We start from the raw sequence: 84843 nt of genomic DNA on the forward strand, positions 1-84843 counted from the left end.
ATAGATAAACCTAATCCTGTGCCTTTCCCAACCTCTTTTGTCGTAAAGAACGGTTCAAAAATCTTCTTCTGCAGCTCTGCGGAAATTCCAATACCGTTGTCTGATACTTGGATATGCACATAGTCCTTGTCTTTATCCAATGTGCGGAAAAGAGGACTTTGCTTATCCTGCAAAAGTGCAGTTGTGAAGGCGATAAACGCTTCACCGCTATCCAGCCGTGATGGCATTAGTGCATCGGCTGCATTAACGGCAAGATTAACAAAGACTTGCTGCAATTGGTTTTCATCGCCGTAAATGAGGGGCAAGTCTGGAGCAAGGGATTTTCGAATGTTGATGCGTTTGTCGAGCGTATGTTCCATAATGGTGAGGGTGCTTTCAATCACCGCATTGATAGAGAGGGGCTTGGGCGAAAAGTTATTCTGGCGCGCAAAGCCCAAGAGCTGACGCGTGATAGCAATAGCGCGGTTGGTCGCAGATTCTGCACGTGCGACTGGCGTCGCTAAATCTGTGCGCTCACCGATGAGCATTTTTAGCAGCTCGAGATTACCCGAGATGGCAGCTAGTAAATTATTGAAGTCATGTGCAATGCCGCCTGTGAGTGTGCCTAAGGCTTCCATCTTTTGTGCCTGAATTAGCTTAGCCTGTAACGCTTCACGCTCAAGCTCTGCGTAGTGCTTTTGCGTGTTGTCGAGCGCTACCCCTAAGACGCCCACCACTTTTTTCCGTTCATCATAGAGTGGCGATAGGTGATACTCAAAGAAGCACTCTTCAAATGCTGCTTGATTGCTTAGGCTCTCGCCCGACAGGGCTTTTGCAATATCGGCAAGGAACACCGTGTTGCGGGAGAACAGCTGATAGACTGATTTGCCAATGAGTGAGTGCGAGTCATAACCCAATTTTTCTAAGCCCTTCCCAATTGCCAGCGAGAAGACGCCTAAGGCATTGAGTGAAAAGAGCACCACAGGGTTGTTTTCCACAATTTCACGCAGTTGCGCTTGCGACTGGGCAAGTGCGACCTCTGCCTTTCGCTGCTCAGTTACATCTTCCAGCACGCAGAGCAATCCACTGGATTTTTCATCTCTACCCTGTAGTTTTGCTAGCGACAGTGAGACAATGCGTTCTGTTCCGCTGTGATGGCTCTGGTAAATCACTTCGCCTTGCCACGCCCCCGCTTGCTCCAAAGCGGCTTTTGCTTCTTGACGCGCCGTTTTGCTCAGATACTTGTAGCGCATCACTTCCTCGCTCCGTCGCCCAATCATCTCACCTCGCGTTACACCGTGAAAGGCTTCAGCTGCACGGTTGGCAAAGCTAATGTAGCCTTGCGCATCAATTGCCAACACGGCTTCACGCATTTGCTCCAAGACCTGTGCTTGAAACCGCAATTTCTCCTCAGCTTGCTTTCGCTCTGTGATGTTTGCCGCTACAATACAGATACCCATAATTTGATTTTGCACATCGCGCACAGGCGTTATCCTTACCTCGACCCAGTGCTTTTTACCTTGTCGCAGCAGCGGCGCTTCAAAGAATCGTGTCTCACCTGCCAGCACAGCTTCTAACTCTTTGCGGGCATAGCTTTGTTCTTCTGCCGTTTCTAACCACTGCAAGATGGGGTCTCCGATGCGAAGGGGTGTGCTGCTGAGTGATTTTGCAACCTCAAATGCATTCTGATTTTGCGCTCTCACAATCAGCTCACGGTCGCACAGCGTAATGCTGTATGGTATGCTGTTGAAAATAGCTTTTAGTTCTGCTTCGGACTGGCGTAGCGCTTGCTCGAACTCTTTTTTCTCGGTGATGTCCTTGACCGTGCCAATCGCAGCAGGGAGACCTTGATAAAGCGTGGTCGCAACTGTTACAATTGCTGTAATACGCCGACCGCTTTTGTGCAGCAGCCTCACTTCATACTCGCCTGATATGCGCGTTTGCTTTTCGAATTGCTGCGCCAGCTCCAAGATAGTGTGGCGATCTTCGGGTGCAATTACTTCCAGCACATCACAGCCAATTAGTTCTTCGCTGCTTCGCCCAAGCAGCCTTAGCAAAGAATGGTTAGCAAAGACGAACTTCATTTCTTGCACGAGATATACGCCATCTTTGCTATGGCTTACAAGCGTGCGATATTGCTCTTCAGATTGCGCTAATGCGCTTTCAATGTCCTTCCGCTCCGTGATGTCACGCGCTACGCCCACAACTATCCAGCAGTCTTGCTCTGCATCAAATTGTGGTGAGAGGGTGCTTTCCAGCCAGCGCAGTGCCCCGTCCTTGCGATGAAAGCGATACTCCCGTGTGATAGACTCGCCTTCAAAAATCTTTGCATACGCTTCCTCTATGGCGTGCTTTCTGTCATCTGCATAGACATTATTCATCCACAAAAACTTATCCTGCAACATTTCTTCAGGTGTAAAGCCAAAGACCTTTTCGCAAGAAGGCGAGAAGAAATCATACTCAAAGTCACGGTTTGGATACACCCGAAATCGGAACACGCCATCGTTGATACTCCTTAGAATCATAGAGAGCTTGGCATTGGACTCTTCCAGTGCCTTTGCTGTCTGCGTTACTTCGGTGATGTCTTCAACCTGAGATACCAGATAGGCAGGGCTACCGTCGGCATGGCGCGCTAAACCCGTGCGCACACGCACATAAACAGGCTGACCGTTTTTGTGCAGGTATCGCTTTTGCAAGGTGTAGTGCGGCACTTCACCACGCAGCAGTTTTTCATCGCTCTCGACAGAAATGGAGAGGTCGTCTGGATGCGTAATATCTTGAAAAGTCAGCTCAAGCAGCTCATCTTCGGTATAACCAACCATCTGACAGAATGCTGGATTGACTTCAATAAACCGACCGCTTAACATACAGCTAAACACACCAATTGGTGCTGCATCAATCATTGCGCGCAAGCGTTCCTCACTGACCTTGAGCTGCTCTTGCATTCTCGCCCGCTGAATTGCAAGGCTGATGACATTGACAGTAGCCTCAACAAACTCCAGTTCCATTGAGTCAGGGCGACGTGGCTCTGTGGAATAGAGCGCCAGCGTGCCAATCACTTCTCGTGTGGCGTTATTCAAAATCGGTGTCGACCAGCAGGCGCGTAGACCGTAGGGACGCACAAGGTCGCGATAATCTTCCCAGAAAGGGTCAGTCTCCACATCTTCGGTAATCACTCGCGTTTTGAGGTAGGCTGCCGTGCCGCAAGAGCCTCTGTTCATTCCAATCGCGATACCATCAACTTGCTTGTTGTACTCATCAGGCAAGCTGGGCGCTGCACACATCCGCAGTCGATTGTTTTCTATCAGCAGGACGGAGCAGAGCACATCACCCAAATAGGCCTCCACCGCAAGGCATAGTTCGGTCATCGCATCTTGCAGCGACGCACCGCTTGCCAAGAGCTCTAACACGCGTGCCTGCACACGGCGAATTTCGCTTTGCTGCCGCCGCTCCGTAATATCGCGCACGGCAAGGATGATGGCACGAATTGCGGGATTTTGCAGCTCATTGCGCGCTCGCACCGCCACCACACGCCGCAATCCGTTTTTTGGAAACAAGCGCACTTCAAGCGACTGCTGCGACAAATCCAGTTTGTTTTCTACCACTTCTTCCAAACGGTCGCGCGCAATCGGGCGGTCGTCAGGGTGAATAAAGTCCAATACATTTTTGCCCTGCAGCTCACTGACTTTGCAGCCAAAAGTAGTTTCTACTGATAGGCTGGCATAGTGAATTATGCCTGCTTGGTCAATTAGCACAACAGTATCAGATAGCTGTTCAACAATTGCACGAAAATCTATCGCTCTATCGGCTGACAGCGCCACTTGCTCTGCTTGACCTACGGTTTCCACAGATGGGGCAGGCTTAACACTTTCTTTTGCAGGCAACGCCTCCGAAGAAGCCCAGTCTTCAGCTGTTTTTTCTTCAATCGAAGTCGGTGTGCTGGCTTCGTCAGCGGTCGGTGATTCAGGAACGCCCGCACTTGATTCATCAATGAAGGGCGGGTCTAACGCGGTCGCACTTGACACTTCTGGCGAGGGTGACTTGGATGTGAGCATTTCGGACGAAAGTGACAAGCCTTCTGCGGCTGTGGGCGACTCACCAGAAAACGGCGATTCTGTGACGGGCGCAGTAGGCATTTCCAAAAAGGGTGAATCGGCTGCGTGGGCAGTGGGCACTTCTAAGAATGGCGGATTTGTCTCTGCGTCTTGGGTGCGTGCTGATACCTCTAAAGTTTCCGAGTTTGGCGACTCTGCCACCGCTGCGTCTGCTGCGTGCCCTGATGTGGAAATTGTCGGTGCTGGCGTGCTACTGTGTGCCGTTAGGTCAGTGTGAGGTATGGTCTCAAGCGGAGGTGCAGCGTCAGAAAGTGGCAACTTTTCAGCCAGAGAGGCTTGCAGCGATGCAATAGATGCCAGCAGTGAGGATTCTGGTGGCGTAGATGTTTCAGGTTCAGGCACTCTGTTTGGCAGAACAGTGCTAGCTTCACTAGCGACCTGACTTGGCGTGTTAGCCTGCTGCGCTGCCGCTGGACGGGCAGAGTCAGCTGACTCTTCGGGCTTTTCTGCATTTTTGGGCTTGAAGGCTGCTGTTCGCTGCAGTGCTTCCTCAATTGCACTTGCTAAGTGCTGTCGGTGCTCTTTGAATACATAATCCGATGCGCCTTTCTCGAGCATTTTTAGTGCTATGGCGGTCTCTCGCACCGAAGAGAACACGATGAACGGCACAAGTGGGAACTTCTGGCGCAGCAGCTTAATTGCTTGCTCTGCCGTGCCATCCTCCAATTGATACTCCGAAATCACCACATCGGCTTGGAGCTCATCTAATTCCTCGCTTAGTTCTTGCAGAGACGAGAGCCGTTCCAGAGTCGCATCGGGGAACGCAGTTTTCAGGGTTAGCAGGGTTAGGGCTGCATCGGAGAGATTGGGCTCGAGGTGGAGTATGCGCATAGCTCCTTTTTCAAAGACGTCAGATTACAAAAGTGCTTTTGTGCCTGCGCTCTACAGCTTGCGTCACGCAGTTGGCTAAGTAGATTTGTGTCGTTTCTGCTTGCATAGTGCATTTATTCAAACAGCGCTTCGGCAAACTTCTCTCGGTCAAAAATTTGCAGGTCATCAATTTGCTCACCGACACCGATGTATTTGACGGGGATATTCAGTTCATTTGAAATAGCAATCACGACACCGCCTTTCGCCGTGCCATCGAGCTTGGTGAGCACCAGTCCAGTAACCTCTACGACTTTGGTAAATTCTTTGGCTTGGTTCAGGGCATTTTGTCCTGTTGAGCCGTCGAGCACCAGCAGGACTTCATCAGGTGCCGACGGCAATTTCTTCTTGATTACGCGTTTGATTTTTGCCAGCTCTTCCATTAGGTGCGTTTTGTTGTGCAGGCGTCCTGCCGTATCAATCAGCACAATGTCAGTTTTCTTAGCCAGTGCAGAGCTTATTGCATCGAAGACCACCGCACTGGGGTCACCGCCTTGACCGTGCGCCACAATCGGCACGCCTGCGCGTTCTGCCCAAATCTCGAGCTGTTCAGTCGCTGCCGCACGAAACGTATCCGCTGCAGCTATTAGCACCGACTTGCCCGCTTGCTTGTAGTGATGTGCCAGCTTGCCAATCGTTGTCGTTTTGCCCACACCATTGACGCCCACAATCATAATCACGTAGGGTTTGTGAGGAATTGGGGCATCAAAGTCTACCAGCGTGGTTTGGCGTGCATCAATCAGCATTTTTTGAATTTCACTGCGCACCATCTTTTGCAGCTCTTCTTCGCTCATATAGCGCTCTTTTTTAGCGCGCGCTGCGACCGCTTCTACAATCTTGAGCGTGGTTTGCACGCCTACATCAGCAGCAATAAGAATTTGCTCAAGCTCTTCGAGAAATTCATCATCAATCTTAGTTTTGCCCTTTACAAGGCGCGCAATTTTCCCTGAAAGATTTTCGCGCGTCTTTTTTAGTCCCTCCTTCAGACGAGAGAGCTTAAAGGCATCAAAGAAACCCATTGTCCGTGCCAGTTTTGTTCGCTGAACTTTATCCTCCGACCGCACTGCCAAGGCGCAGCGTTTCACCAAATTTACAAGCCTTACATCAATCAGATTTTATGTATTTTGCCAGAATATAAAACTCCGTGCGAAATGTCGTTTACACGCATTTCAGAAATTGGTGAGTTCGGGCTAATCCGCCGCTTGCACCACATTTTGCAGCCAACTGAAGCCAAATTGCCATCATTGCGCAAAGGCATTGGCGACGACTGTGCAGTGGTCGCTTTGCCAGATGGCAAGTGCCAAGTGATTTCTACTGACCTGCTTGTAGAGCATATTCACTTCGACTTGCTTACCACGCCTCTTGAGCACTTGGGCGCAAAAGCGATTAGCGTTAATGTCTCAGATATCTGTGCAATGAATGCTCTGCCGCTTTATGCAACTGTTTCGGTTGCCCTCTCTGGGAAAATCTCAGTTGAAATGATGGAATCGCTCTACAAGGGAATGAAAGAAGCGGCGGAGCAATACGGCATTGCCATCGTAGGTGGCGATACTTCTGCTTCGACTGCGGGTTTTGTTATCTCCGTTACAATTGTTGGTGAAGCCGATGCGGCACAGCTCACATATCGCAGCGGTGCTCGCGTTGGGGACTTTATCTGTGTAACTGGTGATTTAGGTCGCTCATATGCTGGTCTCAAAGTCCTAATGCGTGAGCGCCAAATGATGCTTGAATACTTTGCCGAAAACCCTGAGGCAGATCAAGCATCTTACAAGCCTGATATGGAAGAGTATCAAACCGCTATCAAGAAGCATCTTTTGCCTGCTGCGCGGCTCGATATTGTTCGCTTTTTTCACCAGCACTGCATTGTGCCTACATCAATGATTGACATCTCAGATGGTTTAGGCTCTGAAATCAAACATATCTGCGAACAGTCGGGCACAGGCGCACTGCTTGAAGAAAGCAAGTTGCCTATTCTCTCCGAAGTGCGTGAAATCGCTAGTGAGTTCGAGGACGATGCTCTTGTTTATGCACTATTTGGTGGCGAGGACTATGAGCTTTGCTTTACTATTCAGCCCAGCGACTTTCCAAAGATTGAGCAAGCAAAAGACATTTATGTCATCGGTCAAATTCAGCCCAAAGAATTCGGCATTAAGCTGCGCGATATATACGGGCGTGACGAAGACCTCTCACAACACTCAGGCTTCGATCACTTTGCTGCGCCCAAACCACAAGAGCCGCATCACAACCATTCGCACGACGAGGAACATGACCATGACGCAGAGGCCGATTCTCCCGCTTAGGGCAAGCTACGGTAAAGATTCCTGCAAGGCTTTGAGCAATACGCCTTCGCTTTCAGTCAGGTTGATTTTTTTCTCTCGGCATACCTGCGCTACCTCAGAGAGTGCGACCACTGCATTCATTGCATCAGGCACCTGACGCAATGCTTGCAAAGCTTGTTTTACAGCACCCACCTTTACCCACTCAACCGCAATCTGGCGGCACATTTCTAGTTGCTTTGTATGTGCCTTGATTTCAGGCAGCGCTGTGATGCTTGCTTGAAATGCTGAGTCTGCCTTGTCTGACTTGGCTTTGTGCAGTTCGACAGCCACAGTAGCCATGGCCTTCACTTTCACCTCTGGATTAGCCAGATTTGCCCTTAGACTTAGTGCTTCCAGGAGCAACGGTAGCGCCTGTGCTGGCTCACCAGCTTGCGTGAAAGCAAATCCTACCTCAAATGTAGCGATTGCACGATGCTGCGGGACTTTTACGCGCTGCATTGCTAAGTTTGCCTTGCTAAACATTTTTGCTTCGGCAAAATCCGCCGCCAATTCTGCTGCGACAGCCGACTTGTCAAAGTCCACTGGAATCGCATTAATTGCTGCAATCGCTTCATCGGCTTTGGTTTGCGCCTCGCTTGGGAAACCTGCTTGCGCCAGCACTACCGCAACTTTGCCAATCGCCTCTGCCCGATTGGACGTGTTGCGAATTGAGCGCGCCAGTTGATACATCTGTTCAGCCACTTGCTTCGCTTCAGCACCTTGCCCTTGGCGCCCAAGCTGCACCGCAATTTGGCTAAGCACCTTCAAACGCTCTGGCACATCGGGGATAGCGGCTGCAAGAGACTGTGCCACAGTGAATTCCTTTACTTGCAAAAGCAGTTCTACCAATGCTTCACGAACCGCCATTGCACTGGCTTTGTCATTCAGCTTGCTTACACTGGCTACAGCACTCTGCAGCACCTTTTTCCCATCGGCTTGGCGCTGCGCTTGGAAAAATTCCACTGCCAGTCTCCCAAGCTCTGTTGCTGCATCGGGGTCGTCTGGGAAGTTTTTTGGTAGCGCCAGTGCCTCTTTTAATTGATTTGCTCCTTTCCTTTCGTCGCCAAGTTTGAAGTAAAGGAGTGCCAGCTGTCCTGACAAACTAATTTGGCGCACATCGGCATCGAGGGCAGGTATAGCACTGCTCAGTGTTTCCAAGAGATTCTGTGCTTTTTCCTTCTTACCTGCTTTGAGATACGCATTAGCCAGCATGAGTTGAAGTGATGCGCTATCAAACGCATCGGAGAGGTTTTGCATCAGCACTTGAACGGTGTCTGCCATACTCATCTCAATTCCTGCCGATAGCACACGCATCAGCATGGCTGATTTTTCTGCGGCATTCGTCAGCCGATTGGTTTCTTGCAAGGCTTCTACCCAGATGGCTGCAGCTTGGATGGGTTTTTGCATCGCAAAGTGCGCTCGAGCGATGGCACTGAGCGCATTAGCCCGCCGCTCTGCTCCAACGACTTTTTCCATCAGCGCGCTGTAGCTGAACGCCAAGAGACTATCTGGCGAAATTGTCTTCGCTGCATCCGATGGGCTTTGTGGAGTTGAGGTGCTTTGTGCGGGTAGATGTGGCGATGAGATATGAAAGAGCGTAGCAATGCAGCAGCAGACAAATAGCGTTTGCTTCATTTTGCTGGAAACTGTGTTGAAAAGTTGCGTAACTTTGCAATCAACAAGCGTGCAAATTTCGTTCCTTTGCGCTTTTCTATGAAAGCCCAAGTTCAAGCCTATTTTGAGTCCTTGCAAAACCACATTTCGTCTTCCATTGAAGCGATTGACGGAAAAGGCAAGTTTATTGAGGAGTGCTGGCAGCATCACTCAGGCGGTGGCGGGCGCACCCGTGTGATGCAGGATGGTGCTATTTTTGAAAAAGGTGGCGTGAATTTTTCTGCCGTCAGTGGCATTTTGCCTGAAAAGATGGCAGCGAAGATGAACACCACCGTTTCGCCTTATTTTGCAACAGGCGTCTCCGTCGTGCTGCACCCCTACTCGCCAATGATTCCAACGGTGCATTGCAACTATCGTTACTTCGAGCAATACGACGACAACGGTGAGCTTAAAACGGCTTGGTTTGGTGGCGGCGCTGACCTTACGCCTTACTATCCCTTTCTTGAAGATATCCAGCACTTTCATCGTGTGCATAAAGCAGCCTGCGACAAACACCACCCTGACTTTTACCCGCGCTTTAAGGCATGGTGCGACGAATACTTCTTTCTGCCGCATCGTGGTGAAACCCGTGGCGTGGGCGGCATTTTCTTTGACTACCTGAAAGACAACCTTGCGGAGACCTTTGAGTTTGTGAAGTCTTGCGGTCAAGCTTTTACCGAAGCTTACTTGCCGATTGTCGAGCGCCGACGCAATGAACCGTTTGGCGAGAAAGAAAAACACTTTCAGCGCTTGCGGCGCGGACGCTATGTGGAGTTTAATTTGGTCTATGACCGAGGCACCCTTTTTGGTTTGGAGACGCGTGGGCGCACCGAGTCTATTCTGATGTCGCTGCCCAAAGAAGCTGGCTGGGAGTATAACTACTCACCGCCACCGAACTCTCGTGAAGCTGAACTCTATAAATGCCTCGTGCCACGTGATTGGCTTTCGCTGGATCGGCTCTAAGGCACGACGCTACATAGAGAGCAGATGGCGTTTGCTCAGTTCGCTGCACCTGCTTCCACTTCATTGTGTTTTCCTGACTACTACTCACGATATAGCCGTGTCTTGCCGCTACAAAGTTTCTTACAAGTTGCTATCTTCCTTCATTTGTCAGCAGCCTTTGCCAAGGCGCTCAGGCAACACTTTTTAACACAACAAAGGAGGAACACCGATTATGCGCAAGCCAACCTTACTTTGGATTTTTGTATGCCTGCTCTTTGTCTGGGAGAGCATTGCGCAAACGCAGGCACAATTCAGCGAAAAGCTCTATGATGCATTGAAGTGGCGCTCAATCGGGCCGTATCGTGGCGGCCGCTCCTGCGCCGTAACGGGCGTGGTTGGGCAGCCAAATGTGTTTTACTTCGGTGGCACAGGTGGTGGCGTTTGGAAGTCCACCGACGCTGGCGCCAGCTGGGTTAATGTCTCAGATGGCTTTTTTGGTGGCTCAATCGGTGCAGTTGCCGTGAGCGAATCCGACCCGAATGTTATCTATGTTGGTGGTGGCGAGAAAACCTTGCGCGGCAATCTCTCACACGGCTACGGCGTCTGGAAATCAACGGACGCGGGTAAAACATGGAAATCAATGGGGCTTTTGGATACGCGCCACATCTCGCGCATTCGCATTCACCCCAAGAATCCTGACCTTGTCTATGTTGCTGCAATTGGGCACGCTTTCGGTCCAAATCCTGAGCGCGGCGTATTTCGCAGCAAAGATGGCGGTAAGACATGGGAGAAGATTCTCTTTGTCAGCAACGATGTGGGCGCGGTGGACTTAATTCTTGACCCATCTAACCCACGCATCTTATATGCCTCCACGTGGCGAGTGCGTCGCACTCCCTACAGCTTTGAGAGCGGTGGCGAAGGCTCTGGACTGTGGAAATCCACAGATGGCGGCGACACATGGGAAAACATCTCGCGCAATGAGGGTTTACCAAAAGGCACATTAGGCATTATTGGCATTGCGGTCTCACCTGCTAACCCAGAGCGCGTGTGGGCTATCATAGAAGCCGAAGAAGGGGGCGTGTTTCGCTCCGATGACGGCGGCAAAAAGTGGCAGCGCCTTAATTCTGACCGCAGCCTACGTCAACGTGCATGGTATTACACACGCATCTACGCTGACCCCAAAAATCCTGATGTCGTCTATGTGCTCAATGTTGAGTTTCATCGTTCCAAAGATGGTGGCAAAACTTTCAGCACCATTCCTACGCCTCACGGCGACCACCACGACCTTTGGATTGACCCCAATGACCCAAATAGAATGATCATCGGTGATGATGGCGGTGCACAAGTGAGCATTGATGGTGGCGAGACTTGGACTACTTACCACAACCAACCGACCGCACAATTTTACCGTGTGACTACCGACAACACTTTCCCTTACCGCATCTATGTCGCACAGCAAGACAACTCTACTTTACGCATCTATCACCGCACCAGCGGCAACGCGATAACAGAGCGCGACTGGGAAGAAACCGCTGGCGGTGAGTCAGGACATATTGCCGTCGACCCGAAAGATAATGACATCGTCTACGGCGGCAGTTACGGCGGACTTTTGGAACGGCGCAATCATCGCACAGGCGAAAGCCGCTTTATCAATGTCTATCCTGATAACCCGATGGGACACGGCGCCGAAGGAATGAAATATCGTTTCCAATGGAACTTCCCAATTTTCTTTTCTCCGCACGACCCTAATACCCTTTATGCCGCTGCAAACGTGCTTTTCAAAACCACCAACGAAGGACAGTCGTGGGAAGCAATTAGCCCTGACCTTACACGCAACGACAAGACCAAGCTTGGTCCTTCTGGCGGTCCAATTACCAAAGACAACACGGGTGTAGAGTATTACTGCACGATTTTTGCTGCGGCAGAATCCCCTATTGAGAAAGGCGTTATCTGGTGTGGCTCCGACGACGGACTCATCCACATTACTCGCGATGGGGGCAAGACTTGGACCAATGTTACCCCAAAAGATTTGCCCGAATGGTCAATGATTAACTGCATTGACATTAGCCCACACGAGAAAGGCTGTGCTTACATTGCTGCCACACGCTACAAACTTGATGACTTTACGCCCTACCTCTACAAAACCACTGACTACGGCAAAACTTGGAAACGCATCACAGTGGGGATTGCCAAAGACCACTTTACACGCGTCATTCGCTGCGACCCTGTGCGTAAAGGCTTGCTCTTTGCAGGCACAGAAAGTGGCGTCTACATTTCCTTCAATGATGGCGAATCGTGGCAGCCGTTTCAGCTTAACTTGCCTATTGTCCCGATTACAGATATGACCATCAAGGATTCAGATTTGATTGCCGCAACACAAGGGCGCTCGCTTTGGCTTATTGACGACATTTCGCCGCTACGTCAGCTCACAGCAGAGATTGCCAAAAAAGATGTGCATCTTTACACGCCGCGTCCCAGCGTTCGTATGGACGGCACACGTCCTGAAAAACAGCCGAAAGGCGTTGGTGAAAACTTGCAAGCAGGCGTGCTCTTTACCTTCTACCTCAAAGATGCCCCAGACTCTACAAAGCCCGTAAAGCTCGAGATTTTTGATGCCAGCGGTAAACTTGTCCGCACTTTTTCGTCCGACGCCAAAGAGCGCAGTGATAAGCTCGAAGTCAAGCAGGGCTGCAATCGCTTCACTTGGAATATGCGCTATGCTGACGCCGCCCGCTTTGAAGGTCTGATTTTATGGGCAGGGGGCACACAAGGGCCGAAAGCCGTGCCCGGCAAGTATGAAGCCCGCCTTTCCTTTGCGGGCAAAACCGAAAAAGTCTCCTTTGAAATCATCAAAGACCCGCGCGTGCAAGCCACCCAGAAGGACTTGGAAGAACAGTTTGAATTCCTTATCGCTATCCGCGACAAGCTTACCGAAACACACGAAACTATTAAGCAACTGCGCGACGTGCGCGAGCAACTTGCAAACCTGACCCGACGTCTCCCAAAGGACGAAGCAAAAGAGCTTCATACAGCAGCAAAGGAGATAAGCGACAGACTCACCAAAATTGAGGAAACACTTTATCAAACCAAGAATCGCAGCTCGCAAGACCCGCTGAATTTCCCAATTCGACTGAACAATAAACTTAGTGCCCTTGCATCGCTGGCTGGACGTGGCGATAACAAACCTACTGACCAGATGATTGTGGTGCGCAACGAACTCGTCAAGCAAATTGATGAACAGCTCGCTGCCTTTAGAGCAATTATGGAAAAAGACCTACCCGCATTTAATGAACTGGTAAGGCAGAAGTCTATTCCCAGCATTATCATTCGGCAAAAGACAGCCAGCGCTGTAGGTAGCAACTAAGCCCAGCTCCATCGCTAACAAGCCACTGGCCCGAAGTGCTATGGCACATCGTATCTGATTGATGTGCTGTGCCTAAATTTGTCTGAGACTTACTACAGCTAGCGATGCCAAAAGCCAGCGTGATTCTTGCCGTGCATAATGGCGAGCGTTTTCTTGCTGAGGCTATTCGCTCAGTTGAGGCGCAAACGATGCATGACCTTGAACTGGTTGTGGTGGATGACGCTTCTACCGACCGCACTGCTGCAGTGCTAAATACTATCTTGCCGCAAGTGCGCATTCCTGTGCAGCACCTTCGCAATGAAAAAAACTTGGAGCGCTGTTACGCCCGTAATCGTGGCGCTGAGGTTGCACGGGGCGAGTATCTTTTCTTCTTGGATTATGACGATGTATGGCAGCCGCACTACATAGAAACCAGTCTTGCAATGTTTGAACAAACGGGTGCAGATGCAGTGTGTGCTATTCTACGCTCCAAAATCAATGAGAGAGGGGAGCTGGTGTATGTGTCACGAAAAAAGCTGCCCAGCGATGTTGGGATTCTTATCGCTTCCGCCTTAGTGGGCGGCACACCCGGTCTTGCATTCCGAAAAGCCAGTTTTCCGAAGTATGACGATGCGTTTCGCTTTCGAGAGGATTGGGAAATTGTGCTGCGTGCATTTCTTAGCGGTCTGAAAATTGCTGTAACGGATTCTGACCAAGTTTGGGTGCGGGAGCATTCTGCACGCACCAGTCGCGCTGCGCCTGCTTACTACCGCGCCTCTAAGCGCATTTTTGACACCTATTATGCCAAAGTGCCCTTGCCACTGCGTCCCTACTTTGAATTTGAGATAGGTAATGCCGCCTTGCGGCACGGCGACTTGGGCTTTGGCTGGTCACTGGCTCTTTGCGCAATGCGCAAAGACGCTTCTCTTCGCACAAATCCTCGCAACTGGCTGCTTTTGCTTCGGCGCGGGTTTCGACTCGACCGCTGGCTTTCGCCTGCCTTGCGCTAACATTGAAACCAAGTCTGCACATTTGATGTTCAAACAATTGATGTTGCAACATTTAACTCTTAACACCGTATCAATTGGGCACTAAACTTCTCTTAAACCAAACTTGAAAATCTGATTATGAAAACACTCGTCTCACTTTTTACTGCACTTCTACTGAGCCTTACTTTAAGCCAGCGCGTTAGTGCGCAAGTTACTTGGCAGCTCGACAAAAGCCACTCTAACATCAACTTTAGCGTTGCGCATCTGGTCGTCTCCGAAACTTCAGGTCGCTTTAAGAGCTTTGATGCCAAAGTCATCTCAAAGAGCGACGACTTTGTTGACAGCGAGATTGAACTGGTGATTGATGCTGCCAGCATCAACACGGAAGATGAAAAGCGCGATGGACATCTTCGGTCAGCCGACTTTTTTGACGTGGCGAAGTACCCACATATTACTTTCAAAAGTAAGTCCTTTAAAAAAGTGGACGGCAAAAACTACAAGTTGGTTGGCGACCTAACGATGCACGGGGTAACAAAGGAAGTTACGCTCGATGTCATCTACAATGGCACAGCTAAGTCACCTTTTGGCAACATCCATGCTGGGTTCAAGGTAATTGGCAAAATCAACCGAACTGATTTCGGCTTAAAGTGGAATAAAGCATTAGACAACGGTGGCGTGTTAGTTGGTGAAGAAGTCAGTTTCATTTGCAACATTGAACTTACTCGGAAATCATAACGCTTTTGCTCGCCATTGATTCTGATGCGGTCTGGTGTCTTCTCTCCTACTGCATAGGAAAGGTCAGGCGTGGAGAAGCAAAGGAATATCTTCGGTTAAGCAAAATCCATAGGAGGAGCAAGAATGTCTATCGTCTCAAACAAAGCGTTCGCCAGTGTGGCGCGCATTCTTCCGATTGCAACCGTGATGGAAGGTGAAGGATTTCTGGTGCACCGTCCCTTTCCAACCCGTGCGCTCTCTCATATCGATCCATTTCTGCTACTGGATGAGTTCGGTCCTGCCAATTTTGCTCCCGGCGAAGCCAAAGGCACAGGCGTCCATCCACATAAAGGCTTTGAGATTCTGAGCTACATCTTGAAAGGCGGTTTTGAGCATCAGGACTCTCTCGGTAACCGCGTAGTGCTCCAAGAAGGTGATGTGCAATGGATGACTGCTGGACGCGGCATTCTTCATAAAGAACAACCGATCGAGGCGGTCAAGAAAAACGGCGGCACAATGCACGGCTTTCAAGTGTGGGTTAACTTGCCTGCCAGCAAGAAGCATATTGCGCCCGGCTATCAAGAAATTCGTGCTCAGGCTATTCCCACCTTTACTGATTTAGCTCATCACTTCAAGGTGAAGGTCATTATTGGAGAGGCGTTTGGGGTGCGCTCACCCATTCAGACGCAAACACCGATTGAGTATCACCACTACTTTCTTGCACCGCAAGCTCTGGTGGAAATTCCACTGAACCGCATGCACAATGCGTTTCTCTACCCTGTTGCTGGCACTATCACCATCAACGACCACATACCTATCACACGCGGTCAACTGCCTGTACTAGGCAAAGATGGAGACTGGGTTCGCATTCGAAATTTGAGCGAGACCGAAAGCGAGTTTATCTTCTTTTCTGGCAAGCCACTTGGCGAGCCTGTGGCACGATATGGACCGTTTGTGATGAATACAGAATTAGAGCTGGCACAAGCTGTCTTGGAGTATCAGCAAGGCATTATGGGCTACTTAGAAGAATGAACCATTTTGCTTACTGCTGTGCGCTTTGTGGTCGTCTGAATTACATATCTCTGTAAAGTAGACGGGGAAAGAGACTTGCTGCTTTTGCTGCAGCATCGTCACGGCGCAACGCCCAAGTGGACTTGCTTTTACTATTCTTTTAGTCCACAGCGTATTGAATGCTGCCTTGCTTAGATTGGATATGCATCAAAGCTTCAGGAGGGCAAGCGCCGCTTGGCAAAAGTTTTGGTTACTCATCTGTGCCTTTAACCTTGCAACGCTACTTTATGCAGGTGAGCCACCTATCACGGTGGTAATTGACGAGGCGGAATGCGCCGCACTGGGCGGCTGGCCGCTTGACCGAAAGTGGTATGCAATTGCCTTGCAGAATCTTGCTCGTGGCGGCGCTACCCGCATCTTCGTTGACATTGCTTTTCCCAACAGCGACTTCGCACACCCTGAGTCGGATGAATTCTTTTTTCAGACGCTGCAGAGTCTTTCGCAGGTTTTTTTGCTTGCCCGTGCACTCAGCGAGGACTCCATTACCATTCTTGGCAAGCGCACTTTCCCTGCTGCCCGCGCTTTTCTGCCTTTCTCAGAAGCCTTTGAGGTCAAAGGTGAAAAACTGCTGCTGAAGAATTTTGCTGCAAGAACCCTTACTACATTTTTTTGCACTGCACCTATTGAACATGCTCTGGCGATTCGCCTGCCTAGTGAAAAACTTGTGCCCCAATACACGCTGCGCGATGCTATTCAGGGCAACTTGCAGTGCCAAAATCGTGATGTCGTGCTTTATCTGGACTGTCCCGGCGTTTCATCTTACATTCTGAGTGAAGCCACTGGACAAGCTTTTTCTACATCGGAACTTTCTCTCTGGGCTGCACAGCAAATTGCACGCGGCGAAGCTTTGTATGTCTGGGAAGGCTGGAAGTGGCTACTGCTTCTTTTGCTTACGCTGCTGCCTTTACTTTACTATGCCCGCAAAGCACTCTCCTACGATTGGGCATTCCTTTCTATTGGGCTGAATGTGGTCATCTATGCAGCAATGAAACTTCTTAAAGTGGATGTGCCCGAAACATGGCTTTTTGCGAATCTCTTGCCCCTGCTTTTGATTGGCGCGGTTGTATTTGTGCAGTATCGGCAAGCCGTGATTCGTTCAGTAGTAAAAAAGGCCGCTGAGAAAGCAAAAGCGCCGACGTTCGCTCCAACCTTTTCCACCACTCGCATAGATGCTGAGACAGAATCGCTGCGCTATAAGTTGCAGTTCTATGAAAGACTTTCTCGTAATACACCGATTGCGCAGCCTGACACTTTTCCTGAAGCACAGGATTTTTACTTTGCCCCTAATTCACCTTTGGCTGCCCTGTTAGTGAAAGCTGACCAAGTTGCACAGCGCGATATACCTGTGCTCATTCTGGGCGAAAGCGGAGTTGGCAAAGAAAAACTGGCGCGCTTTATTCACCAGCGTTCGGCACGCAAACACAAGCCTTTTGTGGCTATCAACTGCGGTTCATTCAACGAAAATTTGATTGAGTCGGAGCTTTTCGGCTACGAAGCAGGGGCTTTTACTGGCGCCACCAAATCGAAGGTTGGGCGCTTTGAGCAAGCTGATGGTGGCACGCTCTTTCTTGACGAAATTGGTGAGACCAGCTTAGCCTTTCAGGTCAAGCTCTTACGCGTTTTGCAAGAGGGTACTTTCGAGCGAGTAGGTGGCACCAAAACTCTGCGCGTGTCGGTGCGCATCATTGCTGCAACGCACCAATCGCTGGAAACGCTTATTAGGGAAAAGCGCTTTCGTGAAGATTTGTTCTATCGCCTCAATGGGGTCAGTCTCACTTTGCCCCCTTTGCGTGAGCGACCAATGGACATTGAAGTGCTCTTTCGCAGTTTCCTCCATGCCCTTAATCCCAACCTACAGATTTCTGACGCCTTGCTTGAGTGGCTTAAAGCGCAGCCGTGGCGTGGCAATGTGCGAGAGCTGAAGGCTGCAACTGAGCGTGCTGTGCTTAATGCTACGTTGCACCAGCGGCAATTTCTTTTGCCAGAAGATTTTGAGCTGCACGATGCACTGCCAGCTGCTCGGCAAGATGGGAAAGACCTTGCTGAAAAAATTTTAGAGGCGCTGCGTCGGCATGAGTTCAAGCATCGCGCAATTTCTGCAGTGGCAAGCGACCTTTCCTTGCATCGTGCGACCGTTACAGAATATCTGCGCGGTTGGATTTTGCACTTCTACAACCAGAGTGAAGATCCAGAAGAGATTCTAAGGCAACTTTGCGGCAGCGCGCCCTTGAGAGATGCATCACACCTGCGAGAGCGCATAAAAACTTATATTGACGGCGTGATTGCAAAAATTCAGGCCGGGCTTGCCGCAAACGAATCCGATGAGGCAATTCGATCGCTGCGTTTCAAGAACTTGCCAAGCTTATTTGAGCCTGATTTAATCAATGTGATTCGGAAGATAAGGGACGCACACATCGCCACTACGCAAAAATGATGCGCTTGCGATACTTGCCACTTTTCTTGCTGCTGCTTAGCTCTGCACTGCCCGCACAAACGGTCGACTGGATTGACCACTTTCAAAACAGCACACCCTCCCGCTTTTCTGCGGCTGTGCAGACTGAAATCTTAAAGAGTCAGTTTGATGTCTCGAGCTATCTGGCATCGAAGGTGCTTGTGCAGTATCAAGTTGGCGTATGGCGTGCGCAAGCAACTTTGAATAACAACTTTGAGCAGTCGTTTCTAATTGAGCCAGAGCCGATTACAATTAGCCTACCTCAGAATGGCATATTGGTGCGCCCTATCAAGCCACCGCAAGATGTCTATCGCCTTAATTTTCCGCTTTCATTCACACTTGGCTTGCAAAACGAACAAGTGGGCTTTAGCTTGTTTTTGGCAGCCCTGATGGAAAAATTAGGCACGCATAGCGTGCGCGTGCGTGAAGAACTGCCCGGCTTTTTTAATCTGGACTTTGAACCTCTTGCGAATGAGCAACAGAGTCTTTTAGCGGGTCTACGTGGCTATGCTTCACTTGGCAATTTTCGCCTGCATTTGGGCGTGATGCCCACGCCTATTTTGCGCTTTCGGAAGATAGAGCTACCATATCAGTATCATAACCACATTTTGCCCTTCGGTGAGCTGGAATTTCTGCATCCTACATTTCGTGCTGGCATTTCAGCGCATCTTCGCAGCATTGGTGCTTTTTATCTCCAAAACCTACCTAATCCTTTGCCTCACATTTCCGAGCCGATTCAGCTCTCGGTGCGGACGCAGCGCAGCATTTCGCGTTTCGGTTTTCAATCTTTGCAGTTGGATTTAGGTGTGCCGCTCACCACTGAGCTTTCCGTTAGCATTGGCTTTGAGCGCGTTTGGTATCACAATCGTGAGTTCAATCGGCAGGATTTCTACAACTGGCTCAATACCGCGGTGTTTAACTGGACGAACTCAGCCAGCAATCTTTTGCAAGAGCAATCGTTCCGAGTTGGCGCCGTTTTTAAGTTTGGTGCAGAGACTTTGCCCGTTATCAAGCTCAGTCACTTGAAGCTCTTGCACCGCAATATCTTTCAATCGAAGCGAGAATACTATGCTAATAATCCTATTGCAATTGCCACGCTACATAATGCTGATAAGCGACCTGTTTGGTGTCAAATTGTTGCGAACTTAGGTAATACAGGTCGTTTTAAGAGTGAGCCGATTCAAATTGATGCAGATGAACTGCGCGATGTGCCGATTTACCTTTATCTTAGTGGCGTGCGACAATTTTCACTCTCTCGTTTGGCGGAGCTAACACTATCGGTAGAAGTCGATAACCGCAAGTTGCCGCTTGCCAGCGTGCCAATCACTGTGCTAAACGAAACTGCGTGGGACGGTGACACTTGGAGCTTGAAATTCTTTGTCGCACCCAACGACCCAGAAGTGCAGCGTTTTGCCAAAAGTAAGTATCTGAAAGCCCTTTGCCACGACAGCACTACACAGCTTGCAAAGTTTGAGACACTCCGCCGATTTATTGCGGAGTTAGGGCGCGAGATGCGCTATGTGCCTGATGCAACTACTTCACTGCTGGTCGACCAAGTGCAATCGCCACAGGAGACAATTGAGAAAAAGTCTGGCGATTGTGAAGATTTGGTCGTTTATTTAGCTTCCTGCTTGATGTCAGTTGGAATCAGCTGTGCCATTCTTGATGTCAGACCGCGTATTCCGCAGCAACTTACTATTCCAACAGCTGAACCGGGTGCGATAGGTCATCTCTTTCTGCTGGTTGATACAGGCATTGACGCTTCACAATGCGGTGCACTGGGCTTAACGGAGTTTGAGGCAGTCTCTCGCCCAAATGCTTGGGGGAAAGCCACACTCTGGCTTCCTATTGAAGCTACGCTTATTGCACAGGGCTTTAATGCTGCGCACCGCAGTGGTGCACAGCTCTACTATCACGAAGTTGTCGAAAAACAAGGCATCGTTAAAGGCAATGTTCACATCTATGACTTCTAACCGTGCGCTGCGCTCATCTACGCAGCTACTAGCGTCTCTATCTTACCACTGCTTTTTAGCACAACTGCATTGTCCAGCTCAATTCTGGCTTGCTTTACTTTGCAGTTTGCTACTCTGCTTCAGCAGCGCCTCTGCTCAAACAAAAGTGTGGCTTAAAGTCGAAAAGGGCGTCGTGCTTTATCTTGACCCTTATCAGCAAAAGTGGCAACCTGCAAGCAGCAAGGAAGAAATTCCACTTAAAACTTTCGTTCTTACCAAAGATGGCGCAAAAGCACGGCTCTTCAAGGAAACAGAGGATTATGTGTTGCCAGAGTCTTCATACTTTTTCGTCGAAGATGTCATTCCTAAGTCGCGCGTTGAGGTTGTAGCCGCACTGACGCAAATTGAAGCGGAACAATTACCCAAATCCACTCGCGAGCCACGTGAGCGCAGGCCAATCGGCTTAACTTACGGCGACCCTATGCCTGACACCACGACCAGCAACATTGATGCAATTCCGTACTTAGCTGAGCGTCGCCGTGCCGTGCAGCATTTCATAGAGATGAAGCGCTACGACGCAGCGCTTCTTTCGCAAAAGCGTCTGCTTACAAAATTCCCTGCTTTGTATCAGTATGCGGACGAAGCTGAGCGACTTTTTATGCTCTACGACAAGCTCGAGCTCTACGGTTTTCTGAACGATGAGACTCGTCGCCTGATGGCTATCAAGCGCAGCGTTGAGTTTGACAAGATGCTCGAGAAGTGGAATCAATTAGCAAAATCTAAGCTGCTTAACCGTCCCTGACACTGGTTCTATGTCCTCAAACTGCAAGAGACCAGCCGCCGTTCTTTATGCTTTTCATAGTGCGCTGCCTGCTTATGCTATTTGGGCGACTCTTAGGTAAAACTTTTTCGTGCAAGACATCTTCTGACATTCATCGTTTTCTCCTACTTGTTACGCAAAGCTGAAAATATGCCGTTGCTTGCACCTCAGCTGCATGCCAGCCGCAACGCTTACATACTTTGGTCTGTTGCCACTATACTTTCTCTTTTGCTAGCAGCGGTCCCGCTCTTTAATACGTTAGGCTATGAATTTTCACTTGCAATCGCTGCAGTCTTGCCGCTCGCTGCAGGGCTGTTCTGGCTTAGTGAAGTGGCCACCCCCCACAAGCTGCAGGCTGTGCTGATTGCGCTGGCACTTCCGCCCCTTGTGATGGCTGGCAATATGCTTTTTGTGCGAAACTGCGCTTATCTGGAAGGACTTGTTTTTTACACATTGGCTGTTGGCGCGGGTACGCTCTTTGCCGTCTCACTCTCAGGTCTAATTGGCTCAATGCGACTTTCCTTTAAGAAATCGCTCTTTGTGCTTAGCTATTTCTTGATTTTGCTCGTGCCACCGCTCTACCGTTTCTACACCACACCGCAAGTGTATTTTTTCAATCATATCTTCGGTTTTTTTGCAGGCTCCATTTATGACGATGCAGTTGAGATTGAGCCTCGATACCTTCTCTTCCGTCTTGAAACCCTTGCGCTATCGGCTGCGATGCTCGCTTGGCAGAGCAAGCGCGCACTTAGCCCTTTGCTGCGTCGGTTTATCTTAGTGCTCTCACTTAGCACAACGGTTTTTCTTTGGCTTCAGAGCGATACGCTGGGCATTACTTCTTCACGCACAGCCGTTATGCAAGCCCTTGCGCCACTTGATTCACACCGCTTCTGGTATGCAAGTCCTACTCTCTCGAGCGCCAAGCGAGCATACTTTTGTGAGCGATTGAAACGCGAACTCTTTGACCTCCAGCAATGGCTCGAGCTTGACACCCTTTTGCCTGTCTATGTCTTCATCTACCCCAACGCAGAGATAAAAAAGCGATATACAGGGCTTGATCGAACAGAAATTGCACGTGTCTGGATGCGAGAGGTGCACATCACCGAGCAAAATTTTGATGCGGTCATTCGGCACGAACTTGTGCATGTTTTGATGCAACCCTTTGGTGAAAAGTGGCTGGGACTTTCTCGCAGCATTGGGCTTTTGGAAGGAATTGCCGTTGCGCTCGAGACCCCTTCATTTGAGTGGACGCTTGACGAGCGAGCTGCGAACCTAATGGAAACGCGTACCGACCTTGACCCTCAATCTTTGTTTAATGCTATTGGCTTCTGGACAGGGTTAGGCGCAACGAACTACACGCTTACGGGTTCCTTCGTTAAGCATTTGCTTAAAACTTACGGGCTGCAAAAGTTCAAGGCAGTCTATGCTTCAGCAAATTTTGAAGAAGTCTATGGCAAATCGCTTGAAGCGTTGCTTTTGGAGTGGCTTCACTACCTGAGCACCGTGCGCGTGCCGCCGCAAATTCAGCCGTATTACAAGCAAGTCTATGAACGCCAGACCATTTTCCAGACGGAATGTCCTCACACGATTCCCAAACTGCTTCGGCAAGCCACTCGTGCCTATCAAGCAGGTCAGTATGATGAATCGGCTCAGTTAGCTGCTGACGCTATCAGGCTTTCCGACACCAGTAACGCCGATGCAGTGTATCGCTACCTCCTTGCTGAATTAGCCCGTGCCCACAGTGGACACATTTCTTTTCAAGAAGTCTTCGAGCAAGGTCTCCGCTTAACGCAGGACTTGGAGAAACCTGAATGGGCGCTCTTTGCTCTGGCGAATGCAATGCTTTGGAGCCAAGCTGCCCCTGTGGACTCTGCCAAACAAATTTTAGAGCGGCTGTATTGGTCGCACCTCTCTTTTGAGTTTGACTTAGCTCTGGCGATTCGTTTGCAATACCTCTACTTGGGATTAGACACACGTCTTCTTTCGCCTTTTCTCTCTCCTGCAGAACGAGATGCACGCTACCGTGCTATACTGGACACTGCCACTGCTCCCCTCACCCGCTCTTTCATTTACTTTTTGCAGGCTCAGCACGCTTTTGAAGCCTGTGAGTTCGAGAGAGCCTTATCACTGTTAGCAGCTGTAACGCCCCTTGAACAACGCGACCTTGATTTGAAAACGGAAATGATGCGCCTACAAGCCTACCTTTGGACAGGGAAATTGACGGAAGCTACGCTAGCTGCGCAGCGCGCAAAAGCCTACGCCAGCCGATATGCCAACTCAAAAGCCAAGTATCAAACAATTGACTATCTGCTGCAACTGCATAGCCAGTATCTGGAGCTTGCAGGGCTTTGCTCTGCGTATGCTCCACAGTAGGGGGTTAACCAGTGTTACAACGCCTGCGTAACGACTGGTGTCAACTACAGGTCCGCTGGAGACAGCAGTGTAACCAGTTGTCCTGTCCAAGTGCTACCCAGTCGCTCAAGATTCAAGACAGCGAGCGCGCACTTGGTAAATTTCAAGCCCGCGCGTGGGCTTGCGCCCATCAGGGTTAGGATAAACTTTGAGAGCGTGGGCTGATGCCCCACGATGCCGACACTGTTCATAAACTTGAACATATCAAGTGCTTCGAGATGTGCCTCGACATCATGCTCGGTAGAGAGTTTTTCCACTTCGCGCAACTCGCAGTGAAGGTGCTTGCTGATGCGCTCGGCGGTCTGGCGTGCCCGCACCAGTGGACTATGCGCCAGCACCTCTAAGTGAACAGACTTAGACTTCAAATATGCGCCTAGTTGGTCGGCTTCTTTTTCACCCGTGTGATTCAATGTGCGTGCTTCATCGGTCAAAATGCCTTTCTCCCCAACATCGTGGGCTGTGGCATGGCGAATCACATAAAGTTTCATACTGCAAGTGTGGTTTTTTGATTGGTAAAAAGAGCCGGAAACGCCTTCAACGCACGATACACTTTTGCAAGTGGCAAGCCTACCACATTGTAGTAGCAACCTTCAATGCGTTCAATGAAGCAAGCACCAAAGTCGTCTTGAATACCGTAGCTTCCTGCCTTGTCAAAAGGCTGCGCAGTCTGAATGTAGTGCTCAATTTCGGCTTGGGTCATCGGCGCAAAGGTCACGGCAGTGCGTTCATAGTCCAAGTGCACTTGCCCTGCACCCAGCAACGCAAAGCCTGTAAAGACTTCGTGTGTTCTACCTTGCAAGCGAGTCAGCATTTGCACTGCCTGAGAAAAATCCTGCGGCTTGTTTAGCACGCTGTTATCAATCACGACGATTGTATCGGCACTCAGCACCACTGCGTTATCTTGCAGATGTGGATATTGCTCGAGGGCATAGCGTGCTTTGCGCTCCGAGAGCCCTTGCACGATTTCCGCCGGCGAAAGTAGCGGTGAGAACGATTCATCTACATTGACTTCTATCGTCTCAAAAGGAATCCCTGTAAGTCGCAAAAGGCTCTGCCGCCGTGGTGATTTGGAAGCCAGTACGAGCTTCAATTTGCTATGGTCAGTGCTTGTTGCGAATTGTATGCGATGTGTCTGCAAAGGTAAGGTTTTTTTAGGAAATTTTTTGTGCCTCAGAAGTTTCCTTATGCTGCGACGGTCGATGCGTCAGTAGAATTTTATCGACCCGGTTGCCATCTAAGTCAACTACCTCAAAGCGCCAGTCTTTCCAATCGAAGTGCTGTCCAACTGCTGGCACGCTGCCCAATTGATGCAGAATAAACCCACCCAAGGTTTCATAATCCCGCTCTTCTTTATCGGGTAAAGGGAAGTGCTCAAAAACCTCACTGAACTCATCAATGCTCATCATTCCATCTATGAGCCAAGAGCCATCTTCGCGCTGCACAACTTTTTGCTTTTCAGGTTGATTGACCGTAGGAATATCTCCTACAATCGCTTCCAGAATGTCATTTAGCGTTACGAGACCTTGTGTTGTGCCATACTCATCAATCACAATGCCAATGTGAATGCGCGACGACTTGAATAGCTCCAAAACCTTAAGAGGTGGCGTGGTTTCGGCAATAAAGAGCGGCTTTTTCATTGACTGGCGCAGGTCAAACGGCTCACCGCAGAGATTGCGCGCTAAAAGGTCCTTAACATGCACCACACCCAGCACTTCATCAAGGTCTTCTCCGCAAACAGGGAAGAACGAATGCGGACTATCCACGATTTGTCTGCGAATTTCTTCAGGCGAGTCGTGAATGCTAAGCCAGATGATGTCTGTGCGTGGCGTCATAATTGCGCTGACACGCTTGTCGCCCAAGCGAAAGACACGCTCTACCATATCTTGCTCTACCTCGTCGAAGGTGCCTGCCTGCGTGCCTTGCTCAATCAGCACCTTGATTTCCTCTTCTGTAATCGGGTTTTCTATCTTCGGCTTAACGCCAAAGAAGCGCAAAACTGTATTGGTGGAGCTGGACAGCACATGGATGGCTGGGTAGAACAGAGCAGAAATCGCTTTCATTGGCGAAGCGACCAACTTGGCAACCAGTTCTGGGTTTACTAGTGCCAATCGCTTTGGCACAAGCTCGCCAATTACCAGTGAGAGGTAAGTTACAATTAACACTACGATGCCCAGACTAATTGGCTGGCTATATTGACCAATGTAGGGCACGTCTTTCCAATGAGCTGCAAGCTGTTCAGCAATCGTTGCGCCGCTATATGCACCTGCAAAGACACCAATTAGCGTAATGCCGACCTGGACGGTTGAAAGAAAGTGTTCGGGTGCATTTGCCAGCTCGAGGGCGGTGCGAGCTTGCTCATCACCCTCGTCAGCCATCTGCAAGAGTTTCGTCTTGCGTGCCGAGACGACCGCCATCTCGGAAAGTGCAAATATGCCGTTTGCAAGAATCAGTAAAAGTATCAGGACAATCTCCAGACCTATGCTCATCTGCAATAGTTCAGTTCTCGAGCAAATCGTGCAGGGGCAAAAATAGCCCAATTTCCCTAAAAAAGTCTAATGCACAGGCTTCTCGGGTGGCGGCTGGGTTGCAAAGAAATCTTGGTAGAACCGAGCGGTATATTGCTCCAACAGTTGTGTGATGCGCTCATAGCTTGGTGAGCGCACAATCAGTCCTGCATGGTGTTCTTTGCTGAGTCGCCAGTAAATTTCAGGGTCGTTATAGGCGGACAGGTCAGGGGTTTGCTGCCGTGCCAGTGAAATCAACAAGCCGCTATGTTCGCGCCGCAGGGGCGGCAGCTGATAGGTGTCGGGACGAATTTCGACCTTTGCCCATTCTTCCCAAAGATTGATGCCTGTTGCTGCCTCAATCAGCTCGACAATGTGGGCGCCTCCCACGCGTGCTGATGTTTCAAGAAAGTAGAATGTGCCATCTTCACCCTTGATGAATTCTGTGTGCGAGACACCCAAGATATGTCCCATTGACGCAATCACGCGGGCGTTGAGCGCCAGCAGCGTTTGTGCATCCGGCGAATCATCAGGCAAGGTGCGCGTTGAAAACACAGCTCCTTGATGCATCACTTGCATTGGGGGCACCGCATACTTGCTTGCAATTGCAAACATCACTTGCCGATTCAAGATGATGGAGTCCACATGATAGACATCACCGGGCACAAAGCGTTCCATCACGTAAAACGACTGACGGTCACCCAGTTGCTCCACAATCTGCCACAGCTCCGCCTCGCTATGTGCTTTTTTGATGCCTAGCGACGATGCCGCTGAGCGAGGCTTTACGAGCCACGGTGACGGCACACGCCGCATAAAGTCGCGCATTTTGTCGTAGTTCAAGACATGAATGAAGTCCGGCACAGGAATTCCATCTTGCTGCGCCTTAACACGCATTGCCAGCTTATCGCGAAAGTATCGTGCAGTCGTCTCACCCATTCCGGGCACGCGCAAATGCTCACGCAGCATGGCTGCCATTTCTACATCGTAGTCGTCCAACGCAACGATTTTGTCAATTTGTAGCGTGCGCGCAAGGTAACTGACCCCCATTAAGACATCGTGCTTATTCCATTCCTTATTCACATCAGGAATGTAGAAGATGTCCGCAAGGTTTTCCCGACCCCAATCTACATTTTCTAAGCTCTTTGATGTCAGCAAATACACGTTGCAGCCTTGCCTTTTGGCTTCTCGCAAAAAGGCTTGACCCTTTTCGTAACTTGCAAGGCAAAGCAGATTTAGTGGCGTGCTTTGACTCATCGCAAACTTGGCTTTTTGAACATTACCGTAAGTCTATACATCTTCAAGGACAAAGGCAAACACCTCTTCTGCGCGCTATGGCTGCCAGTTGGCTTTTCTTGCGCGCTCTCTAAGCATTTCAATCTAAGATGATCTCCATTTCGTCATAGCCTACGGTGATGTGCTCTGGTAGCATCGCCTCCAGTTCTGCGTGTGAGACTTCGTGGCTCATATGGATTAGCACTGCTCGCTGCGGCTGAATGCGCTCAATGTGTGATAGTGTTTCTGACAGGCAAGCGTGCGTTGGGTGCGGGGTTAGGCGCAAGCAATCAATTACCAACAGCTCCAAGCCTTTTAGCCGCTCAAATGAGTGTTCAGGCAATGTTTTGCAATCGGTGAGATAGGCAAAATTGCCAATCCGATAGCCGTAAATCATGAGCTTGCCATGTCCGACATCAATCGGCGTCACCAGCACGCTATCGCCGTTTTTTTCAATCGTGAAGGGGGCATCGACGACATGCATTTTCAGCGCAGGCAATCCCCACTTGAGATTTTGCTCGCCAAATGCATAGCCAAAGCGGCTCATTACTTCAGGTTCGCACTGCGGGGAGGTGTAGAAATCAATCGGTGCTTGCTGTGCGTTGCTAAAAGCACGAATATCGTCTAAGCCAAAGAGGTGATCAAAGTGATGATGCGTTTGCAACACGGCATCAATGCGAGGCACACGACTGCGCAGAACTTGCTGTCGGAAGTCAATAGACGTATCAATTACGATTGACAGGTTGCCTACTTCAACCCAAGCCGAGCAACGCAGGCGCTTGTCGCGCGGGTCGGTTGAGGTGCACACTCGGCACTGACACAGCGGCACGGGAATTCCCTGCGAAGTGCCTGAGCCCAAAAGTGTAATTTTCATCGTCGTAATAGATGCAGTTGATGCAGCGACACAAGGCGAACAGCAACACTTAACGCGCCTTTTCTGATGCTTCTTCGTCCAGCAACTTGCGCACTTGTGGCGTTACAAATACATTCTCCGTGCCGATGCGTGCCAACGCCTTGACTATTGTGGAGATACGTCCCTCAATTGGCAAAAACTTGTTGATGACCAGTATCTTATCTTCTCGCACGCGGCAATCCCCTCCCACGAAGTTACCTTTCTCGTATCGGACACGGTAGCCAAGCTGTTTGGCAATCTCTTCCAGCTCTTGGAGAATGTCTTGTTTTCTCATTTTTCCAGAGGAGAAACAGTGTTGGTTAGAAAGTAATTCCCACTGTTAGGGTATGTGCCAAAAAAGCGTAGCTATACTGCGTATTGCTTGCAAAGTTTGCGCTGGTTGTGCGAAAGCGATAAGAGGCTGCAAACCCCAGATTGCCAAAGAGATAGGGGTATTGAAATGCGACATCGCCAATGAGACCTGTCGCCACACCCACTACGGGACTGAATCCCTGTGAGGCAATCGCAATAAACGCTTCGGCTTTCAGCTCACCAATCCAAGTTTGTGCTTGGTAGGCCGTTCCCAGTCCTGCCCCGACGCCAACAGTTGCTAAATTCAGGTTGCTTGTGCCTGCTGTTTGCGGACTAGGCGTCGTGGTAGCAGAGACAAGGTCTGCGACAGTTGTAAAGGCAATCAGCGGTCGGATTGTATTAAAGGCAGGGGGAACAAGCGGAAAATCAAAGTTAAACTTAGCGCCTCCACTGATAAGCGTAACCGCTTCTGGAAAGTTCGGAATGTTGCCACGAGAGTAGTCCACATATAGCAGCGTGTTATCTAGACGCACTAAGGCAGAAAGTGTAGCGCGCTGGATGGAGAAAGGTAACGCAGCAGTGTTATTTGCAAGCGGCTGCAGCGATGAATAGGGGGTTAGTCCGACCTCAATACTGCGCAGCGAGAGCTCGCGTGGGCGCTCACGTACATCTTCCGCGCTTGCTTCGCCTAAGACTTGTGCCAGCCCTTGCATGCATGCCGCACAAAGAAAAAGCAACACCAAAGAACTGTTGCGAAAAGCCGACATTGACGATGTCTGTTTGACGTTATACCCTCAATTGATTCGTGGATTTGGCAGGCACACCTGCTTTGCAGCAGCAAATATAGCTGCCATTCAGCACTTTTCGGTAACTGGCGCATCATTTGAAAACGACGTGCACCCACGTAATTTGCACACAACTAAAAAACAGACTTTGACACTTAGCCGATGAACAAGGATTTACTCTTCAATGCCCACATGGCGCATGCCGTTATCATTGATGGACAGACTTATTTGCCCACGAATTACCTTGTTCCTTATCGCAACATTTTGGAACTGCTTACGGCACGCGCTAAAAAGCACAAAAACGACACTTTCATCACATTTTACGCCAGCGGCGGAGTTTCAATCCGATACACCTACGACGAGTTTCGGCGAAAAGTCTTTCAGACCGCCAACTACCTGCGTGCGCAAGGCTTGATTGAAGAGAGCCGCGTTGCGACCATTTCACACAACCACATTGATACGGTTGTGCAATACTTTGCCGCATGGTGCGCTGGCATTACAGTCGTACCTATCAATGTCGGTGAGACTCCCGAGCGCATTCGCTACATTTTGGAAAATGCGGAGGTTTCGCTGGCCTTTGTGCGCGACGAGTATTTGCCAATGGTGCAGGAATTAGGACTTCGTATTACACTGCTGCCCTCGAGCGAATTTGAAGAGACCATTTCCGCTTACCCTGACACCTTTGAGCAAGCACAAATTACCGACACGCGCGTCCAATCGCAGCCAGCCGTGAATGATAGCCAAGCAACTTACGCGGACTTGGAAACTGAAGCCTTAATTGTCTATACCAGCGGCACCACAGGATTGCCGAAGGGCGTCGTGCTGACGCAGTATAACCTACTGGTTGATGCCGATGCTATTGCAAAGTGGCATAACCTACAAGAAGGCGATGTGATGATGTGTGTGTTGCCGATCCACCACGTCAACGGCACTGTAGTTACGCTGCTAACGCCGCTCTACTACGGTGGCTCGGTTGTGCTCAACCAAAAGTTTCAAACGGAGACATTCTTTGAGCGCTTAGCCAATGAAAAAGTCAAAGTCGTCAGTGTTGTGCCCACCTTGCTGCAGTTTCTTTTGCATGCCAATATCGACCTTTCACGCTACGATCTATCATCATTTAGCCATTTCATCTGTGGTGCTGGGCCACTCACTGTTGAACTGGCTACAAACTTTGAGAAACGCTATGGGCTGAAAATCATTCACGGCTACGGGCTTTCAGAGACCACTTGCTACTCCTGCTTTCTTCCACTGGATTTAAGTGACGAGGAGCATACTCACTGGCTTAGTCAGTATGGGTTTCCCTCAATTGGCGTGCCTATTCCACCCAACGAAATGGCTATCTTCAACGACCGTGGTGAGAAAGTGCGTGAGGGCTGGCGCGGCGAGATTGTCATTCGCGGTCACAATGTGATGAAAGGCTACTATAAAAACGAAGAAGCAAATGTCAAGGCTTTTGAAAAAGGTTGGTTTCACAGCGGTGATGAAGGCTTCTACAAAACCGATGCGCAGGGGCGGAAATTCTTCTTCATCACAGGGCGTTTGAAAGAGCTGATTATTCGCGGCGGGGTTAATATCTCGCCCCTTGAGATTGACGAGGTTCTAAACGCTATTCCGGGTGTTCGGTCTGCAATTGCTGTCGGTTTTGAGAACGATTGGTATGGCGAAGAAGTTGGTGCGCTGGTGCAGCTCAAGGAGGGTGCAACGCTCTCAGGCGAGGACATTATTAAAGAGTGCGCCAAAAAATTACCCTTCAACAAATGTCCAAAAGTGGTGATATTTACCGATTCAATTCCTGTTACTTCAACTGGCAAGTATCAGCGTAATAAAGTCAAAGATTTGTTCAAGCAGTGGAAAACTGTTCAATTTAAGCAACCCTAAAATGGCACTTCTGGAAGTTGGTGTCAAAGCTCCCCCCTTCAAGACGATTGACCAAGACGGCAAGCCTGTTGCACTGGAAGACTTTAAGGGAAAAAAGGTCATTCTTTACTTCTATCCCAAAGACGATACACCAGGCTGCACAAAGGAAGCCTGTGGCTTTCGCGACCGCTTCGCACAGTTCAAAAAAATGAATGTCGAGATTCTGGGCGTCAGTGTTGACGATGAGAAAAAGCACAAGAAGTTCGCAGAAAAGTATAATCTGCCCTTTCGGCTTTTGGTTGATACCGAGAAAAAGATTGTGCAAGATTATGGTGCTTGGGGCGAGAAAAGCCTCTACGGGAAAAAGTATATGGGCACAAACCGCGTGACATATCTCATTGATGAAGAAGGGCGAATTTCGCACGTTTTCCCCAAAGTCAAACCTGAAACACACGCAGAGGAGTTACTAAAGCTTTTATCCAAAAAGTAAGTCAGACAGCGTGAAAGCAATCGTCGTTGAAAAGTATGGCGGTGCCGCAGAACTGCAGTATCAAGAAAAGCCCATACCAGTTCCCAGACCTCATTCTGCATTAGTTCGCCTCTATGCAATTGGGGTGAACTATATTGACATTTATCACCGCACAGGATTGTATCCACAAGTATTGCCTTTTACGCCTGGGTTGGAAGCAGCTGGCGTTGTTGAAGCACTGGGCGAGGGCGTTAGTTTATGTAAGGTGGGCGACCGAGTTGCGTTTGCAAGTGCAATTGGCTCATATGCTGAATACAACGTAGTGCCTGAAGAACAGCTGGTGCCCTTGCCAGATTCCGTTTCGTTTGAGCAAGCGGCTGCCTTGATGTTACAGGGTCTCACGGCTCATTACCTTGTTACTTCCACTTATGCTGTGCAGCCGGGCGAAACGGTGCTCATTCACGCTGCAGCAGGCGGTGTTGGACTTTTGCTCACGCAGCTTGCCAAGTTGCGCGGTGCGCGGGTTATCGGCACAGTTTCCACCGAAGCCAAAGCTGCATTAGCCCGTGAGGCTGGCGCTGATGAAGTCATCATCTACACGACGCAAGATTTCGTTGCCGAAACGCGTCGCCTGACTGAGCGAGAAGGCGTCAGTGTGGTCTATGACTCGGTTGGTGCTGATACATTTGAGGGTAGCCTGAGTGTGCTAAAACCACGCGGTATGCTAGTCAGTTTTGGCAACGCCAGTGGGGTTGTGCCACCCGTTAGCCCCCTACTTTTGAGCCAAAAAGGCTCGCTTTTTCTAACTCGCCCTTCGCTGACGCACTACATCGCTACACGCCAAGAGTTGCTAATGCGCGCACGCGATCTTTTTACTTGGTTAGAACAAGGCACCCTGCGGCTCTACATTTCACAGAAACTTTCACTTTGCGCAGCCAAAGATGCTCACCAGCTTTTGGAATCACGCCGCACAACGGGCAAGCTCCTGCTTATCCCTGAATAACTTGCACGGCTTTGTTCATCAGCCCGCTCTTGTCCCTACCAATTCTTGAAAAGCAGCCGCATTTTCTTATCTTGCTGCGCAGCCTGCTGCGGCTGAGTGGTATTTCATCAACTTCTCACCGAAAAAGGAGTAACAATTATGGCGCTTAAAGTTGGCATCAACGGGTTCGGGCGTATCGGGCGCTTGGTTTTTCGTGTCATTGCAGAGGAGGGTCATTTAGGGAAAAATATCGATGTGGTTGCAGTCAATGATTTAGTGCCGGCCGATAATCTTGCCTACCTACTCAAATACGATTCTACACAAGGGCGTTACAAAGGTTCTGTGCACAGCGAAAAATCCAATCCCTCACTGGCGGAAGATGATATACTGGTTGTCGACGGCTACAAAATCAAATGCTTGGCTATCAAAGACGGTCCTGCTGCCATGCCTTGGAAAGAGCTGGGGGTTGATATTGTGGTTGAATCGACAGGACTGTTTACAGACGCAGAAAAAGCACGCGGACACATCACCGCAGGGGCAAAGAAGGTTATTATCTCTGCACCCGCCAAAGGCGAAGATATTACAATTGTAATGGGTGTCAATCATGATAAGTATGATGCCACCAAGCACGTGATTATTTCCAATGCCAGCTGCACCACAAATTGCCTTGCGCCAATGGTGCACGTGCTTCTCAAAGAAGGCTTTGGCATTGAGGAAGGCTTGATGACAACGGTGCACTCTTACACGGCTACACAGAAAACCGTCGACGGTCCTTCCAAGAAAGATTGGAAAGGTGGACGCAGCGCCGCAATCAACATTATCCCCTCAACGACTGGCGCCGCTAAAGCGGTGGGTCTTGCCATTCCTGAGGTGAAGGGCAAGCTAACTGGTATGAGTTTTCGCGTGCCAACACCTACTGTCTCTGTCGTCGACCTTACTGTGCGCACCACAAAAGAGACTTCCTATAAAGAAATCTGCGACGCAATGAAACGCGCCAGTGAAACCTACCTTAAAGGAATTCTGGCTTACACGGATGAAGAAGTGGTTTCAACTGACTTTATCCATGACCCTCATTCCTGCATTTTTGATGCAGGTTCAGGGATTGAACTCAACAGCCGCTTCTTCAAGCTGATTGGCTGGTATGATAATGAATGGGGCTACTCCCACCGTATTGTAGACCTCATTAACTACATCGCAAAGGATTAGCGGGTATTACTTCTTCAGGTGCAGAGCAGACTTTTCCCCTCTCCTTCATTAAGGAGAGGGGAGTTTAACAACTTGCGCTTTGAACCCACTAAGTCTCGAAGAGCCTCTGGCGTTCAGATGCAGAAAGAATCTTCCACTCCCCAGCAGGCAATTTACCCAGCTCGAAGCGACCAATTTGCGTGCGAATTAAGCGCAGTGTGGGGAAACCAATTGCAGCAGTCATCTTACGCACCTGCCGATTCTTTCCCTCGAAGAGCTCGAGGGCAATCCAGCATGTTGGCACGCTTTTTCGAAAACGAATCGGCGGCACACGTGGCGGAAAGTCAGGCTCAGGGTCTAAAAAGTAGGCAGAGCACGGCTGCGTGCGGTATCCTGCAATCACTACACCTTGTGATAGCTTTTCCAAATCGGCTGGTGTGGGCACCCGCTCAACCTGCACATAATAGACCCGGCGGTGCCGATATTTCGGATTCAGCAAGCGTTCAGTTAGCGCGCGTTCATCGGTCAGCAAGAGCAAACCTTCCGAATCTGCATCTAGCCGTCCAATCGGGTAAACCTGCTTTGGAAACCCAAATTCCGCTAGCGTCCGATGCACTGACCCATTTGGCGTAAATTGAGAGAGCACTCCATATGGTTTGTGAAAGGCAATAATCATCGTGCTTGCGGAGCATCAGCAGACTTCAAGCACCGCCATCTTGCAGCAAGCATTGACTTTGCACAAGACTTTGCTGCACCAACCCTACAGCTTGAAGTATTGCATTATGGTATCAAGGTCTTTGTCGCCCCGACCTGAGAGGCAGACTACAATAATATCTTCGTGCTGCATTGTTGGCGCAACTTGCAAAGCATAATGCACGGCGTGCGCAGACTCAATGGCGCAAATAATGCCTTCAGTGCGTGCTAACGTCTTCAGCGCTTGCATGGCTTCATCATCGGTTGCATAGTGGTAGTGCACCAGTCCTAAATCTTTTAGGTAGCTATGTTCGGGACCCACTCCTGGATAATCAAGCCCCGCTGAGATTGAATGGGCTAACTCAATTTGACCGTTTTCATCTTGCAGTAGGTATGTCATTGCCCCGTGCAATACGCCGGGCTTGCCTTTGGTGAGCGTGGCAGCATGGCGTCGATCTAATCCCTCGCCTGCTGCCTCAATGCCTACCAATCTTACAGTCTGGGCATCGCTTAGAAATGCATAGAACATGCCAATTGCGTTGGAGCCACCGCCGACGCAAGCTGTAATCAGCGATGGCAAGCGTCCTTCGCGCTCTAAAATTTGTGCCCGTGTTTCCCGTCCAATCACACTTTGAAAATCACGTACCATCATTGGGTATGGGTGCATACCCACCACCGAGCCAATGATGTAGAAGGTCTCCTCAGGGTTGGTTACCCAATCACGAATAGCTTCGCTGGTGGCATCTTTGAGTGTGCGACTGCCTGTTGTAACTGGCACAACTGTAGCGCCCAGCAATTTCATTCTTGCTACATTTGGCGCTTGACGGCGCATATCTTCCTCACCCATATAGACGATGCACTCCAGCCCGAAGAGCGCGCAGACGGTTGCGGTTGCAACGCCGTGCTGTCCTGCACCTGTCTCTGCGATGATGCGGCGCTTACCCATTCGCCTTGCCAGCAGCACCTGCCCAATTGCATTGTTGATTTTATGCGCCCCAGTGTGGCAAAGGTCTTCACGCTTGAGATAAATTTTTGCCCCACCCTGCTCCATAGAGAGCCGCTGAGCAAAGTAGAGCGGTGTAGGACGTCCTACAAAGTGTTGAAGCAGGTCATTAAACTCTGCCCAGAATTTTGGGTCTGCCTTTGCGGCTAAGTATTCTCGCTCCAATTCTTCAGAATTTTTGATAAGTGTCTCAGGCACAAACTTGCCGCCGTAGATGCCAAAGTGTCCCCGCACATCTGGGGCGTTGTAGGAAAAAGCTGTCTGCATCATTTTCGAATGCGCTAAATTGAGCATATTGCAAATTAGTATGGATATGCCACCGCTCTATTTTGCTCTTGGCAATAACTGCAAGACTTCAAAATCTGCAGCGCAAGTGATCGTACTCACGACTACACACCTACGTCCAGACTACATCAGGTTGAAGCACCGTGTGAAATCTACATTTCTTCTCTATCTTAAAAAAAGTATATGCTGAAAGCACGCCTTAACACGCTTATTTCGCAAAAGCAGTCATGGCTCTGCGTAGGACTTGATCCTGATATAGTGCAATTGCCCACTCCGTTTTTGCAATCGCAAGATCCCGTGCAAGAATTCATACATGCTGTCATTGACGCCACTGCGGAGTGGGCGGTGGCGTACAAACCTAATTTTGCTTTCTTCGAGTCGCAGGGTCTTAAAGGCTTATCAACACTGGAAACCACCATGAAAGCCTTGCCCACACATGCGATTACGATTGCTGATATCAAGCGCGCTGATATTGGTCACACTTCTCGCCACTACGCCCGTGCCTTCTTTGAGGTCTGGAACTTTGATGCGGTTACCGTGCCGCCGTATATGGGCTATGATTCACTTGAACCGTTTTTTGCATACACCAACAAAATGACCTTCGTGCTGTGCCTCACTTCGAACTCAGGTGCTATTGACTTCGAGCTACAACCCCTTGCAACAGGGAAGCGGCTCTACGAATGGGTGCTGGAAAAAGCTGTGATGTGGAACTACGCAGGAAATGTAGGTATCGTAGTTGGTGCAACTCACGCTGAGCTGATTGGTCAGATTCGTGCCAGTGCTCCTGACCTTTGCTTTCTTGTGCCCGGTGTGGGTGCACAAGGTGGCTCACTGGAATCCGCCCTGATTCATAGCGTGGACACCGAAAAACGTTCGGCTGTTATCAACATTAGCCGCGCTCTCATCTACCCTGACGGTTGTTTTCAGCGTATTTCTGATTTTGCTGCAGCCGTTGCCCAGAGAGCCGAACAATTTGTTCGAGCTATGCGACACGCTCTGGCGCATACCAGTCAGACCCCTGCAACGAAGTTCTAAGGATTTTGCAAATTTTCCCAAGACTACCCCAAAAGCAATAGACAGTTAGCGATGAGATATCCTCTCCGCAGTAACCAAATATGTGGCGCATTGATGTTCTCTTTTCTTCTCAGCCTTGTGTTCTCTCACTTTGCGCTCCCGCAAGAGATTTTCCAGAAAGGAATGTTTGAGCGCAAACCTTTGCCACCCCGCTCAAAAGCAGAGCAGCAAAAGCTTAAGGCGTTTAGGCAAGCATTAGAGCAACTATTTGCTCAGCCGTCTATGCAGCATGTGCTTTGGGGTGTGCGCATTGAGTCGCTCAGCCGAAAAGAAGTTCTCTTCAAACAACTGAGCGAGAAAAATTTTATTCCTGCCTCGAACCAAAAACTTCTCACGGTGGCAGCAGCCCTGACATATCTGGACACTGCTTTTCAATACACCACCAATGTTTTTGCGCGTGGTCGGCTTGAGCGGTTGCCCGATCATACAGGCGTGCTACAAGGCGACCTAATAGTAACCAGCAACGGCAACCCTTGTCTGTCAGGCAAATGGCTTGACCCTCAAAACGGCGAGATGGGCTCACCAACGCTGTTCTTCGAAGCTGTTGCCGATAGCCTGCTCAGCGCTGGCATTCGCATTGTCAAGGGCAACCTCATCGGCGACGATAGCGCCTTCGAACCATCGCCGCTCTCGCAAGATTGGTTCAATGGCGATGGCGAGTATGCGACTGGCTTGGAGTGGGACGACCTCTCATATGGAATGGCTGCACCTATTTCAGCTCTTTCCTTTAACGAAAATGCGGTCTGGGTGCAAGCTTTTCCCGCCGATACAGTTGGCAAGCCTCCTGTGATTGTTCTACTGCCCCCGACTGGGTTTGTCTCCATTCAGAACTATGCCACCACCTCTGCCAAGAATACACGGCGCACCTTATTGATTTCTCGCATTATGGGCACAAACACAATTGTCATTTCAGGTGAGTTGCCAATTACACAAAAGCGCGGCTACAGCGAGAAAATCTCCATTGAGCGGCCTGCAATGTTTTTTCTTACCGTGCTTTTAGAAACCTTAGCCAAAAAGGGCATTCGCATTGAGGGCGAAATTCGCCGAAAGCACACGGCTGAGACATTTATCAAGGATTCTCTGCGCCTGATTGCGCAATATCGTTCCCCTTCACTGATGGAAATTTTAACTTACCTGCAAAAAGAAAGTAGCAACTACCTTTCGGAGCAAGTTTTGCGGACAGTTGGCGCAGCCTATCAAGGCGGTGGGAAAGGTTCACTGGAAGCTGGGCTGCAAGCCATGCGCAAAGTGCTGTCCGTTGCTGGTGCCAAGCCAGAAGAATTTCTTGGCTTTGATGGCAGTGGGTTGAGCCGCAAAAATCGCATTTCACCTGATGCCATCCTCAGCCTTCTGCGCTGGTTTTACCACTCCAGCAAGTTCGAGACTTTTCTTAAAACCTTAGCGATTGCTGGCTTCGATGGCACGATGCTGGAACGCTTGCGCCACACCAAAGCTGAAAAGCGTGTTTTTGCCAAAACAGGTTACCTTTCAGGCGTGCGCACAATTTCTGGATACCTCTATGGCGAAAACGGCGAGTGGTTTGCGTTCTCACTGATGGCAATGAACTATACTCAAGCACGCCGTGACATTGAGGAACTGCAAGACAAAGTTCTGGAGCTTCTTGCTGACTTTGCCGCTAAAGCTACGCCTGCCAGCGACTTCGCTGCTCCTGCTTCGCCTTAGCCTTACTACGCTTAGGGCTTTTTGCACTCCGCAGTTAGAAATCACTGCCAAGCGAAATGTAGTATCGTGGCTCTGAAAAGCCCTGATTGTAGTATGCCCATGCCATATCAAAGCGTACCACAAAGCCTAAGAAGACGGTGCGAATGCCCCAGCCTGTACCTGCCAAAATGTCAGTGTAGTAAGGCGTGGTGCCATTAGGCACATCACGCAGGCGCAAACGCAAACGCTTCTCGTCAGACCATGCTGCCCCTGCATCGACAAAGATGGTGCCCATCAGGTAGTAAAGCGGGATTGGAATGGGACCTAATGGCAAGGTTTGCACAAATGGGAAGCGAAACTCCAGATTCACCAGACCAAAGCGCGTGCCGTTTTGTGCATTCAGATTGTGCCCACGCAGTGGAATGGCTGGCGTAGTGAAGATAAAGTCCTGCACAGCGCTAATCGGTATGCTATTATTCTCAAACTGGCGGTTAATCCAATTCTCTGTGCCACCAATGAAAAAGTTTTGGGGCGTGCCGCCAACGCTGGCTGCACCTGAGAGCCGAATCACAAACGAGTAGTAGCGTGCAAAGTCAAAGTAAGTGCGATAGTCAAAAAGCAGTGTTGCAAAATTTACACGACTCCCTGCGGTGCCCGAGAGGCTGACGGCATAGCGCGTGCCCGAAATTGGCGCGTAGAGGAAAGGCCGAGAGTCATCGTGCGTAAAGGTCACAGATGGGTAGAAAAAGCCCACGCTTTCATTGCCAAATGTGCCATCCAGATTTTCTTTGGACAGGGTCAGGTAACCCACACTGAAATCAAATCGGTCAAAGCGGGTAAGCGGGTATTGGGCGCTCAGGCTTGCACCGTAGAGACGGAATCGGAAGAAGTCAATAAAGTTCGGGTTTGTTGGATTCTGCAAGCCTAAAAAGCGCGCTTGGTGGAAAGCGCTGAACGCATAATCAATGCGGTTCGCCAAGTAGGCATATGTGATACCATAGTCACTATTCTGCAGGTCGAACTGCAAATTGGTGAAGATGCTAATTTGGTGGTTGCCTAAAAGGTCGCTGAAAGCAAAGATGCCTGAGCCGCGTGCTCCCCAAATCGCATCATATCCTGCCCCACCATAGACGATGTCAGGCGTAAAGCTCAGACGATAGCGCTTTACTTTGTATTCACCTTCCTCGTCTACTGCGTTTCTCGGACGATTCTCTGCAATCGGACGTTTCTCAGGTTCTTTCAATTTCTCCGAGAGTGCATTTAGGTTGGCGCGGTCGAAGACGAAATTCTTGACATTAACACGTGGCTCGGAGACGATTACGGAGTCACCGGTGGCATCAGATGTTTGGTTGGCTGCTACATCCGACTTTGGTTGAGCTGCTGTCTTAGCTGCTTCTCCGCCTTCTGCAAACACATACTTTCTTGGGTTAAAGCCGAGCTTATTTTCAGGGCGTGCCGTACTGGCAGAGTCTTCCTTCTTGGGCTGCGCCGTTGCCTCACGATGCAGTTTCACCAGCGAAGAAGATGGCAACCCCGAATGCGGCGCAAGTGCCAGTTTCGGCTCATTGCCGAACAGGTGCGCTTGATACTGTAGCGCCTTTGTGCGCAGTAGCCCTGTATTTTCGGCAAACTTCAGCGTTTGTGTTTTAACCATTACCTTGCCCCAAGGTGTGGGCTCCAGCTCACCATTTTTGAGCGTCGTCTTGACCTGCCGTTCGAAGGGCATTCGCAGCATATAGATGTCAAAACCGCCGTAGTCTAAGCCGACCCCCAAGAGCTTTGTGCCATCACGGGAAATGGAAATATGGCGAATACCAGACAGAAGGTCAGTAATTGGACGCACCTTCGGTTGTGCCGCCGGCAAATTTTCTAATGACGCCGTCGCATCGACCAGTGGCCCTAAGTTCTCCGTGCCGTCCAAAATCATCTCATAGATGTTATAGACGCCATTGCGGTCAGAGACAAAGAGCATCTTCTTGCCATCTGGACTGAGCACTGGCGAAGATTCATCGACCCCATCGGTGGCGGTTAGGCGCCGCATTGTAAAGGTTTCCAGCGAAATTTCATACAGATCATTCTGCGAGTAGTCGTGCAACCGCATCTTGAAGACATCTTTGAGCGGTCCCTGTGTCGATTTGTATCGATTCTCTTTGGAGAGAAACTCTGGTGAAATCAGGGTGTAGTTGCGACGGTCAGAAGCAAAATAGATTTTCTTGCCATCGGGTGACCACTTCGGGTCAAAATCGCTGAAGACATCATTGGTTACATTAATCATCTCCTGCGTCTTCATATTGTAGATATAGACGTCGCTGCGGCAGTCCTGATTGCCAATGAACACTAAGCGGTCGCCATCAGGAGACCAATCCACGGAGAAGATACCATCAAACTCAAAGGTGAGTTTTTCGGTTGCACCTGTCTCCACATCAATCATCATAATCGCATCGTATTCACCTGCTTTGGTTGCAAGGGCAATTTTCTTTCCATCAGGTGACCAAGTAATGCCGGGTGTCAGAATTTTCAGCTCCTCAAAATCAGGCCCACGCTGACCTGCTACTAACCGTCGCTGCTCTTTGGGGTTGAGCGTAGAGCCAACATAAATATCAAAATACCCACTGCGGTCAGTGATGAAGGCAAACTTGTCACCCTGCGGCGAGATGGACGGCGAGGTGTTGTAGTTGCTCCCATCTTTGCGATGGTCGGTGAGTTTTTTCATAATCTGGTTAATGTCTTCTCGGCGCGCAATTTCTGGCCAGTAAGTCACTTTTTGCTCACGCAACCACTTTTCAGACAGCTCCTCAATTGACAGACCAAGCGAGCCACGAAATGCCGCATCTAAGTTGCGTGTGGCGCGCAGGCGTGCCATAATCTCCGAGATTTTCTCCCGACCGTACTTTTCAGAGATAAACTTCCAGACCGACTGCCCACCCCGATAGGCAAAGTATCCGTAAAGGTAGGGAATCGGTGCAAGGTAGTTGTTGATAATTGCATCATTGATGAACATATCGGAGTTGGTATCCCACTCCAGTGCTTGATATTCCGCAATGCCTTCGTTGAACCACAGTGGCAGTTGAATTCGGATGTTGTTGGCAATTGCAGACTGCACGGAGCCACCGTAAATCATATCATTGACCACAGCGTGAATCAACTCGTGGTGGATGACATGGCGAAAGCGCCGATAGTCCCCATCGAAGGGGATGACGATGCGGTTTTTATAGAGCTCTGTTACACCGCCCACCCCTTCTTCAAGATACTCATTGATGACATTGTTCTGCTGGAAATCGTTATGCGACTTGTAGACGATAAATGCAATGCGGTTATTGATTTCGTATTTGAAATCTTTCTTGACTGTCGCATATGCTGCCTCGGCTGCATCAGCCGTGAATTTGGCTAGGTATTCTCCGCCTTCGGTGAAGTAGACATCGAAATGCTCCGACTGGATATAATACCACTCGAAGTTGCGATACTGCACCTTGTTGCGGCCAAAAGCAAAATACTGCGCTGATGCTGAAGCGGGCACGAAAATGACTTGAAATAGTAGCATAGCTGTTGCCACGAGCCAAAAGAGAGTGCGATGGGCTAACATAGTCCTGAAACCTCGCTTTTTGTTTATACGCCCGATTTACAAGGTTCAACTTAAAAAAGAGATGTAAAATTTCAAGTGCGCTGCAATTGCTTGCTGCAAAATTTTGACACCATAAGCTTGCACTCCGTTTAACCATGTTGCTTATACGCAAAGCCTAACAATACCTCTTGCCTTCTTTTAAGGCAATGGCATGTAGGTTTTGCTTTCACCGCCTCCTTAGGTGACACCCTTGCTTTTTGCGACGCCTTGATTTTTGCGCCCTTTTGCCTTCGCACTTAGCTTCTAAAATCGCAAATTTGCATCAAATTCTACCCGATATCACAATGACAGACTTGGAGACTGCAATTTTACCGCTCGATGCTGCCCAGAAACTTGTCAGCCGAATTAAACAACAAGGGAAAACTGTTGTCTTTACAAATGGCTGTTTCGATATTCTTCACGCTGGGCATGTGCAGTATTTGGAAAAAGCCAAAGCTTTGGGCGATTTTCTGGTGGTTGCAATCAATAGCGATGCCTCTGTGCGGCGCCTCAAGGGTGAGCACCGACCTATTAACTCGGAGCAAGACCGTGCGTATATCCTAAGCCGATTGAAACCTGTCGATGCCGTAGTGCTCTTTGACGACGACACGCCACTGCGCATTATTGAAGCGCTCTTGCCGGACGTGCTTGTGAAAGGCGGAGACTGGGCTTTGGATAAAATTGTCGGCAAAGAGGTGGTTGAAGCACACGGCGGTGAAGTGCGCACGATTGCATTTTTGGACGGTCGCTCTACTACAGGCACAATTGAAAAAATCCTAAACGCCTACTGTAAATCAGAGAGTCGAGCCTGATGACTTCGCTAAGTGATAAGATATGGCTATCTCTGGCATGGCTGGCGCAATGGTTAGTTCGGCTTTTGAGTTTCACATTCCGCAGCGCCACGCTTTTGGGCTTCCTGCTCCTGATTACCGCTGCCGCCTTCTATGGTTATGCCCAAACAGAACATGGTAAAGCGTTCTTCAAAGAAAAAATCCAGACAATTTTCAGTGAGTTATTCAACGGTCGGCTTGCATTTCATCAAGTTACTATTGCATTTCCGAATGAGATTGCTATTGACAGCATCAGGCTGTATGTCGGCGTCGACACTCTGCCAAGTCTCTCGCTCAATAAGCTCACACTGGAACTTGATGCTGATGTGCTCTACGATGGTGTGCTGAAAGGGTTTGGCGACCGCATTCACCTGCGTCGCATTGCACTTAGCCACCCCGTCTTGCAGCTAATGGAGGATAGCACAGGTCGCTTTACGCTTTTGCAACTGATAAAATCAGATACCACAACCACGCAGGATACGCTTGCTACTGCTCTTCCGAAACTCATCTTCGACGAGATTGCGATTGACAACGCACACATCACTTGGTATCGCTTTGCTGGTCAGTCTGCAGTGCCCGATTCATTGAAATATGACAAGTGGGAATTTGCGCATGCTTCGCTGCAGGCTTACTTTGAGTATCAAAACGACATTTTCACGTTCATTTTGCGCGCGTTGCACTTCGATTTGCCAACTAAGCACTTCACACTGGAGAGTGCTTCCGGGTTTCTTTCGCTGAACAGCGAGCGCGTAGAACTTATAGGTTGGCGCGTGCAGACGCGTGAGTCAATGTTAGCCTGTCATGCCTCGCTCAGCGGTCTTAATCTCTTTGCACCCATCACGAAGGAGGCGATTGAAAAAACCCGCTTTGCCCTTGAACTTGATGTACCACGGGCAGTGCCAAAGGAATTTCAGCCTTTTGTGCCCGATACGCCTTTGCCCGAAGGTGAATTCTCCACACTGATTTTAGCACGTGGCTGGCTCAATAACTTTACGCTCTCACCCAGCTACCTACAAACCCCCAAAAGCCAAATTCACCTTTCAGGTGAAGTGGTTGGCATTGCCACGCTGGAAAACCTCTGGGTGAACCTTTTGCTACGCCCCTCACAACTCTCTATTCCTGAGCTGTATGAGCTGTTTGGAATAGAAGGTTTGAAAGATTATCGCAACTTGGGCACAGTAGAAGTTGAGGGCACCTATCGCGGCACGCGTGACAACTTCAAAGCTGATGCAGCACTGCACTCTATTGCTGGCACCCTTCGCGCTAATCTTGAGCTGAGCTTTCGGCAAGGTTTGCCCATTACCTACATCGGTGGGATTGAGACGGAACATCTTAATCTTGGTCTTGCGCTGGGTGATTCATCGCTTTGGAGCAACATCAACTTCAACGGCGAAGTTAACGGCAAAGGCACAGATTTTCAGCGCCTAAGAGGCGTTGAGTTTCAGCTTAGCGGTCGCTTAGAGCCATCGTCGCTGGCAGGGCGCAACATTTCATCGGCGACGCTTAATGTTAGAGCTGCGCGGCAAAAAGCCGAAGGCGAGCTGAAAGTTTTTGCAGACGAGCAGTCCTTACACTTTACAGGTGAACTGGACTTTAAGCCAACAGAGCCGACCTACAAAGGTCGCGCACAATTTACAGGCTTCAATCTCGGTAAGTGGATTCGGGACGATAGCATCAAGACCTACCTTACGATGAATTGCGAGTTAGATGGCGAGAGTTTCAGCTTAGATAAGGTGAGCGGTCGCTTTGAAATTACCTTTGACTCTTCCACGGTTGGCAGGCTTTACATCGTTTCTGGCACGAAAGCCTCGTTAGATGTTCGGCAAAGCGATAGCCTCTCTATGGTGCGACTTGAAAGCGATGTTGCAAACTTTGAAGCTGATGGACAGTTTAATCTTTCAACACTCTTCAACTTGCTTTTGCTGCAAGGTGCAGTTATCAACGAAGAGATTTTGAAGGACAATATTTTCCGTAGTGAGGCGCAGCAGCGCCGCTACGAATATCTGACACGACGCACCGATCGGCTCACCAGAGAATTGCAACGCAAATCCCGTCGCCACACCAGCGAAGAAGAGCTTAGCAGCATCTCGGACTCAATGCTGGCCTTGCCGCCGCTTAGCGTGCGCTATAAGCTCAGTTTCAAGAGTCTTTCGAAAATTGCCCTGATGCTGCGCTCTGGCTACTTTAATGCAATTGGCTCAATGGAAGGGCGCATTGAAAGCCAAGCTAATCGCTGCTTGTGGCACACTTCACTGACGATTGATTCACTTCGCTATGGCACGATACTTGCCGCGCGCACCCTTTCAGCTTCACTGCGCTACTCAGACGATTTGCAAACTGATTCAACTCAGCGACGCACCTTTCACAACTTAAATGCGCTTCTGCAAGCCAATGTTTTCCGAATGAAAATCGGCGACCAGCGCTTTGTGAAAACAGCTTTGCGCGCCAAATATGCCCCCAGTGACCTTGATGTCAATCTGCGCACAACGCACCAAAACACGCGTGGACTGTTTGACCTTGATGCCGAAGTGCGCACAGTGGGTGATCAGTATGTTATCCAATTGCGTGATGCAACTTTTGCTACACAAAACTACTTTTGGCAAAACGATGCGAATGCACAAATCATCATCAGCCGAGACCTTGTAAAGTTTGAAAATCTCCGCTTCATCAATAATGAACAGGAAATCGTTGTACTCGGTGAGTTTCGCCTTACTGGTCAGAGCGAACTTTCATTCCGCATTCAAGACTTTTCACTTTCGGACATTCGTCAGTTCTTTTTCGATTCACCCAACACAAAGCTGGGTGGGACACTTAACCTCACGATGAATTTAACTGGTAACTTTATCTCTCCAGTTATCACGCTGACCAGCACGCTGGATAATTTCTTCTATGAAACGATTGACATCGGACACCTTGATTTTGCTGGGCGGTATGAAAACAAGCGCTTTACCTTTGAGCTAGGCGCAAATACCGATAGCGCACGCTACCGTGCATTCAATTTACCGCTCAAACCCTACACACACATTCGTGGCGAAGGCCGACTCCCGATTGACCTCTCTATTAACGCTGAAGAGCGCTTGCTGCAAAATGAAGACATTTGGGTAGAAATCGCTTGTCCAGACCTCAGCCCTACGATTTTAGAGTTCGCAGCGCCCGTGCAGCGCGTATCGGGTGCAATCGGTCTTCGTATTACATACTTTGGGCGATTCCCAAGCCCAACGCTTAAAGCCGTGCTGACTGCACAAGATGTTCACGCTACGACCACTGCTTCCGGCGTGGAGTATATTATTAATGGCAGTGCCGATATTACGCCTAATTTGGTGCAATGGCGCAGCGTCGATGTGCGAGACAAGCAAGGTGGCCTTTTGAGAACCAGCGGTACGGTGAGAATGTCTGACTTTGATGTTCAGCGTTTTGATATTCAACTCAGCTTTAGCAAGCTCTTGCTCTACGACAAGCCCGCTGGTCGTAGCGAAGAGCTTATTGGTCGTCTTATTGCAAGTTCCGATGAATTACGCTTTTCAGGCACGATGAAAGAGCCAGTGCTCTCTGGCACGCTCCGCCTTGATGGTGGGCGGCTTACGCAATTTCGCTCTGGCTCGAGCAAAGGCTCACAAATTGTCGAAGCGTCCAAATTCATCACGACCATTGTCGAAGAAGACACCTCGCTGGAAGCACGCCTGCGCCGCAATCCAAAGCTAAACCTTACGCTGGACGAAGAGTTTGAGCTTTCCGAGACGGCACGTGCCATTCGCTCGGCTTACAAAGCCTCATTTGTTGACGAACTGTCTATGTCGCTACGGATTGCAACAGTGCAACCCTTGTCTTACACGCTTGTCTTTGACCGCTTCTTAGGCGAGCAATTAGATGCCCTCATTGAAGATATGGCGCTGACGATTAACAAGCAGAAAACCACATACCGCGTATTTGGCTCTGCCAGCATCACATCAGGGCGATATAACTTTTATGGCGTGGCATTTAACATTGAGCCGGGTGCCACAATGCGCTGGCTTGGCGGCGGGCTAACCGATGCAGTCTTGGACATCTTTGCACGCTACCAGACGCGTGTGCTCTCTACAACCCGCAACGAGCTTGATAACATTATCTTGCGTCCACACATTGGCGGCACGGTTGATGACACCCAAATTGAGATTAGCTACATTCTCAACGAGCGCACTTATCGTGCGCCGGGTACTCGGATTGCAGGCGAAGAAGACCCTAATGCCGCACTCAATTTCATCACACTGCTGACTGCGCGCCGATGGTATGCACCGCCCGGTAGCGCCAGTGGTGGAAGTCTATCTGGTGGTCTACTCACTGGCGTTGGGCTGTCAGCGGGTGCTGGCTTGCTTTCGTCGCAAATTACGCGTCTTGCTTCGGCTATTCAAGGCGTGCAGGCGGTTAATATCGACTTTGCACGTGACCGCAGCGGTCAAGTCGCTGGCGTCGACTTCTCGCTTGAGTATGCTGTGCCAGGCACAGACGGCCGGCTGGTTGTTACAGGCTCTGGCTCTACTGCGGCTGTCGACTCGCTCGGTCGCACCAACAATGCTATCAGCAACTCCCAGCGCTTGGAATACCGCATCAGCCGAAACCTTGTCTTAGAAGCCTTCCGAAATTACGGTCCTAATAATTTCAACCTCTTCAATAACACGATTGCCGAAGTGTGGGGCATTGGCATTTCCTACCGTGAGACCTTTCACACTTGGGGTGAATTTGGTGAGCGCTGGAACGCTTACTTTGATGCCTTCACACGCTGGCTTTCGGGCAGCAAATCCGATGACAAGGAGAAAAAACCCACCGTTGATTCAACTATTGTACCGAATGCAGTATCGCGTGTAACGGTGCCGAGTCGTCCAACTCCAACTTTGCAGGACTCTGCGAAAGCTACCAGAAGTGCAGGCGCAGACTCGACCGCTGCGCCAATCGCTGTGCCTGCTCCTGCTTCGGACTCGACTGCTGTTTCACGACGACGATTACGCTAACATTCAAATCAGTGCAGAGAACTTGACGAAGGAAATTCTTTCTCGTTCTGACGAAGAAACCCGAGAGTTTGCACGCCAATTTGCAACGACTTTGCAGCGTGGCGACATTGTCGCTCTCATTGGTGAACTGGGTGCAGGTAAAACACAGTTTATACGCGGCATTGCCGACGTGTTCAACGTTGAAACCGAAGTAACCAGCCCCACTTTTGCCCTGCTTAACATATATGAGGGTCATGTGCACGGCAAACCCGTTAAGCTCTATCACTTCGACTGGTATCGCCTGCAAGACGAGGAAGAACTCTATCACATTGGCTACGAGGATTACCTCTACGGCGAAGGTCTCTGTATGATTGAATGGGCTGACCGCTTCCCAAGCAAAGTGCCCAAGCATGCTCGACGCATAACGATTGAACACGCTGGCGAGACAGAACGCCGCATTGTGATTGAGGGTGGTCTACCCATTGCCCGTGCCGATACTTTCTGGCGCTAGCCGTTGCTTTTTCTGCCGTTCCTGCTTAGCGTGCTACAGCCCCTCTAGCCACCATGCTACACGGTCTCAGTGGCTACGGACGCTTGTTCCAGCAACCGCGCTGCACGCACGCGCAGATTGTGCAGCCAGAAAAACAGCGCCACAAATCCAAGAATAGAGGCATAGAGAATGAGGCGAATTATAAGGTCGGTCGTGGATGAGATAGCAGGATTGACATCGCCTTTGTCAGACCCCGGATGCAAGCCCGGCACCATTCTTGGCAAAATGAAATAGAGAAAGATGAGCGCTGGGAAGGAAAAAATGCTGTAGACGCTGGCAAGACTTGCGCGCTTTTCCGCTGTGGGCACACTGGCTCGCAAGGCAAAGTAGGCAGAATACATCAGGAATACGAGGAAAATCGTGGTCTGGCGTGGATCCCAGTGCCAAAACTGCCCCCAAGTTACTTTCGCCCAAATTGCCCCTGTAAGCATGGCCAGCAGATTGAAGAGAAAGCCCAATCCTGATGCTGCCTCCGCTGCCACGTCGCTTGCTAAATCTCCCGTGCGCAGATACTTTACGCTATACCAGACCGATGTAAAAAATGCCACCACTGCCGTAATTGCCATCGGCACGTGGAAATACATATTGCGCGTGGTCTCGCTTAGCATTCCCACTTTGTTTGGAGAAAGCAGCGCTGCCACAATTACTGCCACAAACCAGACATATAAGCCTATTTGAAACCAGAGCTTTCTTGTCATTGCTAATTCAGTTTAATTCTTGGGTCTACGACGGCATAGAGCACATCGGCTATCAAGTTGCCCAAGATAATCAACACCGCTGAGATAAATGTATTGGCAATAATAAGCGGATAGTCGCGTGCAAAGATTGCTTCCACTGTTACGCGCCCCATTCCTGGGATAGCGAAAATCACCTCTACAAACAAAGCGCCACTGAAAAGAATCGGAAAGGAATTGCCCAAGATGGTAATAACGGGCAAGAGCGCATTGCGCAGCGCATGCTTGTAGATGACAGCGTATTCAGGCAGCCCTTTTGCGCGTGCAGTACGCACATAGTCTTGTCGGAGCACTTCCAGCATACTTCCACGCACATAACGCGCCAGACCTGCTGCATTGCCTACACTCAGCACAAAGACGGGCAAAAAAAGATGCAGCGCTCTATCCCACAAACGCTCGCTGAACGATAAGGTATCTGCACCTACACTCTCCACGCCAGACGCAGGAAGCCAGCCCAGCTTTAAGGCAAAGAGAATGATGAGCATTAGCGAGAGCCAAAATTCCGGCATTGAGTAGATAAACAAGGCTAAAATGGTTAGCCCTCTGTCGTATAGCGTGCCCTGTCGGACTGCAGAGAGCACGCCAAGCAAAATGCCGAAGAAAAACTGCAGCGTCAGTGCCAGTGTCGACAGCAGCAGCGTGATTGGCACGGCTTCTGCAATGACATCAAAAACTGGTTGCATTCGGCTAAAGCTCTGCCCAAAGTCACCTTGCACCACACGCGATAGCCACTTAACATACTGAATCGGCAGTGGGTCGTTAAGACCAAATTGTTCGCGCAATTGCTCGGCAACTTTTGGACTGATACCGGGTGCAAGGTAGAGTGCTGTGGGGTCGCCGGGCGCAAGGCGAATGATAAAAAACGTGAGCGTAAGTACTCCGAAAATGAGGGGAATTGCAATGACAATGCGGCGCACAATATAGGTCAGCATTGCTCAGAGCAGTTTTCTAAACGTGCTTCGCAATACGCCTTTGGCGGCAAATTTTTCTTTGAACTCAATCAGTGAGTAGGCAGGGGTCATTTGATTTTCGTGTTGCACATTTTGCGAGACGCCGATATCGACATACCGACAGCCCTTACGAATAGCCCAGTGCACCACTTCATTCATCACATAGTGAATCGGGTGATAGGCTGAAAATTCGTAGTTCAGCATATTGTAGAAGCACAGTGCCACCTGCGGGTTGCACAGAAATACCAAAGACCCACCAATTGCTTTGCCTTTGAGACGCACCAAAAACAGGAAAATGTTATCGGGAAAAAGGTGCTTTAGGCGATATAGTTCATCTAAGGTGTGGGTTGGCTTTGCGCCGTGCCGTGCTTTGTTTTCCAGTAAAATTGGATAAAATTCATCAATACCAGCCGTTCCCTCACACAGCTCAATTTTCAAATCGGGGTTACGCTGACATTGATGAATATAGCGGCGCACCGTGCTCGAGAAATACTTGGTGAAATTGTCGGTCGGCTCGAGCTGTATTGCATGCGAAATGTAGTGCCTCTCAAAATCAAAGCCCTTGAAAGCCAGGGCATAGTCCATATCCTGAATGAGCCTCTTTTGATAGATGAATGGCGCATGCGTCAGCAGGATTTTCTTAAAGCCCTGCTTTGCAGCATAGCTAAGGAGTGCATCGACCAGATGCTCGTTATCTGGATACTTCAGTGCTGGTAGCACGAACCCTCCGTAGCTTGCCCCAATAGGCGATTCCAGTGTTTTGCCGCCCTCCATTACTGCGGCCGGCAACACTGAGAGCAACTCTCTTCCACGATAGAAGAGCAAATGATGGAACTCGAAGCGACCTACAGGGTGGTAGCTCAAGAAGCGCTGCAAGTGAAAAAATGTGCCATTGTTCGAGCGCCAGACAAAATCGTCCCAAAGCACTGAAAGCGAAGGCTCATATAGTCGTACTTCTACGGTTGCCCGCTTGCTCAGGACGATAGGCGCAGACAACGGCGACATTTCCCTTTTGGTTAGGAACGGCTTTGCAGCTTGCTAATTTCATCGCGTAGCCGTGCCGCTTTTTCGTAGTCTTCTTTTGCAATCGCCTCGTTGAGCTTTGCGGTCAGCTCCTCGAGCTTGCTCATTGGAGATGTGCGTCGCTCTGCACTGGCGCCAATGCCGATGCCAAAGCCTTGTTGCTCTGGGGTCTTTTCATCAATAATTCCTGCCTCGTTCATCACCTCTTCGGAGACATAAATCGGGGCATCGCAGCGCACTGCCAGAGCAATCGCATCGCTTGGACGGGCATCAATCTCATGCGAGACGCCCGAATGCTCGCAGATGATTTTGGCAAAGAAGGTTTCGTTACGCAGCTCATCAATCATCACCTCTGAGACATTGATATTGAACGTATCGGTGATGCTACGAATGAGGTCATGTGTGAATGGGCGCGGAGGCTTAATGTTTTCTAATCTGAGCGCAATCGCTTGTGCTTCAAAGCCCCCAATGATGATGGGAAGTTTGCGCTTGCCGCCCACTTCGAAGAGAATTAGCGCATATGCACCGTTGCTGTGTGGGCTATTGGAAAGACCAAGAATATCAACTTGAATTTTCTTCATAATCCACGCTATCGTTGAGGTTCAAAACACCTGAATTTGTCGTTTTGTTGAAGATACACCAAAGAAAGTAGAAAAAGCAAGCAAAGAAACTCAGCGCTTCTTTTCTCGTTTTTCATACCTCTTTTTCAATCGCTATTTACACATTCAACGTTCATTATGCAAGTCTCTCCAGGTTGCTCCCTTTGCATCTCAGGGGTGCTGTGCACTGAGCTTAGTTTGCACTGGCACAAGGAGCGTCGTTGGCGCATTTTTTTCCTGCAATTGCCTCAGGTTCATCGTAAATCGCCGGAGCTTGCCTTGTAGCCAAAGCGGCAACTGGTCAGCGTAGTGCGGGCTTATTACACTGCCGCTGTTGCCACCGGGCAGCACGCTCCAAAAGTCCTGTTCTGACAAATCCACCACTCGGCGAGAACTTGCGCCTAACTTTTGCGAGGCATCAATCAGCGCCGTGCCTGTGGAGTCTGATGAGCGGTAGGGATACTCGCCGTTGTTGATAGTTGTCGAGGTGCCCGCCGTTCTAAACGGACCTAAATTGAAAACCTTCCCTAATGGATTTTCCGTGCCGTCTTTTGCTTTCTGACCGAACACGTGGCGCAGCGTAAGCTGATGCACGCGTCCCCATTGCCAATCGGCTTCATTCTCACCAATTTCACGGCGCAAAATTTCCACCGCCTCATTAAAACTTTTGCGAATGATGTCGTCTCGTGTTTCTACAGCACGGGTGCGCACATCATCAAACCAAATGTTGTAACGCACCACTTGCACAACCGTGCTATCTTTCACCTCTGTTACCACAGTGGAGTCTGCAAGCAACTGACCTATTACGCGGGTTGGCGCATTTACCAGCGAGAGGTAGTTCTGGAAGAGATTTTCGCCCAGTTCATCGTGTAGCGTGTTGCGCAGCAGTTGTTTTAGCCACTGCGAATAAATCGTTGCAGCAATTGAGTGCGCTTGAAACTCGCCGTTCCAATTGCGCAAAAATTGAATCGGTCTTTGATGCATGCTCAGCGTATCGTTTGCCAGCGCACTCAGTAAAAACCTTAGCGTCTCTTGCGCAAAAGGCGAGATCACATCGGTTTGCATTTTCTCGAAGTCCTCAGCTGAGAATCTTTCCTTGCTGCGTAGGAGTGCCGTGATGCGCTCGGCGCGGCTTGGCGGTTCCCAGAGTGCAGAAATGTAGTATTTGTAGCCATCGGGCACGATTTTGTTATTTGCTGTTACAATCATATCCGATGGGGGATCGAAGAGCATTGGCAGCTCATCAAATGGCACGAAGCCTTGCCAATCTTGCTCTGGTTTGCGTGCATCACGGAGCAAAAAGCCCTGCTTGTCGAGGCGAATGGGGAGTTTGCCTGCAGCTTGATAGCCGATGTGCCCCGCTGCATCAGCATAGAGAAAATTCTGCCCGGGCAAACCGTAGTGGCGTAGCGCAGCTCGGAAGTCCTGCCAGTTCTTTGCTTTGAGAATGCCTAAGAAGGTGGCCACTTCATCGGACAGTTCTTGTCCTGTCCATCTCATTGAAATGGTGTAAGCATCTAAGAGTGGCGACTGGGCTTGTTGAAAACCGCTGTAGATTTGGTCGGAAATCACCACGCCGTGCCGTCCCCACCGCACGCGAAGCGGCACACTGGCTGCACCTTTGAGGCGAATTTCCTCCACACGCTCTTGCAAAGTCTCAGTTGAATCCAGTAGAGCGAAAAAGTCGCAGTCATCGAGCATCATATTCGTCAGCCCCCATGCAATGGAGTCATTTCTACCTAACACAATGCAAGGCACGCCGGGCAGGGAGCACCCAGCGGCATTGATGCCTGCTGCCCTGCAACAAAGATGCATTTCATACCAACGCGCTGGCGCCGAAAAGCCCAAGTGAGGATCATTTGCTAAAATCGCATTACCTGCAGCAGACTTTGAGCGCGTCACAGCCCAGCTATTGCTACCGATATGCGAACCCATCACTCCTGCAAACTCTCGATATGCCTTATCCAGCTCTTGCCATAAGCGGAGCACTGCAGCCGTGCGCTTGCTTGTATCTGGCAAAGCGGGCAAAATGGTCGGTTTATCTTTCGGGTAGTCAGGGTAAAGGTGCTTTGCTTTCTCGTAGCCAACTTGTGCCGTGATGTCCGCTAAGGCCACATCAATGTGCCAAGCAATGTTGAGTTCCCAGCCCATTAGGCGCGCAATAGCAAGGCAGTCCTCTGGTCGCCACGCTGCTGGCTCATACTGCAGAATGTCGAACTCAATTGGCAGCACAGCTTTCCCCGCTTTGATTTGCTCGAGATATGCATTGACGCCCTGCGAATAGGCTATCAAGACCGCGCGACTTTCAGGCGAGAGTATATTGCTATTCCAGAGTGAATCAGCAATGTGGCGTAATCCAACTGTTCGGAACAGCCGGTCGAAGCTCAGTGCCGATTCACCCAAAATCTCAGCCAGTTCACCTTTGGCAGCACGGCGTGCCAAATCCATCTGCCAGAGTCGCTCTCGGGCGTGTGCAAAGCCCTGTGCAAAAAAAAGATCGGCTTCGCTTTGCGCTTCAATGTGTGCCGCAGCATATTCGTCGTAGTAGATTTTCACGACCTGCTGCAAGCCTTTTATCTCAAAGCGCGCCTCATAGTCAGGCACGGATTTACGCAGGATAGCGTAGAATGCCGCTGCAGCTCCACAGCCAATTGCGAGCAGCGACAGCGATAGCCCAATGAGAATTTTCGTTGTTCGCTTCATTTTAATCGTATCGCCGTTCGATGTGGTCGTAGATGCCGCCGTAGAGCACGGTTTTAATGGCGTCGGTTTTCAGAAAGTCGTGTGGAAAGCCAAGTTCAATGGCGCTGGCTTCGTTGAGTTTCGCTATTGCATTGTCTGGTAGGGTCAGGTTCAGTGCGCCGAGATTATCCCTAAGTTGGGCTTCGGTGCGTGCACCGATAATTGGAATGACAGATTGCTTCAGGTTCTGGCGTGTCCATTGAATCGCAACTTGTGCGGGGGTTACACCCAGCTCTTCGGCAACCTGCACCACGACTGCGGCAATTCGTCCTGCACGTTCAGAGCGGCGCGAGCTATGTTCAGGCAGTCGTCCTGTTTCATTGCGGAGATACTTGCCCGTCAGTGCACCGCCGCCAATTGCTCCCCAAGGCGTAACCGTTAGCCCGAAGGCTTTCGCCATTGGCAAAAGTTCTCGCTCTGGTGTGCGCTGCAGCAAGCTGTATTCAATTTGAAGCGCCACAAACTTTGCCCAACCGCGCAGCTCTGCCAGTGTATTGGCTTGCGAGACAACCCACGCTGGCGTATCAGAAATCCCGATGTAGTGCACTTTGCCTTGTCGCACAAGGTCGTCCAAGGCGCGCATAATTTCATCGACAGGCGTTGTGGCATCCCACATATGGAGCCACAGCAGGTCAATGTAGTCAGTTTGCAACCGTCTTAGGCTTTGCTCGACGGAGCGCATCAGGTTCTTGCGGTGATTGCCACAGTAGTTTGGATCGCTAAGGCGGTCGTAGAGCGAGTATTTGGTTGCGACAACAAAGTGGTCACGGTCGCTGGCAATGAATTCGCCGACAAACTTTTCGCTTGTGCCTTCGGTGTAGCGATTAGCGGTATCAATAAAATTGCCACCCGAATTGGCGTAAAGATCGAAGACGCGCTTGCTTTCGTCTTTATCAGCGCCCCATTTCCATTCTAGGCCAAAGGTCATTGTGCCCAGCGCAAACTCTGAGACCCTCAGGCCTGATGGACCGAGCAGTTTGTATTTCATCATTAGTGGTGTGTTTGAGGCTTGCTGTTTGTTTTTACAAAGAACTATACCACCTGCAAAGCAACAAGTCGCTGAGCGTCATGCTTTCTAAAAGTCAGTTTCAGACAATTTGATTGCGTGTGTAGCCCAGCCGTTCAATGCGCATTTCTACCACATCGCCAATTTCGAGGTATGGATACTGCGTATTGTCCAGCTCCAAGAGGCAGCCTGTGCCAACTGTGCCGCTGCCAATTACATCCCCTGCATAAAGGCGCACATCGCGCGAGGCTCGTTCAATCATCTGTGCAAATGAGTAGTGAATGGTCTTAAAATTGCCTCCCCCATACCGCTTGCTATTGACATAGACTTCCATTTCCAAGTCTAATTTTTCGCCGACCTTTCGGTCGCTTAGTTCATCTTTGGTTACGAGAAATGCGCCGAGCGTGGTCGCAAAGTCTTTGCCTTTGGCTGGTCCTAAACCTACTTTGACCTCTCGCATTTGCTCATCGCGCGCCGACCAATCGTTCATTATGCAGTATCCTGCGATATACTCTTCGGCTTCCTCACGCGAAATGTTTATACCGTTTTTGCCAATCACGCACGCCAGCTCCAGCTCATAATCCAGCATCGCTGTCCAGCGTGGCTTTCTAAGTGGCTCAAAGGGTCCAATTACCGCTTGATGATTGGAAAAGTAGAACACAGGAAATTCATACCACTCTGGCGGCACTTCCAACCCTCGTTTTTGGCGAGCGTTTCGAACATGTGCTTCAAACGCGTAAAAATCTCGAATGGAGCGTGGGCGTGGCACGCATGCCAGAAATTCCACTTCGTCGAAAGACAGTGCAGGACCTGCTGGCTCAATGCCTGAAAAATCATTCTGACAGGTCTCCAGCAACTCAATCATTGAACCAAAACGCGTGGGGAAAATTTTTTCCTCAGTTGCCACACCCACACACACCGCTTGCGAGGCGCGGTTGCGAATGGTGCAAAATTTCATTGCAGCTTATGCCAGATCCTTAGCTGGACATTTGGCGCACAGCTCCCTCGCACTCAGCGCTAAGAGATGTGCAACGCTCAGGAAGACCACGTGGGCTCTGAGGGATTCGAACCCCCGACCTACTGGGTGTAAACCAGTCGCTCTAACCAACTGAGCTAAAAGCCCTCTTACTTGCTAAGTTCTGTTTAATCGCTTTGCCCTGTAACTTCTGACGTAAGTCCTCAAATTTAACCGTTCCGACTGGCTCTTGCAAAATCTACTGCTACTCAATCCTCTATGGCTCAACGGCTAAGGCACACACGAGCATACCTGCCACCAAGAAATTTTGCGCAATGCCGTTATACCACACATCACGCGTGCGAGGTGATTGCACGAAGTGATACTGTAGCCACACCTGCGGCACGATAAAGAGCAGAATCAGCAGTCCATTCACCCACTTGCCCAGCGCAAACATATAAGCTGCAGCCAGAAGCTGCCCCGTATCGATGAGCACGGCGGCAATCACCGCTGCGTTATGCTCACCATACACAACTGGCAATGTGAAAATTCCGACGCGCTGGTCACCCTCAATTGACTTGAAATCATTGACTGTCATTGTGCCTGTGCTCGCAAAAGCATAGCAGAGCGAAATTATCACTGACTCAGCCGAGATTGAGCCGCGATAGAGCACCTCGCCAGACAGCCATGGATAGACAAGGTATGAAAATGCTACGATGATATTGCCCCACCACAGCCGCTTTTTCAGCTTAATGGGATTGGCACTGTAGAGATGCGCATTAATGATGCCTAGAATCACATGAGCCACAATGAAGGGGTGCAACAGCCATGCTACGCCGACGGTTAGAACCGTCCAAGCCGTAATCAGAATCGTCGCATCTCTTAGAGAAATGTCGCCTGCGGGAATCGGACGCGTCGGCTCGTTGATGGCGTCAAGGTCGCGGTCGAAATAATCGTTTAGCATCTGGCAGACCCCTGTAGCCAGTGGCCCAGTGAGCAAAATGCCCAGCCAGAATTTCCAATCTGCAAGGTTTGACCAGCTAAACACACCACTTGCTACTGCGCCGCACACAAAGCTCCAGATAACTGGAATCCAAGTAATTGGCTTGAGGAACTTCAGTAGCAGCTCAAACTTGGTGAGCTTTACGCGCTTAGCCTGTTCCTTAGGCTCGCGAATGCCAGAGGTGCGCGCAAGGCGCGTGTCGAGCGAAAAGTCTGTTTGTTCCATCTGCAACCGCCGTTTGTGCAAGAGACTTTCCTCAATGCGACGGTTCGGCTCAATGTGTTCGGGTGTCTCAGGCATTGCTATCTCAGTTGAGAAATCATCGCCAGCATATCGTTGTTGTCGGGCAGCCTGAAAAATGGGCTAGGCAGCTCTAAGCCGCTGATAAACTTAAATCGGATAGCCCCATGCTTATCAAGCAAAAACTCTGCAGGCATTGGTGCTCCTAAGGCTGCACCGATGCCATATTGCTGAAAGACTTTCCACTCTGCATCACTAAGCACAGGGAAGGTGAAACCTTGCTCTTGCACGATGATTTTGGTCATCTCTACGCGCGTGGTGTTGACCATCACAACTTCTGCACCCAGCGCTTGAAATTTTGGATAGTCCTCTCGGAGTGCAAGTAGGTGTGGGTAACAGATTGGGCAGAAAATTTTATCGGTGAAAATGCGTGTAAAGACCAGTAGCAACGGCTTGCCACGAAATTCAGACAAACGCCTCAGCTTGCCTTCGCTATCTGGCAACTCAAAGTCAGGCGCAAGGTCGCCAATCTGAAATAAATCCACGCTGGCTTTGGGGGCAAAGTTTGCAATAAACTTCTCGTGAATTGGCATGATGGAATCAAACAGACTGGGCATAGCAAATGACTGATTAAATTGATGTAATTTTCAAACTCGGTGTGTGCACTGCACGAAGCGACAGAGAACCCAACTACGCTGCACTGCAGTCCGCACTACGCTGGATACTGTTAAGTTACATCACAAAGCAATGAAAATCGAAAAAGTGCGTTATACCAAATCCAATTTGCCTGAAAAGCTGTGTGAACATTGCCGTCGCCCGATGGCGTGGCGCAAGTCTTGGGCAAAGAATTGGGAGCAGGTCAAATACTGCTCAGAGCGCTGCCGCAAAGAAGCGAAACGAGAACGCCAATCTGCTTGAACAGCAAATCTCTAAACAGGCACATTAATGGAACATCCATTTGCCAAGCAACCAACCGCAATGGAGCTTGAGAACTTGATTTATGAAGTTGCGGTCAATCGAGTTTTGATTCTTGTCCTGCTGCAAGAGCTTGAAAAGCACTCTCCGGGCATTACAGAAGCGGTGCAAGACATTTTAAGTCAAGAGCCGCAGCGTGTCTATGGACTTGTGTCGCAGTTTGTCGAGGAGCCTTCGCCATATTATGCGCCGCTTCTTAGTGCGCGGCAAGACTATCACAATGCCAGCAAAGCTGCCGAAGCCCTGAAAGCCTTGCTAAACACGCCAAGACCGCCAAGTGAAGAAAGTAAGTAACGCCGTTAGGCTCTTTCCGAAGCGAACTTCTAAGCAAGCCCCGAGCTGAGCTTGAGTACAATCGTTCTTCAATCATTAGAACGCAATGGGACTTTCGTTTAGCGTTGCAAACTTTTGGCTCTTTGTGCTTGCTTTGTGTGCAGCAGTTGGCTTAGCCATTTTTACCTACTACGCCACTCGACTTTCACCTGCACTCAAAGCAGGTCTCATTGTGCTGCGCAGCCTAAGCGTTTTTCTTACCTTTTCGCTTTTCCTTGAGCCTGCTTGCACACGCACTACTCGCTACACTGAGCTACCCACCTTAGCGGTGGTGATTGATAACTCGGAAAGTCTTACAATTCAAGATGGCTCAGGGCGACGTGATAGCCTTGTGCGCGCTACACTCACACGTTATCGCTCTGCGCTTGACGAGCTGGGGCATATCAAATTCTATCAGTTTGGGTCAGCCTTCAAGCCTACTGTGCTTGACTCCGTGACCTTTTCCGACAAGTACACCAATTTTTCGGACGCTATTGAGTCACTTTTGCGGCTCAGGACGCCTGAAAAACTCAATGCTGCGGTGATAGTGTCCGATGGGCAAGTTACAGCAGGTGAGACCCCCAGTTACGCCGCAGAGCGCTCACCGATTCCGATATACACGGTGCTGGTGGGCGACACACTCATCAAGCGCGACATTGCCTTGCGGCGCATTGTGGCGCCAGACGTTGCGGTCGTTGGGGCAAAGACACCTATTTCTGCCGTTATCACACAGGAGGGCTTTCGTGGTGCCACTCTTACGGCAACGCTACGCAGCGATAAAACGGTGTTGGAACGCAAGACAATTACGCTTACTTCGCCTGAGCAAACTGTGGCATTTGAACTTGTGCCTAAGGAAGCCGGCGAAACTCGATTTCAACTTTCGCTCTCTACGCTAGCAGGTGAATTTTCCACGCGCAACAACGCGCAAAGTTTTTTCATCAAGGTTCAAAAGCAGAAGAAGAAAGTCTTAGTGGTGTCAGGTTTGCCTGACCCTGAAATTTCAGCGGTGCGCAATGCACTTGCCACCAGCTCTTCCATTGAAGCGGTCTTTTTTACCCAGCGTGGCGCAAGCGATTTTATTGAAGGCGCGCTTAACTTGGATAAACACAAAGATGCAGATGTGGCTATCCTTATCGGGTTTCCTAATGCGGTGGTCAGTGAAGGTATTGCTGCGCAGATCAAAAAATTTTTGGAGACTACCAATTTGCCCGTATTCTCAATCATGACCTTTCAAAGCTCAGCTGTGCGTCTTAAGGCGTTTGAGCCTTTTCTGGCAGTTAGAATCGGTCGGACTTCAGGAGAGGTGCTTGACAACCTTGCATCAATTAAAGCGACTTTGCAAGCAGCGCAGCTTTCAATTTTTCGCCCGATTGCCGCCTCGCTCGACCAAAGCCTTCGACAAGCGCCGCCTGTAAGTTACCTTGACTTTAACTTCCAGCCCAAACCAAGCAGCACCACACTTTGGACACTTGGCATTCAGAACCAGACGACGGACAAAGTTCTTTTTGCCATCGCTAAAAGTGCGGAGCGCAAAGCTGCCACGCTGACCGCAATTCAATTTTGGAAACTTTGGCTCTCGCCTGATGAAGAGGTGCGAGAGCTATATCGACAAACAATCTTAGGCACGCTCGAGTGGCTAACGGCGCAAGAAGACCTTCGGCGATTTCGGGTTGAGCCAGCAGCAAAAATTTTTGATGAATCTGAGCGCGTGCTGTTCTCTGCCACCTTACAAGATGAAGCCTTGCAGCCTATTTCTTCAGCCGCTATCACGCTTAAAGTGCAACACAAAGAAACAGGCAATGCTTATTCCACTGTGTTTGAACCAAGTTCGGAAGCTGGACTTTACCATGCCGCCTTTGAGCGATTGCCGGCTGGCGACTACAGCTTTTCCGCTGAGGCGCGTGAAGGTGAACGCTTGCTGGGCACGGCAGCAGGACGCTTCTTAGTTAGCCAGACTAGCCTCGAATTTCGCCAGCTACATGCTGATGCTAACACGCTACGCAGCATTGCTGCGCAGAGCGGTGGCAAATTTTATCATCTGACCGAGTTCGAAGCGTTTCTTCAAGACCTTCGGCGTGATGCCGCCTTTCAACCTACCTTGCAGCAAACTCAGCAAAGTGCTGAGTTTGCCAATCTTGCCCCAACCTTGGTCATCATTCTCTTCTTGCTTGCTGCTGAGTGGCTGATTCGAAAGCTCTATGCAATGCCCTAAGCACCAGAGCGGAAAGATTTAATTTTTGCAAGACGATTATTCGCAAAAATGCCTAAGCGACCAAAAGCAATTATCTACCCAAAGCCTAATCGCATCAATCTGGTGGAGCTGGACATGCGTCCGCTGGGTGAAAATGATGTGAGGGTGCGCACGATTGCCACCTCTATTACGCCTGGCGTAGAGCGCTTTTTGCTTACGGGGAAGTCTATTACGCGGCGTGAGCTTCGATTCCCAGTGGTCTCTGGCAGTGAGCTACTGGGCGAAGTCGTAGAAGTCGGCGCAAATGTGGCTGATGTGGAAGTTGGCGACTATGTGTTTGTGTCCCGCGCCGATGGTTGGCTGGAAGCTATGCCTCTCTTTGGCTGCCAAGCTGAAGAGGTCATTGCCTCAGAGTCTTGTGTGATTCCAATTCGGCGCACCCTCGAAGAAAAAGATATTCTTATCGGACTGGTCGGCTATGCCATTTCAGCGGTCAAAAAAATTAACCTCGAGGAGATTGAGCGCATTTTGATTCTTGGTTTAGGCTCGGTTGGACTGATGATTGCTGAGTATCTGACCTACAAAGGCTTTACGGCTATTGATGCTTGCGAGAAGTATCAATCGCGGGGAATGTTAGCCGCAGCCAAGGATATTGCTTTCGATATTGAGGACTTTACGTCTGACTACTTCGACCGCTACGATGTTATTGTGGAAACCACAGGGCGACTGCTTATGCTGGAGCAAGCTACCAAGCTCCTGAAACCGCATGGCAAATTTTTGCTGGTCGGTAACTATGAAGTTATGAAGCTCGACTACCGCCTTATTCAAGACAAAGAGCCTATCCTGATTAGCTCTATTCAGACCACCGATGATGACCTGTTTGAAGCCAAGTATCTTTTGTCCGAAGATGCTCTGGATGTTGAGAAGTTTCTAACGCACCGCTTTCCAGTAGCCGACTATGAGCGTGCCTTTGATGTCGCGCTTAACCGTGCTGACGCAATCAAGACCATTCTGACTTGGTAGCGGTAAGAGGGGTCAATTGAGGTCTTGGTTTTCTAAAAGTGTGAGCCGTATATTCGTGCCTCATTTTGGAAACCAATCTGAATGCTGAATGAACACGAGCCGAACTTTTTCGCCATTGCTGCGCGCCACTTGGGCAATGCTCTTTTGCATTGCGACAAACGCCTTTGCACAAAGCAGCACACCAACTACGGTTGTTACGACGGCTGTGCCATTTCTTCTCATCAGCCCTGACTCGCGTGCCGCTGGAATGGGCGATGCAAACGTCGCTATCGCCGACAATGCCAGCGCTGTCTTCTGGAACCCTGCTGGCTTGGGATTTCAGAAGGGTCTTGATGTAAATCTTACTTACTCAAATTGGCTCCCTGCTTTCAACGCCGACCTTTTCTACAATTTCCTTACAGGCAAATACTATGTGCCGGGCTGGGGCACATTTGGGCTAAGCGTGATTTACCTCAACTTAGGCGAGAGCCGTATCACTAATGCACAGGGTGAAGATCTGGGTGCATTTCGCAGTTATGAGTTCGCCATTGGACTCCACTATGGCGTCAAAGTTACGCCTGACCTTTCATTAGGCACTTCAATTCGCTACATCAATAGCTCGCTTTCACCAGCTAATGTGCAGGTTGGTAATGAACGCAGTGCTGGACAAGGCAACAGTGTCTCGTTTGATGTGGCTGCCCTTTGGCGACCGCAACTGGGCGGCTGGCTGTCAGACCGCCTAAGCTTTGGCCTGAATATCTCAAATATCGGCCCAGCTATGACATATGTTGATGCGGCGCAAGCCGACCCCTTGCCGACTAACTTTCGCGCTGGTCTTGCCTTTCGATTGCTCAACGATGACTACAATAAGATGACCATCGCCGCTGACTTTAGCCGATTGCTTGTGCGTCGCACCGTCGAGTTTGTTCAGCGTGGCGATACCACTGTGCCCGTTGTGAAGACCGATAATGTCTTTCAAGCGCTTATCACCTCTTGGGGAGCAGAAGCCCTGCTGCGCACTTTTACCACAGGTGTTGGCGTTGAATACTGGTATGGGAAGCCTTCTCTACTGGCTTTGCGCGCAGGCTACTTTCACGAAGACCAACGAGCTGGCGGTCGCCAGTTCCTTACCTTCGGAGCAGGTCTACGCTACTCTTCGTTTGGGGTCGACTTCAGTTATCTGCAAGCCATTGAGCAGAATCATCCCCTTGCTGGCACTGTGCGCCTATCGCTGGTACTTAACTTTCCAACATTAGGCGTATCGCGGCAATAGCTCACTAAAAGAGGGCTTGTCGATGCAAGCCCTTTTTCATTTCAAGCGCCTGAATCTGATTTTTCGCTTCACAATTGCATTATGCATCGCTCACTGCTCTATGCCGCCCTTGCGTGGGGTGTTTTTGCAAGCAGCAACCTACCTGTACTCCTTTCACAAACAGTGCCGAAGCGTCTTTCAATGTCGCACCCTATTGCGGCTGAAGGCTGCCTTACCAGCCAGCGACCACTACAAAATCTCGGTATCGGGCAATTTCGCATCTTGGCGGTGATGGTTGAGTTTCAAGCCGACAATGACCCACGCACCACTGGGACGGGACAGTTTGGTGGCTTACCATATCTGGTTGCGGCTGGCGATACGGTCATAGACCCTTTGCCACACGACCGCGCTTACTTTCAGCGTAAGCTGGAATTTCTCAAACACTACTTTGAGACCTGCAGCGACGGGAAAACACGCATTGCCTACACCGTGCCTAATCGCATCTATCGTGTCTCAAAAGTGATGTCGGAGTATTCACCCCGACGCGGTGAAGACACCCGTCGCTTAGCAGAGCTGGTGCGTGAAGTTTGGACGCTGGTCGATGCTCAAAGTCCTGAACTGGATTTTTCACAGTTTGATTGCTTCATCATTTTTCACGCTGGGGTAGGGCGCGACATTGACCTTGTAGCACTGGGCGGCGCTGACCCAACTCCCTTTGACCTTCCTTCGCTGACTTTCAATCTTTCGTCTTTTCGGCGTCTCTATGGCGCTGACTTCAGTGGTTTTCCAGTGCGTGGCGGGGTGCGCATCACCAACACTTCCGTGCTGCCCGCTACCGAAACGCGTGAAATTGATGCAATCGGCGGCAAAGTTCTGTTAGAACTTTCTACCAACGGCTTGCTCTGTGCCAGCTTTGCAAGTTTCTTAGGCGTGCCTGACCTGTTCAACACCAGTAATGGGCGTAGTGGGATTGGTCGCTTTGGTTTATTAGACGGTGAAGGTTTCTTTAACTACAATGGCGCTTTGCCCCCTGAACCATCTGCGTGGGAACGCCTCATTTTAGGCTGGGCTAAGCCAATTGAAGTGACAGGTTCTGGCATCGTGCTCCGCTTGCTTGCACAAGGCTTGCATCAAAATTCAGACTCAGTGATTTACCGCATCCCTATTACCTCGCGCGAGTACTTTTTGCTTGAAAACCGCAACCGTGATGCGAAAGGGCAAGGCGTAACGCTCACCATAGTGCGGCGTGGTCAGACTTTTACGCAACGCTTCAGGCAAGATGAAGCTGGCTTTAGCTTCGGCAACATCAGTCGCCTTGATGGGCAAATCATTGCTTGCAGCAATTACGATTGGACGCTGCCAGGTGCCAGTGTTGGCAATCGCCGATTTGATGGTGGAGTGCTTGTTTGGCGCATTAGTGAAGACCTCATTGCTGCTCGCCGCGACTCCAATCGCATCAATGCTTTAGAACCTCGTGCCGTGCTGCTTCTGGAAGCTGACGGCTCACAAGACATTGGGCAAAATTACAGCCTTCAAGATGCTGGTAACGGCACGCAGTCTGGTGTTGTGTTTGACGCTTTCTTTCAAGGTAATCCTGCACCGTTCTATCGCAATCGCATTGATGACAACACATTTCCGAACACGCGCACAGCACGTGGTGTGCCCACTCGCATCACCTTTCGAGATTTTTCACCGCCTGCGCCTGTTATGAGTGCAATACTGGTGCGCGACTCGCCTGAATTTGCAAGGCTGTTTGGCTTCCCTACGCAGCTATCGGGCACATTCGATAGGCGCACATCGCCCAATGTGTTCGATACAGTGGTTATTGTGCAAAATGCTCAGGGTGAACTTTTTGACAAAGGTGTGCGCCTTAGCCATCTAACCAGCAGTGTGCGTGTAGCCGTTAGTCGCACCGTTATTCTCACTGCATCAGGTGATACGCTTATGGCTACTTTGCGCTTTCAGGTGCCACAGACCTTTAGTCGACGGTTCGGCGCCCAGATTACAACCATTAGCTTAGATGGCGGCGCACAAGCTGGCGCAAGCTATCGCCTTGGAACAGCAGATGGCAGAGTGTTCATCGGCACGGTTACGCTGACTGGTATTACAGTTGCGGAGTCGCTCCTCGTCTCAACTCGTCCTATCGTTGCGGTCACGCAAACGGTTCAGGTTGCGGAAGACCAAGCACGGTTTGGCACGACACGCTGGAATTTTAACGGTTCTACGGCTACTGCAGCGGCCGTTACAGGCTTCACGCGTGGATTTCTTGGTGCAGTGGTGACTCGAGAAAAGGAGCTTTTACTCTTGCAAGAGGGTGGTCGGCTTGTGCGTGTTGCCGTGCCTTGTCAGAACCCCATCCAATCTTCGCCCGCATTTGCCGACTTGGAGCATCGTGGTGAAATTGCCACGCTCCTGACTGCGGACGATAAAATTTTTGCCTTCAACCCAAGCGGCAATTTGATTAACCATTTTCCGATTTCGCTACAATCCACCAAGCCGATTGTCTCCAGCCCTGTCATCGGTGATGTGGATGGTGATACTTTTGAAGATATTGTCGTGCACACCCAAGATGGGCGACTGGCAGCTTACGACCGATTTGGAAAAAATCTCTTCACCCTCCCGATTGCTGAGGAGACGCAAACCACTCCAACATTGGTGGCATCCAGCACTAGCCCGAAACTTCAACTTTTCAGCATTGACCGCGCTGGCTTTTTTCAAGGCTTTGAGCTCCTGAATTCCACGCAAAACTTGGCATGGCAATCGCTTTACGGCGATGCACAGAATCGCAATCTTCTGCAAGTGCAGCGCACACAAAATTGGCAGCGTGCTACAGTTAGCGAATTCTTCCCTGCCAGCAGCGTCTACAACTACCCCAATCCCGCACGTGACGAGACACGCTTTCGCTTCTACTTGCGTGATGATGCGGCAGTTACGATTACTGTATTTTCCCTTACAGGCGCAAAAGTTTGGGAGACGACCGTGCAAGGCAAGGGCGGCACGGACAATGAAGTCGTCTGGAATCTTGCTACGGTGCAGAGCGGCATTTACTATGGTGTCATTACGCCAGAGCACCGTGAAGCGGAAAGCGTGCGCCTAAAAATTGCGGTCGTTAAGTAATGCCGAGTGCCCCTCTCTTTTCTGCATGCCACGCTTCTTAGCAAAGGGGCTGCCCCAGCTTGGCTCACTTCAGTAGCGTCATTTTCTTTGTTTCAGCAAATGTCGGTGTTTGCAGACGATAAAGATAGGTGCCGCTCGCCAGTCCTGATGCATTGAAGTGCACTTGGTAGACGCCCGCTGCTTGCCTTGCTTGCACCAGTGTTGCTACCTCTCGCCCCAGCATATCAAATACTTTTAGGCTCACCTCGCTCGCCACGGGCAATTGATAGCGAATGGTCGTTGTTGGGTTGAAGGGATTCGGGTAGTTTTGTGAGAGCTCGAACCGACTGGGTTTGCCAGTTTCAGCTTCGCTGACGGACGACACGCTTGTAATCGGCAGTTGGGCAAATTCGCGCTGCAAGATAGCCCTCAGGCTACTTTGGCTTACTCCAAACCACTGTCCCAGCACAGAAGCATAGACCTGACGGAAATCAAACTGCATTGCTAATTGATTATTCACCAAATTTGTCAGGTTAGGATTTGTACCAATGATACCACCGCGCACCGCCTCGCCCACAAGAAAGAGCGGCGCAGCTGTGCCATGGTCTGTGCCGACGCTGCCATTTGAGCGCACCGTGCGCCCAAATTCTGAAAATGTCATTGTAAGCACTCGATGGGCCACGCCTAGCTGGCGCAAGTCATCTTGAAAAGCCGCTAGGGCTTGCGAAAGCCATCCCAGCAAATTGGCGTGCGTGCCCGTGCTGGTATCTGTAGTGACCACCTGTGCTGCATGCGTATCAAACCCGCCTAATGAGACGTGATAGACCCTTGTGCGTAAGCCCCCTGCAATGAGGCGCGCCACAATGCGTAGCTGGTCAGCAAGGCGATTGCTATTTGGTGCTGGATAAGTGGCGCGGTTCTGCGCACGGTCTGCTGCTGCCTTGATTTGATTTGCATACTGAATGGACTGCACCGCCACACGCCGAATGTAGCGCAGCTCGTCGCCTGCAGCAGTATCTGGCACATCGCTCTGCTCATCTGCACTGTTACCGCTTACCAAACGGTAGAATGTTTCAGGGTCTTGAATGGGTATGCCCAAGGATTGACCAGAGCCACGCAGCATCAGCGAAGGCGTTGCGCCAATTTGAATGGCAGGCGGGTCAGGCATCGTGGCATTTGGATACCCGTCTGGGAAGTTTGGATACAGCGATTCCAGAAACCGCCCTGCCCACCCCGAATCCAAAAATTGGTTCGAGTCAGATGCGGTCATCCAAATATCGGTTGCGCGAAAATGCGACAGATTCGGACTTGGGTAGGAGACACCTTGCACAATCGCCACCTTGCCTTCATCATAGAGCGTCTTCAAGGCGGTCATCGCTGGATGCAGTCCCGTTGCAGGGGTCAGGCGTAAGACACGGTTTTCCGCAATTGCGATATTGCTCCGCAACTGCTGATATGTGCCATATTGGTCAAGTGGAATCACGGTATTCAGCCCATCATTGCCGCCAGAGAGCTGCACAATCACTAGCACGCGGTCGTTAGGCAGTGTGCTTAGAACATCCAGCAGAGAGGGCTGGGCTACTGCTGAAATCGGCAAGCCGTTCAATGCAAGGGGCACACCGAGAAGCGACGCAGTTTTAAGAAACTTCCGTCTGTTCATTGTGTTCTTCTGTTGAGGTTTTTCTAGTTGCTCACTCAGGGTTTCTTTTGCGTTTCAGCGTGCAGCACTAATAAGGGCAAGCTCCATCGCTTGCCTCTGCTTGCAACTTCGTCGGCACAGCGCTGCGCTCCCAAACTGTCTTCTCCCTTTTAGGCTAGTTGATATTCTGCCATTCTGAACAGATAGCGAAGCAAGTTTTGCACGCGCATATCGACCGCACGCCGTCGATTGGCATCACTTTGGTTACGCATAAAGTCGTTCCATTGCTCTGTCCATTCGTAGTATGGCACGCCGGGCATTAGGACATTTTCGACCAAGTAGTTGATTTGCGACATGCTCAGTTCCACTGCAAAAATCTGACGCGATAAGTCGCGCACCATTTGGTAAGGGTCAGCTGGATTCGGTAGGCTCTGCACCAGCGCAATTCGGTTTAGATTGCTTGAACTAACCAGTGTGTCGGCGTAGCTATTGCGCGTGGGCAAAGTTGCCGAGCTTATCCAAAGCTGGTGATACGATGGTTCTTGATAGTAGGCTTCCCAGCCTGCCACTGTCGGGTGTTGCATTAGATTCATTTGCAGCGACGCAAACCAGCTAATGTAGCGCTGCATCGCAGGAATCAGCTGCGTTTGATTGGTTGGATTGGTCGGAAACAGATAGCGGTGCAACCCTACGATAAAGTCAGCTGGGCTTTTGATATATGCGCCTCGATTTTGCACATCAAAAAAGTGCTGACTGGCAAAGAGCGCACGTAGCACGGGGCGCATTTCATAGTTGTTCTGACGCAGAATTTGCGCCAGTGGTTCAATGACATTGCGCTCTACATTTTGGTCGATTACATAGTAGACAAACCACCGATACAGTTTGCGCACGATAAAGCGCGCCGTTTCAGCCTGCCGGAAAATCATATCCAGCAAATCATTCAGTTCGTCTAAGCCTGCACTCGGTGAATTGCGCCCACGAATGACTGTATTCTGAAAGGCTGCTGAAAATTGCTTATCGCCTGTATCATGGCGTTGGATATCGAAGACCACGCTAATTGGCACAGTTGTCGAGCGGTAGCCCACATCGCGCCAGCCTGTCAGCACACGCGATGCTGCGGCTACGTCTTGCTCTGTGTAGTGGGTATAATTCCCCTGTGCCAGTTCAGGACCTTTGCCAATCGTGAACAGCTCAAAGAGTTCACGTGCGTAGTTCTGGTTTGGTCTGCCAACGACATTCACATTTCCATTCAGATACCGCAGCATTGCTGGGTCAAGCGTAACCTCGCGCGTAAGTGTCTTAAAATTGCCTAGTGCAAAGCGTCTGAACAGCGCATTTTGTCGATAGAGGTAACGTGCGTCGCCATTTGCCGCCCTATCTGAGACAAAATGATTGTGCCAAAAGAGCGTCATTTTCTCAATAAGTGAAATTGGCTGATTTACCATCAAGCCAATCCACCATGCGCGTAGGTAGGTGTAGTAGCGACTATCGGCGGTTTGGTCGCTATTGAAGAGTTTATCGTGCCATGTCTCACCTGTGGTAATGTCAATTGGTGGTTCAGGGTCTGGGCGCGCTTGCAAAAGCTGGTCTAAGGTGGCACTTAGTCCCTGTTCAACTGCTTGACGAATCTGGGCTTGCGTAGCACCAAACATTGCTCGGCGCAAAAGATGGGCAGCGGTCTGCTCATTCCACACGCCTGTGTATGGTGCAATGCCGCTGGCTGGTCTCGGTCTTGCCGCCACTTCCGTGCTCTCATCTGTGGCTGATGATGCTGGTACAGTTGCCGTTGTTGCCTTAGGCTGAGTTAGAGAAGCAGGGACAAGCGACTGAAAAAACTGGCGACGGTTCATTGCTTTCGCTTTTTTGGCGTCGAAAAATTGTTTCTCTGTTTTTTTCCCTCCTCTGTTGCTGCTGGTAGCTCTGACACCTACTAAGCCGAGAAGGTTTAATCTTTTCTAAGTTACGAAAATCAAATAAGTTTGCGTAGAGTGCAATTAAGCCAATTCACCGATGCTTAAAACACCTTTTCTCACAGGCTTTTTTCTCACTCTTGCGTTAGGGTTCAGTTCCTCTTCATATGCCAATGCTTCTCGCAGCATTGACGCACGCATCAATGATGCTGTTGCACCCTTTACCGATGCGATTTCCAGCGTGATTTTCTATGCTGTGCCTATCGGTGAAGTCAATTTGCCTCTTATCATCGTTTGGCTGATTGGCGGCGCTTGTATCTTCACGGTGTATATGGGCTTTATCAACGTGCGGGGTTTTCGACACGCTATTGAACTGGTCCGTGGCGACTACAGCGACCCTCATCATCAAGGTGAAGTTTCGCACTTTCAAGCCCTTGCTGCAGCACTATCGGGCACTGTGGGGCTAGGTAACATTGCAGGCGTCGCAATTGCCGTATCTGTCGGTGGTCCAGGCGCTACGTTTTGGATGATACTGGCGGGTATTTTAGGCATGTCCTCGAAATTCGTCGAGTGCACGTTGGGTGTCAAATATCGCACACTCCACAGCGATGGTAGCGTTTCAGGTGGCCCGATGTATTACCTTAGCAAAGCTTTTGCTGCTCGCCAACACCCTCTGCTAGGCAAGTTCTTAGCTGGCTTTTTTGCCGTGATGTGTATCGGTGGCTCACTGGGCGCAGGAAATATGTTTCAGGTTAATCAAGCCTTCAAGCAGTTCGTGGTGGTAACGGGTGAGTCGCAAAGTATCTTGCAGGGGTTTGGCTGGCTTTTTGGCATCTTTACAGCGGTGCTGGTTGCACTGGTGATTATCGGCGGCATTAAATCCATTGTGCGCGTAACGGACAAAATCGTACCGATTATGTGCGGTATTTACATTTTAGCCACACTGGCTGTTTTAGTGGCACGTATTAGCGATGTTCCAAACGCATTGTGGCAAATCGTATCGGGCGCCTTTGCCCCTGAATCTGTTGCAGGCGGCGCATTAGGTGCAATGATTCAAGGCGTGCGACGTGCCGCATTCTCTAACGAGGCGGGCATCGGCTCTGCCGCAATTGCTCACTCTGCTGTCAAAACCAATGAGCCAATTACCGAAGGCATCGTAGCACTCTTAGAGCCATTTATTGACACCGTGGTGGTGTGCACTTGCACGGCACTGGTTATTGTGGTTACAGGATATACATCAAACACTGCCGTAAATGGCGTGGCGCTTACCTCTGCCGCCTTTGCCAGCGTGATTGCGTGGTTTCCCTACCTGCTTGCCGTTATCGTCTTTCTCTTCGCTTTCTCGACTATGCTCTCATGGAGTTACTACGGCTTAAAGGCTTGGACATACCTTTTTGGTGAAACTCCTGCAATGAGCTTATCCTACAAACTGCTTTTTTGTCTTTTTGTCGTCATTGGCGCCACAATGAGCTTAGACAAAGTAACAGACTTTTCCGATGCAATGATTTTTGCGATGAGCTTTCCGAACTTGATTGGACTATACTTCTTAATGCCCGAAGTAAAGCGTGACTTAACTTTATACCTTACGCGCCTGCGTCGCGGTGAAATTCGGCGTTATAGATAAGCCAGCCTGCGACCCTTGCACAAGGCAGCGGCTCTGAGTTTGCATGCATTAGGCACACACTATGCGACATTTTTTGCATCGGTTTCTTTTGCCGCTTCTAATGCGGGTGCTCTATGCGACGCTTCGCAAGTCTTTTGTTTTGCCTGTAGAGTTGCCACACGGCAAGGTTCTTGTTGCATTCTGGCACGGCAAGATGCTAACGGGTTGGCTGGCGGCGCGTAGTGTGCTCCGCACGCTGAATGCAGGTCCTATCTATGCTGTCGTAAGTCTTTCCAAAGATGGTGAAATTCTGGCGCAGGCATTAGCCACGCTAGGCTTTCACTTGATTCGTGGCTCCAGCTCTCGCGGCAAAGAGCAAGTGAGAGCTGCTATTCAGTCAGCGCTGCGTGAAGGGGCAGCCGTTGTCATCACGCCTGATGGTCCGCGCGGCCCAAGTCGTCGTTTCAAATACGGCTCGCTTCGCCTTGCCGCTATGCACCAAGCCCCTCTGCTTTTCCTTGCTATCACCCATCGTAGCAAGTGGACGCTGCGAAGCTGGGACGCCTTTGAGATTCCTAAGCCGTTTTCCAAAGTTGAGCTTACGGCGCACTGCATTGAGGTGCCAGCCTTCGAGACCGAAGACGCTCTTCAGCACTTTGCACATCAGCTTTCTACGCAGTTTGCCTAAGGGGCAGCAAGACGAAGGGAATCTCCTGCTTTGCTTTTTTGTTCGGTAGCGCAAAAGCGTCCTGAGTATGCCGCAATCTGACGACATTCGCGCCGATAATACCGTTGCCCTTCAAGCTGCACCGAAGGGCTTTGTGCATCACGTCAATGAATACACCTTTGTGGTGGAGCGCCCCATTGAGAAGGTGTGGAATTGGCTGAACAGCCCCGAGACTTTTACCGACAGCCAAATTTTTCCTTGGCGGGTTGAGTTTGTCTCACCTGACCCCAACATTCCTGCAGGCTTTTACGAAGGCGTGCTTACGGTTCATCACGGACCGATGATGATGTTTTCAGGTGTGCTTACAGAAATTCGCGACAAATCGTATCGCGACCTGCAGTATTTCTACGGTAGCTATGTCGGCAGCTTGCGATGGATTCGTCCTACTCGTTTGCAGTTCTGGGTTCGGGAAGTTGAAGGCGGCACTGAAGTGAAGGCACGGCTGGATTCGTTTGTGCGTCCATCGCTCTACAAGTTTTGGACTTGGGCGCAAAATTTAGTGTGGCGGCAGTTTCCGGGCGACATTCTTCGGGCAACCAAGTAAATTCTACGCCGCTTGCAGGGCGCGGCAGAACGCCTCCGCACGTGCTTGCACAGCCGCAAGGTGCTTATCGAGCGTACTGCTTCCTAATTCTTCTCTCAGAAATGACCAATTCTGCTCGCTGATTTTCTGCTCCATATCGCTCAGCTTCTCCGAAAGCCGCTTTGCAATGTAGAAGTGCTCTACTGCTCGCTCTGCATCGTGAAGTGCCAGAGCCGCTAGGCCCACCTGTGCGGCTGCAGCTGCTACACCTGACATATTTTTGTGTTCAGCTTGCTTTTGCATTAACTCTTGAAAACCTGTCAGTGCTGCGGCGTAGTCGCCTTTGGCGGCTAAGGCACTATTGAGTTGGTAGCGCGCTGCATATTCGGCGGCTGTGTTTCCTGCTTTTTGCAGTCGTGTGGCAATCACGGTCAGCTGCTCAATGGCGACCTCATACTGAGCGAGCTTGGCTGAGCCTGTTGCCAGCTGATGACGAAGAAACAATGCTACTTCCTCACTTAGCGACTCGGCTAGTGGAATCGCAGCTTGCAAGAGCTGCAGCGCGGTCTCTGTCTTATCGGCTTTCATTAAGGCAGGCGAGTAGGCAGCTGCAAGCTGCACCGCTTCTTTGTGCAACTTTGCTGCAATCAGGTGATGCTGATGCTTCAGCAATTGACTATCGGTGGGGTTTTGCAGATTTGAGTAGAAAATCGCAAATGCTGTGTTCGCATTAATGCGGTCTTCTTCTGACAGCCGTTTTAGCACCTCTGCACGCACCGCTGCATTCAGCCTAAACTTCGGTGCTCGATGATGGGTGTCGACCTCAATGAAGTGCAATGGCAGCAGCATATAGAGCAATTCCTCTGCGCTGGGGAACGATGCAGGGAAAGCCAACTGACGCCAGACGGTTTCCAGCTCTTTTTCAGACAGCGGCTCAGTGGCTTGCGACAGCACCACGCAAAGTGCATAGAGCGGCGTGAATTCTTCCTTCGTTAGCGCTGCCAGTGCCTGCTCCAGCAAACGCTGCGAAAGTGTCCCTGTATCCGAGATGCTTTGGCACTCTGCCGATAGCTCAACTTCGCTGCAGGAGTTTGTCAAGAGCAGTGTTTTCAGCGCGCCAAGTATCAGTTTCGAACCACGAGCCAGTTCCAGCAGTCTTGCTTCATCATCTTCAGCAAAAGGCAGAGAAAACTTATGTAGGGCTGCTGCAGTTGGCATACTTCTGACGGCGTGTTCAGATTGTAAGGAAAATACACCGCTTCGGTGTGCAATGCAAATGCTGCCTTACTCGACGCATACCTCAGAGTGGCTTTGCCCATCCTTTGCTCTCTTGCTCAGATTTGGCAATGCTAATTCGAAAGGAATTTTTTCGTATCATTAGCGCCCCATCAGTGAGGCAAGTAGGAATCTAAATAGAGAAACAATGAGCAAAGTTGTTCTTGATTTTGAAAAGCCGATTGTGGAGCTAGAAAATAAGCTCAATGAAATGCGTCAATTTGCGCTGCAAAATGGCAACGGCAAAGATGCAGCCAGCGAAGAGTTGGCACGCGATATTGAGCAGCTTGAAGCGAAGGTGCAGGATTTGCGGGTTTCTATCTACCGAAATCTGACGCGTTGGCAGCGTGTGCAACTGGCTCGACACCCTGAGCGCCCCTACACACTTGACTATATCTCTATGATGACGCAAGATTTTATTGAACTCTCAGGCGACCGCGCTTTTGGAGACGACAAAGCCATTGTTGGCGGATTTGCCAGACTGACTGACGAAAATGGCTTTTCTCAGAGTATTGTCATTTTAGGCCATCAAAAAGGACGCGATACCAAATCGAACCTATACCGCAACTTTGGCATGGCGAACCCTGAAGGCTACCGTAAAGCCCTGCGCCTGATGCGTCTTGCTGAAAAATTCCGCAAACCTGTTATCACGCTCATTGATACGCCGGGTGCGTTCCCCGGCATTGAAGCAGAGGAGCGTGGTCAAGCGGAAGCGATTGCTCGGAATCTCTTTGAGATGGCGCGCTTAAAGACGCCTATCATTGCCGTCATTATTGGGGAGGGCGCCTCAGGCGGTGCAATTGGTATCGGGGTTGGCGACCGTGTTCTGATGCTGGAAAATGCGTGGTATTCCGTGATTTCGCCAGAAAGCTGCTCTTCAATCCTGTGGCGTAGTTGGAACTTCAAAGAGCAAGCAGCCGAAGCCTTGAAACCAACTGCTAACGACCTTTTGGAGCTGGGGATCATTGACCGCGTGGTGCCTGAGCCAATCGGTGGGGCACACCGAGACCCCGAACAGACCGCACGCACACTCAAGGCGATTTTAATTGAGGAACTTAAACCGCTGCTGCACAAATCACCTGAAGAATTGGTCGAAGAACGCATTGAAAAATATGCCCGAATGGGCGTGTGGAGAGAAGACTAAATGCGACAGCCGAGCTACCCTTTCATCTATACCCAGCGTGTTATCTATGCCCATACCGACCAGATGCAGGTTGTCTACTACGCCCGATATTTTGAGTTCATTGAAGCTGCCCGCAATGAACTGCTGCGGCATTGCGGTTTTCCTTACAAGGAGTTAGAAGCGCTTGGTTTGCGCCTGCCTGTCGTTTCTGCACACCTTGATTACTTTTCGCCCGCTCGCTACGACGATGAGCTTTTAATTGAAACCTGTGTGGACAAGCTGGAAAATGTGCGTATCACGCTGGGCTATCAAGGCTATGAGAAGTTCTCACAGCGTAAGCTCTTCTCAGGCTACACAGTACATGCCTTTGTTAGTGTGCAAGGCAAACTTATCCGTCCCCCCAAGGCGCTTCTTGAAGCCCTGCAGCCCTATCTTCGCGCACAGCCTGCGCAGTCCGAAGCACTCAGCCTACCTTGATCGGGATTACCACTTTGGTTCTATCCCACACCAGCATCATTTCCGTGCTATTACCTTCTGGCTTTTTGAAAAAGATGGTAAACGCTTCAAACTCGCCTTCAGTCTCGCCAGTGGGCACATCGAAGCGCATCACTTCTTTTTTCTCATCCATTCGGAAGTGTCCCCATAGCCCAAGTTCACTGTTGATTAAGATGGTGAATCGATCTTTGTTGGGAATCGCAAACATCGAATATGTGCCTGCCTTGAGCGGTTTGCCCGCAATGAGAATGTCTTTGGTTAGCGTGATTTCAGTTGCTTCATTTGCACCCAGTCGCCAAACTTCGCCGTAAGGCACAAGCGCGTTTTCTTCTTTGGTGCCAAAAATCAGTCGCCCTCGCTTAAACGGACGCGAATACACTACCTTGATGTAGGCATCGCCGATATTTACTTTGGCTACCGCCATTGGGCTTTGGCGTGGCACTAGGGAGCGCAGGTAGGCGCTATCTGGCTTTTGTGCATAGCACCGCTCTGCAACCAGTAGCAGCGCCAAAAAGAGCAATCCCCAAGAATGCTTCACACAAGCGCGCTTCATATCACTTTGGTTTGATGGTTTTATGTGATGAAGTTGCGAACAGTTAAGTGTTTTTCCACTTTCTTAGTGCGATTTCATGTTTTGCGACTTCGTCTCCCAGTCAGGGCGATTGTGCTTTCAACATCTGTGTAGAGGTGCAGATTTTTAGCGATTGAAGAATCGCTCCACACCGCCGCTTAGCAGACGAATAATGCCAAAGATAACAAAGAGTAGAATGGCTAGCACCGTCGAGAAATTGCCTCGCTGTGCAGCAGGCGTGCCCAAAACAGGTGCCAGCCCTGTGCTGTAAAGGTAAATCGCGTAGATGAGACCTGCGAGCTTGACGGCAAAGCTGAAAAATGCGCCCAGCGGGAAAAGAGCCGATAACATTGCCGCTAACCAAATCGGGGTAGAGCCGTAGACAGCTAACTTAGCAGCGTCGTTGCGCTCACTGCTTGACTGGAAGCGTGGCGCCCAGCTCTGAATCAGCGCAGTGGTGATTGCAAGCAGTAGAGAGAGCAGCGCAACATTCACCAGTGCAATCCAAACCAGTTTTGTCTTGATACCATTGAGCACACCCGCTACAATCACTTCAAGCAACACGGCGGTTACAATCAGTGGCATTGCATAGTCACGAATTAAATCTTGAGGGTCGTAGATGGGTTCATCGGCAATGCGCTTCCACTCCGACTGTGGCGATGCTAAGAGTTGGTAGATTCTTTGAAGAAGACGCGCTAACATAGCGTGTTTCAGAAAATCCTCGTAAAGTTCTAACTTCAACGCTGTTTCGCTTTCTGAGCGAGCTCTAAATTTACTGGAATTATTAATTGCTAAAGCTTGCAGTTTGCTGGCGTTGTCCAGAAAGTCGTCCTGATGCAGAGCACTTTCAGTCCACTTGGGCTTTCTGCATTGCAGCGGCAGCAGTGTTGGGGGTCAGTTGTCGGGTTTAGCAACTACCCTGAACGGGGGTAAGGAATGACTTTCCGACAACTTCACAACGCCAGCTTGCTCTTGATGCGGCTGGTCTCGGACATGACACAGGTGGGAGTATGCTTGGCGTAGTCTTTTTTTAACTTTTCCTTACTTCTATGGGGTCAGCCTCAAAACGCAGAAAGCGCGCAGCCGCCACTCCTAGTGCTCAGTCTCGCACCAAGGCGCAGGGAGCGACGAAAGCTCGCTCTGCATCTTTGCACACTCGCTCTTCACGCTCAACCGCACGCCGTCGCACGGCTCTGCCTCCTGTTGTCGACAGGACCTTCTACGAGGGGCTATTTGAACACAATCCCACGCCAATGTGGGTCTATGATGAAAAGACCCTGCGGTTCATAGCTGTCAATAAAGCTGCTTGCCAACGCTATGGCTACTCCAAGAAGGAATTTTTGACCATGACGATTGCCGAGATTCGTCCACCCGAGACGGTTGCCGCCATGCTGCAAAAGGCAAAAGAAATTCGTCGCCAAAAAAAGGCTTACACTGGTCTGTGGCAACATCGCACCAAAAGTGGCGAAGTCTTTACAGCTGAAATTCACTCACACCGTGTTCGCTTTCATGGTCAGCCCGGGCGGCTGGTGATTGCGTTTGATGTCAGCCAGCGTCTGAAGCTCGAGCATGATATTTTGCAGCGTGAGCGGCAACTCAATCTGTTCTTTCAGCAAGCGCTTGATGGGTTCTACTTTATGATGCTTGACAACCCGATTGAGTGGCACAATGCTCCTGACAAAGAAGCCGCACTGGACTACATTCTGCACCATGAGAGAATGGTTGAAGCCAATGATGCCATGCTTGCGCAGTATGGCTTGTCTCGAGAAGAGTTTATCGGTCGCACCCCCGCTGACTTTTATGCCCACAACTTAGATTATGCACGCCGCATCTGGCGTGAAAACCTTGACGGCGAGGCATACCTAATGGTTACGGACGAGCGCCGCGCCGATGGTACTCAAATCTGGATTGAAGGGCACTACATTCCTCTCTTCAATGAAGAGGGCAAATTCATCGGCCACTTCGGCATTCAGCGCGACATCACCGAGCGAAAGAAAGCTGAGGAAGCCTTGCGTCAAAGTGAAGAACGCTATCGGATTGCCGCAGAAAATACAGGTCAGCTTATCTATGACCTTGACATTTCATCTGGCAAAATCAACTGGGTCGGCGCTATTGAGCAAGTCTCGGGTTTTACACCTGAAGAATTCGCCCAGATTGACCTCCGAACTTGGGAAGAGATGATTCACCCTGAAGACCGTGCGGCGGCAACTTATGCGCTCCATGAAGCAATGAAGGCAGGCAAGCCATATAACGAAATCTACCGCTTTCGGCATAAAGACGGTCATTACATCTATGTAGAAGATAATGGGGATTTCCTGCTTGACGCGCAAGGCAAGGCATACCGCATGATTGGCACGATGAAAGACATCACTGAGCGCAAGAAAATCGAAGAAATGCTCAGAGAACAAGCTACGCTGCTCGATAAAGTGCACGACGCTGTTATCATTCGTGATTTGAACGACCGTGTGCAATACTGGAATCGCTCGGCTGAGCGCATCTACGGTTACTCCGCAGAGGAAGTGATAGGGAAGCCCTTGATAGAGACTTTCTGGCAAAAATCTCATCTCAACGCCCAGTATATCATTGACACAGTTTTACGCGAGGGCTATTGGAGCGGTGAGCTACGCGTGTCTCATAAGAGCGGTCGAGAAGTGATTGTGGACAGCCGCTGGACGCTGATGCACGATGCGCATGGTAACCCCAAGTCTATCATTACCACCGATACAGACATCACCGAGAAAAAGCGGCTGGAAGTGCAATTTCTGCGCGCGCAGCGTCTCGATAGTCTTGGGCGTCTTTCAGGCAGCATTGCCCACGACCTTAACAACATTTTCTCTCCAATGATGCTGTCTTTAGAACTGCTTGCCGCTCGCACAACCGATGAGAAAAGCCGACATTGGCTGGCTACAGTCTCGCAAAGTGTGGAGCGTGGCGCCGACCTTGTTCGGCAAATTTTGCTCTTCTCGCGCGGCTCAGATAGCCTTTTGCGCCCAGTTAAAGTTACCGATGTGCTGCAAGAGTTGGTAACCTTCCTTAAAGATACTTTTCCGAAGAACATTGACATTTTGGTCTATACTGCCGACGACTTACCGCTGATTCAAGCCGATGCCACACAGATTTATCAAGTGCTCCTGAACCTTGCTGTCAATGCACGTGACGCTATGCCGAATGGCGGCGAACTTACATTCCGCCTTGAGTCTGCTTTTCTTAGCGCCACCGATACAACCATTCACATTGATGCGAAAATCGGTCGCTACGTCGTGATTACAGTCAGCGATACGGGGGTTGGTATGTCGCCAGAGGTTTTAGACAAAATCTTTGAACCTTTCTTTACCACAAAAGAGGTCGGGAAAGGCACTGGTCTTGGTCTTTCGACTGTGTTCTCCATTGTTAAGCATCATGGCGGGTTTCTCAGCGTCTACAGCGAGGTTGGGAAAGGCACTTCATTCAAAATCTATCTGCCTGCTTGGTCTGAGGCAGGTGAGAAGTCCAGCGTCGGCACTGCTCCTCCTGAAGCTGCAAACGGCAATGGTGAAAAAATTCTCATCATTGACGACGAAGAAATGGTGCGAGAGACCACTAAACTGGCACTGGAGAAAAAGGGCTACCGTGTGCTGACCGCTGCTGGGGGCGCAGACGCTCTTGCGCTTTTTAAGCAGCAGAAAGGAATTGTGGTCGCCATCGTAGATATGACGATGCCCGGTATGGATGGCACAGAACTGGTGCATGAGCTGCGCAAACTGAGTCCTAACCTTAAAATCATTGCAGCCAGCGGCCTCATTGATAGCGAGCGACTTGCTTCTCTCAAACGCGACAATGTCGCCACCTTTTTGCACAAACCCTTCGAGCTTTCAAAGCTGTGCCAGATTGTTGCCGAGGTGTTGTCGCTAAGAACGTCGTAACCTGAAATGCCGTTTTCCCCAACACGAAAAACCTAAATAACAAGCTCTCTATGACGGAAGAACTGACTATTTCGCCACGGGTCAGCACAGGTGGAAACCGCGTCCTGATTCTTGGGGGTGGCCTAGCGGGTCTAGCGGCAGCAAAGCGGCTGGTTGACAACGGCTTTCAGGTGGAAGTGCTCGAGAAGCGCCCCATTTTAGGCGGCAAAGTATCGTCGTGGAAAGACGCAGAGGGAGATTGGATTGAAACAGGATTACACTGCTTCTTTGGAGCTTACAAAGAAATCTACGAGCTAATGAAAGAGCTGGGCACCTATCAGCACATTCTTTGGAAAAAGCATGAGCTAACCTACACGCTTTCCAAAGGTGAGCGTTTTGTCTTTCGCACATGGAAACTGCCCAGCCCCTTTCATCTCATTCCTGCCATCACCAGCAATCACTACTTTACGCTGGGCGAGATGGTTACTTTCACCAAAATGCTTATACCGATTCTCTTTGGGGGCGAAAAATATTACGCCGAGCAGGATAAGCTCACTTATGAACAGTGGCATCAGAAGCAGGGCGTCAGCAAACGCCTGTTGAAAAAAATGTTCGTGCCAATGTCTCTGGCGCTAAAGTTTTTGCCACCTGAGGAGATTTCTGCTAAAATCGTCATTGACGTCGCTGGGGAGTTCTTGCGTGTGCCGAAGGCCTCAATGATGGGCTTTCTTAAGGGTTCGCCTGAAGAGTATTTGATTGCACCGCTTGCAAATTACATTCGTAGCAAAGGCGGTAAGATTTACACCGAAGCCAAAGCGGTTTCACTCCTTTACGACGGGAATGAAATTACAGGGGTGCAAATGGCTGACGGCGAAGTTCGCACCGCTGACTACTACCTAACTGCTTTGCCTGTGCATAACCTCAAGAAAGTTCTGCCTGAATCTCTGAAAGCCAAATACACATTCTTCCGCAACATTGATGAGTTTCAAGGTGTGCCTGTCGTTACGGTGCAAATCTGGTATGACAAGCAAATCAGCTACATGGACAACATTATGTTCTCGCCCGATGGCGTGATTCCCTTCTACGCCGATATGGCGAATACGACGCCTGAATATGCCGTTTTGCGTGGGATGACTCATCAAGGCAAGTCGCGCTTTGAGTTTGGCGTTGCACCCGCTAAGCACTTCATTCACCTCTCTGATGAAGAAATCATTGCCAAAGTCGACGCCAGCGTGCGGGATATTTTCCCCGACACCTCAAAAGGCGCAAAAATTTTGAAGCACACGATTGTGCGGATTCCACAATCGGTTTATGCTGCCGTGCCCGGTATTGATGCCAAGCGACCCACACAGAAAACCCCCGTTAGAAATCTCTTCCTTGCAGGCGGATACACCCGCAATCGCTTCTATGACTCCATGGAAGGTGCAGTGGAAACTGGCAACAAAGCTGCACGCGAAATTATGGTTGCTCACGGCATCCCAGTTTAGCTCTCTCCATAAAGGTATCGGCGCAATGAGTGTGCCGATACCTTCATTTCTCTGCAGGCTGCGATTTTTCACTGCCTATACTTCTTTGCCCCACCCTATCTTGCTTTCTGAATTTTTTGACTGCTCTTGCGTGTTTTGCAAGAAAAATAGGCGCAAACGATGTTTCCAATTGCCTTTTCTGAATTTACCCTGCCGAATGGCTTACACTGCATTGTGCATGAAAACCATACCGTGCCAATTGTTGCTATCGATCTTTGGTATCACGTCGGCTCAAAGAATGAGCGTCCTGACCGCACTGGCTTTGCGCATCTTTTTGAGCACCTTATGTTTCAAGGCTCACGCAACGTGGGTAAAACGGAGCACTTCGCTTACATTCAGCGCGCAGGTGGCACCCTGAATGCCTCTACCAATGAAGACCGCACCAACTACTTCGAAACGCTGCCCTCCAACCAGCTTGAGCTGGCACTTTGGCTCGAATCCGACCGAATGCTGAGTCTTTCGATTACCGCAGAAAATTTTGAAAACCAGCGACAGGTGGTCAAAGAGGAGCGCCGAATGCGCTACGATAATGCACCATACGGCACAGTTTATGAGCACTTGCATCGCCGTGCATACTTCCAGCATCCCTATCGCTGGATAACCATTGGCTCAATGGAGCATTTAGATGCCGCTAGCTTGGAAGATGTGCAAGAGTTCTTCCGCACCTACTATGTGCCGAACAATGCTGTATTGGTGCTTTCAGGCGATGTTACCCCAGAGCAAGCTCAAAAAGCCGTTGAACGATATTTTGGCGATATTCCGCGCGGCAGTGACATTCCACGTCCTTCCGATTATGACTTGCCTCTCACGACTGAGGTGCGCGACACGATTTACGATAATGTGCAACTGGCTGGTTTGTTCATAGCTTACCGCATCTGTGATGTTCGTAACCCTGACGCTGATGTCTTAGGGGTGATTAGCCGCATTCTCTCTGATGGACGCAGCTCACGGCTATACAAGAATCTGGTGCATACAGCGCAACTGGCGCAATCCATTAGCACATATGCTGCGCCTGGCGAACATCCAGGACTGTTTTACATCACTGCGATTGCCACACAAACCAGCCACTTAGCGCAGCTGGAGCGTGAGATTGATGCAGAACTTGCTCGGTTGATTCGTGGAGACATCTCTGAGCATGAATTGCAGAAAGCCAAAAATAGCTACGAGATGAGCCTACTGCGAAGTCTTTCAACGGCAATTGGTGTCGCTGATAATCTTGCATTTTTCCACACCTTTTTTGGCAATGCTGCAGAGATTAACCGTGAAATGATGCGTGCTGAGAAGGTTTCTTTGGAAGATGTGCAGCGTGTCGCCCAACGATACTTTGCCAATGCGGGTAGAGTTGTCCTGCACTGGCTTCCCAAAAACAACGCTCGGCTCACCGTGTCGCTTGCTGCGTCTTAAAGAAGGTGGCACTTGCTTCGTAAGTGCACCTTTATGCAGACAGTATGACCGTAAGCTGCTTGTAATGCCTTTTTATGAACAATGACTTGTTTGCCCCTTTCAATTCAGTTTTGCCTTATTTCTTCAAACTCCACGCATTGAAGAGTTCTTCTTTCGTCTTCAAGCCTTTTTGCGGCAAGCAGTGATTGCCGACATAGTTGCCCGCCTTGTGCTTATTTTCCCACATATCTTGATGCGCCTGCGGAATTTCGTCAAAACTCACCACATATGGCTCGGAGATTTCAATGATGCCCGCATCAACCATATCGTTCATTACGGAGACTTCGTAAGCATTGCACAGGTGCGTGCCGAAAATGTTCGCAGAGGGCATATAAATCCGTCGCTGACGCATCCACACCTGTGGCGCATAGAAGGTGTATCGCTTGCCGTTCATCTCTTCGCAGTAGAGCACCTTGCCTGTGAAAGGCTTGACCACCGCCGTTGAAACAGCCAGCGCATCATGCCCTGCGCGTTCAAACACGATGTCAGGATTGCCGCGCGGATTGTCGGGCGAGCGCAGCGCCTTGCCCACCTCCGTGCCAAAGGGCTTGAAGGTCTTGTCGTTAAATTCTTGCACGGCGGCTTTGAACTTTGCAGTTTCTTTGCGCGCATCAGGCAACGGCTTCATTGGCGCTTGCCACTCGAAGTCGTCTTGATAGCGTCGTTTCATCGCTTCCAGAGAAATCACGCCTTTGATGGCATCGCCGAAGCCCAGCGATTCAATGAACTCTTTTTGCGCGTCGGTGTAGCAAGCGACGACAATGCGTGCCCGCCTTTCGCGCAAGGTCTCAATAATCTCCAAGCCCACTTCATCTACGATGCCTGATTTATCGACGCTCGTGCCATAGTAGCAAAGCGCAGATTCATTGGCGCGAAAGCGAATTTTCGTCAGCATTTCTTCTGGCGTAGATGTGCCTTTCTTGCCAAGAAAGGTAAAGTAATAGCCACTTGATGCGCCGTAGAAGGTGAGCGTGCCGCCCTGCGCCAGCGCTTGGAAGGTGCGCGGAAAGGATTGCTCACCCGCATGCGAGACAGCGTAATCCACCAGTTTCCCGCCATTGAGCGCTTTAACTTTTTTCAAAAACGCTTCACCCGCTTTCGCCCATTGCTTGATGTCACTTGGCTTTTCAGGAATTGGCGTGAAGATTCCCGCAAGCGATTTCTCTTTGCGGTTGATGAACTTTGCGCCTTGCGCTTCAATTTGCTTGCCGCGCTCTTCGCTCGAGACAAGACCAATCACATTCAAGCCCGATTTGACGGCGATTTTCACAGCTTCGTTGCCCGTGCCAGTTGCTGCGCCTTCAATGAAGATGGATTTGCCGCTCTCGATTTGCAGCGTCGTAAAAAGCGCGCGATACACCGTGCCGACATTGAGCACATAGCTGCCTGCGGCTTCGAGCGTCAGGTCTTGCGGTTTCTTGTGGCATTGCGGCGCTTGCGCGACCATAAATTGCTGGTGCGAGCCATCGCCTGTCTCGTAGCCTTGAATGCGGAAATCGC

At 50.1% G+C, this 84843-nt stretch carries 60 protein-coding genes, 1 tRNA gene and 2 pseudogenes; 34 read left to right on the forward strand and 29 right to left on the reverse strand.

All coding sequences use genetic code 11. From position 1 onward, the window contains the following. Window positions 1-4925, reverse strand: a 4925-nt coding sequence (locus NZM05_10370; GenBank protein MCS7014019.1) for a PAS domain S-box protein, incomplete at its 3' end; no start/stop codon positions are given. Between the two features lie 113 nt (window positions 4926-5038). Further along, window positions 5039-5980, reverse strand: coding sequence for a signal recognition particle-docking protein FtsY (gene ftsY / locus NZM05_10375; GenBank protein MCS7014020.1), 942 nt, complete (start codon window positions 5978-5980; stop codon window positions 5039-5041). Window positions 5981-6112: 132 nt separating this feature from the next. Here ftsY and thiL point away from each other — a divergent pair, with 132 nt between their 5' ends. Next, complete coding sequence (gene thiL, locus NZM05_10380) at window positions 6113-7261, forward strand: thiamine-phosphate kinase (GenBank protein ID MCS7014021.1); 1149 nt, start codon at window positions 6113-6115, stop codon at window positions 7259-7261. Window positions 7262-7267: 6 nt separating this feature from the next. Here the strand turns inward: thiL and NZM05_10385 are convergent, their stop codons facing one another. Next, window positions 7268-8914, reverse strand: coding sequence for a hypothetical protein (locus NZM05_10385; protein MCS7014022.1), 1647 nt, complete (start codon window positions 8912-8914; stop codon window positions 7268-7270). A 78-nt stretch (window positions 8915-8992) separates the two neighbouring features. Here NZM05_10385 and hemF point away from each other — a divergent pair, with 78 nt between their 5' ends. The 10 genes and pseudogenes from hemF to NZM05_10435 all read left to right on the forward strand — a co-directional run bounded on the left by hemF (window position 8993) and on the right by NZM05_10435 (window position 23588). Continuing rightward, a complete protein-coding gene (gene hemF, locus NZM05_10390) occupies window positions 8993-9895 on the forward strand; it encodes an oxygen-dependent coproporphyrinogen oxidase (protein MCS7014023.1) in 903 nt (300 codons plus the stop codon). Between the two features lie 211 nt (window positions 9896-10106). Beyond that, window positions 10107-13238: a hypothetical protein gene (locus tag NZM05_10395; protein MCS7014024.1), complete on the forward strand. Its 3132-nt coding sequence runs from the start codon at window positions 10107-10109 to the stop codon at window positions 13236-13238. A gap of 104 nt (window positions 13239-13342) precedes the next feature. Next, entirely contained in the window at window positions 13343-14227 is an 885-nt protein-coding gene (locus tag NZM05_10400; protein MCS7014025.1) for a glycosyltransferase, read from the forward strand. A 117-nt stretch (window positions 14228-14344) separates the two neighbouring features. Beyond that, on the forward strand, window positions 14345-14941 hold the full coding sequence (locus NZM05_10405; protein ID MCS7014026.1) for a YceI family protein: 597 nt from the start codon (window positions 14345-14347) through the stop codon (window positions 14939-14941). 156 nt (window positions 14942-15097) lie between these two features. Continuing rightward, window positions 15098-15952: a pirin family protein gene (locus NZM05_10410; GenBank protein MCS7014027.1), complete on the forward strand. Its 855-nt coding sequence runs from the start codon at window positions 15098-15100 to the stop codon at window positions 15950-15952. A gap of 181 nt (window positions 15953-16133) precedes the next feature. Next, window positions 16134-16430, forward strand: a pseudogene (locus NZM05_10415) (CHASE2 domain-containing protein). Between the two features lie 546 nt (window positions 16431-16976). Beyond that, window positions 16977-17810 (forward strand): annotated as a pseudogene (locus tag NZM05_10420) (sigma-54 factor interaction domain-containing protein). Window positions 17811-18421: 611 nt separating this feature from the next. Continuing rightward, window positions 18422-20416: a hypothetical protein gene (locus tag NZM05_10425; protein ID MCS7014028.1), complete on the forward strand. Its 1995-nt coding sequence runs from the start codon at window positions 18422-18424 to the stop codon at window positions 20414-20416. Window positions 20417-20561: 145 nt separating this feature from the next. Next, window positions 20562-21197 carry a hypothetical protein gene (locus NZM05_10430; GenBank protein ID MCS7014029.1) on the forward strand — a complete coding sequence of 212 codons (636 nt, stop codon included), beginning with the start codon at window positions 20562-20564 and terminating at the stop codon, window positions 21195-21197. Between the two features lie 168 nt (window positions 21198-21365). Next, a complete protein-coding gene (locus NZM05_10435; protein ID MCS7014030.1) occupies window positions 21366-23588 on the forward strand; it encodes a hypothetical protein in 2223 nt (740 codons plus the stop codon). Window positions 23589-23632: 44 nt separating this feature from the next. Here NZM05_10435 and sixA read toward each other — a convergent pair whose 3' ends face one another. The 7 genes from sixA to NZM05_10470 all read right to left on the reverse strand — a co-directional run bounded on the left by sixA (window position 23633) and on the right by NZM05_10470 (window position 29374). Beyond that, complete coding sequence (sixA, locus tag NZM05_10440; protein ID MCS7014031.1) at window positions 23633-24115, reverse strand: phosphohistidine phosphatase SixA; 483 nt, start codon at window positions 24113-24115, stop codon at window positions 23633-23635. Next, window positions 24112-24717 carry a Maf family protein gene (locus NZM05_10445; protein ID MCS7014032.1) on the reverse strand — a complete coding sequence of 202 codons (606 nt, stop codon included), beginning with the start codon at window positions 24715-24717 and terminating at the stop codon, window positions 24112-24114. Before NZM05_10445 ends, sixA begins: the two co-directional genes overlap by 4 nt. Before the next feature lie 61 nt (window positions 24718-24778). Continuing rightward, a complete protein-coding gene (locus NZM05_10450) occupies window positions 24779-26113 on the reverse strand; it encodes a hemolysin family protein (GenBank protein ID MCS7014033.1) in 1335 nt (444 codons plus the stop codon). 66 nt (window positions 26114-26179) lie between these two features. Further along, window positions 26180-27385, reverse strand: coding sequence for an ATP-grasp domain-containing protein (locus NZM05_10455; protein MCS7014034.1), 1206 nt, complete (start codon window positions 27383-27385; stop codon window positions 26180-26182). A 118-nt stretch (window positions 27386-27503) separates the two neighbouring features. Beyond that, window positions 27504-28277 (reverse strand): MBL fold metallo-hydrolase, encoded by a 774-nt coding sequence (locus tag NZM05_10460; protein ID MCS7014035.1) that lies wholly within the window; start codon window positions 28275-28277, stop codon window positions 27504-27506. Between the two features lie 49 nt (window positions 28278-28326). After that, on the reverse strand, window positions 28327-28590 hold the full coding sequence (locus tag NZM05_10465) for a hypothetical protein (GenBank protein ID MCS7014036.1): 264 nt from the start codon (window positions 28588-28590) through the stop codon (window positions 28327-28329). Window positions 28591-28615: 25 nt separating this feature from the next. Further along, complete coding sequence (locus NZM05_10470) at window positions 28616-29374, reverse strand: hypothetical protein (protein ID MCS7014037.1); 759 nt, start codon at window positions 29372-29374, stop codon at window positions 28616-28618. Between the two features lie 180 nt (window positions 29375-29554). Between NZM05_10470 and NZM05_10475 the strand changes: the two genes are divergently transcribed. The 4 genes from NZM05_10475 (at window position 29555) to gap (ending at window position 33906) form a co-directional block, all read left to right on the forward strand. Beyond that, the gene (locus NZM05_10475) at window positions 29555-31270 is read left to right on the forward strand and encodes an acyl--CoA ligase (GenBank protein ID MCS7014038.1); all 1716 of its coding nucleotides are present in this window, start codon (window positions 29555-29557) and stop codon (window positions 31268-31270) included. Between the two features lies 1 nt (window position 31271). Next, a complete protein-coding gene (gene bcp / locus NZM05_10480; GenBank protein MCS7014039.1) occupies window positions 31272-31739 on the forward strand; it encodes a thioredoxin-dependent thiol peroxidase in 468 nt (155 codons plus the stop codon). 10 nt (window positions 31740-31749) lie between these two features. After that, window positions 31750-32721: a quinone oxidoreductase gene (locus NZM05_10485; GenBank protein MCS7014040.1), complete on the forward strand. Its 972-nt coding sequence runs from the start codon at window positions 31750-31752 to the stop codon at window positions 32719-32721. A 138-nt stretch (window positions 32722-32859) separates the two neighbouring features. Beyond that, window positions 32860-33906: a type I glyceraldehyde-3-phosphate dehydrogenase gene (gene gap, locus NZM05_10490; GenBank protein MCS7014041.1), complete on the forward strand. Its 1047-nt coding sequence runs from the start codon at window positions 32860-32862 to the stop codon at window positions 33904-33906. Between the two features lie 88 nt (window positions 33907-33994). Here the strand turns inward: gap and NZM05_10495 are convergent, their stop codons facing one another. Together NZM05_10495 and trpB are read right to left on the reverse strand one after the other, a co-directional pair. Then, entirely contained in the window at window positions 33995-34561 is a 567-nt protein-coding gene (locus tag NZM05_10495; GenBank protein MCS7014042.1) for a pseudouridine synthase, read from the reverse strand. 84 nt (window positions 34562-34645) lie between these two features. Further along, window positions 34646-35848, reverse strand: a complete 1203-nt coding sequence (trpB, locus tag NZM05_10500; GenBank protein MCS7014043.1) for a tryptophan synthase subunit beta — start codon at window positions 35846-35848, stop codon at window positions 34646-34648. A 201-nt stretch (window positions 35849-36049) separates the two neighbouring features. Here trpB and pyrF point away from each other — a divergent pair, with 201 nt between their 5' ends. Beyond that, entirely contained in the window at window positions 36050-36901 is an 852-nt protein-coding gene (gene pyrF / locus NZM05_10505) for an orotidine-5'-phosphate decarboxylase (GenBank protein ID MCS7014044.1), read from the forward strand. Window positions 36902-36952: 51 nt separating this feature from the next. Then, a complete protein-coding gene (gene dacB / locus NZM05_10510; GenBank protein ID MCS7014045.1) occupies window positions 36953-38623 on the forward strand; it encodes a D-alanyl-D-alanine carboxypeptidase/D-alanyl-D-alanine-endopeptidase in 1671 nt (556 codons plus the stop codon). A gap of 34 nt (window positions 38624-38657) precedes the next feature. Here dacB and NZM05_10515 read toward each other — a convergent pair whose 3' ends face one another. Further along, complete coding sequence (locus tag NZM05_10515; GenBank protein ID MCS7014046.1) at window positions 38658-42143, reverse strand: peptidase MA family metallohydrolase; 3486 nt, start codon at window positions 42141-42143, stop codon at window positions 38658-38660. 365 nt (window positions 42144-42508) lie between these two features. Between NZM05_10515 and rfaE2 the strand changes: the two genes are divergently transcribed. The 3 genes from rfaE2 to tsaE are packed head-to-tail and all read left to right on the forward strand — an operon-like array spanning window position 42509 to window position 48508. Beyond that, window positions 42509-43015: a D-glycero-beta-D-manno-heptose 1-phosphate adenylyltransferase gene (rfaE2, locus tag NZM05_10520; protein ID MCS7014047.1), complete on the forward strand. Its 507-nt coding sequence runs from the start codon at window positions 42509-42511 to the stop codon at window positions 43013-43015. Beyond that, complete coding sequence (locus NZM05_10525) at window positions 43015-48018, forward strand: translocation/assembly module TamB (protein ID MCS7014048.1); 5004 nt, start codon at window positions 43015-43017, stop codon at window positions 48016-48018. Before rfaE2 ends, NZM05_10525 begins: the two co-directional genes overlap by 1 nt. Before the next feature lie 22 nt (window positions 48019-48040). Next, a complete protein-coding gene (gene tsaE, locus NZM05_10530; GenBank protein MCS7014049.1) occupies window positions 48041-48508 on the forward strand; it encodes a tRNA (adenosine(37)-N6)-threonylcarbamoyltransferase complex ATPase subunit type 1 TsaE in 468 nt (155 codons plus the stop codon). A gap of 56 nt (window positions 48509-48564) precedes the next feature. Here the strand turns inward: tsaE and NZM05_10535 are convergent, their stop codons facing one another. From NZM05_10535 to NZM05_10580, 10 genes are all read right to left on the reverse strand, one after another. Next, window positions 48565-49245, reverse strand: coding sequence for a cytochrome c biogenesis protein (locus NZM05_10535; GenBank protein MCS7014050.1), 681 nt, complete (start codon window positions 49243-49245; stop codon window positions 48565-48567). 2 nt (window positions 49246-49247) lie between these two features. Beyond that, window positions 49248-50213 carry an ABC transporter permease gene (locus tag NZM05_10540; GenBank protein ID MCS7014051.1) on the reverse strand — a complete coding sequence of 322 codons (966 nt, stop codon included), beginning with the start codon at window positions 50211-50213 and terminating at the stop codon, window positions 49248-49250. A gap of 3 nt (window positions 50214-50216) precedes the next feature. Then, the gene (locus NZM05_10545) at window positions 50217-51236 is read right to left on the reverse strand and encodes a GNAT family N-acetyltransferase (GenBank protein ID MCS7014052.1); all 1020 of its coding nucleotides are present in this window, start codon (window positions 51234-51236) and stop codon (window positions 50217-50219) included. An 11-nt stretch (window positions 51237-51247) separates the two neighbouring features. After that, window positions 51248-51835, reverse strand: a complete 588-nt coding sequence (locus tag NZM05_10550; protein ID MCS7014053.1) for a bifunctional nuclease family protein — start codon at window positions 51833-51835, stop codon at window positions 51248-51250. A 189-nt stretch (window positions 51836-52024) separates the two neighbouring features. Then, window positions 52025-54556: a penicillin acylase family protein gene (locus NZM05_10555; GenBank protein MCS7014054.1), complete on the reverse strand. Its 2532-nt coding sequence runs from the start codon at window positions 54554-54556 to the stop codon at window positions 52025-52027. A gap of 1 nt (window position 54557) precedes the next feature. Continuing rightward, a complete protein-coding gene (locus NZM05_10560) occupies window positions 54558-55586 on the reverse strand; it encodes an aldo/keto reductase (protein MCS7014055.1) in 1029 nt (342 codons plus the stop codon). A 97-nt stretch (window positions 55587-55683) separates the two neighbouring features. Next, window positions 55684-56559, reverse strand: coding sequence for a fumarylacetoacetate hydrolase family protein (locus tag NZM05_10565; GenBank protein ID MCS7014056.1), 876 nt, complete (start codon window positions 56557-56559; stop codon window positions 55684-55686). 91 nt (window positions 56560-56650) lie between these two features. Beyond that, window positions 56651-56724: transfer RNA gene (locus NZM05_10570), tRNA-Val, on the reverse strand. Between the two features lie 109 nt (window positions 56725-56833). Next, window positions 56834-57859: a chlorophyll synthase ChlG gene (chlG, locus tag NZM05_10575; GenBank protein MCS7014057.1), complete on the reverse strand. Its 1026-nt coding sequence runs from the start codon at window positions 57857-57859 to the stop codon at window positions 56834-56836. A 2-nt stretch (window positions 57860-57861) separates the two neighbouring features. After that, window positions 57862-58416, reverse strand: a complete 555-nt coding sequence (locus tag NZM05_10580) for a peroxiredoxin family protein (protein ID MCS7014058.1) — start codon at window positions 58414-58416, stop codon at window positions 57862-57864. Window positions 58417-58546: 130 nt separating this feature from the next. On the opposite strand from NZM05_10580, the gene NZM05_10585 reads away from it, so the two are divergent. From NZM05_10585 to NZM05_10610, 6 genes are all read left to right on the forward strand, one after another. Then, window positions 58547-58717, forward strand: coding sequence for a DUF2256 domain-containing protein (locus NZM05_10585; protein MCS7014059.1), 171 nt, complete (start codon window positions 58547-58549; stop codon window positions 58715-58717). A 60-nt stretch (window positions 58718-58777) separates the two neighbouring features. Continuing rightward, on the forward strand, window positions 58778-59068 hold the full coding sequence (locus tag NZM05_10590) for a hypothetical protein (protein MCS7014060.1): 291 nt from the start codon (window positions 58778-58780) through the stop codon (window positions 59066-59068). 85 nt (window positions 59069-59153) lie between these two features. Next, window positions 59154-61298, forward strand: a complete 2145-nt coding sequence (locus NZM05_10595) for a hypothetical protein (GenBank protein ID MCS7014061.1) — start codon at window positions 59154-59156, stop codon at window positions 61296-61298. Window positions 61299-61346: 48 nt separating this feature from the next. After that, window positions 61347-62300, forward strand: coding sequence for an alcohol dehydrogenase catalytic domain-containing protein (locus NZM05_10600; GenBank protein MCS7014062.1), 954 nt, complete (start codon window positions 61347-61349; stop codon window positions 62298-62300). Window positions 62301-62388: 88 nt separating this feature from the next. Continuing rightward, window positions 62389-63552, forward strand: a complete 1164-nt coding sequence (gene porV, locus NZM05_10605) for a type IX secretion system outer membrane channel protein PorV (protein MCS7014063.1) — start codon at window positions 62389-62391, stop codon at window positions 63550-63552. 81 nt (window positions 63553-63633) lie between these two features. After that, window positions 63634-66648 carry a T9SS type A sorting domain-containing protein gene (locus NZM05_10610; GenBank protein MCS7014064.1) on the forward strand — a complete coding sequence of 1005 codons (3015 nt, stop codon included), beginning with the start codon at window positions 63634-63636 and terminating at the stop codon, window positions 66646-66648. A gap of 64 nt (window positions 66649-66712) precedes the next feature. On the opposite strand, the gene NZM05_10615 is transcribed toward NZM05_10610, so the two are convergent. After that, window positions 66713-68287 carry a DUF1501 domain-containing protein gene (locus tag NZM05_10615; GenBank protein ID MCS7014065.1) on the reverse strand — a complete coding sequence of 525 codons (1575 nt, stop codon included), beginning with the start codon at window positions 68285-68287 and terminating at the stop codon, window positions 66713-66715. 149 nt (window positions 68288-68436) lie between these two features. After that, entirely contained in the window at window positions 68437-70116 is a 1680-nt protein-coding gene (locus NZM05_10620) for a DUF1800 domain-containing protein (GenBank protein ID MCS7014066.1), read from the reverse strand. Window positions 70117-70276: 160 nt separating this feature from the next. Between NZM05_10620 and NZM05_10625 the strand changes: the two genes are divergently transcribed. The 3 genes from NZM05_10625 (at window position 70277) to NZM05_10635 (ending at window position 73050) form a co-directional block, all read left to right on the forward strand. Then, on the forward strand, window positions 70277-71800 hold the full coding sequence (locus NZM05_10625; GenBank protein MCS7014067.1) for an alanine:cation symporter family protein: 1524 nt from the start codon (window positions 70277-70279) through the stop codon (window positions 71798-71800). 61 nt (window positions 71801-71861) lie between these two features. Then, entirely contained in the window at window positions 71862-72467 is a 606-nt protein-coding gene (locus tag NZM05_10630; protein ID MCS7014068.1) for a DUF374 domain-containing protein, read from the forward strand. Between the two features lie 67 nt (window positions 72468-72534). Next, window positions 72535-73050: a hypothetical protein gene (locus tag NZM05_10635; protein MCS7014069.1), complete on the forward strand. Its 516-nt coding sequence runs from the start codon at window positions 72535-72537 to the stop codon at window positions 73048-73050. A 3-nt stretch (window positions 73051-73053) separates the two neighbouring features. Here NZM05_10635 and NZM05_10640 read toward each other — a convergent pair whose 3' ends face one another. Further along, entirely contained in the window at window positions 73054-74247 is a 1194-nt protein-coding gene (locus tag NZM05_10640) for a hypothetical protein (GenBank protein MCS7014070.1), read from the reverse strand. A gap of 205 nt (window positions 74248-74452) precedes the next feature. Here NZM05_10640 and NZM05_10645 point away from each other — a divergent pair, with 205 nt between their 5' ends. Both NZM05_10645 and NZM05_10650 read left to right on the forward strand, forming a co-directional pair. Continuing rightward, complete coding sequence (locus tag NZM05_10645; GenBank protein ID MCS7014071.1) at window positions 74453-75448, forward strand: acetyl-CoA carboxylase carboxyltransferase subunit alpha; 996 nt, start codon at window positions 74453-74455, stop codon at window positions 75446-75448. Next, window positions 75449-75904 carry an acyl-CoA thioesterase gene (locus NZM05_10650; GenBank protein MCS7014072.1) on the forward strand — a complete coding sequence of 152 codons (456 nt, stop codon included), beginning with the start codon at window positions 75449-75451 and terminating at the stop codon, window positions 75902-75904. Here NZM05_10650 and NZM05_10655 read toward each other — a convergent pair. Beyond that, entirely contained in the window at window positions 75891-76475 is a 585-nt protein-coding gene (locus NZM05_10655; protein ID MCS7014073.1) for a DUF2911 domain-containing protein, read from the reverse strand. The two genes, NZM05_10650 and NZM05_10655, sit on opposite strands and share 14 nt — an antisense overlap. 144 nt (window positions 76476-76619) lie before the next feature. Next, entirely contained in the window at window positions 76620-77195 is a 576-nt protein-coding gene (locus NZM05_10660; protein MCS7014074.1) for a YIP1 family protein, read from the reverse strand. A 446-nt stretch (window positions 77196-77641) separates the two neighbouring features. Between NZM05_10660 and NZM05_10665 the strand changes: the two genes are divergently transcribed. The 3 genes from NZM05_10665 (at window position 77642) to NZM05_10675 (ending at window position 83304) form a co-directional block, all read left to right on the forward strand. After that, entirely contained in the window at window positions 77642-80395 is a 2754-nt protein-coding gene (locus NZM05_10665; GenBank protein MCS7014075.1) for a PAS domain S-box protein, read from the forward strand. Between the two features lie 50 nt (window positions 80396-80445). Beyond that, window positions 80446-81861, forward strand: a complete 1416-nt coding sequence (locus NZM05_10670; GenBank protein ID MCS7014076.1) for an FAD-dependent oxidoreductase — start codon at window positions 80446-80448, stop codon at window positions 81859-81861. A gap of 159 nt (window positions 81862-82020) precedes the next feature. After that, entirely contained in the window at window positions 82021-83304 is a 1284-nt protein-coding gene (locus NZM05_10675; protein MCS7014077.1) for an insulinase family protein, read from the forward strand. 115 nt (window positions 83305-83419) lie between these two features. Here the strand turns inward: NZM05_10675 and NZM05_10680 are convergent. Further along, window positions 83420-84843, reverse strand: a 1424-nt coding sequence (locus NZM05_10680) for a zinc-binding dehydrogenase (GenBank protein MCS7014078.1), incomplete at its 5' end; no start/stop codon positions are given.

The sequence above is a fragment of the Chloroherpetonaceae bacterium genome (genome assembly GCA_025056565.1).
In the GTDB taxonomy this organism is placed as follows: domain Bacteria; phylum Bacteroidota; class Chlorobiia; order Chlorobiales; family Thermochlorobacteraceae; genus Thermochlorobacter.

What these genes read in the sequence shown, in the direction of transcription:
- NZM05_10645 (MCS7014071.1), top strand. Translation starts at nt 74,453, where the DNA reads ATGAGCAAAGTTGTTCTTGATTTTGAAAAGCCGATTGTGGAGCTAGAA.
- NZM05_10465 (MCS7014036.1), bottom strand. Translation starts at nt 28,590, where the DNA reads ATGAGAAAACAAGACATTCTCCAAGAGCTGGAAGAGATTGCCAAACAG.
- NZM05_10590 (MCS7014060.1), top strand. Translation starts at nt 58,778, where the DNA reads ATGGAGCTTGAGAACTTGATTTATGAAGTTGCGGTCAATCGAGTTTTG.
- NZM05_10395 (MCS7014024.1), top strand. Translation starts at nt 10,107, where the DNA reads ATGCGCAAGCCAACCTTACTTTGGATTTTTGTATGCCTGCTCTTTGTC.
- bcp (MCS7014039.1), top strand. Translation starts at nt 31,272, where the DNA reads ATGGCACTTCTGGAAGTTGGTGTCAAAGCTCCCCCCTTCAAGACGATT.
- NZM05_10640 (MCS7014070.1), bottom strand. Translation starts at nt 74,247, where the DNA reads ATGCCAACTGCAGCAGCCCTACATAAGTTTTCTCTGCCTTTTGCTGAA.
- NZM05_10545 (MCS7014052.1), bottom strand. Translation starts at nt 51,236, where the DNA reads ATGTCGCCGTTGTCTGCGCCTATCGTCCTGAGCAAGCGGGCAACCGTA.
- NZM05_10625 (MCS7014067.1), top strand. Translation starts at nt 70,277, where the DNA reads ATGCTTAAAACACCTTTTCTCACAGGCTTTTTTCTCACTCTTGCGTTA.
- dacB (MCS7014045.1), top strand. Translation starts at nt 36,953, where the DNA reads ATGAGATATCCTCTCCGCAGTAACCAAATATGTGGCGCATTGATGTTC.
- NZM05_10470 (MCS7014037.1), bottom strand. Translation starts at nt 29,374, where the DNA reads ATGTCGGCTTTTCGCAACAGTTCTTTGGTGTTGCTTTTTCTTTGTGCG.
- NZM05_10400 (MCS7014025.1), top strand. Translation starts at nt 13,343, where the DNA reads ATGCCAAAAGCCAGCGTGATTCTTGCCGTGCATAATGGCGAGCGTTTT.
- NZM05_10660 (MCS7014074.1), bottom strand. Translation starts at nt 77,195, where the DNA reads ATGTTAGCGCGTCTTCTTCAAAGAATCTACCAACTCTTAGCATCGCCA.
- NZM05_10670 (MCS7014076.1), top strand. Translation starts at nt 80,446, where the DNA reads ATGACGGAAGAACTGACTATTTCGCCACGGGTCAGCACAGGTGGAAAC.
- NZM05_10535 (MCS7014050.1), bottom strand. Translation starts at nt 49,245, where the DNA reads ATGACAAGAAAGCTCTGGTTTCAAATAGGCTTATATGTCTGGTTTGTG.
- NZM05_10560 (MCS7014055.1), bottom strand. Translation starts at nt 55,586, where the DNA reads ATGATGAAATACAAACTGCTCGGTCCATCAGGCCTGAGGGTCTCAGAG.
- rfaE2 (MCS7014047.1), top strand. Translation starts at nt 42,509, where the DNA reads ATGACAGACTTGGAGACTGCAATTTTACCGCTCGATGCTGCCCAGAAA.
- NZM05_10515 (MCS7014046.1), bottom strand. Translation starts at nt 42,143, where the DNA reads ATGCTACTATTTCAAGTCATTTTCGTGCCCGCTTCAGCATCAGCGCAG.
- gap (MCS7014041.1), top strand. Translation starts at nt 32,860, where the DNA reads ATGGCGCTTAAAGTTGGCATCAACGGGTTCGGGCGTATCGGGCGCTTG.
- chlG (MCS7014057.1), bottom strand. Translation starts at nt 57,859, where the DNA reads ATGCCTGAGACACCCGAACACATTGAGCCGAACCGTCGCATTGAGGAA.
- NZM05_10565 (MCS7014056.1), bottom strand. Translation starts at nt 56,559, where the DNA reads ATGAAATTTTGCACCATTCGCAACCGCGCCTCGCAAGCGGTGTGTGTG.
- NZM05_10585 (MCS7014059.1), top strand. Translation starts at nt 58,547, where the DNA reads ATGAAAATCGAAAAAGTGCGTTATACCAAATCCAATTTGCCTGAAAAG.
- thiL (MCS7014021.1), top strand. Translation starts at nt 6,113, where the DNA reads ATGTCGTTTACACGCATTTCAGAAATTGGTGAGTTCGGGCTAATCCGC.
- NZM05_10525 (MCS7014048.1), top strand. Translation starts at nt 43,015, where the DNA reads ATGACTTCGCTAAGTGATAAGATATGGCTATCTCTGGCATGGCTGGCG.
- NZM05_10595 (MCS7014061.1), top strand. Translation starts at nt 59,154, where the DNA reads ATGGGACTTTCGTTTAGCGTTGCAAACTTTTGGCTCTTTGTGCTTGCT.
- NZM05_10475 (MCS7014038.1), top strand. Translation starts at nt 29,555, where the DNA reads ATGAACAAGGATTTACTCTTCAATGCCCACATGGCGCATGCCGTTATC.
- NZM05_10620 (MCS7014066.1), bottom strand. Translation starts at nt 70,116, where the DNA reads ATGAACCGTCGCCAGTTTTTTCAGTCGCTTGTCCCTGCTTCTCTAACT.
- NZM05_10450 (MCS7014033.1), bottom strand. Translation starts at nt 26,113, where the DNA reads ATGAGCATAGGTCTGGAGATTGTCCTGATACTTTTACTGATTCTTGCA.
- NZM05_10650 (MCS7014072.1), top strand. Translation starts at nt 75,449, where the DNA reads ATGCGACAGCCGAGCTACCCTTTCATCTATACCCAGCGTGTTATCTAT.
- trpB (MCS7014043.1), bottom strand. Translation starts at nt 35,848, where the DNA reads ATGCAGACAGCTTTTTCCTACAACGCCCCAGATGTGCGGGGACACTTT.
- NZM05_10435 (MCS7014030.1), top strand. Translation starts at nt 21,366, where the DNA reads ATGCCGTTGCTTGCACCTCAGCTGCATGCCAGCCGCAACGCTTACATA.
- porV (MCS7014063.1), top strand. Translation starts at nt 62,389, where the DNA reads ATGAACACGAGCCGAACTTTTTCGCCATTGCTGCGCGCCACTTGGGCA.
- NZM05_10615 (MCS7014065.1), bottom strand. Translation starts at nt 68,287, where the DNA reads ATGAACAGACGGAAGTTTCTTAAAACTGCGTCGCTTCTCGGTGTGCCC.
- NZM05_10550 (MCS7014053.1), bottom strand. Translation starts at nt 51,835, where the DNA reads ATGAAGAAAATTCAAGTTGATATTCTTGGTCTTTCCAATAGCCCACAC.
- NZM05_10580 (MCS7014058.1), bottom strand. Translation starts at nt 58,416, where the DNA reads ATGCCCAGTCTGTTTGATTCCATCATGCCAATTCACGAGAAGTTTATT.
- NZM05_10655 (MCS7014073.1), bottom strand. Translation starts at nt 76,475, where the DNA reads ATGAAGCGCGCTTGTGTGAAGCATTCTTGGGGATTGCTCTTTTTGGCG.
- NZM05_10385 (MCS7014022.1), bottom strand. Translation starts at nt 8,914, where the DNA reads ATGAAGCAAACGCTATTTGTCTGCTGCTGCATTGCTACGCTCTTTCAT.
- NZM05_10405 (MCS7014026.1), top strand. Translation starts at nt 14,345, where the DNA reads ATGAAAACACTCGTCTCACTTTTTACTGCACTTCTACTGAGCCTTACT.
- pyrF (MCS7014044.1), top strand. Translation starts at nt 36,050, where the DNA reads ATGCTGAAAGCACGCCTTAACACGCTTATTTCGCAAAAGCAGTCATGG.
- NZM05_10555 (MCS7014054.1), bottom strand. Translation starts at nt 54,556, where the DNA reads ATGAAGCGAACAACGAAAATTCTCATTGGGCTATCGCTGTCGCTGCTC.
- sixA (MCS7014031.1), bottom strand. Translation starts at nt 24,115, where the DNA reads ATGAAACTTTATGTGATTCGCCATGCCACAGCCCACGATGTTGGGGAG.
- NZM05_10425 (MCS7014028.1), top strand. Translation starts at nt 18,422, where the DNA reads ATGATGCGCTTGCGATACTTGCCACTTTTCTTGCTGCTGCTTAGCTCT.
- hemF (MCS7014023.1), top strand. Translation starts at nt 8,993, where the DNA reads ATGAAAGCCCAAGTTCAAGCCTATTTTGAGTCCTTGCAAAACCACATT.
- NZM05_10635 (MCS7014069.1), top strand. Translation starts at nt 72,535, where the DNA reads ATGCCGCAATCTGACGACATTCGCGCCGATAATACCGTTGCCCTTCAA.
- NZM05_10675 (MCS7014077.1), top strand. Translation starts at nt 82,021, where the DNA reads ATGTTTCCAATTGCCTTTTCTGAATTTACCCTGCCGAATGGCTTACAC.
- ftsY (MCS7014020.1), bottom strand. Translation starts at nt 5,980, where the DNA reads ATGGGTTTCTTTGATGCCTTTAAGCTCTCTCGTCTGAAGGAGGGACTA.
- NZM05_10610 (MCS7014064.1), top strand. Translation starts at nt 63,634, where the DNA reads ATGCATCGCTCACTGCTCTATGCCGCCCTTGCGTGGGGTGTTTTTGCA.
- NZM05_10630 (MCS7014068.1), top strand. Translation starts at nt 71,862, where the DNA reads ATGCGACATTTTTTGCATCGGTTTCTTTTGCCGCTTCTAATGCGGGTG.
- NZM05_10600 (MCS7014062.1), top strand. Translation starts at nt 61,347, where the DNA reads ATGCCTAAGCGACCAAAAGCAATTATCTACCCAAAGCCTAATCGCATC.
- NZM05_10460 (MCS7014035.1), bottom strand. Translation starts at nt 28,277, where the DNA reads ATGAAAATTACACTTTTGGGCTCAGGCACTTCGCAGGGAATTCCCGTG.
- NZM05_10495 (MCS7014042.1), bottom strand. Translation starts at nt 34,561, where the DNA reads ATGATTATTGCCTTTCACAAACCATATGGAGTGCTCTCTCAATTTACG.
- NZM05_10540 (MCS7014051.1), bottom strand. Translation starts at nt 50,213, where the DNA reads ATGCTGACCTATATTGTGCGCCGCATTGTCATTGCAATTCCCCTCATT.
- NZM05_10455 (MCS7014034.1), bottom strand. Translation starts at nt 27,385, where the DNA reads ATGAGTCAAAGCACGCCACTAAATCTGCTTTGCCTTGCAAGTTACGAA.